The organism is Lentibacillus populi (genome assembly GCA_014642895.1).
Classification (GTDB): Bacteria; Bacillota; Bacilli; order Bacillales; family Amphibacillaceae; genus Lentibacillus_C; species Lentibacillus_C populi.
Genome location: BMJD01000003.1, coordinates 78,491 through 165,932, shown reverse-complemented (window position 1 = coordinate 165,932; position 87,442 = coordinate 78,491). Strand labels below are relative to the sequence as shown.

General features: G+C 41.1%; 69 protein-coding genes and 2 pseudogenes. 17 read left to right on the top strand and 54 right to left on the bottom strand.

What is annotated here, in order from left to right; genetic code table 11:
- Positions 1 to 196: 196 nt before the first annotated feature.
- The 8 genes from IEX12_RS03875 to IEX12_RS23745 form a co-directional block, all read right to left on the bottom strand.
- Positions 197 to 1,669, bottom strand: coding sequence for a serine hydrolase domain-containing protein (locus tag IEX12_RS03875; RefSeq protein ID WP_286170892.1), 1,473 nt, complete (start codon positions 1,667 to 1,669; stop codon positions 197 to 199).
- A gap of 108 nt (positions 1,670 to 1,777) precedes the next feature.
- The gene (locus tag IEX12_RS03870; RefSeq protein WP_188724698.1) at positions 1,778 to 4,018 is read right to left on the bottom strand and encodes a M6 family metalloprotease domain-containing protein; all 2,241 of its coding nucleotides are present in this window, start codon (positions 4,016 to 4,018) and stop codon (positions 1,778 to 1,780) included.
- A gap of 70 nt (positions 4,019 to 4,088) precedes the next feature.
- The gene (locus tag IEX12_RS03865; protein WP_102414619.1) at positions 4,089 to 4,676 is read right to left on the bottom strand and encodes a CalY family protein; all 588 of its coding nucleotides are present in this window, start codon (positions 4,674 to 4,676) and stop codon (positions 4,089 to 4,091) included.
- A gap of 20 nt (positions 4,677 to 4,696) precedes the next feature.
- Complete coding sequence (locus IEX12_RS03860) at positions 4,697 to 5,149, bottom strand: hypothetical protein (RefSeq protein ID WP_188724697.1); 453 nt, start codon at positions 5,147 to 5,149, stop codon at positions 4,697 to 4,699.
- A gap of 540 nt (positions 5,150 to 5,689) precedes the next feature.
- Entirely contained in the window at positions 5,690 to 7,687 is a 1,998-nt protein-coding gene (locus tag IEX12_RS03855) for an NPCBM/NEW2 domain-containing protein (protein WP_188724696.1), read from the bottom strand.
- A gap of 117 nt (positions 7,688 to 7,804) precedes the next feature.
- Complete coding sequence (locus tag IEX12_RS03850; protein ID WP_102414615.1) at positions 7,805 to 8,392, bottom strand: CalY family protein; 588 nt, start codon at positions 8,390 to 8,392, stop codon at positions 7,805 to 7,807.
- Positions 8,393 to 8,490: 98 nt separating this feature from the next.
- Positions 8,491 to 12,699, bottom strand: coding sequence for an endo-alpha-N-acetylgalactosaminidase family protein (locus IEX12_RS03845; RefSeq protein WP_188724695.1), 4,209 nt, complete (start codon positions 12,697 to 12,699; stop codon positions 8,491 to 8,493).
- Positions 12,700 to 13,465: 766 nt separating this feature from the next.
- The gene (locus IEX12_RS23745) at positions 13,466 to 13,573 is read right to left on the bottom strand and encodes a putative holin-like toxin (RefSeq protein ID WP_371871264.1); all 108 of its coding nucleotides are present in this window, start codon (positions 13,571 to 13,573) and stop codon (positions 13,466 to 13,468) included.
- A gap of 217 nt (positions 13,574 to 13,790) precedes the next feature.
- Between IEX12_RS23745 and IEX12_RS03840 the strand changes: the two genes are divergently transcribed.
- Both IEX12_RS03840 and IEX12_RS03835 read left to right on the top strand, forming a co-directional pair.
- Complete coding sequence (locus IEX12_RS03840) at positions 13,791 to 14,057, top strand: hypothetical protein (RefSeq protein WP_188724694.1); 267 nt, start codon at positions 13,791 to 13,793, stop codon at positions 14,055 to 14,057.
- Between the two features lie 19 nt (positions 14,058 to 14,076).
- Positions 14,077 to 14,439, top strand: coding sequence for a GyrI-like domain-containing protein (locus IEX12_RS03835; protein ID WP_088052372.1), 363 nt, complete (start codon positions 14,077 to 14,079; stop codon positions 14,437 to 14,439).
- A gap of 332 nt (positions 14,440 to 14,771) precedes the next feature.
- On the opposite strand, the gene IEX12_RS03830 is transcribed toward IEX12_RS03835, so the two are convergent.
- The 11 genes and pseudogenes from IEX12_RS03830 to IEX12_RS03780 all read right to left on the bottom strand — a co-directional run bounded on the left by IEX12_RS03830 (position 14,772) and on the right by IEX12_RS03780 (position 31,257).
- On the bottom strand, positions 14,772 to 15,740 hold the full coding sequence (locus tag IEX12_RS03830) for a sugar phosphate isomerase/epimerase family protein (RefSeq protein ID WP_188724693.1): 969 nt from the start codon (positions 15,738 to 15,740) through the stop codon (positions 14,772 to 14,774).
- Positions 15,741 to 15,842: 102 nt separating this feature from the next.
- Positions 15,843 to 16,883, bottom strand: coding sequence for a Gfo/Idh/MocA family protein (locus tag IEX12_RS03825; protein WP_188724692.1), 1,041 nt, complete (start codon positions 16,881 to 16,883; stop codon positions 15,843 to 15,845).
- A 76-nt stretch (positions 16,884 to 16,959) separates the two neighbouring features.
- The gene (locus IEX12_RS03820; protein WP_188724691.1) at positions 16,960 to 17,682 is read right to left on the bottom strand and encodes a ThuA domain-containing protein; all 723 of its coding nucleotides are present in this window, start codon (positions 17,680 to 17,682) and stop codon (positions 16,960 to 16,962) included.
- Positions 17,683 to 17,958: 276 nt separating this feature from the next.
- Positions 17,959 to 19,041, bottom strand: coding sequence for a Gfo/Idh/MocA family protein (locus tag IEX12_RS03815; protein ID WP_188724690.1), 1,083 nt, complete (start codon positions 19,039 to 19,041; stop codon positions 17,959 to 17,961).
- A gap of 90 nt (positions 19,042 to 19,131) precedes the next feature.
- Complete coding sequence (locus tag IEX12_RS03810) at positions 19,132 to 19,953, bottom strand: carbohydrate ABC transporter permease (protein ID WP_102414603.1); 822 nt, start codon at positions 19,951 to 19,953, stop codon at positions 19,132 to 19,134.
- Positions 19,954 to 19,965: 12 nt separating this feature from the next.
- On the bottom strand, positions 19,966 to 21,297 hold the full coding sequence (locus IEX12_RS03805; RefSeq protein WP_155554179.1) for an ABC transporter permease subunit: 1,332 nt from the start codon (positions 21,295 to 21,297) through the stop codon (positions 19,966 to 19,968).
- A gap of 91 nt (positions 21,298 to 21,388) precedes the next feature.
- The gene (locus IEX12_RS03800) at positions 21,389 to 22,711 is read right to left on the bottom strand and encodes an ABC transporter substrate-binding protein (RefSeq protein ID WP_155554178.1); all 1,323 of its coding nucleotides are present in this window, start codon (positions 22,709 to 22,711) and stop codon (positions 21,389 to 21,391) included.
- Positions 22,712 to 23,084: 373 nt separating this feature from the next.
- Positions 23,085 to 23,839: pseudogene (locus IEX12_RS03795) on the bottom strand (SDR family oxidoreductase).
- Positions 23,840 to 23,852: 13 nt separating this feature from the next.
- Positions 23,853 to 24,836: a LacI family DNA-binding transcriptional regulator gene (locus IEX12_RS03790; protein ID WP_188724689.1), complete on the bottom strand. Its 984-nt coding sequence runs from the start codon at positions 24,834 to 24,836 to the stop codon at positions 23,853 to 23,855.
- Between the two features lie 438 nt (positions 24,837 to 25,274).
- On the bottom strand, positions 25,275 to 25,865 hold the full coding sequence (locus IEX12_RS03785; RefSeq protein ID WP_155554175.1) for a TasA family protein: 591 nt from the start codon (positions 25,863 to 25,865) through the stop codon (positions 25,275 to 25,277).
- 115 nt (positions 25,866 to 25,980) lie between these two features.
- Positions 25,981 to 31,257: a S8 family serine peptidase gene (locus IEX12_RS03780; protein ID WP_188724688.1), complete on the bottom strand. Its 5,277-nt coding sequence runs from the start codon at positions 31,255 to 31,257 to the stop codon at positions 25,981 to 25,983.
- Between the two features lie 504 nt (positions 31,258 to 31,761).
- Here IEX12_RS03780 and IEX12_RS03775 point away from each other — a divergent pair.
- Positions 31,762 to 33,009, top strand: coding sequence for a helix-turn-helix domain-containing protein (locus IEX12_RS03775; protein WP_102414597.1), 1,248 nt, complete (start codon positions 31,762 to 31,764; stop codon positions 33,007 to 33,009).
- 257 nt (positions 33,010 to 33,266) lie between these two features.
- Here IEX12_RS03775 and IEX12_RS23285 read toward each other — a convergent pair whose 3' ends face one another.
- The 12 genes from IEX12_RS23285 to IEX12_RS03720 form a co-directional block, all read right to left on the bottom strand.
- The gene (locus IEX12_RS23285) at positions 33,267 to 33,392 is read right to left on the bottom strand and encodes a hypothetical protein (RefSeq protein WP_269058750.1); all 126 of its coding nucleotides are present in this window, start codon (positions 33,390 to 33,392) and stop codon (positions 33,267 to 33,269) included.
- Between the two features lie 214 nt (positions 33,393 to 33,606).
- Complete coding sequence (locus tag IEX12_RS03770) at positions 33,607 to 34,359, bottom strand: basic secretory protein-like protein (protein ID WP_188724687.1); 753 nt, start codon at positions 34,357 to 34,359, stop codon at positions 33,607 to 33,609.
- 158 nt (positions 34,360 to 34,517) lie between these two features.
- Entirely contained in the window at positions 34,518 to 37,661 is a 3,144-nt protein-coding gene (locus IEX12_RS03765; RefSeq protein ID WP_188724686.1) for an alpha-mannosidase, read from the bottom strand.
- Positions 37,662 to 37,728: 67 nt separating this feature from the next.
- The gene (locus tag IEX12_RS03760; protein WP_088052359.1) at positions 37,729 to 38,565 is read right to left on the bottom strand and encodes a carbohydrate ABC transporter permease; all 837 of its coding nucleotides are present in this window, start codon (positions 38,563 to 38,565) and stop codon (positions 37,729 to 37,731) included.
- 14 nt (positions 38,566 to 38,579) lie between these two features.
- The gene (locus IEX12_RS03755) at positions 38,580 to 39,506 is read right to left on the bottom strand and encodes a carbohydrate ABC transporter permease (protein WP_155554171.1); all 927 of its coding nucleotides are present in this window, start codon (positions 39,504 to 39,506) and stop codon (positions 38,580 to 38,582) included.
- 65 nt (positions 39,507 to 39,571) lie between these two features.
- Complete coding sequence (locus IEX12_RS03750) at positions 39,572 to 40,873, bottom strand: ABC transporter substrate-binding protein (protein ID WP_230855992.1); 1,302 nt, start codon at positions 40,871 to 40,873, stop codon at positions 39,572 to 39,574.
- A 517-nt stretch (positions 40,874 to 41,390) separates the two neighbouring features.
- Complete coding sequence (locus tag IEX12_RS03745) at positions 41,391 to 42,539, bottom strand: GntR family transcriptional regulator (RefSeq protein ID WP_188724685.1); 1,149 nt, start codon at positions 42,537 to 42,539, stop codon at positions 41,391 to 41,393.
- Between the two features lie 435 nt (positions 42,540 to 42,974).
- A complete protein-coding gene (locus IEX12_RS03740) occupies positions 42,975 to 43,991 on the bottom strand; it encodes a LacI family DNA-binding transcriptional regulator (protein WP_088052357.1) in 1,017 nt (338 codons plus the stop codon).
- Between the two features lie 24 nt (positions 43,992 to 44,015).
- On the bottom strand, positions 44,016 to 46,367 hold the full coding sequence (locus IEX12_RS03735) for a glycoside hydrolase family 31 protein (protein ID WP_088052356.1): 2,352 nt from the start codon (positions 46,365 to 46,367) through the stop codon (positions 44,016 to 44,018).
- A gap of 41 nt (positions 46,368 to 46,408) precedes the next feature.
- A complete protein-coding gene (locus IEX12_RS03730) occupies positions 46,409 to 47,248 on the bottom strand; it encodes a sugar ABC transporter permease (protein WP_088052355.1) in 840 nt (279 codons plus the stop codon).
- Positions 47,248 to 48,495: a carbohydrate ABC transporter permease gene (locus tag IEX12_RS03725; protein ID WP_088053512.1), complete on the bottom strand. Its 1,248-nt coding sequence runs from the start codon at positions 48,493 to 48,495 to the stop codon at positions 47,248 to 47,250. Before IEX12_RS03725 ends, IEX12_RS03730 begins: the two co-directional genes overlap by 1 nt.
- A 151-nt stretch (positions 48,496 to 48,646) precedes the next feature.
- Positions 48,647 to 49,927 (bottom strand): sugar ABC transporter substrate-binding protein, encoded by a 1,281-nt coding sequence (locus IEX12_RS03720; RefSeq protein WP_088052354.1) that lies wholly within the window; start codon positions 49,925 to 49,927, stop codon positions 48,647 to 48,649.
- 421 nt (positions 49,928 to 50,348) lie between these two features.
- On the opposite strand from IEX12_RS03720, the gene IEX12_RS03715 reads away from it, so the two are divergent.
- Positions 50,349 to 52,130, top strand: a complete 1,782-nt coding sequence (locus IEX12_RS03715) for an alpha-glycosidase (protein ID WP_088052353.1) — start codon at positions 50,349 to 50,351, stop codon at positions 52,128 to 52,130.
- A gap of 190 nt (positions 52,131 to 52,320) precedes the next feature.
- Here IEX12_RS03715 and IEX12_RS23280 read toward each other — a convergent pair.
- Positions 52,321 to 52,464, bottom strand: a pseudogene (locus tag IEX12_RS23280) (cytochrome P450); the annotation flags it as partial.
- A gap of 87 nt (positions 52,465 to 52,551) precedes the next feature.
- Between IEX12_RS23280 and IEX12_RS03710 the strand changes: the two are divergent.
- Positions 52,552 to 53,337 carry an HAD family hydrolase gene (locus IEX12_RS03710; protein ID WP_088052351.1) on the top strand — a complete coding sequence of 262 codons (786 nt, stop codon included), beginning with the start codon at positions 52,552 to 52,554 and terminating at the stop codon, positions 53,335 to 53,337.
- Positions 53,338 to 54,001: 664 nt separating this feature from the next.
- Here IEX12_RS03710 and IEX12_RS03705 read toward each other — a convergent pair.
- The 4 genes from IEX12_RS03705 to IEX12_RS23275 all read right to left on the bottom strand — a co-directional run bounded on the left by IEX12_RS03705 (position 54,002) and on the right by IEX12_RS23275 (position 58,554).
- Entirely contained in the window at positions 54,002 to 54,571 is a 570-nt protein-coding gene (locus tag IEX12_RS03705; protein ID WP_088052350.1) for a Uma2 family endonuclease, read from the bottom strand.
- Between the two features lie 211 nt (positions 54,572 to 54,782).
- Positions 54,783 to 55,769 carry a hypothetical protein gene (locus tag IEX12_RS03700; protein WP_102414593.1) on the bottom strand — a complete coding sequence of 329 codons (987 nt, stop codon included), beginning with the start codon at positions 55,767 to 55,769 and terminating at the stop codon, positions 54,783 to 54,785.
- A gap of 18 nt (positions 55,770 to 55,787) precedes the next feature.
- Positions 55,788 to 57,758, bottom strand: coding sequence for a DEAD/DEAH box helicase (locus IEX12_RS03695; RefSeq protein ID WP_286170885.1), 1,971 nt, complete (start codon positions 57,756 to 57,758; stop codon positions 55,788 to 55,790).
- 688 nt (positions 57,759 to 58,446) lie between these two features.
- Complete coding sequence (locus tag IEX12_RS23275) at positions 58,447 to 58,554, bottom strand: putative holin-like toxin (RefSeq protein ID WP_235000461.1); 108 nt, start codon at positions 58,552 to 58,554, stop codon at positions 58,447 to 58,449.
- Between the two features lie 449 nt (positions 58,555 to 59,003).
- Between IEX12_RS23275 and IEX12_RS03690 the strand changes: the two genes are divergently transcribed.
- Together IEX12_RS03690 and IEX12_RS03685 are read left to right on the top strand one after the other, a co-directional pair.
- Positions 59,004 to 59,603: a TetR/AcrR family transcriptional regulator gene (locus IEX12_RS03690; RefSeq protein WP_088052349.1), complete on the top strand. Its 600-nt coding sequence runs from the start codon at positions 59,004 to 59,006 to the stop codon at positions 59,601 to 59,603.
- A 212-nt stretch (positions 59,604 to 59,815) separates the two neighbouring features.
- The gene (locus IEX12_RS03685) at positions 59,816 to 60,976 is read left to right on the top strand and encodes an MFS transporter (protein ID WP_371871262.1); all 1,161 of its coding nucleotides are present in this window, start codon (positions 59,816 to 59,818) and stop codon (positions 60,974 to 60,976) included.
- Positions 60,977 to 61,471: 495 nt separating this feature from the next.
- On the opposite strand, the gene IEX12_RS03680 is transcribed toward IEX12_RS03685, so the two are convergent.
- Positions 61,472 to 61,642 carry a hypothetical protein gene (locus IEX12_RS03680; protein ID WP_188724683.1) on the bottom strand — a complete coding sequence of 57 codons (171 nt, stop codon included), beginning with the start codon at positions 61,640 to 61,642 and terminating at the stop codon, positions 61,472 to 61,474.
- A 181-nt stretch (positions 61,643 to 61,823) separates the two neighbouring features.
- On the opposite strand from IEX12_RS03680, the gene IEX12_RS03675 reads away from it, so the two are divergent.
- Entirely contained in the window at positions 61,824 to 62,792 is a 969-nt protein-coding gene (locus tag IEX12_RS03675) for an SDR family oxidoreductase (protein ID WP_088053511.1), read from the top strand.
- Positions 62,793 to 63,532: 740 nt separating this feature from the next.
- Here IEX12_RS03675 and IEX12_RS03670 read toward each other — a convergent pair.
- A complete protein-coding gene (locus tag IEX12_RS03670; RefSeq protein WP_088052346.1) occupies positions 63,533 to 63,811 on the bottom strand; it encodes a YwqI/YxiC family protein in 279 nt (92 codons plus the stop codon).
- The gene (locus IEX12_RS03665; RefSeq protein ID WP_088052345.1) at positions 63,811 to 64,230 is read right to left on the bottom strand and encodes a YwqH-like family protein; all 420 of its coding nucleotides are present in this window, start codon (positions 64,228 to 64,230) and stop codon (positions 63,811 to 63,813) included. Before IEX12_RS03665 ends, IEX12_RS03670 begins: the two co-directional genes overlap by 1 nt.
- 497 nt (positions 64,231 to 64,727) lie before the next feature.
- On the opposite strand from IEX12_RS03665, the gene IEX12_RS03660 reads away from it, so the two are divergent.
- The gene (locus IEX12_RS03660) at positions 64,728 to 65,627 is read left to right on the top strand and encodes an SDR family oxidoreductase (protein WP_102414591.1); all 900 of its coding nucleotides are present in this window, start codon (positions 64,728 to 64,730) and stop codon (positions 65,625 to 65,627) included.
- A gap of 148 nt (positions 65,628 to 65,775) precedes the next feature.
- Here IEX12_RS03660 and IEX12_RS03655 read toward each other — a convergent pair whose 3' ends face one another.
- Entirely contained in the window at positions 65,776 to 66,987 is a 1,212-nt protein-coding gene (locus IEX12_RS03655) for an AGE family epimerase/isomerase (RefSeq protein ID WP_188724682.1), read from the bottom strand.
- 283 nt (positions 66,988 to 67,270) lie between these two features.
- On the opposite strand from IEX12_RS03655, the gene IEX12_RS03650 reads away from it, so the two are divergent.
- On the top strand, positions 67,271 to 68,113 hold the full coding sequence (locus tag IEX12_RS03650; RefSeq protein ID WP_102414589.1) for an aldo/keto reductase: 843 nt from the start codon (positions 67,271 to 67,273) through the stop codon (positions 68,111 to 68,113).
- Between the two features lie 277 nt (positions 68,114 to 68,390).
- Here IEX12_RS03650 and IEX12_RS23270 read toward each other — a convergent pair whose 3' ends face one another.
- The 9 genes from IEX12_RS23270 to IEX12_RS03615 all read right to left on the bottom strand — a co-directional run bounded on the left by IEX12_RS23270 (position 68,391) and on the right by IEX12_RS03615 (position 75,929).
- Positions 68,391 to 68,498, bottom strand: a complete 108-nt coding sequence (locus tag IEX12_RS23270; protein ID WP_235000460.1) for a putative holin-like toxin — start codon at positions 68,496 to 68,498, stop codon at positions 68,391 to 68,393.
- A 263-nt stretch (positions 68,499 to 68,761) separates the two neighbouring features.
- A complete protein-coding gene (locus tag IEX12_RS23265) occupies positions 68,762 to 69,031 on the bottom strand; it encodes a mannitol dehydrogenase family protein (protein WP_123057226.1) in 270 nt (89 codons plus the stop codon).
- Positions 69,032 to 69,408: 377 nt separating this feature from the next.
- Positions 69,409 to 69,516 carry a putative holin-like toxin gene (locus IEX12_RS23260; protein WP_250889759.1) on the bottom strand — a complete coding sequence of 36 codons (108 nt, stop codon included), beginning with the start codon at positions 69,514 to 69,516 and terminating at the stop codon, positions 69,409 to 69,411.
- Positions 69,517 to 69,750: 234 nt separating this feature from the next.
- Positions 69,751 to 70,911 carry a mannitol-1-phosphate 5-dehydrogenase gene (locus IEX12_RS03640; RefSeq protein WP_102414588.1) on the bottom strand — a complete coding sequence of 387 codons (1,161 nt, stop codon included), beginning with the start codon at positions 70,909 to 70,911 and terminating at the stop codon, positions 69,751 to 69,753.
- Positions 70,912 to 71,349 carry a PTS mannitol transporter subunit IIA gene (locus IEX12_RS03635; protein WP_188724680.1) on the bottom strand — a complete coding sequence of 146 codons (438 nt, stop codon included), beginning with the start codon at positions 71,347 to 71,349 and terminating at the stop codon, positions 70,912 to 70,914.
- A gap of 15 nt (positions 71,350 to 71,364) precedes the next feature.
- Positions 71,365 to 73,476 carry a BglG family transcription antiterminator gene (locus IEX12_RS03630; protein WP_286170884.1) on the bottom strand — a complete coding sequence of 704 codons (2,112 nt, stop codon included), beginning with the start codon at positions 73,474 to 73,476 and terminating at the stop codon, positions 71,365 to 71,367.
- A 180-nt stretch (positions 73,477 to 73,656) separates the two neighbouring features.
- Positions 73,657 to 75,102 carry a PTS mannitol transporter subunit IIBC gene (locus tag IEX12_RS03625; RefSeq protein ID WP_088052339.1) on the bottom strand — a complete coding sequence of 482 codons (1,446 nt, stop codon included), beginning with the start codon at positions 75,100 to 75,102 and terminating at the stop codon, positions 73,657 to 73,659.
- A 296-nt stretch (positions 75,103 to 75,398) separates the two neighbouring features.
- Complete coding sequence (locus tag IEX12_RS03620; RefSeq protein ID WP_088052338.1) at positions 75,399 to 75,614, bottom strand: DUF2922 domain-containing protein; 216 nt, start codon at positions 75,612 to 75,614, stop codon at positions 75,399 to 75,401.
- A gap of 90 nt (positions 75,615 to 75,704) precedes the next feature.
- On the bottom strand, positions 75,705 to 75,929 hold the full coding sequence (locus tag IEX12_RS03615) for a DUF1659 domain-containing protein (RefSeq protein WP_088052337.1): 225 nt from the start codon (positions 75,927 to 75,929) through the stop codon (positions 75,705 to 75,707).
- 228 nt (positions 75,930 to 76,157) lie between these two features.
- Between IEX12_RS03615 and IEX12_RS03610 the strand changes: the two genes are divergently transcribed.
- Positions 76,158 to 76,343, top strand: a complete 186-nt coding sequence (locus IEX12_RS03610) for a hypothetical protein (protein WP_088052336.1) — start codon at positions 76,158 to 76,160, stop codon at positions 76,341 to 76,343.
- A complete protein-coding gene (locus IEX12_RS03605; protein ID WP_188724678.1) occupies positions 76,340 to 76,741 on the top strand; it encodes a hypothetical protein in 402 nt (133 codons plus the stop codon). The genes IEX12_RS03610 and IEX12_RS03605 overlap by 4 nt, the downstream gene beginning before the upstream one ends.
- A 93-nt stretch (positions 76,742 to 76,834) precedes the next feature.
- Here IEX12_RS03605 and IEX12_RS03600 read toward each other — a convergent pair whose 3' ends face one another.
- Positions 76,835 to 77,569, bottom strand: a complete 735-nt coding sequence (locus tag IEX12_RS03600; RefSeq protein ID WP_088052334.1) for a WecB/TagA/CpsF family glycosyltransferase — start codon at positions 77,567 to 77,569, stop codon at positions 76,835 to 76,837.
- 300 nt (positions 77,570 to 77,869) lie between these two features.
- Here IEX12_RS03600 and IEX12_RS03595 point away from each other — a divergent pair, with 300 nt between their 5' ends.
- Positions 77,870 to 78,937, top strand: a complete 1,068-nt coding sequence (locus IEX12_RS03595) for an LCP family protein (protein WP_088052333.1) — start codon at positions 77,870 to 77,872, stop codon at positions 78,935 to 78,937.
- A 260-nt stretch (positions 78,938 to 79,197) separates the two neighbouring features.
- Here the strand turns inward: IEX12_RS03595 and IEX12_RS03590 are convergent, their stop codons facing one another.
- From IEX12_RS03590 to IEX12_RS03580, 3 genes are all read right to left on the bottom strand, one after another.
- A complete protein-coding gene (locus IEX12_RS03590; protein WP_188724720.1) occupies positions 79,198 to 80,202 on the bottom strand; it encodes a glycosyltransferase family 4 protein in 1,005 nt (334 codons plus the stop codon).
- A gap of 153 nt (positions 80,203 to 80,355) precedes the next feature.
- Positions 80,356 to 80,586, bottom strand: a complete 231-nt coding sequence (locus tag IEX12_RS03585) for a hypothetical protein (protein ID WP_155555118.1) — start codon at positions 80,584 to 80,586, stop codon at positions 80,356 to 80,358.
- A gap of 100 nt (positions 80,587 to 80,686) precedes the next feature.
- A complete protein-coding gene (locus tag IEX12_RS03580; protein ID WP_088052332.1) occupies positions 80,687 to 81,820 on the bottom strand; it encodes a glycosyltransferase family 4 protein in 1,134 nt (377 codons plus the stop codon).
- Between the two features lie 244 nt (positions 81,821 to 82,064).
- Here IEX12_RS03580 and IEX12_RS03575 point away from each other — a divergent pair, with 244 nt between their 5' ends.
- From IEX12_RS03575 to IEX12_RS03560, 4 genes are all read left to right on the top strand, one after another.
- Entirely contained in the window at positions 82,065 to 83,339 is a 1,275-nt protein-coding gene (locus tag IEX12_RS03575) for an O-antigen ligase family protein (protein WP_188724677.1), read from the top strand.
- A complete protein-coding gene (locus IEX12_RS03570; protein ID WP_188724676.1) occupies positions 83,326 to 84,372 on the top strand; it encodes a glycosyltransferase in 1,047 nt (348 codons plus the stop codon). The genes IEX12_RS03575 and IEX12_RS03570 overlap by 14 nt, the downstream gene beginning before the upstream one ends.
- A gap of 547 nt (positions 84,373 to 84,919) precedes the next feature.
- Positions 84,920 to 86,008, top strand: coding sequence for a polysaccharide pyruvyl transferase family protein (locus tag IEX12_RS03565; RefSeq protein ID WP_188724675.1), 1,089 nt, complete (start codon positions 84,920 to 84,922; stop codon positions 86,006 to 86,008).
- Positions 86,009 to 86,023: 15 nt separating this feature from the next.
- Positions 86,024 to 87,193: a hypothetical protein gene (locus IEX12_RS03560; protein ID WP_188724674.1), complete on the top strand. Its 1,170-nt coding sequence runs from the start codon at positions 86,024 to 86,026 to the stop codon at positions 87,191 to 87,193.
- 26 nt (positions 87,194 to 87,219) lie between these two features.
- Here IEX12_RS03560 and IEX12_RS23255 read toward each other — a convergent pair.
- Positions 87,220 to 87,442, bottom strand: a 223-nt coding sequence (locus tag IEX12_RS23255; RefSeq protein ID WP_286170881.1) for a hypothetical protein, incomplete at its 5' end; no start/stop codon positions are given.

Here is an 87,442-nt window from a genome sequence, read left to right as displayed (position 1 = left end):
TTACTGTTGATGTTCCTGGCTTTACTGTTGATGTTCCTGGCTTTACTGTTGATGTTCCTGGCTTTACTGTTGATGTTCCTGGCTTTACTGTTGATGTTCCTGGCTTTACTGTTGATGTTCGCGTTTCCCGTAACCGGAAACGCGAACATCGATAGCGTAAAAAGCGCTAAATGTGTTATCACCCTTTTAAAAAGGTCTATTGCCACTTCCCAATCAAATACGCTGCATCCGTGTTAAGCGTCTGATAGGTATCTTCGTCGATCATTCCATTATCTTTTTGCTTGTTCAGCAACAGCGTGAAACCTTCCATATGTTTTAACACTTTCTGCTTTTTGTTTTTCTCCTCAAAGTGGTGTACTGCGGTTAAATGCATGTTCAAGCGATGCGCTGTCTCCTCAGTTATTTCACCCTTTCCCTTAAGGCTCGTTATAAGTGATTGTAGTGTTTCTGCATTCCACGCATACATCGCATCCGCTGTTTTCTGTGCTACTGCTTGGCGAATTGGATTCGTAGACGGCGTCACAGCTGTTGGATGAACACGGTTCGTGAGTAAAATGGTTATCGAATTTTGTGATGGGCTGACTACTATAGATGTCCCGGTAAACCCTGTGTGACCCATTGTCGTTGGTTCAGCTAAACCACTCATAAACCAGTCTTGATTAAGCTCCCAACCAAGGCCATGGTCATTACCAGGAAATTCCGGAATATGGTTTTTCGTAATTAAGTCTACTGTTTCCTTATTCAAAATACGAGTACCTTGATAGATTCCCTTATTTAACATCATTTGCCCGAAAACAGCCATATCATTTGGGTTGGAAAACACACCTGCATGTCCAGCAACACCGTCAAGGACAAGCGCATTGCCGTCATGAACAACACCACGGACCATTCCCCTGCCAGGAACGTACGCTGTCGCAGCTATACGGTCGATTAAAGATGGTGGCGGATTATACATCGTGTCCGTCATACCAAGCGGTTCCGTAATATTTTCCGCGACATATTCATCCAGACGTTGACCAGACCACTTTTCAACCAGGGCTCCCAATGTAATCAGGTTTAGATCACTGTACTCGTAATGGGTACCCGGTTCGTTCTTCAATGGATAGGTTAAAACAATATCAAGTGCTTCCTCCCGGTTATCGGTCATGTTATAAAGCGGAATCCATGCCGTGAATCCGGAAGTATGTGTCATAAGCTGACGGATTGTCACATCTTCCTTCCCGTTTTCCGCAAACGCCGGTATATGCTCCGCGACAGGATCATCAAGTTCAAATTTTCCTTCCTCGTACAACTGCATGGCAGCAGTCGTGGTAAACAGTTTACTAATAGAAGCTAAATCAAAAATGGTATCACTTTCCATCTTCACTGGGTTCTCAACTTCCGTAAAATCCAAGTCAGCATAGCGAAGTGCGTAGCCGTATGCTTTTTGCTTTACTATTTTCCCATCCCGGGCAACAAGTACAACTGCTCCCGGCATTTCCTTATTCGCCATTGCCTCTGCGATTTCATCATCAATATCGGCTAAGGGCTGCTCAAGCATTTGTACACTTGCGGGATCGCCAGGTGTCAGCTCCGCTGCTTTGGCATACGCTTTGCCGTTTTGATTGGTAAAAAGGGTAAAAACTATAATTAGCCCAAATATGATTGTTACTAGACTTTTACTTTTCAACGGTTTCCCCTCCCTATATTAGAACCCCTCTTTTATTGCTTACGAAAAGAGGGGTGTTTTATTAAATCTAGAGGTAAGTTCTCTCTTTTTTAATGCCTGTAAATTCTATTAATCAATCTCCCATTCTGTTATTACAAAGTCAGCATAATCATGAAGGGCATTGGCAGCATCCTCTGAAATCAATCCATTTTCCAACTGTTTGTTTAGTAAGGTCTTAAACCCATTCATGTGCTTCACAACCTTCTCATTTGTACCTTGTTTTTCAAACTGCCCCACTGCTGTTAAGTGAAGGTTTAAAGCATGTACAGAATCAGGATCCGTTATCTCCTCGGTATCTGCAAAATAAGAAACTAGCATTTTTAATCCAGATGTACTTATATCGTTCAATAAAACATCTGTATCCGTTGCAGTCTGATTGGAATCCGTTTCCGAAGCGGTTGTAAACACAAGCTTTGCAGGTTGATCACCTTTTTCTTTCGGAATCTCCACATATACAGGTACGGTTACAGTCTCTCCAGCTTTTACTTCAATAACGTTGTGCTGCAGCTGCGTTTCCCAACCAGCGTCCGTTTCCGCTTGAAGTCGGATAAGGTCCGTCGCCTCACCTGTGTTAGTTACGTTAAAATGATGAACAGCTACACGGCCTGGGGTCGCACGTTCATCCGTACTATTCTTAACGGTTACACCACGAGCATAGTCTCCCGCACCATCCATATGACGTACAGCAACTCGATACGATAGCGCACCTTCCTCGTCATATTTTTTATCCAAAATATAGAAATGCAACCGGTTATACTCATCTTTATACTCACTAACGGCATCCTCGCTGGTCCCGGCCTTAAATAACGCATCAGCTAACTGGCGGTAATCCCCTTTGGAGTACATTGCCTCTGTTCCATCTGGACGGGTAAAATCAACCTTATTAATATCATCCCGATGTGAATCTACTACCCATATATTTGGTGCACTCTCTTCATCTTTCGTTTTGGCCAGCAAAACACCGGAATCAGGGGTAAAGGAATCAAATCCAACACGATCGACAACTTCTACCGTGTAGTTGTCATACCATTTTTCACCGCGTTGCATATCCGCTCGCCAATCATCTTCAAGTGAATTTGCTGGTGTTAAATCTTCCATCGTAATATTAATACCAGACAGCCCGGTTCGCCCAAACTCACTTCCGGTTGGGATTTCCCGTGCCAGAATATCCGCGAACACTGGTCCAGTTTCATCAAGTTCATCACGATCAATCTTCAGGTACTGATCCTCTGATAAAAATCCCTGTTTTATCTTGTTACGTAACATATGATGGGAAGGAGCAGAACTGCCCAATGTTGGCATAACCATCCATCGGGTGTGCGGTCCCCCTGGCCCATTGAAACTGCCACGGCTCATTAATTCCCAGGGACCTGAATAAGAACGGGATACCGGCTCTCCATAAGGATTATTATAGTTATCTAGTAAACTCATAATATGGCCAAACTCGTGGGCGAACGTACCCATCCCATCATTTTCACCTTGAACGGAAATACCATTTCGTATGTCGGCACTGGACCAAATACTTTTCCCTGCTAACCAAGATGTCCAGTCAACATAACGGGTATTTGTCCAATTAGGCAAATCGCCAAGCTCGGCTTCGGGTCCATATTCATCGGTTACTGCCTCAGGATTCAGGAATTTCATTTCCCCAAATTCCTGCCAAACCCCTGATTCGTCGTAACCTGCATGTAAAACAAATGTGAAATCATATTCTTCACTAGCCGCCTCTATATCTGCCTCTGCCTTACTCATAGCCTCTGATCGTAAATCTTTGACCTCATACCCTGGAGGCATATTCTCATGTTGCCCATGTCCTCTGCTTAGTCCATACTGAAACTCTTTTCCATCCATTCGATAAGGGCCAAAAGCGTCTATTTCCACCGCCCATTCACCAAAAGAGTTTTCCCGCCAAAATTCGTTGATCGAGTGAAAATTGTTAAGGGCTTGAGGCTCCATTAAGAAATCCTCCCAAAACTCCGGAACATCTTCTCTAGGTATTGCTCCAATTCCGATCGGATTTCCTGCAACCTCCGTACCTTCTTCCTGACTTAAAATAAAATCACGATCCTGAAAATCCACAACCACTAACGCACCTTTAAGAACTCTTTCCGGCTCAATATCTGTTTCATTCCAGTCAATGCCAGGAACCGGCTGATAATCCTCCCATGTCATATCCTCTGGAAGTTCAAAGTTTTCGGGATCAATCGGCTTAGGAAAGGCGGGCAAACCAGACTGGGCCGCATAAACCGGTGTCGACAGCAACATTATTAGTAGAATCATTAAATAGATCGATCGCTTAAGTAGTTTCATTATGTTATGCTCCTTTCCGTTTCAGGCGTAATAGAATAAAAGAGAGAGGAATTTCCCCCTCTCATCACCATTACTTTTCCTCTCCGGTTGTTTGCATACCCTGAAACGTCCATTCCAGTTGCAATGAATCTCCTTGGAACTGGTTTTGATCCTCGCCGTTATCCACAAAATTAAACTTCACAACAAGATCATCCAAGGAGCCTGCCGGAAGACCCTTTTCTCCAAAATTCGGATAAAAAATATGTTCGTTGATCGCTTCTGGACTCATGTTTTTCAGCTGATCCAGTGTTGTTTTATAAATAACCTCATCAAGCTTGTCCGCATTATACAAAAATTCCACTTCAATATGTTTTCCAAAATCCTCTGTATTGTCCCCTTTAGCATCTGTAACATTGTAATTCGTATCCAATGTCACTTTTTCGATATCCAATGTTCCATTATTTTGCAACTCAAAGTCGCGAATAATCGAATCGCCCGGTTTTAAATTTTCCACTTCGATCAGCGCTGTTGGCTCCACTGCCAGGTCAAGCGTACCAGCTGCAAACGTGTTATTCGTTGTCTCACTTGAACTGAAATATGCATATGTCCCTCCCCCGATCAATGTTAAACCAAGTGCCGCTGACATCATTCCCATACCTAATTGTTTTTTCAAACCCATCTATAATTCCTCCCTAAATATTAGTTGTTCGTTTCTAGATCTTCTTCTACATTTGTTTTACTGGCTGATGAGTCAGGATTTTCATTTGTTTCCTCAGCCTTTTCTTGTTCTGGAGTATCCGTCCGTTCAGATAGATTACGAGACTCTTTTGTTGCATTATCCTTCTCAACTTGGCGTTCCTGATTTTTTGTCACCTGCTGGTTATCTTTTTTGTCCACTGTTTCCTTTTGACTTTCTTTTGGTTCATCAACTTTGTTATTAGTTGATTCCGTGGTTTGCTGCTCAGTCGGGTCTCCGCCGTTAAATTCGTCTTTCATCTGCAATTTTTCATCATATGACGCTGTATCCGTGAAGTAAGCATTGGTTGGAGAGGTTAGTACATGGACAATCAGGAACATCAAATACACAATGGTGAGGCTTCGTAACCAAATCCTGCTTTTTCTCTTGGTGATGCTTTTTCGCTGGTCAGGCATTTTCATCTTCCTTTGACATGCATTAAAATTAGCTACAAAACGTGAAGCATTTACAATATCATACGTTCTTTACCATTTCGTCATCTTTCTCGACCTCCAATCACAAAATGTGTTAAAAAATACACTCCTTTCCAAAAAATTTTTACTCCTTCTTTGGATGTGTAAAAACCTTTTATGTACATCATTTCTACTTGAAGTATAATAGAATTCATTTGCAAATGGTGTCGAATAACGTCGTATAAATCTGATTATTTAAAAAATGAATAGTTAGCACTAGCATAAACGTGAGGCTATGGGTGAAAAGGTTGTGTAATACTGTTAACTACAAGCTTTTTTAGTGTTTCTGGACTAGTCTATAAGTGGGTAGCATATTTCTGAGCAACGGTGATTTACGTTCCTTACTCCATTAATAGAGAAGACAAAAAAATGAAGTTACGAAAGACGGTTTGGCTATCTCATATAATATTGCACGAATTGCCAACACTACATGTTAAGACCCCCGTGGCAGGTTGATTACCACAGGGGTCGTTTTACACTAAGCTATTGCCATTTCTTAATCAACATTTCTGTGCTTAACTTAAGTACGTCATAAGCCTTTTCGGAAATCCATTGTTTTTCTCTATACTGATCAAGCAATTTTTCAAACCCTTTTAAGTGCTTAAGTATTTTCTCCACTTTCTCTTGGTCTTCGTAACGCTTCACTGCTTTCATATGAAGTTTTAACATGTGCGCTGTATTATCACCGGAGAACTCTCCACCTTCTTCATACTGTTCCACAAGCTTTTTTAAATCGGTTGCATTTTCTACCGGTGCTGTCGCATCCTCTATGGGAACTTCATGATGGTATTCGTCAATCCATTCTTTTTTAGCAAAATCACGACCCTTTATTACAACTTTATCATCATAAACCTGCACATATAAGCCCTGGCTTCCATCATGATCGATGATGATTTCATTCCCATGTCCGTCTAGCCCATAGGTATTGTACACACTTCCCGACGTTGCCATATAAAATCCATCTTTCACAAACAAGCCAGGTATATGCAAATCATGATGTGTATGGCCGGAGAAAAAAATCACTTGCGGATATTGGGAAAGAATCTCCCTTAGTTGCTTATCCTGTAAGATACTACGTTGATAATACTCAATATCCGTTCCTGTAAACGAATATGGCAATGGATTGTGCAGATAGACAAAAATTGGTTTGTTCGAATCATCGTGTTTCTCAAGCGCTTTTTCCAACCATTGCAGCTGCTTCTCACTAAGATCGGCTGAATCTTTAGTTGGAGAACCGACCGGCCCCCAGCTTTCTGAGCCAAGTACAATAAACGGGTAGCCTTTTACCATTCGTTCATAATAAACGTTATCCACCCCGGCAAAATCCAAAAATCGCGCGATGGAAGGTGCATTTCCATCATTCTTGAAGAATTCGTGATTACCGATAGTATAGAAAAGATTATCAGGATGCGGACTGGAGTTCATATACTCATTTACCTTGTCATAACTCTCAGTTCGGCCATCGTTAACCATATCCCCATTAACGACCATTGCGTCACTATTTGGATTTATGCTATAAAGATCTTGAAGTGCATTTGTTATTTTCGGACCCGAGCTTCCAGAATTACCTACTGTCAACTGAAAATCACTGATAACCGAAAACGCTAAGTTCAAACCTTCGTTGGCTGTATTATCTACAACCAAAACCTTTCGCTTTACAGTAGCGGTGAATCCTGAACTATTCGTCACACTGTACGTAACCTCGTATGGTCTTGGTATCGATGTATTGATGTCATGCTCAACAACAACCTGATCTGTCAAGTCACCATCTTGCTCATCATACGCCTTTACTCCCGGATCAACGTAATCTTCGCCTATATTTATCGTTAACGGATCATCACCTTTCAGCTTAAGCTCGGGGATAGTACCCGGATCATCGCCTACCGTAATTCTAGCGTGTGCCCAATCAGCATGATCTCCTGCAGTCCGATCACCTGCGTCTGTTACAACAAGCTCTAATAGATCGACTCCTTTGATATCGAGATCAATATGTTTCGTATTCGATGTTGGGTTCATAACACCACTTTCGTAAACTTTTTCTCCGTCTGCCAGAACTTGAAATTCGACTGTTCCATAGGTCTGGGAACCGTTTGCACTTATTTCATCGTCAACTCCTATATCGGAGATGAATCTGGTGGCATTACCACCGAGGTAATAGGAAACCTTTGATGGCGCATGTACACCTAAACCTTTATCATACGTAACACCATTTAATGTTAAGATATTACCATCGCCTTCGCCAGATTCGCCATTACTGCTATCAAGTTCCACAGGGCCCCAACCATTTTCGGCTTTAATTGGTTCCAAATCACTTAGCCACGAAGACGTTGTTGGGGGATCGCTTAACTTGTCAGTGCGAGAACTATCTTTCGTATCCTTAGCTGCATGGGAAATCGCTGCATTCAAGGTGATCCCACATAGCAGCATGAATGTTAACGCAAATGATAGAATGATAATTTTATTTATATTCTTTGCTCCCATTACTGATCCCTCCATTAAATCTTGTATACCCTCTTATACACCTTAACTTATAATCATTGGGATATTCTAGCAACTCTTATATCTTGTAACAAATTTAACCAAGTACGAATTAATCTATTATTTTTCCCCGCCAGTTGCCTGCTCCGCATTAAACGTCCACTCAAGCTCCAGCGCGTCTCCCTGAAATTGGTTTTGGTCCTCCCCATTATCGACAAAATTAAATTTGACAACCAAATCATCGAGATCACCGGATTGCAGTCCTTTTTCGCCAAGGGTTGGATAGAAAATATGCTTATTGACAGCTTCTGGAGTCATCTCCTTCAATTCAGCAAGGGTTGTCTTGTAGATGACCTCGTCAAGCTTGTCCGCATTATATAAAAATTCAACCTCGATATGTTTCCCGAAATCATCTGTATTGTCGCCCTTCGCATCCACAATCTTATAATCCGTTTCCAAAAAAACTTTTTCAATGTCCAGTGAACCATTATTTTGCAGTTCAAAATCTCGAATGACATAATCACCAGGTTTCAGATCCCCAACATCGATAATGGTAGTGGGCTCAACGGACAAATCCAGTGTACCGGCAGCAAATGTATTGTTTGTCTGCTCACTGTCACTAAAATACGCATATGTTCCACCACCAATTAACGCTATACCTACTGCCGCCGACATGAATCCTATACCCAATTGCTTTTTAATTCCCATCCAAATTCCTCCTTCGTATTTTATGCTATATTAGTAGATTTGCTAATCCCTGTTGCCGATCATGATTGCCAGGCTAAAGGCAACGCATGATGCGTTACCTATTGCCATTTTGCAATCAAGCTGTTGGTACCAGACACAAGACCCTCATAAGCTTCATCCGTTATCAGTCCTTTTTCTTGTTGATGGTCAAGCAGCAGTTTAAACCCTTTCAAGTGTTTCACGATCTTTTCTGCTTGCTCTTTTTGTTCAAATCGTTCAACTGCGGTTAGATGCATTTTTAAAGCATGTACGGTGCTATCGTTTGCAAACGCGCCAGATTCATCATATTGATCAACTAATGTACGCAAGTCAGCCACACTTGATACCGGAGCTACCTGTTCGATCCGGAGATTATCCAACATGAACGTGCCTTCCCCAGTATCCATATTGACCGACGTTCCATCACTAAAGAGGCCAATATACGTTTGTCCATTTTCCGAGCCGGTAATCGTAAACTCCGCTGTTTTCGTATCGGTAGATGAAGGAAGTAGTTCATTTGCTGTTAATCCTTTTGCATCACCGATATTTCGAACATCAATCGCTTGATTACCAGCGATAAACCGGTAGGAATTGGCAGTTGTTTGATAGTCAAAGCTCACCTTGTACGTTACCCCCGGTTCAAAGTGAAAATGCTGCGGAATTGTCCGATATACCAATCCACTGTTTCCAGTATTCACCTTCAGGGACCAGTTTCCATCAAGTACATCATCCACTGCCTTTTTACCCGCCCATCCTTTTTGCGTATACGGAGCATGAAGCTCGGCCAGATGGATTCGATTATCCTCGACACCCTCTGTGTTACCGATAACAAATGGGTAAATTCCTTGGGCGACTGTTTCAAAATCCTGTTCGAACACACTTGGTGAGATATAATTATTTAGTGACTTTTGCACGATTCGGATGTCATCAAATTTTGTATTTCCTTCTCCCGCTTCACGGCTAAGCGTTAATTTTGCTGTGTCACTTTCAGCGGTAAAGCTTACTTGCATTCGTTGCATTTTGCTGTTATATCCATCATTTGTTGCATGCGAATCAGCTTTGACATAGTTCTTTTGCAGGCTGCGTAATGTATAATTGCTTACATCCTTGACACCGCCTGTAACAGCAATTGAAGCTTTTTCATCACTGTTGTTTTCCACATATACCTCCGCTACATAATCCTTGCCTGGTTCCAGGTCGGTAAGTGTCCTCGTTACGCTCGTCTGCTTTGCTGGACTGGCAACATTTAAATAATAGTCACCACTGCTTAAATTCCGGGCATCACCTGTTTGATCGGTTCGGACAACACTTACTGCCTGCTTATCGCCCTTAACCTTCGTGAAGTCATCATCAACGGTTCCTGTATTAAACCCGGAATCATAGACATGGGCACCTGTACTCCAATCATCGACCTTTTCACCATCATCTTCCCCGGTAACGACAATATAAGGAGTTGCTGCTTCGGCGTTCAGTGTAATTTGATTATCTACTACGTCAACCTCTTGCATATCGATCCTGCCTTGATCCGTTAGCTTGTAGACCTTCAGACTAGTAATACCTTCGTATTCATCTGGAAGTGTCCACGTTGATTTTCCACCATCCAAATTCCAGTGATATAGTTTACTAGAATCAGGTGTAGGCGTTGCAAAGTCCTGTTCTACCCACGGAATCAGATACTTGTGTTCATCAAGTACGACATTATCGTTAAGCGTAATGATCCGTTCTTTTGAATCATCTTTTCTTGTCACGACAACCTGATCGCCGTTGCTTGGATCTTTTAACTTAATTTCCTTTTCCAGATTGGTTTTCGTTGGATCTCCATCTGTTGTTTTCCAATTGGTCACATAATATTTTTGCAAAAATTTCGTTGGCAGATTGGTATCAAATGTCATGCGGATAAAATGATCAAAATTCTTATCTGACTGCCATCCTTCAAAACCGGCTAATTCAAATCCGCCAAGTAATGGATGATCCGCAGTTCCCCCCGCTTCCGGCCAATTCAATACCCAGGAGTCTTTTTGCTGGTTGCTGATAAACCGCAGTACTTCGGAATTGATCCCCTTACTGGATGCTCCACCATAGTTTTTGTCAGTAGCCCAATGCTGCCACGTGGAGTAGTTTGGAATAGACGTACCAAATTCAGTCGTCACTCTCCATCCTCTATCGATAAATTGATCAGCAATTCGATCGGACTCCCATTGATCCTGATACCAAACGTCCAAGTAAACGAAGTCAAGTCCTGGCACGGCAGCTTTCAGTTTGTCCAGTCGTTCTGCTCGGGTCCCTGAATACAAATCTTTTAATTTATCAATCGTATATGACTGATCCAGCCAGCCCCATCCTTTATCATTTGGACCATCGATAAAATCCTCATTAAAGGCATCAGCTTCAGGATACGTTTCTTGCGCATTAATGTGGACACCAAATTCCGAATTGTATTTATGTCCTTCTTCAATTAAGGTATTTAAGTCTACAGCACCACCCATGCGCTCACCGACATCACCATAATCCGGATGTGCACTGTCATGTCCTTCATTAGCATACCCTTTCAATAAAACGGCTTGTCCTAACCCATCCGTTGCGAGCGCGACCTTTTTAACATTGTCCAATGTTTTCAGGAATGGCTGCTGGGCCTGTGAGCCAAAATTCATCGCAATCCGCATACCAACATTATTGTTCACATTTTCGGATCCCTTAATATCCTGCATGATATCCCGATAAGCAATCGCACCATCCTGCCAGTCCACTTTCTTGTCATCGTTCCTATCTTCCGTGATGGCGATTTTTATCGTTGGTTTGTTGGACGATGGCTCCGGCATAAACTCCCGCTGGTAATAGAGAGAGCTAGACGCTATACCCATTGCCTTGTCACCATTAGCATTTTCGTAACGGTTAGCAATCAAGTTATGGTATCCATCTACTTCCGAACTGGACCATACCCCTGCACTCAAATCGTCTGTCGACAAGAAGGCGGTATAGTACCCCTTTGATGTTCCGATTTCCTTCATTGATGAATCAACCTTCACGTTTACGTCACCGGGTTTAGTAACGTCACCGCTGAGATTGGTTAATTTAGCTTTTGCACCTGTTTGCGAGGCATCTACCGAAATAAAATTCATATCGGCAAATTCAACCGTCTCAATTGCTGCATCCCCTTTGTTATTCATTTCCTCAAAGCTGTAAATGGCCTTATTATCATCCACTTTTAGCGAAACGGTAAAGGTAGCATCAAGATCCTCAAATTCATCTTTAACTTTTAACGTATAAACCGCTTCCCTATCACTAACCTTTTCAAAGCTTACTTCTGGATAGTAAAGCATATTATTTACTTTTAATCCATAAACAGGCGATTCCTGTCCATTCATGACGTGATCGCCAACATTATATTCGATAATGCGCGGGAATACCTCATCAATCGTGACATCCATATACTCCGAGCTTAACGTCTGTTCTACCGGCTCTTTATTTGGCGGCTCTGGTGGATTGTATTCCTTGATGCTTACATTAGAGATCGTAATGTTAGCAGGACCACGGCTCTTCTCTAGTCCTAGTAAACCTGCTTTATCTACACCGCCTGCTTGAGTCCAGGAACCCATTTTCTCGTCATTAATGTACAAAGTTGCGGAATCATCAATAAACCTGACACGCAGATGATAGGTTTGATCCGCTTTTAATGGGGCTCCTTTCGTCATCGAAGTCCATTTGTTTGCCGGGCCGAAGATTTCGTGGAAATACTGACTGTTCTGATCCCCTGTTCCCACGTACGAATACGCTGAAGGATCTTGAACACGATAAATAACCCCAAAACGATTCAAGTCCGTATCCGATGTAATGTCCGCTTCAAAAATACCATTCTTGATTTTTTCCATATTTTTGTAGACTATTTTATTTTTCCCATTTGATGTAACACCAAATGTTGCGGATCCATCATCGTTATAGGTTAGTGTTCCGTCACCTTGAATAATTTCAAAGTCACCTTCTTCCAGGTTCTCGTCTGTGATTTCTCCTTGACTATTAGAGGATTCAGCAGTTTCTTGTGATTCCTCCTTTTTTTGTGTCGCTTTCGTTTTTGTCCTTGCATGCTGGTTACTAGCTTGTTTCTCAGTTTCTGACTTGTCATTGCGGTTTTTCTGTTGTTGTACGATTTCAGTTGTTTTGTCTCCGGCAGGTACGTTTTGCTTCGATCCTTCTGCATGAACTGACGGTGAAAGATTCGTGAATGCAAAAGGAACCAATAGCAGAAATGCCAGTAACACTGTTAATGCTTTTCTAGAAAATTTTTTTGCCACTTGTCATGTTAACCTCCTTTTTTGATAGATGAAAAACGGATGGGCGAGTCGAGCATATCAACCTTTAAAAAATGGAGATATTTTTATACCCAGAATCTCCCTTTGTAAGGTGCGATAATACAAGTTAAGATTAACCCTGTTAAAACGCTTTCACAACAGAAATATTGTCATATTTTTTATGAATATTGCTTGTTGTTGGATTTTTTAATAAATTAGTGATATAGTACTAAGTAAAAAACCCCCAAAAAATGAGGGTTTGGGACATATTTACTATTTATTTGGATTACATAATTTAACAAGTTTTTCGATCCGGGTTCAAAATCGATTTTGTGTGTTCTCGATTGGTTTTGGGGTGCCCTCGATCGATTTCGCGGGGCCCTCGATTGATTTTGTGTAGTGCTGTTGCTCAAAACCGAATAAATTCTCGAAAAAGTGTTTTTCTCGTTTTCGAAATGGCTGATCGAACTATTAGGAGATGAAGAAGAAAGGAAAAGTGGAAATGATAAAGAGAAAAACTTGAATAAGCAGTCTTGATCAAATAAAAGGAATACAGATGTAGAGGCAATTATATTGTTTCCCCTTTTTAAACTTTTGTAAAATAAAATTGACAGTATAAAAAATAAATTTTATACTATACTTAGAATAAGGTACCGAGTAGCGCTAACTATTCAGTACCGACAACTACACACTGCATGAAAAGCAGTTGGCCAACATAATTATGTTTTTATCTAGGTGGAGTAATCGCTGACCTTGGGATAGGGGGCGATTACTTTTTTTTGATGAGATAAACGACAATAGTTACAATTAGAGTAAAAGTAGCTACAAGCGTTAAACTAAATTGCGCTACTAAACTTAATGCTTCGTATGTCGTCATCCTACCACCTTCCCTTCTTAAGTAGTTTCACGTGACTTAAGGAACAAGGAAAGATGGCCAACCGCCCACACACCTATGTAATTGCTTCATTCATTTTATCATAATTGCAAGAAAGCTACTAACACTTTTTTCATGAAAGGTTTATTTCAATATTATGGGCATTGATTATCCATAAATTTCCTTAAAAACGCAAGAGGAGGTTTTTAGTGTAATTGAGATGCTGAAAGAAATTTGTATATCTTTAGCAGAAATTAAAGACTTTTTGCATTTCAAAAACCCTAAAGAAGCCATCGAATTATTAACGGAAAAAGAAGAGAAAGTGAAAAAGAAAATCGTGAAAATGCAGCGTACACAGCAAATTATTCAAAACAAGAAAAAGCAAATTGAGGAAGCATTACGATTGAATTTTGATTGGTTTACAATCGAAAAGATGGAAACAGAATGCTATGTATTAAGTGAAAATACTTTAAAACTGTTCCGATAAAGAATTTACAAGGTCAATTATGTCATTTATTAAATATACAAAGCAAGAAGAACTTGAAACTGGTTATCCTATTGGAGGTTTGATCCGTCAAGAGCAAGTAGATGCAGGAGATTATTGGAATTATTCGCATTTTTATATGCGTGTGGATCAACCTGATTTAGCAGAACCTTTTATCAAAAAAGCCGGAAAATATGTGATTGCCTATCATAAAGGAAGTTATATGACGATTCAAGAAACCTATGAAAAAATGAAAACTTATTTGAGTAAGGAAGGGTATCGTATTTGTGGTGACAGCTTTGAAGAGTATGTAATTGATGAGGTAAGTGTATGCGGGGAAGATAATTATGTAACAAAAATAATGATACAATTAGAAGAAAAGTAAGCAAGTTGCTACTTTTCTTCTACCATTTTAGTATAACCCTCATTTTTACATGAGTCTCTTATTTTTTCTTTTGTAACATCCTTTTCTAAGCATGCAATTGACAGTTTCACTTTTGTGTAGAATTCCACACTTTTATCGTTTTATAGTTTTAAAAATAATGACCTAGCTATTTAGGTTTCTATACTATAATCCGAATCCCCAACATTTGCAATACTATTGGGGTGGATATCATTTTTTGTACAAGTATTTGACTTCTTCTTAACTCCAGGTTTCGCGTCAAAGAACCATAAAACTTCTACACTTCTCACGTGCCCGCGGCTATCTCGGCCCTACTAAGCCCACCACATATCCGCAGGCTTCTCCTCCATATTAACTGCTTTTAAATTTCTAACTGCCTGCCTGAACCCTTCATCAATCGACATAATCGGATCCTCATGTTCAATACTGATCACATAATCATATCCATATGTCCTCAATGCACTGACAATATCGGACCATTCTTTTGTGCTGTGACCATAGCCAACCGACCGGAAAGTCCAGCCTCGGGTTTGCACATTGGAATAAGGCTGCATATCGGTCAGTCCATACATATTGACATTATCCTGATCAATGTAGGTGTCTTTTGCATGAAAATGGTGGATTGCATTTGCCTTTCCAAGAATTTTGATCGCTGCCACCGGATCAATTCCCTGCCACCATAAATGACTTGGATCAAGATTAGCGCCAATTGCATCGCACGTTGCCTCCCGAAGCTTCAGCATCGTATATGGGGTATGTACGGAAAATCCGGCATGGAGTTCCAGCCCAACCTTAACACCATGATCTTTGGCGAACTGACCTTGCTCTTTCCAATACGGAATCAATTTTTTCTCCCATTGCCATTCCAGTATTTCGGAATACGCTGTTGGCCAAGGAGTAACCGGCCAGTTCGGATACTTGGACCCTTCATGAGATCCAGGTGTTCCGGAAAATGTGTTGACAACCGGAACATTCATTAGTTCTGCCAATTTAACGGTTTTCACAAAGGTATCATGCGCCTTTTTTGCCTCTGCCTCATTTGGAGAAACCGGATTATCATGACAGCTGAACGCACTGATTGTCAGGCCACGTGAGTGCACCTTATCCAAATATTCTTTTCGCTTTTCTTCACTTACCAGCAACGCATCAACATCACAAAAATCGGTACCGGGATTGCCTCCTGTTCCGATTTCCACTGCCTGCAGACCGGAATCACGAACATAATCAAGCATGTCATCCAATGTTTTTCCTGCAAATAGAACGGTAAATACACCTAGTTTCATCGTTTACTTCCCTCCATTTTTATGTAATACGATAAGGATCGGTTCCTTGCCTCTCCTCACATTCTTTTTGCGGAATGCGTAACCACACTCTCCGCGCGCCCTCTAAACGAGTCTTATACCTTTACCTGTCTCACTACTTCGATAAATCGCTTCAATCAGCTGACTTACTTGCATTGCCTGTTCCGGCCTGACCAGCTGTTCTCCCTTACCCAAACAACTTTCCACAAAATTCTTTGCCTGCCTGAGTCCTGCTTCCTGCTCATTATGTTCTGCCTTCGCTTCACTAGTCAGAAATGTTCCATGCTTAGGACGATAAAGCTCGAACGGATAAACATTTAGACCGCCTTCTGAACCAGATATGCTAAGATGCATGGTGTCTTCCTTAATATTTGCTGCCCATGAACACTCCAGCAATAACGATACACCATTCTGAAAGGTAATATATCCCGATACATGATCATCCACGTCAAATGTTTCGTGATCAAAGATTCCCCAGTCATTAGGCTGATTTGGAGTTTTACTTAAACGGTTATACGCGGAGCCAAGCACCTCCACAGGCACTGGATTTCCTAAAAGCCATAACGCCATATCCAATAGATGGCATCCATAATCGATTAAGCTGCCACCGCCTTGTAATTCCTTATTTGTAAACACACCCCAGCCTGGAACCTTCCGCCGTCTCATGGCACGAACCCTGACAACAAGCGGGTCACCAACATCTCCATCCATGACCGCGCGCTTGGCAACCTGGGCTGCGTCTGTTTGCCTGTAATGATAGGCAATCGACAGGAGTTTGCCCGCCTTTTCCGATGCTCCGATCATTTGTTTGCATTCCTCTGTCGTCATCGCCATCGGCTTTTCACACAATACATGCACACCTGCTTCCAAGGCAGCAACGGTAATTTCAGCGTGGAATTTATTCGGTGTACAAATGGTAACTGCATCCACTTCCCTAAACAATTCATGATAATCTTCCAATACCAGGGGAATCTGAAATTTTCCCGCAGCCTCTTTCGCACGCGCACTGTTCACATCTTGAACGGCAATAACCTCAACCATATCCCCCAGACCCCGATATGCGGGAAGATGCCGATCCTGTGCTATCCCGCCTGCACCAATAATTCCCATTTTCAATTTCGTCATGTTTTCATCTCCAAACTGCTGAACATTCTATATCAAGGAGGAAATTTCCCTTCCTTGTATGTTTGATAAGGAAAATCTATCCTTTTTCAGCTATCTGCTCCAGCGGCTTTGCATTCCCATACACCGGCCTTGCTCTATTCGAACCCGCAACCCAATTCACTGCATTTTTGATTACTTGCTGAATTTCCCGATTGTGGTACGTCGAGTACGTCTCATGCCCTGGACGGAAGTAAAATATTTTTCCGTTACCGCGTTTAAATGTTGTGCCACTCCGGAAAACCTCGCCACCTTCAAACCAGCTGATAAACACCACTTCATCTGGCGCAGGAATATCAAAATGCTCCCCATACATTTCTTCCTTTTCTAGTTCGATATACTCGCCAAGTCCGGCTGTAATCGGGTGGCTCGGATCGGCTACCCAAAGACGTTCTTTGTCATCCGCTTCCCGCCATTTTAAATCGCACGTTGTACCCATTAATTTTTTGAAAACCTTGGAGAAATGGCCAGAATGCAAAACAATTAATCCCATTCCAGCTAACACGCGTTGTTTTACCCTTTCCGCGATCTCCTCCTTCACTTCATCATGCGCCTTATGTCCCCACCAGATTAGGACGTCTGTTTCTGCTAAAACTTCCTCTGTCAATCCGTGCTCCACTTCATCCAAAATTGCCGTTTTGACTTGGTGCCCCTCTTCCTGTAAAAATTCGGCGATGGTCTGATGGATTCCATCTGGGTAAATGTTCTGAACGGTTGCATTTTCTTTTTCATGCCGGTATTCATTCCATACGGTCACATTCAATTTTAATTACTCCTTTCCTGGTGGTACACGGGGACAGGTTCCTCGTCCCACTTTTCCACTCATCCTTGTGAATTACATTACATCGACAGTGATTTGCGCAATATCAACAGTAAATCACGTAACATCGATAGTGATCCGCCTTACTTCAACAGTAATTCGCATTATTTCAACAGCGGATTGCGCAATATCAACAGTAAATCGCGTAACATCAACAGTGCCCCGCCATACATCGACAGTAAACCACATTACTTCATCACAGTGGAATACGCTATAATGCTATTCGAAATAAACAGCCTTTCCCGTTTTAGCAGACTCATAAATCGCCTCCAAAATCTGCGTCACGACCAGTGCCTCATTCGGTTTAACAACCGGTTCCGTATCGTTCACAATGCTCTCAATCCACAGGCGCGCCTCCAGATCAGCATCATTCTCGGTATCGCCTTCATAAAAAGCTACACCACTATTGGAAAGCTCTACATTAGTCGTATACAGCTTGCCAAATTCCTCGCCATTAATCCTTAATCCATCCTTCATATCTGCTCCACCCTCTGTTCCGGAGAGCGAGCATTTAGCCTCGTCAACATCAAGGGAATTAAGCGCCCAACTGGATTCCAGTACAATTGTCGCACCATTTTTCATTGTAATAAAACCAAATGCTGAATCCTCCACGGTGAACTTTTCCGGATCCCACGAGCCCCACGCGTTTGCGGCATTGGCTTTTTTCCCTAATTTGTGAAACGTTGTACCCATAACCGATTTCGGCTCATAATTATTCATCATCCATAGGGCTAAATCCAGGGCATGTGTGCCAATATCAATTAACGGGCCACCACCTTGCTTTTCCTCATCCAAAAATACCCCCCATGTTGGAACAGCACGCCGGCGAATGGCATGTGCTTTGGCATAATATACCTCACCTAAATCACCGCGTTTGCACACATGATGCAAATATTGACTGTCTTGCCGGAAACGGTTTTGATAACCAATCGTTAACTTTTTCCCCGTTCTTTCAGCAGCGTCAAGCATTGCCTTCGCTTCCTGTGATGTTTTGGCCATTGGTTTTTCACACATCACATGCTTTCCCGCTTCCAGTGCAGCGATGGAAATTTCAGCATGGGCATTGTTCGGTGTACAAACATGAACAACATCAATTGATGAATTCTGCAAAAGCTCCTTATAATCCGTATAGACAGCCGCATCCGCTTCCCCATACTCAGCTGCTGCCAATTTTGCCTTTTCGATATCGCGATCACAAAATGCGATAAGATTAACTTGTTGTAATTTCTTCAAACTCGGTAGATGCTTCCCGTTGGCGATCCCGCCGCAGCCAATGATTGCAACGTTTACGTTCGTTGACATATCCTCTTCTCCCTTTTTTTATGTTTTAGAAATTATATGAACAAAGCTAATGCTTTATCCAGCTCCTTACTAAACTGTTTCACCAGTCTCTTATTCCTTAACAGAACCTGACGTCAAACCAGACACAATTCTGCGTTGGAAAAATAGTACAAGAATAACAATGGGAATCGTGACAATTACGGTTGCTGCAGAAATATCACCCCATGGTATCGAATACTGACTCTGATACATGGATATTCCGACCGGCACTGTCCGCCACGTGTCATCACTATTAATGGTTAATGCAAATAAATACTCGTTCCACGCAGCAATAAAAACGAGGATCCCCGTAGTAAATACGCCAGGTGCTGCCAATGGAAAAACCACTTTGCGAAACGTTTGAAAGGGACTTGCCCCATCCAATTTTGCTGATTCCTCCAGTTCAAAGGGGATTTTTTGGAAGAATGTAGATAAAATCCAAATTGCTAACGGCAAACTAATTGTAATGTATGGAATTACAAGTCCAAGATAACTATTACGTAATCCCAAGTCGGTAACCAAATTAAACATTGGTGAAATAATCGCAATTTGCGGAAACATCGATGCCGCCAGCACGATTCCCAGTATCAATCCTTTTCCCTTAATCGGCAGCCTTGTCACCGCATACGCCGTGAATGAGGCAAACAAAAGTGCCAAAATGGTTGTTAACGAGGACACAACAAAGCTATTTAACATATAGCGAAGTAACGGCCTGTTGGATAATGCAGCATCATACGATTCAAGTGACGGGTTACTGGTAAACCATTTAAAGGATGAGAAAATTTCACCAGGTGGTTTAATCGATGTTAAAAACACCCAAATAAACGGAAACATAACAAGAAATACAAAAACCGCCAAGAATACATAAAATCCAATCCCTGCTCGTTTATTCATTGAGTACCCTCCTCATTTTGTACGACCTGCAAAGAGATCAGAACCGATTAGTTTGACGTAAATAAAGCTGATCAAAGCTACACATAAGAACACGATAACCGAAAGTACGGAGCCTTCCCCAAAATTTTGCTGAGCGAACAATGTTTTATATGCATAAATCGAGATGGATTCGGTGGCGTTTGCAGGACCTCCACCAGTTAACACATAAATCAGGTCGAAAACACGAAAAGCATCTAGTGTTCTAAACAATAATGCTACTAGAATGGAGGATTTCAATAAAGGCAGGGTAATCCCCCAAAACTGTTGCCATTTATTTGCTCCGTCCACATTTGATGCCTCGTATAAAGAATGAGGTATTGTTTGTAATCCTGCTAAAAGCAACAGTGCCATATATGGAGTTGTTTTCCAAACATCCGCTAGAATAATAGAAAACATTCCACCACCCGAGGTTGATAGCAGCCAGGAAGAACCTGGTATAATGTTTAAAACTTCCAAGTAATGCGCTATAATACCGGATTGGCCATCATACAAGAAGCCCCACATCATCGCAGCCACCGCCGTTGGTATGGCCCACGGTATAAGGACGGAAGCTCTTATTAGACCTCTTCCTTTGAACGCACGGTTAATCAGCAGCGCCACGCCTAATCCAAGTGCTAATTCAAGTGCTACCGAAACCACGGTAAAAACCGTTGTATTCCATAAAGAATTCCACATACGTGCATCCTTGAAATACTTTCCATAATTAGTAAAGCCGATGAAGTTAGATTCCAAGATATTTCCACTAGTTGCTTCTAGCAAATCAGCAGTTTGCTGGAATTTCTGGTTTTTCGTTTGATCACCTGCTGATTCAGCTATCGCTGTAAGTTCCTCCGAAGAAGAATGCAGCTTTTCCCGGTAATCGGATGCTAAATCATTATCAATCTTGGCATATTTCAAATCTTCATCCGTAACCGGGGTAAAACTCGCAAGCATCTCGTCAATTTTCTCAACCTTTGTATTAATTTCTTCATCACTTATTAACTGTGCATGGTATTGGTCGATACTTTCTTTAATAGACGTGATCGTATTTATTATTTCCTCGTTCTCTTCGCCACTTGTAAGATCCTCCAGTTGGCTGTCAATATAATAGTGATTATCGACATAACGCTCTAAATCTATTGTTGCACCGAGCATAAGCTGGGAACGTGCAGGATCATTTAATCTATAATCAAACAAACTGTTATAGAAAGACTGGGCAACTGGCCACAGAACTACAACAAAAACCAAGATAAGTGATGGGATAACCATGGCATATCCAAGTTGCTTTTCATTTAGTTGAAATTTGCGCCTTTTCCTCTTATTCATTGTCAATCTCCTCGCAATGTAAGGATTGAAACTAGGATAAATGGGAAGGCAAGATGAGAGTTCCCGCCCATCTTGCTTCTCTTCTGACCAATTATTCCCGCATTGCAGCTTCCATTTTTTCCTGCATATTTGCCGCTGCCTCTTCCGCAGTTTGGTCACCAGCTAGAGCCTTTGAAAGCTCTATTTGCATAATATCCGAAATTTCCGGATATATTGGTGACACTGGTCTAGGTACTGCCGTTTGCAAAACTTCTGTAAACTCTGGATTAGCGAATAATGAACTTACTGCCTGCACTTCCGGATCGTCATATAATTTTTTTAACGTCGGCGCCCGCCCACCTTCTATTGCGCTAATTTTCTGTCCTTCTGGTCCGGAAATGAACTTAACAAATTCCCACGCTTCTTGAGGATGCTCGGAATAACGATTGATCATTGTCATCCAGCCACCTAGCGCAGCCGCACTTCCTTTGTCACCAGCTGGAAGTCTGGCCATTTCCACATTTCCAACCACTTCGGAACGCTCTTCATCATTCGAAGAAGATATCATATATGGCCAGTTTCGAGCAAATACTGAATTTCCTTCAGTCCATGCATTTTCTGTTTCTATTTCCTGGAAGTTGGAAATATTATCTGGAACAAAATCTGAATTTACGACTTCCTTCATTTTCTTAATTGCTTTAACTGTTTCAGGGCTATCTACGACAACATTATTTTCTTCGTCTACAACCTGTCCACCGTAGGATGCAATAAACTCAATAGCATTTGTAATAAGCCCTTCATATTGGGCTGCTTGCATAATGTAGCCAAACTTGGTTCCTTCTTCACCTTTCAATTCCCCTGCCATTTCAATTAGCTCATCCCACGTTTTGGGAGGTTCATCAACAATATCCGTTCTATAATAGAATACACCGGCATCTGTATACTGTGGCATTGCCCACTGTTTCCCGTTAAAGTTACCAGCTGCTACAGTCCCCGGAAAATATGCATCCATGTCAATGCCATCCTTTTCGATGAAACGATCAAGCTCAAGCGCATAATTAGCCTGCGCAAACTCTGCCGGCCAAATAACATCAGCATTGAAAACATCAATTTCCGAGCTTTGCGAACTAAAAGCTGTTACATATTGATCATGTGATTGTCCCGTATCGGCTGGCATCTCTCGCTGTTCCACATTGATATTAGGATGGGACTCTTCAAATGCCTTTATTACCGCTTCAGTTCCCGGAGTCGTATCAACACCGCGAGCGTATACAATCGTCACCGCTTCGTCAGATTCTTCTGTTTTTGTATCGTTTTTCGTTCCTTTATCCGCGTCTTTTTCAGTTGCTGCCTTATCATCATTTCCACAAGCGGCAATTAACACAATAAGCACAAGAATTGATAGGCTTCCCAAAATACCCTTCCAAGCTTTCACGATAATTCCTCCTTGTATTGGTTATTTTCCATGTGTGAACTTGTCATTCCAGTTTTTGTACACTGTTAATGATAGCGATTACATATTTACTGTGAATTTTTCCGGAGTTTTTCATACGTCTCCGGAACATTGCTAAACAGTTGATAACATCAACACCAATACCTCTCTAAATGCCGTAATATATCCCCCTTTCCGCCCTCTTGGCAGAAACTGATATTTTGTATCATTTTTGATGAAACTAAACATGAATATTACAAAAAAATGAAATCGATTACATCTTAGGTTATATTATACAAGATGTTTGCTTGATGTCAACGATTATTTTTGGGAACTTTTCAAAAAAACTGTCATGCCGTGGAATGGCAATGATTAGCTATTTCCGCAAAAATCCGCCCTCTGAATTTATAATTTGTCCGGTAATCCATTCGGCCTCATTACTAGCAAGAAACGCAACAAGTTTAGCTGCATCCTCTGGCATTCCAGCTCGCCCCATTAAAAATTTCGGCAATAATTCCTGTTTTAGCTCCTCTGACATCCACCCGGTATCTGTTGGGCAGGATTAACTGCATTCACCGTAATCCCCAATGGTGCAACCTCTGCAGATAACGACAGTGTGAATGCTGAAATCGCACCTTTTGTTGCACCATAAGCTAGTTCCTCCACCATCGGTCCCTGACCTTGCCCGGATATAATGTTAATAATCCTTCCTTTTTTTAATTCGGATTGTTCAAAGCGGCGTGCAAACTCAACACTAAGCAAAAGTGTTCCTCTCATGTTTACAGCATAATGGTCATCAAGCAGTTGTGCATCAAGCTTTTTATAACCGTCTCTTTTCGAATGTGCAGCATTATTGATTAAAATCGAGGGAAAACCAAGCACTTCTGTAACATGATCAAATAATCGAATTGAAGCGGTATCCTTGGATAAATCGATTTCACTACAGGCACACTGTACACCTTTCATTTTTATTTCCTGTTGAAAATCTTTAAGCCATTCGGACTCCGCCTGCCAATATGTAAAAAAGATATCTGCTCCACTTTCAGCAAGTTTCCTACAAATAGCAGCGCCAATCCCTTGTGCATGGCTCACTCCTGTTACAACGGCAATTTGGTTATTTAAATGATACAATTTACCACTTCCTTTAGGTTGACTCACGAATGATCAATTCATGGTCCAAAATTAAACTGTCCACTTCTTCACCTTTTATTTTATTGATAATCATATTTGCTGAAATGCAGCCCATCCGGTACATCGGTTGTGCAACAGTCGTTAATGTTGGATACGTCATATTGGAAAAGCTGATTTTATCAAAGCCAATCACTGCAATATCATCTGGCACCCGTAACCCATTCGAATTTATCTCTTTCAATGCACCAATCGCAAATAAGTCAGAAACAGCGAAAACAGCTGCAGGGCGATCTTCTTGGTTCAGCAGGAATCGCATTGCCTGTTGTCCACTCTCAAAACTAAGATTATCCGTATTATAAATCCATTTTTCCTCGATCGGGATAGCAAATTCCTTTAATGCCTTCTCATAACCGCTTCTTCGTTCCCGTGCATAAAGAAACTTTTCATCTGAGTTGATCAACGCGATTTTTTGCTTCCCCAGCTTAATCAAATGTTTTACAGCCTGATATGCGGCCAATTGATTATTAATCGTTACATACGAAATATTTCCATCTTCATCAAACTCACTACACTGAACCACTGGATATTTACTTGCCAGTTCATGCAAGTTTTCCTGATTTACTGTGGGATCCATTAAAATAATGCCATCAGCTAATCGGTTTCGCATCATATTAAAATAGATTGCCTCCCGCTCTGGGTTCGAATCGGTCTCACAAAGAAGAATGTTATATCCCTGTCCGATAGCGGTATCCTCAATTCCATTTATAATTTCGGAATAAAACGGATTTGAAATACTTGGCAATAAAACGAGTAATAGCCTGCTTTCAGAGTTCCTTAAGTTTCGTCCAAGTACACTCGGCTCATAATTCAATTCTTTAATTGCTTGTTCCACCCGAATCCTGGCTTTCATGGAAACTTTGCTCCGCTTATTGATAACCCGTGAAACGGTCGCAACAGAAACGCCCGCTCTTTTGGCTACTTCCTGTATAGTCGCCATGAAATCACCTTCTTTCTCTACAAAAATATGTAATCGATTACAAATATCTTACTGGTATGTGCCTTTATTGTCAACTCATATTCCGCCTCCATTATACTACATCTTTTTTTTCAATAGTTTCATCCCTAAAATGTTAAAAGGTATGGTACAGAATCTAAGACAGCTTAGAGACTCAGCCCAAGAATCTCGTGAATGGGGAAATTCTCTGAAAGGCTACTGACGAAATACCATTAGTCCGCCCCTACACAAAAACCCTTGGTAATGCCTACTAGCATCACCAAGGGTACAAGAGCCTAACAGCAAGATATAACTATCTTAGTCGGATATAACTGGAACCGCCGTATACGGAACCGTTTGTGCGTTGGTGTCAGGGTGGAGTCAGTTACCTCACCCATATCTCGATTACTGATATAAACATTTGAGAACTGGGTTATTATATCATTTTTCATCACCTGTGGTTTGTTCAGCGGTAAAGGTCCAGTCAAGCGTTAAGGAGTCACCCTGGAATTTGTTCTGATCCTCGCCGTTGTCTACAAATTCAATTTGAACATAAAAATTCTCATAATGTTCACCGCCTGCAGCAAGTCCTTCTCCGCCCAATACATCCAGGGCATCACCATTCGCTAGCTGATCCAACGTCGTATTTTCAATCAACCTTTTTCCTTTTGTTGTATTCAGAAAGAACTTGACATTAATATACTTTCCGAAATCTTCCCCATCATTGTCACCCTTAGCATCTTCGACCGAATAATCCGTATCCAATAGCACTTTCGAAAAGTCAAGCGTTCCATTATTCTCAAGACTGAACGATTGTTGCTGCGTGTCCCCCGGTTTGATGTTATCAAGATCAAATATGACGTTCTTACCGTTTCCGGTCGGCTGGTTGAACGTTAAATCCATCGTCCCGGCTGCGAAGGTACTTGTGGCTTCAACCGAATCACTAAAGTATGCGTACGTTCCTCCTCCGATAAGTGCGATCCCGAGTGCCGCAGACATGACACCCATTCCCAGTTTTTGCTTTAACCCCATAATTGTCTTCCTCCTTTGATTGAATAGGTAAAAGGGGCTGTTCAGAAAGTGACTTAAAGACAGCCCCTAAAACAACTTTTGTCAAACCCCGTTGACAGTGTTGATTCTTTTTAACCTAATCAGACTTCGGTACATTAATAAACAATTCTCCATCGGCCTCTTTTCTGGACACATTCCCGTAATCATCCTTTACGATCACTTCGATTCCAGCACCTTTTACATTCTTCATTGAGGTAGCCGTCCATACCCCGATATAATGACCTGGCGTTGTTTCCATCATCGGTAATTCCTTGATGCTACTTGTCTTGGCCGAAGATGGATTGGCTAGCGGCAGGTGAATCATAAATGTTGGATGCAACCCGGGCTCTGTGTCCATTGAAATGATCACTGATTGACCCGTATTAAGATATTGATCTTCTGCCGGTTTGAGATTGCTAATCTCTGGTGCGTCTGACTTAGCGAAGACAGTAACGGTTTTCGTTGTCTTATTGCCTGCCTTGTCCTGGGCAACGACCTTGATGTTATTTTCACCGTTATCGAGCAGAACCCGCTGTGAATAGGATCCGTCTTCATCGATGTTAGCTTTCTTGCCATTCACTTTCACCCAATCCAAATGTTTATCGGAAACCGTTCCGTTCACGTTAGCAACCATTTTGTTCGTCTTCGAACGGTCTTTCGGACTGTCAATCGTTATCCTCGGTTTGTCTTGATCAAGCGTCACTGTGACGGTATCCGACGGTTCGGTTGTTCCGGCATCGGTAGAAGCGGTGGCTGTTAATACGTTTTCACCGTCTTTAAGGGTGATGTCGGCTGAGAACTTCCCGTCATCCGTTGTATCCGTGGTGACAACCTTGTCTCCGTTATTCATGATGTCGACTGTAGCTCCCTTTTTGGCTTCCCCTTTCACCGTGATGGTTGAATCATTGGTGAATGAGTTGCCTTTCGGAGATGTGATCACCGGCGGTGTTAGCTCATAGCTGACCAGCGCACGGATCATATAGTTCCCTTGATCCGCGGGTGAAGGAGACCATGACCCACCCCCCATTTGCCAGCTGCGTCCCGCGTTAGGACTGTTTTCATCTGTTGCAAGACCCGGGGATTGGTCACCATCCTTTGTCTGGATGTAAACCATGTAGAAATCGCCGTCCACGATAACACCAAGCTCACTTAAATCGACCTTCGTCCATTGGGTTTCATCCCGGATGGCGGTGGCGTCCACGGGGCCGGCCAGTTTTTTGCCGGGCGCGCCGTCTTTACCGCCTGCATCCCAGATTTCAACCTTGAACTTGTCTCCTCCCGGTGACGGGAATAGATCATTCCAGAAGAGGAATTTCCCGCCGGTAACCATGGCGCTATCCTGCCCTTCTGGAAGGGACATCTTCACAGCCCAGCCGTTGCCCGCCTCATTGAAGGCGCGTGCGTTTTCCGGTGTTCCATCATCGTAGCCGATTTCACCGGGGGTGCCGATAAACGGTTTCAATTGAACGTCCTTCTCAGTGCTCTCATCCCCTTTAATCATCACATCAACATCTTTACTGTGATACTTCAGAGCCGACACATGGAGCGTGTAGTTCCCTTCATAGGCGGTAAACGAGTAATTCCCGTTTTCATCCGTCTTGACAGGCGCAATCGCCGGATCTTCCATGAGCATGACGGTGGCATTCGCTACAGGCTCACCGGTCGATTTGTTCGTCACCTTACCCGTGATCGTTCCTTTTGGGATAGGCTGCAGGGTAAATTTCGCATCTGCTTTGCCGTCTTTCGGAATTTCCACGGATTGCGTTTGTGAACGGAATCCATAGGCGTCCGCTTCCAGCGTGTAGGTACCCTCCGGATGGATCATCGAATAACTGCCGTCTCTCGGATCCGTTTTGGTGAAGATCCCGGTTTCCTGAACACTAACCGTCGCGTTCAGCGGCAGTGAGGAAACGTGCTCTCTAGTTTTGTTATTCTTACTTGCTTTGTGTGAAGCAAAAGGTGTCTTAACGTTTTCCCGCTTAGCCGGCTTCATATTGTCCAGATCCACCGACTTTTTGTTCAGTTTCTTCGACTTTTTCAAGGTCTTCTTACTGCTTTTGGCTTTTTCCAATGTTTTTTCCGCTTTGATTTTCTTCAATGCCTGGCTGTTTTGGTGATGAGGCATCACACCTAGATGGGCCTGATTTGATCTAAAAATCGATGTGTCGCTTAATGTAACGTCATCCAAATACCAGCCGGGTTCATGGCCGCCAGTTTCATCGCTTTCAATATGGAAGGCGACGTAAACGGTTTTTCCTGCGTAATCAGACAGATCAGCTTCAACGTACTGCCAGATAGAACCATATGTGTTAAAGCGGGCAAGGGGTTCCCAATTTTCCTGATCGGTGGAGACGAGAACTTCACCAAAATCACGCGTATAGTCATAGTCTGTAAATTTATACCAGTGTTTGAACTGCAAGTAAGCATTTCCGTCCGGCAATTCCAAGGGCGGCATCTCCAGGTAAGCATCGCTGCCATCAGGGTAATCCCCATCAAGGTTGGTTGCATAGACGTTATCTCCGGAAATTGCATGCTCCGGCCCGGAGGTTGGTGTTCCGCGCTCCCAGGAATTGTTGTTTCCGTAGGATATCCATCCGGGATCGGATTCAAAATCCGTGCTGTATCCGATTGTCACCGGAGTTCCCACTGGTACCTCATAAGTGTCACTGGTTACTTCATTTCCACCGTAATCAACGAGATGCCACCTATAGGTAATGGACGGTTCGTTAACATCCTCACCCGGGATCGTTACGGAATAGGTGCCATCGGATTTATCTCCTTCCACAAGTTCCGCTTGTACGCTTTGCCAGTCACTGCTGTCGGCGCCACGATATTGAAGTTCAACTTGCTCGACGGAGTAATTGTCCTGAACGTCGATCGTTAAGGGCAGTTTCATTCCGGCATAGGCTTTTGAAGGGGTTTGCTGGTCATAGGTTGGTGGTTCTTCGTCCTGGTGCAGCGGTGTATCGCTCAGTTTGACATCATCCAAATACCAGCCAGGTTTATCCATATTGCCGAGGCTTGCATATTGGAAGGCAATATACACGCGCTGACCGGCATATTTGGATAAACTAAATTCGCCGTCCACCCAACCATCGCTTTCCCCGTCTCCACCGAACTCCCCTAATCTTGTCCAATTTTCCTGGTCTGTGGAAATTAATATATATCCACGAGAAACTGCAACATCACCGGCCATATAAAAACTATACCATTGTTTGAACCGGAGATAGGATTCGCCGCCCGGCAGGTCAATCGGCGGCATCTCCAGGGTCGCTGTGCTCATGTTACTGGTGCCACCGTCCAAGTTTGTAGCATACACATTATCTCCGGAAAAAGCTTTGCCGGGACCAGATGTCGGCTTGCCCCACTCCCAATAATTGCTAATTCCATAGGAGGTCCAACCGACGGGCGGGGTTTCAAAATCCGTGCTGTAACCGGTCGTAATCCCGGGTTTGACATCCACTTTATAAATATCGGTGGTGACATCGTTCCCGCCGTAGTCGGCGATTGTCCACCTGTATTCAACGGACGGTTCTCCCACCGAATCTCCTGGGATGATGGCATCATAAACGCCGTCTTTATAGTTACCGTCCACGAGCTCGGCCTTAGTCGTTTGCCATTCATCATTTTTGGAACTGCGATACTGCAGCTTGACACCTTTGACAACGACATTATCCTGTGCGCTCATTTCAAGCGGGATGTCAATGCCCGCATAGGATTGATCCGGCGCCTCATGTTGGTAGGTAGGAGGTTCATTGTCCTCACCCTCTTGACTGACAGTACCTTCAACCGTCCCAAGTCCAGAAACTACTGACGAAACGGCATGAAAGGCCTGAATCAAACCATGACCATAACCGTTGTTTGGTGAATTAGGGAAATCGTTATCGGTTAACGGTTTTGCCGTATTTAATAAAATGTCTTCGACTTCGTCCACCTTCAGGGAAGCATTGGCCTGCAACAGAAGCGCAACCGTTCCAGAAACCGCGGGTGCTGCCATCGAGGTACCGTTTTTGCCACCATAGTCGGCTCCCGGTATAGATGAACGTATGCCTACGCCCGGTGCAACGACCTCCGGTTTGATTTCGTCATACGGTGAAGGGCCTTGCAGGGAGAAGCTGGCCAATTCATCGTTATTGTTGGTTGCTCCAACTGCAAATGATTCTGGAAAATTACCAGGGGAAGCAACAGATCCGGGGCCACCCGGGTTGTCTAGGTCAACGTTCCCTGCAGCGAAAACGGGAAAGATGCCTGCCGCACGCCAGCTTTTCACCATAGGACGGTAGAGCTCATCCAAACCGGCACCACCGCCCCAAGAGTTATTGACAATGTCAGGCGCTTTTTCCGGGTGCGGGTTGCCGTTTGCATCTTTCGGAGCTAGCATCCATTCCCCGGCTGCCAGGATATCGGTATCCAAACCGGTACCTTTAGCACCAAAAGCTTTGGCTGCGATCCATTTGGCTCCGGGGGCTACCCCGATCTGATTGGATCCATCCGCTTCAGATCCAACTATGGTTCCCGTCGAATGTGTCCCGTGGCTGTTATCATCGTACGGTGCGTCCTGATCTCCCCCTGTAGCATCAAACCAGTTGAATTCATTGTTTGGCTGATCCGAGTTGTCCGGATCATAACCACGGTATTTCTCTTTTAATGCTGGATGATCCCATTGTACGCCTGTGTCAATGCTGGCGACAACGGTTCCCGTTCCGTCGATGCCCATTTTCCATACTTGCGGAGCACCGATATGTTCAATATTTGGTTCAACTGTATTGTCATCCGAGGTTTCTACCTTGGACTGAGCAAGCGCTTTCTCTTTAGTTTTTGTGTGGTTTCCTTCGATAAGATGTCTCGTCCGGTTCGGGAGAATTTTTTCGATCTCCCCGAATTTTGCGAGTTCCTCTGCAACTTCCTTCGTCCCGGTCACCGCCATCGTGTTGACGATGTAGAACGAATCGAAGCTTTTTATATTACCTGCTTTTTTCTGTTTCTGTAAAAATTGTTTAACAGTCGCTTGTGTGTCCAGTGACTTGGCACGCAATGCAGAAACGACGGCAGTACGCTTTTTCAATTCTGTTTTTGCCATACTAAGACTATTTTTTTTAGCCTTATTAACTGCCTCATCGGCGACTTTTTTTGTGTCCACTTGTTCTTTGAACTTGACTAGAAATGTGAGTTGGTCTTTCTTTTTGAATTTTCCTTTGAGGTCTTTGCTGATTTTGGTTTTCGATTGCGGCTGTGATTTATGCAGAGATGTGGAAGCGTCCGAATCTGATTGCGCCTTGACCTGTCCAAGGCCCGGCCAACCGCACGAAAACAGCAATATGATTGCTGTGATAACACTGAGCAATCTAGTAAACTTACTTTTTCTGATTTTCAAATTTCCTGTCTCCTTTCGATTTTTGTTACGTTGATAATGTTTACTTCGGTTTTGTGACTGACGTGCTGTGTAATTACTCACCCCCCTTAATTTAAAAAACATGAAACGACAGAATACCAACATAAATTTGTTGTTTACAAGATTGATAGTTTTCTGTTATTCACAAAAAGACTTATGCTGAAGATAAGTCATACACTCATCTGGCTTTTTATAAAATTTTTGTAAAAATGAGGAACATTTTGTCTTTACTATTTTATCTATAAGTTTATAATTAATTCAAGGCTTCTAATTTGGGCAAATTTTTCGGTTCTAAAGAAACATAAAGATGTGATATTGGACTACTGATCTCCTTTCGGATTGCATTCTCATGTAAACCGTCTGATTTTGTCCAAAATTCACACGTGATATGACCAAGTTAACTTGCGTTTTTAGGTTTGGGCAATATTAGCAGGTCAAAAGACACAGTATACTGTCTGGACATTTTCTTATTGGGGGTAAGGAACGTTGAAAATAGGAACCATCATCAAATATTATCGCAAACGGAAAGGTTGGACTCAGGAGGAACTTGGAAAAGGGATTTGTTCTGTTGCTCATTTAAGTAAAATTGAAAAGGATACCACAAAGTTTTCTGAGGTCACTACTAATTTATTATGTGAGCGCCTCGGGATCCGAGCGGAAGAAGAAATCGAGCGATTCAAAAATGTGAACAATGAACTGCATCAGTTGCATGAGATGATCGTGAAGCATCAGATGGAAACCTTCAAAACCAAACTAGATAAATTGACTAATAGTCCTTTTATTCATATGGACGTTTTTCGACCATTTTTTCTCCTTCTTTGGTGTCGATATTATCTGAGAGTCGGGAATATGGATAATTTCAACAATGTCATGGCGGAATTAGATGAAAAATATCCGACTTTACAAAAATTTGAATGCAATATGAAGGAACACGTCAAGGGGATAGAAGAAGGCTTGAAAGGACATTATCCTAAAGCTTTAGAACATTTAATGAATATCGATGCCAATGAATATTCCAATCATGAATTTTACTATCACGTTGCCTGTAATTCTTATTTCATTAATAATCAGGGCAAGACCCTTTTCTACGCTAATAAGGCTCTTGATTATTTCAAACAAACAAATAATTATAAGCGGATTATGGATACGGAAAGCCTACTACTTCTCCATATGGAAACGAATGGAATCTATAATTTTGATGAAGCAGTTGAAGGATACCGGAAGTTGATCCAAACATGTGACATTTATGGAGATTATTTCGAACAATGTATTATTTCCAATAACCTTGCTTTTACGTATTTCAAGAAAAAAGATTTTGAAATGGCCCAAACCATCTATGAAGAAGCGAAGGAGCTATCTGTAAAAATAGAGAATACAGGTCTCTACGTTCGTTCGTTAATCGGTCAAGTCCATAGCCGGTTGTTGCAAAACGACCCTATTACCGCTAAGGAAACAGTGAAATGGTCCCATCTAATTAAAGAAGGTATGTCTCTTTCCGAAGACAACGAAACCAATAAGCTTTATTTTCAACTGCTCACCTTTCTGTTGGAAGACCAAAAGCCTCTCTATTACGATTATTTACATCACGAATTGATTCCGCATCTCAAAGAAAATGGCGATCTTTTTACGGCACGATTTTATTCAAAAGAAACATATCAATATTATTTATCCATTAAAGAGTTGGACACAGCAGCCAAACTAGCAATGTCGATGGTAGATGAAGAGTCAAAATAATTAGTATGGATCACAAGCAAGCGCCAAATTTCCAGGCGAGGGAGTTAGGAGCCATTTTCATAATAGATGGCGGCTTCGCGGGTTGATCCGTGACGGTTCCTGTCCTTTAAAAAGAACTGCCCCCAAGGCCAGTTTTTATAACCTTGGTGGACAGTCTCTTTCAACGTTCACTCACGGAGTCCCCGATAAATAATCAAACGCTGGATAGGAATCCGCTTTGCCGGCCCATTTTTATTCAACGCCTTTGCCGACTGTACTCAAAGCTCGTAAATTTGCACATCTACCGTTGTCAAAGGTGGTCTTGTTATTTTTGACAGATAAACATTGATAAAACTAACGAGTAAAATATCCTCCGGAAATTGATACCCGGAATCTTCATGCATTCTTAAATCCCAAGATGGACCAAATCATTATTAAAGACGATCCCGGTTAGCGCAAACAGATCTTCAACCGGCCCCTCCGCCACCTAATCCAAGAAATTCCGCATGAATTTTTCTATTCCTCATAATTATTAATCTCTGCATCTACTAAAGCTAATTCGTAACCTGCCTGCAATCCATCAAAGCGGACGCTTGCTCACCCGATGAAAAGTCCCCTCTAATAATCTGTTCTCACATCCGGGTTTTCGCGATACTCTTCCCAAAGATCCTCCACAGATTTACCAGTTATGGTCTTAAAAAGTCTCAGATCAAATATATCGTATTGAAGTGCCCGGTTGATGATATCTACAGCAAAATGATTCTTGTTTTGGGTAATCCAAAGCAAAAATCTGGCAGTTACACGATAGCCGCTGTCATAGTTATCTGTATCCTTGACTTCTTCAGGTAACCGCCAATTTCCATTATGTGGCCCATAGACGTATCTGGCATAATCGGCAATACCTTCTGTAATCCACACTGTCTGATCATTATAAGTTGGATAAGCTTGGGCAAGATGGGTCAATTCATGAGTGAAAAGCGCCACATCATCGGGATTTTCAAGTATCCAATTTGTACTAACTACAATTTTCCCATTGTCTGCGTAGGCCACCCCATCATACTCCGGATCAAATTCAAGTGTTACTTTTCTACTGTGTTCCCAGGGATTAATGGCATACTTTTTAACCAGCTTCGGATAAACCTTGAAGTAAAGATCTACAAATTCATCAATGATTGGATCAATGGCCGGATCATCTACTCCTTTAATAACAACCAGTGTATACCCTCTTTTATCATACAGGGTTGAACTTGACGAGTTGTTGGTCTCTTTCTCCATAGAGGATGCCTCTTCTGCATGCACGCCAGAATAGCCTCCAAAAACGCCACTTACCAAAACACCTGCACAAACCAGACCTACGACAAATTTTTTCACGCAGCTTCCTCCTCGTATAATATATAGACTCTTGACATTCACCTGAGTCATTTGGAACAGGAATCTCCCGCCGCTACTCTCCCCTCCTTTCGTGGCACCTATTTTCCCGTTAACCGCAATGAAGCATAAAAACAAGTCATGCAGTCAAACAGCTATCATCATACTTGGCCATTCCTTAAATCAACAAGAAACGTTTTGATTTCGTATGGTTTTATATCAAATCTCATAGCTTTTTCATGAAATACTTCACCCTGGGGCTCCTCCATTAAATTGCATTCCTGCCAGCTCTTGATAACTAGGTCGGATGATATGGTTACAGGTCCTCTTCTTCCGGTAAATTCATGAAGCCGAATGACCACTTTGCTGCTGTCCTCTGCTTTTTTTACCGCGTCCACCATGACATAGTCTGCTGAAACCGTGAAAAGACTTAAACTATCATAATCTAAATCACCCGGAATCGATGATAATGGCTGATTTAAATCGTAGGCTTCCTTCACAGTAGCCCCCTCTATCCAAGTGCCATTATGCGGCAGTAAAGAATACGTGAATTCATGCTCTCCTTGATCCTGGGTATAATCCGGATATGTCGCGCCCTTCATTAGTGTAAGCCGTATGGTAGAGTCCTTAATGTCGTAGCCGTATTTGCAATCATTTAGCAAACTTACGCCATAGCCTTGCTCCGATAAATCAGCCCACTGGTGACCAACTGTTTCAAACTTTGCAAGATCCCAGCTCGTATTCCAGTGTGTAGGACGTTTTACATTCCCAAATTGAATATCGAACGTAGCTTCCGTTGAGCGAATTTCCACAGGGAAAGCTACTTTAAGCAAATGATGTACCTCATGCCATTGAATATTGGTAGCAAAATCGATTCGGCGCTTATTCGCATAAACGATCATTTTTTGTTTAAAGAAAGAATTATTATATTCCCAGGTAAACTGGACAACAGCACGAATAGAATTCGATTCCAGCACCTTTATCGATTTTACATTTTTTATTTCCTTCATCTTCTCTTGATAAAAAAGATCAATTTCCCAGGCATCCCATCTTAATGGTTTATCTTCAAAAATCTGTAAAACATTGCCTGATTGGTTTTCCTTCAATACTTCCCGGTCATTTGCAATATCAAAAATCTTCGTCAGATGTCCTGCTTCATTCCATTCTATTTCATAAAAAGGCGTTTTAATGGCGTTTTTGCCAATGACGAATGGGGACTCTTTATCTTTTCCGCCTTCCTTCAGAGCCGAATCAAACGTAATTCTTGTAATGCCCAAGGAGGGAACCTTTACTTGAACCAGCCATTCATCGCCAGTTTTTTCTGCATGCAGTGGCGTCATCTGATGATCAAACCACAATCCGTTTTCCAGTCCTGGCCTCACCGGGATGGACACCAAAGAATTTCGTTTCCATGAAGATTGATTGATGACGTTAAAAGAAATCGCCTCCTCACTAGTATAGTCCCTGCTATCACTATTGGCTTTTACAGATAAAGCAATTTTTTCTGCTTCCTTATATTCCAGTTGGCTATCTTCATAAACTTCTTTAATGGCGGAACCAGGCAGAATATCATGAAACTGATTCCGCAGAATTATTTTCCAGCCCTGATTTAATTGTTCCTGAGGATACTTCGTCCAGTCATTTTTGACGGCACTCGCCAAGACACTTAACAACTCTACCTCTTTATACAAAAGCTCCAGCTTGCGATTATATTTCTTATTATTCGCTTGTGATGTATAGGTTCCGCGGTGAAATTCCAGATAAAGCTCACCATCCCATAAATGAACATAACCATCCGTTTCTTCCACATTTGTATGAAGGTTTTTTAAATAGTCAACTGCTTTAGCTGGTACGACATTCGGAATACCAGGCATGTCATTCAGTCTGCGCCTCATTTCCAGCATATCTCTGGTGACTCCTCCACCACCGTCACCATGACCATATGTCACCATGATCTCTTTGGTAACTCCTTTATCTCTGAATGCTTCCCACGCTCCAACCATCGTTTCTGCTGTTATCTCTGCATTATAATCTGCTCCCCAGCCTTTTCGCCCAGGGTAAGGAGTAGTGATAAAGTAAGTCAGAATCTCTGATCCATCTATTCCACGCCATGTAAAGACATCATGCGGCATTCGGTTATATTGATTCCAGCTGATTTTAGTTGTCACAAACGATTTGATACCTGATTTTTTTAAAATCTGCGGCAGCGCCCAGCTATAACCGAATACGTCTGGCAGCCAAAGATACGTGCATTCAACACCAAATTCCTTCCGAAAAAACCGGGTACCGTGCAACAGCTGCCGGATAAATGATTCCCCTGACGGCAGATTACAGTCCGGTTCCAGCCACATTCCGCCATCAGGCTCCCAACGACCTTCCTTCACGCGTTGTTGGATCTCGCAGTAGAGCTCCGGATAATCCTGTTTAATAAAGTCATAGAGTTGTGGCTGTGCCTGTTGAAAAAGGTATTCCGGGTATTTTTCCATTAGGCGAAGTACCGTTGAAAACGAACGGGCCGCCTTCTCACGTGTATGCTGCAGACGCCACAGCCAGGCAACGTCGATATGTGTATGGCCAACCGCATGAACAGTAACCGGATGATGTTTTTCCAGCTTCTGTATGCTTTTATGCAAATATTTCTGTGCAGCTGCAATTGATTGGTAAAACGCCTCCGATCCGGGTGATACCCAGTCCACTTGATTAAAGGCTCGGTTTAAGGCGATCAGTATATCTTCGCGAGCTGGATTCATCGTATCCAGCATTTCAATTGTCTGGAGGGCGGCTTTACCTGTGTAATACAAATCATCCGTACTTTTATCAAGCCAGGATATAAAAGCCTGCTTAAATGTATGCACCTGCTTCTGAGGCTGTCCCCCTCCTTCCAACCCCGACCATAAACGAAACATAAGTTGAACCGAGGTTCCAGCAAGTTCATTGGCAAGAAATACTTCTTTATGATTGCCGTCAACCCCCTGATAAGGTGACTGATTGACATATAATAAGGACTCAAAGCCAGAATTCGTTCCACCGTCAGTACTTCCGAAATCAAAAACCCCGACAATCTCTTTTGATTTCCACTCCTCCGGGAGGTTAACTTTTGCCTTAAGCCATGCATATAAATCTCTTCCTGTCCATTGCTCTCCTTTTTTTAATGTGGACCATTCTCCTGTTGTTGCAGGTGAAGCTCCAGCATCCCCCTGTTCATCAAGTTGAAATTGGAAAGATGGTATTGCTATTTTGCCCCTATATCGATAGGCTTGTAACTCGGTTATTCTTGCTGCAAGTTTTTTTTCAGTTTGAAACACTATACCCCTCTTTTCTTATCCTCTCATTTTAATTATACTATTTTTTCTAGTTTAAAAGTTTATTTATCTACCCTTTAATCCCACTAAATGTGATTCCCTTAATAAATGTTTTTTGCAGGAAGAAGAACAGAATGATAATTGGTAAAGTCATTAGTGTAGACACAGCCATCATTAGACTCCACTCGGATCCCTGCTTATTCTGGAACTGCTGCAAGGCTAAAGATAGTGTATAGGAATCTTCATTTGTCAGATACAGCAAAGGACCGAGGAAATCAGTCCAGCTCGCCATTAACTGGAACAATCCAACTGCCAGAATTGCTGGTTTCGCCAATGGAAGCATAATCTGCCAGTAAACCCGAAGTTCACTTGCTCCGTCCATCTTCGCAGCTTCTCTGAGAGAGTCCGGCAGACCCATAAAAAACTGACGCAGCAAAAATATGTAAAATGGTACCCCGAAAAATTGCGGCACAATTAGCGGTAATGGAGTACCCACCCACCCTAATTTATTAAATAACAAAAATAGGGGAATCATGGTAACTTGGGCGGGAATCATCATAACAGCCAACGTGATTGCAAAAACAATATTTCTGCCCTTCCACCGCAATTTGGCAAAACTGTAAGCCACAAGTGGACAGGTTAGAACCACACCAATCGTGCTTAAGATGGTAATGACGGACGTATTAATCAAATACTTCCAAAAAGGAATGTATTCAATCGCCTCGCTATAATTCTTCCAATGAAATGGTCTGGGAATCCACTCAGGCGGAAATGTAAAAACCTGTTCAATAGGCTTCAGCGATGTTGAAACCATCCAGATAAACGGGATTAAGAAAAACAGAGAAGCTATCATTAAGCAAACATGTGCCGCTGTAAATTTTATTTTCTTTGCATGCTCCGGATTCATTGAATTCCCTCCTTTTATTTACCTTGATAATGTACCCAGCGCTTGGAAGACCAGAATATAAGTATCGTTAAGATCATAATAACCACAAACAGGATCCAGGCCATCGCGGAGGCATAACCCATCTTGAAGTATTTAAATCCATTATCATATAAGTACATCACATAAAACGTTAACGAGTTTGCGGGCTTACCCTGTCCTTGTGTAAGTGTGTAAGGAAGGGTAAACTGTTGAAATGCTCCGATGACACCCATGACAAGGTTGAAAAAGATGACCGGAGTCAAGAGCGGCAGGGTAATATGAAACGTTTTTTGGAACCAATTTGCCCCATCCACTTCAGCTGCTTCATAATATTCATCAGAAATATCGCCCAAACCTGCTAGATAAATTACGATAGCTTGCCCAATTCCCCATAGAGACATAAAAATAAGGGAAGGTTTCGACCACTCCTCACTCCCAAGCCAAGCTGGTCCTTTTATACCGATCATGTCAAGGAACCCATTTACAAGACCAAAGCCCGGGTTTAACATCCACATCCAAAGTACGGCGATCGCCACGTGCGGAACCAAAGTCGGCAGAAAGAAAATAGTTCGGTATATCGTCATACCTTTGATTTTGATATTCAATAACATTGCTAGGGCGACACCAAAAATAATACTTAGAGGGACGAAGATAACAGCAAAGTAAACGGTATTATAAATCGATTTAAAAAATAATTCGTCATTTATTAATTCCTTGTAGTTCTGAAACCCAATAAATTCACCAGGCTGCAGAATAGAATAAGATGTAAAACTGAAAAATATCGACACGACCAATGGCAGGATATAGAACAAAAACAGGCCAATAATCCATGGTGCTGCAAACAACCACCCTGTTGCCCCATTATTTATGTTATTGGTTTTTGCAGTACGAGCCGCCTTTCTTTTATTTGCTATCGATTTCAATTTACCCTCCCCTTTTTATCAAGAAGGGAGAAGCGACTACTTCCCTCTCCCTATATCTACTTTAGTTATTCGAGCTCCGCGTTTACCAGATCACTTGTTGATTTCAGCAATTCTTTTGGTTCTCCGTTTCCGTGTATAGCATTGTCCACCGCATTGGCCAATTCATTCCATAATAATTCACCCTCAGGCAGCACTGGACGGTTATGTGATTTAGGAAGAATTTTGACAAATTCACTAAAAATAGGATCGTCTTTATATCCAAGTTTTTCATTAACTGAATCCATTACAGATAACGTTTTATAAATATCATTATATATTTCCTGACCTTCTTCAGAGCCAAAGAACTTAACGAACTCCCACGCTTCATCGGGATGCTTAGCACCTTTCGGAATAACAACTGCCATACCACCAGACCAGGAAGTGAAATTATCCCCTGTTGGAGTTGGTATCGGAGCAACCCCATAATTTAAATCCGGTTTATACTTCAAGTAACCCGAAATACTCCAGTTTCCTCCAATATGCATCGCGAGCTGGCCGGTAAGGAATGGATCCATTGCTCCAGAACCGCTTGAATCAGTAAAACCGGTGATATCTTCTACATCATATTTCTTTGCAAATTCGGTCATCCATTCAAGAGATTCAACTATTTTCGGATCATCAAGCGTTACGTTGCCTTCTTCTTCATTATAAAAATCTCCCCCGAATGCCCAGCCCCAGGAATAAAGCCAACCTTGGTTGTACCATGGAATAAAACCAATTCGTTTAAACCTGCTTCCTTCCTTAATGGTTAGTTTTTCAGCTGCTTCTTCGAGTTCTGCTATGGTTTTCGGAGGCTTGTCAGGATCTAAACCCGCATCTTTGAATGCATCTTTATTGTAAAACAACATGCGTGCATCTGTATCAACCGGCATCGCATAAAGCTTTCCCTGATAATTTGCCTCGTTCCAAGCAAATGGATAATAGTTATCCTTGGTAACGCCATCTTGCTTTGCGTACTCCGTAAGATCTGTCAAGGCACCCTGCTCAGCCCATGAGCCGACTTTAAAACGGTCAAACCATGACACATCGGGTGGGTTGCCTCCCGCGACCGCTGCCAGCAGCTTTTCATTTTGTGATTCGTCTGCAGCAGTGTAGACCGGTTTCACCTTTATGTCTTCGTGTTTTTTATTAAAGGCATCTACTACAGCCTTAATCGCTTCTTCTCCAACACCTGTATTTTCATGCCAAAACGTAACAGTAGTTACTCCATCTTTTTCCGATTTTGCTTCCCCGGACTGTCCATTATTGGAACACGCCCCTAATGCAAGTGCTAACATAAGAACAATAACCAATACGTTTTTTCTTAACCTTCCACTCTTTAGGAACAATGTTTCTCCCCCTTGTATTAGGATATTTTCAAACCTTCTATCCCCCTTTCTTTTTATTGATACACAACTATTTCGTTGTAAATAGTAGCAATTTTGGAATTTTTAATGAGAGATTAATGCTGTAAAATAGCCTGTTTTGATATATCATTATATTAACAATCCAAATTATTAATACCAATATATTTTTATTTGCCGCCATTTTCGGATAAATAAGCAAATAAAAAAGGAGATGACCCTGTACAGGTAACTCCAGTTTAATGGTTCCATATTCTTATCTTTTAGTGCGTGTTCAAAAGGTTGCCGAATCTGAGTCTTGAAGGCTTTAGGCAGCATAGATCTCCAGCATCGGACTTGGTACAGAAGGTGTTAACTTCTCGTTGCCTGCAGGACGTAGGCGGTTTTAGTAGAAAACCGCCTTATCACTTAAGTACATCGGGGGTGGAAAATCAATGAAGCTCGCCAATTCATCTGCTTATCAATTGGTGACTTTTTGAACATCCTCTTTTTAAAAACATGATTACTCCTGTTTTTCCAATTCAATTGTTTTCATTGACTGCCCCTTCTCTAAACGAAAGTTAACTTTACAATCGAAAGGCTCGTTCTCTCCTGCTAATTGCTTCATTAATAATTCCACTGCATTTCGTCCCATAGCATCCTGATCCTGACTAATGTGTGTAAAAAAAGGATGGTCCAAATATGTATTAGGTGAGTCAAAACAAACAATCGATATATCCTTTGGAACTTTTTTGCCCAGCGTTCCAAGAACTTTATACAACATAACAGCTATTTCGTATTCACTGCAAATATAAGCTGTGATCGTTGGATTGTGTTCAATAAACCGGATTAACTTATCACAATCCTCCGTTTCATAGCCCTTTTGCTTGTCACCATGCACATTTACAGGCATTGTACTTTTCATTTCCGTTAAAATATAATCTGGGTTTAACGGCTCTCCTTTTTCCGAAAAAGCTGCCTGAAATCCTATAAAACGTTCCTCTACAGAAGATGTACCTTCAATGGATGGAGAAATAAAGGCTATATTCCGATGACCACTTTCCAATACTAAACCAGTTAACTCCCGCATTGCCTTCTTATTATCAATAGAAACAGAACTTGCAGGTATTCCTTTTAAATAACGGTCGATAAGAACTAACGGATATTCCTCCACTACAAGCCGAAGCAGTTCATTATTATAGTGCGTACCCTGTACCGGCAGTACAATAATTCCTTTAACTCCCATATTTAGACAGGAATTGATTGCCTTCTTCTCTTCTTCTTCCAATCCCAACGTCCGCTTTAGTACAAGATTGTATTGGTGGTCTGAGCAGCTCCTCTCAATTGCCTTTACTAACTCTAAACCATAAGTATCCATAAAATCGGGTATGATCAATCCAATTAAATTATCCCTTTCCGTATCCAAATATTCCCGCTTCGCAGAAATAGTGCTAAAATCAGGCAGCGTACTGGAAACAAACGACCCTCTTCCCTGGAAGCGTTCAATTATATTATTCTGCGAAAGCATATCCAGTGCTTTTTTAGAAGTGATTCTACTTACGCGAAATAGCTTCGCCAATTCATACTCTGTAGGGATTTTATCTCCCCGCTTCATCTCACCTGCTTTGATTTTGTCAAGTATATAATTGTAAATTTGTTCATACAGACTCATTCGATCATTCCTCAGCTAATTGTTATATTAATAATAACAAATTGCGGTCACTAAATTCAATTTCATGTTATCTGTGCAGGATTGAACTGTAGGAGGTAAAGAGGGACCGAAACAGCATTCTGTGAGGGTTCCCATAAAACAAAAAATCGCAATCATAAAGCTGTTCCGCTATGTTGGAATGGCTATTTTGTTGTGGATTTGTCAAAAAGGCGAAAGTTCGACATGAATTAGCCAAAGTTCGACATCAAAAAGCAAAAGTTCGGCAAGAAATCGCGAAAGTTTACGACAAAATAGCAAAAGTTCACCATTTGACATAAATGTTGAATATAAGTATCTTGTTTTTCAGGGATTTGTTAATAAAAATTGAATATAGAAGTACGAACGAAAAAACTGTCCTCCAAGGGCAGTTTTCATGACCTTGATGGACAGTTTCTTTCAACGTTCACTCACCGAATCCCGATAAACAATCCGATGCGGGATAATAATCCGCTTTGCAGGCTCATTCTTATTCAATGTCTTTTCAATCAGCGCCTTTGCCGACTGTGCTCCAAGCTTGTAAATTTGCACATCTACTGTTGTCAAAGGTGGTCTTGTTATTTCGGACAAATAAACATTGTTAAAACTAACGAGTGAAATATCCTCTGGAATGTGATACCCAGAGTCTTCAAGCATGCTTAACACCCCAAGACTGATCAAATCATCACTGACGACGATCCCAGTTGGCGGGCTATTTAGTGCAAACAAGCTTTCAACTGCTCCCCGGCCACCTGATTCCAGAAACTCCGTATGAATTTTGTATTCCTCGCAATTCCCGATACCTGCCTCTGTTAAAGCTGATTCGTATCCTGCTTGCCGATCCATCGTTACAAACAGGTCGCTTGCTCCCCCGATAAAAGCAATTTTTTGATGCCCTTTTGCAACCAAATATTCGGTAATTTCCTTTCCAGCCCGAAAATTATCATTGTCCACATGGGTGATTTCGTTCACATATTCATGCGGTTTCCCTACAATGACAAACGGAAAATCCTGTTCATATAAGAAATTCGTGACACTGTCATCGACCCGGGAATAGAGCAAAATGACACCATCAACATAACTGCCATACACCATTCGCTTTACCTCTTCAAAGATCTCATCTTCCGTCTCCCCGGTTGATAGTGACATCGAATATTGCATTTTATGAATAACCGAACCAATCCCGCGAAGAATCTCAGGGAAAAATGGATTTTGCAACGCTTTATTTGTTGAAGAAGGCATAATAACCCCGATTGCCTTTGTAGATTTAACGACAAGATTCCTTGCATTTATATTCGTGTGATAGCCAAGTTTCTTCATGACCTTACGTACCTTTTTCTTTGTATCCGCACTTATTCTCGGATTGTCGGCAATAACTCTTGAGACCGTAGAGGGGGATACTCCACTTGCTTTTGCTACATCTTTAATTGTTACCACTTTGCTATCAGCCCTCTACATCGTCTATTTTAATGGAATAACGTGTTTTTCTCCGCTGGTTTCACCGTTAATTATAACACGTTGTCCTTCCATCAGTCCTGCTATATTTACATTTATTTCTTTATATACCGGTAAAAATACACCATTTTGCTGCAATACATTTATCACAACAGAATCTGCACTTGACTTTAATTCAATGTCAAGCTCCAGAAACCCATCCTCTTGGTATTCGAATGTCTCCCCATCATCATCATAGAATGTAAAACGATAGCTTTCATCGGAATCACTCGCATACACATGCATTGTCATCGTTTTTGGTGTTTTATTTGTATTTGACGTCCAATCTGTCTGCATCAGAGCTGATCCTCTCTTTACAAAGATCGGCATATGATCCAGCTCGGCATGAATTAAATGTGTTAGCTTTCCTTCATACGTAACATCAGTAAATAATTCAACCCACTCTCCCTCGGGTAAATAAACAGCCCGGTCTGTAATGGAAGGTGCCAAAATTGGTGCAACAATGACATTATCGCCAATCATAAATTGATCGTTCAAATTATAAGTTTTTTCATCATCCGGAAACTCAAGCATCAATGGACGCATGACTGGAATGCCTGTCTTGCTAGCTTGATAAAACAAGGAATACAGCTGGGGCATCCACTCATAACGCATCCGAATATATTTTTTCATCATCGTTTCATATATTTCACCAAATTGCCATGGTTCCTGATATTTAAACCCGAGCGCCGAATGATTCCGGAAAAACGGTGTAAATGCGCCTACCTGTGTCCAACGTGTAAGCAGTTCTGCATTGGTATCATGGGCAAATCCGCCAACATCAGGGCCGGCCAAAGGAACCCCGGACAGTCCAAGGTTCATGACCATGGGAAGTGACATTTGCAAATGCTCCCAAAAGCTCCGGTTATCCCCTGTCCAGACAGCTGCATAGCGCTGGACACCTGCATATCCTGCACGGGTCAATAGAAATGGACGTTTGCCTTCAAGCTGATCCTTCATCCCCTCATAAGTCGCTTCCTCCATTAAGAATCCATAAATATTATGAAGTTCACGGTGTGTGGCTGGATTCCCGTCATTGCGGTGCATTACTGCCACGTTCATTGTTTTTGTTTCATTGAATACAGCAGGTTCGTTCATGTCATTCCAGATTCCCTCTATACCCAAATCTGTATAAAATTGATGTTTATCGCCCCACCATTTGCGTACTTTGTCATCCGTAAAGTCAGGAAATGCACTTGTGCCAGGCCACACATCTCCAAAATAAATAGCACCTTCAATATATTTACAGAAAAGATCCTCGTTAACACCTTCTTGATAAATGTGATATTCAGGATCCTTCTTTACACCTGAATCCACAATCGGAATAATCCGAATTCCCATCTCACGCAGATCCGCAATTAATTTTTCCGGGGTTGGGAAGCGTTCCGAGTCAAAGGTGAACACCCGATATCCGTTCATGTAATGGATGTCCAGGTGGATAGCATCCAGCGGGATACCATGCTCGATGAATGTTTTCGCAAGCTCTCGTACTTCTGCTTCTGATTCATAGCTATAACGCGACTGGTGGTATCCTAATGCCCATTTCGGCGGCAGTGGCATTCTACCTGTCAGGTGTGTGTATTGCTCTAATACAGTCTTCGGTTCAGGTCCAGCAAAAACATAGTAATCAAGTTGCCCACCTTCTGCCCAAAAAGAATAATTATTTTCCTCCGATTTCATATCGAAAACGGTTCGAAATGTATTATCGAAAAACACACCATGGGCACGTCCTTCACGCAATGTCATGAAATAGGGAATCGACTCATATAAGGGATCTGTTTCCGGATTATGAGGTGCATAGACATCCGTATTCCACATTTCATACTTTTCCCCACGCTTATCCAAATGGCCAGATTTCTCACCAAAACCATAAAAATGATCGTTATCATGCATGACTTTATATGCTATGACTTCCCCACCCTTTTTGAAGCCCATTCCTCGATCCGTTTCTGCCACTAATTCACGGCCATCATGGTCATTAATCGTTATTCGAAACGGCGATTTTTTTATGACAACCTCCAACTTGTCTGTTTTTAATGTCAAATGCGCTTCATTTTGCTGCTCTTCAACAGCAACATTTTCAGGCAAAGCAATGACAGCCCTTGATCCTTCCATTTTTGGTTCATCAGTTGGATTCATGACTACTTGTACAATAATATCCGTATAAAATCGGATAGCTACTTTGCCGTTTTCACAATTAAAGAAATAGGTGTTGTCTATCTTTTTGTGATCTAATAGTTTCCCAATATCGTAATAAGGTCCATTTTCGGCATCTTTTTCTTTTCCCGGGTGAATTGCAAAGCTAGTGTCTTCAAGCATTGATGTACCTCCATCAAAAAATAATTATCAAATGATATGTTTTATCCTTTTGATCCCCCAGCAGTCAAGCCGGAGATTAAATATCTCTGTAAATATAAATAAACAGCTGCAATAGGAACTGCTATTAATATTGACCCCGCAGCAAATCTAGTGAAATTATTTGCAAATTGATCATTAATGAAATTATAAAGTCCTACTGCCAAGGTATAATTTTCTGGGCTTGAAAGGACAATTGATGGTAGAAGAAAGTCAAATAATGGCATCATAAAGTTAAATAAAGCAACTACTGCCAAAATCGGCTTGGCAAGTGGAAGCATTATACTCCAGAAAACCCTTAAATGTCCTGCACCATCTATTCTTGCTGCCTGGTCCAACTCACGTGGAATTGTGTCAAAGTATCCTTTCACCAACCACGCATTAAACGGTATCTGTCCACCTAAATATATAAATATTAATCCTGTCAGTGTATCTAGTAAGCCAAGCATATTCAAAAAAATATACAATGCGACCATTGCCATCATGACCGGAAACATTTGTAAGAGTAAAAAGACATATAGTCCATTCTTTCTCCCTACAAATTTATATCTGGAAAATGCATAGGCGACAAGCGAAGTTATAATAACACTACCGATCGCTACAGCTACAGACACAATAAGCGAATTTTTATACCATAATAAATAATCACTGGCTTCACTAAACAACCATTTATAGTGATCTAATGAAAAGGCTTTTGGTATTAGCGAGGAAGAGTATAGGCTTGTTCCCTGGTTGAAGGACATACCAATAGTCCATACCAAAGGATAGAATATAATTACAGCAACAATAGCCAATATGACATAAAGTACCGTCACTTCAAGTTTGGACTTCATTTTTTGATTCATTAGATTTCACCCTCTTCCTTGAACGATCTCGTTTTCTTAAACTGATAAAAAGCAAATCCGGAAACAATTAACCCCATAATCAACGATATAACCGCTGCCATGGCATAATTATTTGTGTCAAAAGTCAGTTTATAAACCCACGAAATAAGAATATCCGTTCCACCCGCATTTTGTCCTCTTACTGGTGGTCCCCCTTCATTGAATAAGTAAATGATATTAAAGTTATTAAAGTTTTGTGCGTATTGCATAATTAATAATGGGGCCGTTGCAAACATTACATGTGGAAACGTAATATGACGAAACTTTTGAAACCGTGAACCGCCATCTACGTCTGCAGCTTCGTACCAGTCTTTTGAAATACTTTGTAAAACACCGGTAAATAATGCAAATATAAAAGGAAATCCCAACCATGTTTGAATCATAATAATAGCTATTCGCGCATATGCAGGGTCACTTAACCAAGGGAAACCTTCTCCACCAAAAAGCGGGATAATAATATCTCGATTGATCGCACCAAAGTCATCATTAAACATAGCCGAGAATATCAAAATTGTAACAAATGCCGGAACCGCCCATGGTAATATCAAGATTGTACGAATTAATTTTTTAAATTTGATTCTGGGATCGTTTACAATTAAAGCAAGGAACAACCCCAAGGCAATTTGCAATGTTGTCGCCACAACGGTCCAAACAACCGTCCAAGCAAAAACGCTAATAAACGTATCTTGCCAAATTGGAACAGTAACCAAGTCAACAAAATTATCAAATCCAACCCAATCAACCAGATTACGAGGTGGAGAGTGATATAAATTATAGTTGGTAAATGCTAGTAAAACAGAAAATAACAAGGGAAATATAACTACAAAAATCATTAAAAATAAACCAGGAAACGTCATTAAATAAGGAAAAGCATTATCATAAGCTTCTTTTACAGTTTCTTTAAATTTCAAGGGTTTCCATCCGTTTTGAATTTTACGTGCCTGATTCCTCGCATCAATTACATTAAATACATATAAACTGATTGCAAAGAAAACAGCAATTAAAGCAAGAACCCCAAATACTAGTAAACGAATGGAATGGTCAGTTCCTGGAATCGTACCAAGTGTACGCAAACCCCATAATCCAAAATTTATTGAGTCTAGCAAAGTTACAAGAAATGAAACCTCAATTAAAAGAAATATAGCCCCCTTTAAAAATCTACGGTTGTACAATTGACCTAAACCAGCAAATAAAATCGATAGGAACATAGCTAATTTAGGACTATGTTTTCTGACATCCTTTATATTTAACCTTTTTCTATTTGAATCTTCTTCGGTTGGTACAGTCAACGCCAACACCCCCTTAGTTTAGTAGATAGAAGAAAATAATGGGAAGAAGATACTCCTCCCCATCTACCCCCTATTGACCTGAACCGCTAGCCGCAATATTATCCTCCATTTGTTGAACAGCCTCATCCAACACTGATTGAACTTCCTCTCCCTCGGCCAGGAACTGTAACGCATTATTCATTGGCTCCCAGACTTGAGACATTTGCGGTGTACTTGGCATTGGTACCCCATGTTTTATTTGTTCAGCAAAAGCAGAATATATTGGGTCATCAATAGATTCCAAAGCATTTGTATTCGGAGGAAGTTCCCCAGCTACTTCAAAATAATAGGAAAGATTTTCTTCATTTGTCATAAACAACGCTAATTCTTTTGCCCAATCTTTATCTTCAGAGTAATAGGAAACAAACCATGATTTTACCCCTACCAATGTCTGACCAGGTTCGCCGTTAATTGTTGGAAATGGCGCAAATCCAACACTGTCGCCAAGAGCTTCTTTATATGATGCGATACTCCACGGCCCATTAATGACTGCTCCTACCTTTCCTTCTGTAAATAACCCATCGACTACGTCTACAGTTGTTGATGCAGGTATTTTATCCCCACCAAAAAATGATTGGAATAACTTACCACCTTCAACAGAGCCCTCATTATTCAAACCAATATCATCCGTATTATATTCTCCGGTGTCTCCCCCAAAAATATAGCTACCATAATTCTTAAAAAAAGGAAAAGCAAAATAAAGATCATTAGGTTTCATTAAAAAGCCATATTGTTCGTTTGAAGCGTCCGTATTTTCCTCAAGAATCGCCAATAAATCATCAATTGTTTTCGGGGCTTTGGAAACAATATCTTTATTGTAAAAAATTCCATACGTTTCAATAACTGCAGGAATTCCATATATATCGGTCTTTCCATCAAAATTATAAGTAACAGCCTCAATAGCAGCCTTGCTATATCCATTTGTTTCCTCATCCGATAAATCAAGAGGTTCTGCAAGCCCTTGTGCTACAATATTCCCTGTTTGGTCATGTGGTTGAAAAAATAAATCAGGGCCTTTGCCCTCCGGACCCGCAAGAGACAACTCTTGCAATTGGTCCAGCATTGCCTTCGCTACAACATTAACTTTAATTCCCTCTTTTTCCTCATAATCAGCCGCAATTTTTTTGATTGCTTCCAGTTGCTTCTCCTCATCATTTGCCCAGATAGTCAGTTCTTCTGGTTTTTCGGTCTTCTCTGTTTTACCCTCATCAGTATTCGCGTTGGTCCTGTCTTCACGATTCGGTGCACACGCCGCAAGTAAGGTTAGTAATAATACTAACGCTAATAAAAGCATGCCCTTCTTCTTCTTCATTAAATTTCTCCCCTTTTTGATGATATAACCTAACCTCAAACAAAATAGGAACTGATTATGACAAAATTGTATGTGCAAACGTTTGCATTAGGTTTATTATTATTCTACAGTTATTTCATATTTACTGCAAGCGTTTTCTTTATTTTTTTTGAAAACATTATTTCAAGTCTAGAATCCTATTGACAATTGCATATTATGTTATATATTAATAGTTATAACAACAAGATTTATCATTATTCACAATTAGAGGGCAATGATTTGTATTCAAACAACCCCGGCTTTTTATGATAAAAGCTGGGGTTGTTTTTTGAAGAGAGGATTGAAGCTAAATTTAATAAACAGGAGGAATGATGACATGTTTTTTAAACAACCTTTTCATGAAATCGTTTGCGCTATTTTATTACGAAAGGAGTTCTTATAAATGATAAAAGAAGCAATTTTCCACCGTCCAAAAAATAATTTTGCATACGCTTACGATGATAATACCCTTCATATTGTTTTGAAAGCGAAGAAAGATGACATGAAATCTGTTGAACTTGTTTTTGGTGACCCTTATGAATGGAAAAATGAGCAATGGCAAACGAATACAAGAAACATGAAAAAATCGGGTTCAACCAGTTTACATGATTATTGGTCGACTGAGGTTAAACCACAATTTCATAGAACGCGTTATGCTTTCCGTTGTACAGATAATGTCGAAACGTGTTTTTATACTGAGCGTGGAATTTTCTCTGACCCACCTAGTGAGATTTCAAACTATTTCTGCTTCCCATACCTAAACAAAGCAGACGTATTCAACGCTCCATCCTGGGTTAAAGACACGATCTGGTATCAAATTTTCCCGGAACGCTTTGCAAATGGAGATCCTTCCAACGACCCAAAAGGCACATTACCATGGGGCGAGGTCAAACCAACACCGACCAACTTTTTCGGTGGTGATTTCCAAGGTGTAATGGACCATCTTGATCATTTGGTCAACTTAGGGATAAACGGGATTTACTTTACCCCTATTTTCAAGGCACACTCAAACCATAAGTATGACACAATCGATTATATGGAAATTGATCCGCAGTTTGGGGACAAGGAAACATTCCGACGATTAGTCAAGGCATGTCACAAACGGGGAATTCGAGTCATGCTTGATGCTGTATTCAATCATAGCGGCTATTATTTTCCACCATTTCAGGATGTGCTTGAAAATCAGGAGAAGTCCCGTTATAAAAAATGGTTCCACCTATGGGATTTTCCTGTCAAAACCAATCCCGCGCCTAACTATGATACATTCGGTTTTGTTAGTTCAATGCCAAAGCTGAACACGGAAAATCCTGAAGTAAAGCAATACTTGTTGGATGTTGGCCGTTATTGGATAGAAGAATTCGATATTGATGGGTGGCGTTTGGACGTAGCCAATGAAGTCGATCATGCATTTTGGCGCGAATTTCGCAAGGTTGTTAAATCGGTTAAACCGGATGCCTATATTTTGGGTGAAATTTGGCATGACGCAATGCCCTGGCTTTTAGGTGATCAGTTTGACGCTGTTATGAACTATCCGTTTACAAATGGAGCGATTGACTTTTTTGCGAAACAGGAAATGAAGGCTAGTACATTTGCCAACTCCATAACGGAAGTATTACACATGTACCCTGCCAATGTGAATGAGGTGGCGTTTAACCTGCTTGATAGTCATGACACGCCACGCATTTTAACGTTGGCTGACGGAAACGTAGACCGTGTAAGATTACTATACCTCTTCCAATTAACTTTTATTGGTACGCCTTGTATCTATTATGGAGATGAAATCGGTATGGCGGGAGGACAAGATCCAGGGTGCCGCGCATGCATGATTTGGGAAGAGGATGGGCAAAATCATGATCTTTTCCAGTTTGTAAAAGCACTAATTGCCTTGCGGAAGTCGCATCCCGTTTACGCTAATGGGGGAAGTTTTCGCTTTCTGGATGTAGACGATGCAAAAAATACGATTGTTTTTGAAAAATATAATAAGAGCAACCATGTCATAGTTGCGGTTAATAATAGCCCTAAGCAAGTGACAGGATCATTTGGGCTTTCAGGTAAGTTTGATGAACGTATTTTTTCAGGAAACGTGTTTAAGAAAAGTCCAATTGAAATCGGAGAATCGCCTATCAAGCTTGGACCCTATAAGTTCAGGATTTTTGAAAAAGTTGGTAAAAAAATGAATGGATAGGAGGAGTAAAAGACTATATCGATGGTAAATGTTTGACCACGTTGAGATGACAAATATGTTAAAAAGCTGGATGTACTAACGCTATAAAGTTAGCAATTCCCCCATAGAAATTCCCCTTCAAGTAAACAGTAATAGGCTTTCTCTTTCCTGTCTACTTAAAGGGGATAATATCATTCTCCCTCACACGATGAAGGATATCAACAGTAGAATTTTCTTCTATATCATCGACAAGTTCAGTTGCTATCCGCCCAATACGGGGTTCCCAATTTTTTAAACTGCGCGGTGTAAAAGCTGCTGATAATAAGGAACGTCTTTTTCGTTGTACTGGAGGATCCCTGTCAGACCTCCAACCACCAAATTCCATCCAAAATATGATACAATCATTTTTAATATCAATAATTACCTACAGAAGGAGACAACCATGCCATACAACGTACTATTCCTCGACATCGACGGAACCATACTAAAACCAGATCATACCTACAGCCCATCAACGAAGGATGCGATTGCCCAGTTAAAGGAAAAGGGTATTGAAGTTTTCCTTGCAACGGGTCGGCCGATTCATGAGATTGCTGAACTGGCTGAAGAGCTTGGTGTTAATTCATTCATTGGATATAATGGCGCACATGCAATATATCAAAATGAATCCATTATTAATGAACCTTTGGACACTAATACAGTGACAGAGTTCCTGAAAGTTGCAGAAAGTAACAGAAATGAACTCGTGCTATATACAAATGAAAAAAATTATTTCACAACCTTTGAAACACCGGAAGTGCAGCAGTTTATTGAGAAATTCCAAATGAAGGAAAATGAAGCCTTTTCCCTCGATATAGTTGACCATGTCCTAGGTGGCACGGTTATCAATATGCAACCGGCTGAAGTACCACTTTACGAAATTGAAGCAGATATCCATCTTTCACAGGTTAACATTGAGGGCGTTAAACATTGCTATGACATCATTCGTAAAGCCGTAAACAAAGGGGAAGCGATCAAGCAGGTACTCAAACGCCTGAACATCCCGGCTGAAAATGCGATTGCCTTCGGGGATGGAATGAACGATAAGGAAATGCTGCAAGTTGCAGGCGTTGGGTTTGCCATGGGAAACGCATCTCCTGAGCTGTTTAAATATGCAAACCGGAGGACAACTTCGGTTGAGGAATCGGGGATATTTAATGGGTTGAAGGAATTGGGGTTGGTGAAGTAGGTCAATAGCAGCCATTTTTCTCAATTTCCCCATCCAGATGTTTTAAAATTGGATGGGGATCTTTTATACATACCCTTCTACAGGAGTCCGCAACATTTTGACTACATAATCATAGTAAAATATAGATATAATAATCATATGGAGGTTTGTTGTGCATGATAAATATCAAACCATCTGCTTCGTAATAACTATAATGAGATATCTTCGCTTTGCAAGGAATCAGGTGAGCCAGTTTATCTGACTAAAAATGGTGAAGAAGGACATGATCCAATTCTATATTACAGGACTGAGGACATCCAAAAAAGTTTTTTATAGTTACAAGTTGAATTTATGGAGGAACGATTTAATTGACTATCGGAACAAATACTTTTTAAGGTAACTATAAAAAACTTCTCTGGCATGGGTTAAAAAAAATCCTTATTATTATGCGATTTTTGGTTTTAATTTTCAGCTGATAATCCACTTTGTCCAGAGTTCTGTATTACATTGGATCATGCTTTCTATGCAAAAAACCTCATCAAGTTTTGTTCTCTATTTCAGCCTTTAGTTGGTTACTCCAGCCTGTTGTGCTCTTTTTCTCTAATATCTGTTTACCCTTCCGTACATATAAGTGACCTTGTTTGGCTACTGATTAATGTTTATCCAACCGAAATCACTTCTCGGGCTAAAAATCTTCCCTAAAAACATGTTTTAAATTGATGGAGAGATTTTCAAAGCTCGTAACGTTGATCACTTCATCATTTGTAAACGTGCCAACATGTTTGTAGTACTCATTCTCCAATACATAAACGTCAACAGTCTCATGTGCAGGATCAACAATCCAGTATTCATTCACACCTGCTTTTTGATAGCAGTTAAACTTAATCATTTTATCCATTTTTGCAGTTGACTTCGATAGAATTTCCACGATCAATTCTGGTGCTCCCGCAATATGATTCTTCATGATTTTTTCTTTGTCACATACAATCACAATATCCGGTTTAACCCATTCGTTTACTTCAGAAGGATCCTTTTTTCCCCAAAGACAAACATCAATCTCACTAATTACCCTGCATGATTGATTCCTAAAAAACATGTTAAATTCAGTGGCAAGCTCCATTGCAATGGATTGATGTTTCACGTTTGGTGATGGCGCCATGTCATATATATGGCCATCAATTACTTCATATTGTATATCGTTATCCAATTTCAGGTATTCAGCATAAGTCAATTTGTTTTCTTGTGGTAAAACCATGCTTTTCCCTCCACTGACCTTTGAATAATGGCTTAAATTGTAAGCATTTTGTTAACACAATTTTTCATCCTATACCCATTATATAATATTTCTTTGCAGGTATACAGTTTTTATTAACGATTGACCATAGTGTTCAGTCATTATGATCTTGCCATGAGGTTGATGTGTAAGTGTGCGGGCTGTCTGTACACTCACGCCACACTTCACCAGTCTACAGGGAAGGCACAGCTGTTTCACTCGTTTCGTCCTGTCTACTGAAAAACTGCTTGGTTACCGGATTATAATAGAGTATTCGTTCAGACGCATCACCCCTGTGCTCAAGCAATAAACGGTATTCCAGTATCGGTACAAAATAGAGTATCCCATTATCGATGTTGATTTCTATTTGCCCATTGTACTTATTGCGAATCTCCTGTAATTGCTTGTCTCTTTCAAGTTTAATGGCCTCCGTTTTTTCAAGATACTCTCTTCTTTTTTCTTCACTTATTCCTTTCCTGTCAGCTCGTCTTTCATTTTCTGCAACAAGTTCTCGATAATAAGTGGTTATTCGATTAATATCCTTATCCATAGCAGCCATTCTCGTTGGATCACTTTTCTGTTGTTCGCTCAACTTTTTTACATGTGCAGTCGCCATTGAAAATGCTTGGGGAACATCAATGGATACAGGAAGTGGGTAGGTATAAACAGGTTCATGCTGATACATAATCCGGCTTTGTTCCCGTTTCATTGTATGGCTTATACGATTCGTTAACAAATTTACCCAAACCTGTCTGGAGGATTCCGTTTTTTCATCGGCTACGTAGGCAACATTGTATTGAAAAACTGCCCACACACCCATAACAGGTCTTTCCTCCATAATCGTAAGTTTGCCTGGGTCTTCCTTTAGAAAATCCCTTATTTTTTTCAATGCATTTCCCAATTCCAGACGGTCCACTTCAGCAAATCGCATTGTACTGACGGTTTGCTGATGGATCAATTCGAGTAGCTGCTCCAGGATGTAGCTCCCAAACGTCACAAATTCTGAATCCGGATTCTCTTGGGCAACCTCATAATCAAAGGAAAGCTGCAATTCTGTTTTATGTTGAAAGTACGGCGCGTACGCTTCAGGGATGAGTACCTGGCACAATCCATACTCCACAGGAATAACGATCCCGCCCAATTGCTCGACTACTTCTGTAACAAACTGCTGCAACTGCATCACTACACCTCCATCAGGTTAAAATAATCGATCATCCAGATGTTTTTGCTTCGCCAGTTTTTGTTTGTTTTTTAACATGACTTCTCCAAGTTGATCCAATTCTGCTTCCACATCTGCTTTTGTTTGCGAATCAACCCAGGCCTTCATCACAAGCTCGGAAAAGTCCTCCTTTTCCTCCAGATCTCCCAGAATGGCATCAACCTCACCGACAACCAGTTCAAACATGTTAATTTTGCGATCCAGTAAATCCAGAATATAATATTCAATCGTATCTTTGGCAGCAAGGTTATAAACAACAACATCGTTTTCCTGGCCAATCCGGTGTATTCTCCCGATTCGTTGTTCAATGGCCATCGGATTCCAGGGAAGATCATAGTTAATCATTCCATGACAAAATTGCAGATTTCTCCCTTCGCCGCCAACTTCGGTACTCACCAATACATCCGCTTCCTCCTTAAACCAGGTTACTTGTTCTTCCTTTTCTTTTCTACGCATCGCCCCGTGAAATTCAGCAACTTGAAAGCCGCGGTCCTTGAGTACGTTGCTAATATACTTTTGTGTAGCAGCAAATTTGGTAAAAACAATCATTTTATCATTAAATTCGGTTAAAATGGAGACAAGTTCATCCACCTTTGTACGGGAACCTGAAGTATTTTCCGCAATCGTTTTTGCCTCATCCAGAAACCGTTTCATGGCTTTCCGCTCAAATTCGGTTAGCTTCTCATTCACACTCAGGCGTTCTAACGAAGGGACAACAGACGTAATGGAGCTGCCGATCTGTTCCTGCAGACGTTTTAGCTGAAACCTGTTCAAGACCGGATGTTTTACATGATAACGTTCCCGAACAAATAGACTAAGGTTGTTATACAAGGCCTTTTCATCGTTTGTCATGTCAATGGTTCGTGTGTAAGCTGTCCGTTTGGTAAAAGTAACATCCACATTACTGCGCTTATTGCGAATCATGACGTCCGCCAGCAGACCTTTCAATTTATCAACATTCTTTGCTTCAATTCCGTCTTTGCTTTCGACAAAATTTTTCTTGAAATAGCTGTACGTTCGTAATTGCCCAGGTTTTAACAGGGTGATCAGATTATACAATTCCTCCAAATGATTTTGCACTGGCGTAGCTGTTAAAAGGAAAATATATTTTTTGTTGATTCCGTTGACGAACTGCCATTTTTGGGTTGTCCGGTTTTTTAAGTGATGGGCCTCGTCCACAATAATTAAATCGTACTGTTCCTTGAAAATGGATTCGCGATTGTTTTTACGTTTTGCTGTATCAATCGAAGCAATGACTTTCGAGTAATGTGCCCACGCGTTTTGACCGTGCTTTTTAAAATCAGGGTGATCTGCCCGGACAAAATCCTGATTGAATTTCCTTTTCATCTCATTCTCCCATTGGCCGACAAGGGATGGTGGGACAAGAATCAGTATTCGCCGCGCCAGACCACGCATAACATATTCCAGCATTGCCATACCTGCTTCAACGGTTTTGCCCAGACCAACCTCATCACTTAACATCACGCGCCCTTTAAACCGGCTCAGCACTGATTTAACCGTTTTCACCTGATAATCAAATGTTTCCAATTCTCGGACATATGGCAAACAAAGCAATTCGTTTTCACTTGGCTGCACCCGATACTGTTCAGCGATTTGGTATAATTGAAACCATTTTTCCGCGTTATTGCTAAAACTTGATAGTGATTCCATCACCTGTTGTGCCCGCTCCTTATGATGCAGGGTGTTCTCTGCATCTACTGGCAATGAATCGTCTTGCCGGCAAACAACGATGCGGTTATCTTCTGTATGGACAACGAGTAAAAATTCTTCGGTGTAAGATGCAAAAAATCCCTTGATTCCTCTCCCCTGCAGCAGCTTTTCATCCCAGTCAATAGTAAACTTTCTCCTTAGTCCCTGATCATTTTCCATCGTAAATGCTTCGTCTGCAATCTGGGTTTCACGAAAAAAGTGAATTAGCGTATCATCCATTTCCATTGCCTGGAGATCGAAAAGTTCTTTATTTACATGAAACAGGATACGTTTCCAATTTGCTTTTCACCCCTATTTATGACATGTACTATCCTATTATTTTAACATACTGAAAAGAAAGTGAGGATATAATGCCAAATTTAATAGATTGGTTTCCCAAATGTAAATCCGGGAAGCCTGCTAATGAAGGTTTCCTTGAGGTTGTCCCCTCTCTGCTACAACTACCGGGATTTCCGTTAATGAAAATGCTGATTCGGATGTAAAAACGGATATATTCATACAGCTGGATGTAACTTTTCCATAACACCGCCCAGAAACTAAACACATCGGGGGGGGAATACGGCGGCCCACCTGAAACAAGTACAGTTGGTCACAGCCAAGCATTAAATATTTCTGATGGAATACATGTATTGGGGACATGGTAAGGCGTTTATTTTGCAAATTTGTTGGACTGCGGAACCGGTGATATCATCTGAAACTGATGCGGTCGTATTAAGGGGGCTCAATATTTTAAACGAGGAACAAAAATTGACAGTATAATAAATAAATTTTATACTATACTTAGAATACGGAACCAAGGTAGCGTTAACTACCCGGTTCTGGCAACTACAAACTGCATTAAGTGCAGTTGGCCGCTGAAACATGTTGCCTATCTACTGAAGTAATCGCGACCTGGGGTGGTGGGCGATTACTTCTTTTTGATTAGATAAACGACAATAGTAACAATAAAAGTTAGTGTTGCAATTTGGAGTAAACTAAACTGCAACGCCAAACTTAATGCTTCATATGTCGTCATCCTGCCACCTCCCTTCCTTAAGCTTTCACGTGGCTTAAGGGACAAGGAACGATGGCCAACCGCCCACAATACCTATGTAGTTGCTATATTAATTTTATCATAACCATTGATAAGTTTATAGTCTAATTAGTGCAAACGTTTGAAAAACTTGATGTGCTCTAGAAACCAAAGATAATAAGGCGAGAAAATGATTACATTGTAAAACATTGAGTCAGACAAGAGTGTGACTCACGAATCAGTTAAACCACCGACTTTACCTCAAAGGTTACCTCCTAGCCCCTATGTACCCCTATCTGGGCCCTGTTTTAGGGCTCCCATCGCTTATTGAAAATATCCCTGTCCTAAAACGAGCTGCATTTTGGGCAAAAACAGCTTTACATCCAGCTCCTTTTTTGCTATTCTTCTATTAACGATTGATTAATCATTCATCAATATAAGGAGACATAACGATGCCATTATCTGAAGAACAGCGATTAAATATGATAAAAAAACGGCAGAAAATCCTTGATAGTGCAATTACCCTTTTTGCATCGGAAGGGTATGAAGGAACGACGATTAAAAAAATTGCAGAATCTGCTGAGGTGAGCTTTGGAAATGTGTTCACATACTTTAAGGATAAGGAACAGCTCTTTTTAGCTTCCGTTGTCGAGCCACTGGGGACCTTTTCGGAACAAGTATTGGATTTCAATACTGATGCGGAAGATCCACTAGTTGAATTACAAGAGATGGTAACGAAACATATTCAATTGTTCGCTGGAGTAAAAAGTTATTTAACACTCGTTGCGCAAGTCGTCGGTCAACCTCATCGTTATCCTGCAGCGTTTGAACAGCTCGATCAGTTCCACGATCAATTAAGGGAGAAAATCAGTTGTCTAATCAAAAACGGACAACATAAAGGGGTTTTGATGAAACAGGATACCATGCCTGTCGCTACTCTCTATACGAGCCTGCTGATCGGCATTCGTTTGAATAATACAGATACCCGTTACAGTAAAATATGGGATCAATATATATCACCTGCTCTTCAGCTTTTTGGACCTATCAACTAGTAGGTCTAATCTTTTACTTTACAAGCGATTGATTGATCAATCATATTTTAGGAGGATAATATGAACATATTCCGTTTTCTTCCAGTCATTCGAATCCGGTTGTTATTGCAATTTCTAACCACGATGGCCACCATGTCCGTCATCCCTTTTATAATTATCTTTTTTCCGATCAGTTAGGAACATTCATTACAGGTTTTCTGTTTCTCGTTGTAATGGCCGCTAATGTGTGCGGTTCCATACTAGGAGGTTATATTTCTGATCAAATCGGTCGTAAACGTGTGATTTTGTTAGCGGAATTCATTATCTTTATTGGATTTATTGGTGCTGCTTCTGTTAATTCACCTTGGCATACATCTCCATATATCACCTTTAGCCTGTTTATTTTTATCCAATTTAGTACAGGAGCTGCTACCCCTGTATATCAAGCATTAATTGTTGATGTGAGCCAGCCAGATAATAGAAAAATGATCTATACGTATGCTTACTGGCTAAGAAATATGGCTGCAGCTATTGGAAGTATGATTGGTGCATTCCTATTTCATAACTATCATTTTTACCTTTTTATAGGTGTGGCGCTTTGTACGCTGATTTCTCTTCTGATTACCTTTTTCTATATACAGGAAACATACATCCCTATAACAGAAAAAGCTGTAATGAAAAATGGTTTACAAGGAAAAAAACAGCCCCTGCAAATACTGCAAACATATAAAAACGTACTCGCTCACAAATTCTTTTTCACATTTACGATTGCGGCTTTACTCATCGTATCTGTTGAGGAACAACTAACCAACTACATTGGTGTACGACTAGTCAACAAAATTAATGAACCGGTGCAGCTTCTGCCACTGTTTTCTCTGCAAGTCGATGGCATGAATCTAGTCGGTATGCTGAAAACGACAAATACATTAATCGTAGTTTTTTGTACCATGCTAATTGCGAGGATAATAAAGCGTTGGAATGAGCAATTTGTTTTGTTAACCGGACTGTGTCTCTTTTTTATCGGCTACACCATCATCAGTTATAGTACTTTCCCATTCCTGTTAATGATTGCAATGGTTATCGCATCTATCGGGGAAATGATGTATGCACCTATCCAACAAACGATGCTTGCGAATACTGTTCCTAATCATAAACGCAGTTCCTATATGGCAATATATACGATTGCTGTCTTCCTTGGGGTCAGTACAGCCGGAGTTTTTCTCATTATTAGCAGCTGGCTTCCACCAATTGTGCTGACCATCATGATGGCTGTGATGGGCCTGATTAGTACTGGTCTGTTATTTCGGTTGACCGAAAGAGAGAAATCGCCCATTGAAACCGGGAAGTCGCTGATCGAAGCGAGAAGTCGCCGATCAAAAGCGAAAAGCCGCTGATCAAACGCGAAAAACCGCTGATCGAAAACGAAAAGCCGCCGATCAAAAGCGAAAAGCCGCTGATCGAATCCAAAAAGTCGCTGATCGAAAACGAAAAGCCGCCGATCGAATCCAAAAATCCGCCGATCGAAAGGGAAAAGCCGCTGATCGAAAACGAAAAGCCGCTGATCGAAAACGAAAAGCCGCCGATCGAAAACGAAAAGCCGCCGATCGAATCCAACAATAAATCAAAAATTGTTTAAACGTTTGCGCAGCATAGTAGGTTCCCGCTTTATCCTTTCCAGCAAGTACAATTTTGCTTATGTCTATTTTGGCTGGAGGCAAGTACATACCCTTCTTTCTTTAATTCCCCTGGCCCACCTACTTGAAGCTGCTCTAGTATCTTTTCAGGGTCCGGATAAACAGAGCCGAAATCGGATTTCGATTTCGGCCCTTTTTTGTAACTACGCTGTACAGCTTGTGTCCCTCTCAATCTATTTTATAGTTTGAACAGCCTCATCTCTTAACAAGCGGATAATAGGGCTCGTAACGCGGATTCGTATAGTATGGCGGTCTCTTTACAATAACAGGCATCAACCAGCTATGTTGGAGATAATTCATTTTTACTTTTTCATCTGATTGGTCAACTAACAGCCACTTTACCTTAGGGTTAAATTCAATACGCAATTGTGACACCTCCCTATTTAGCATTCTACGTAAGGCTAGAGGCTTTGGAGCAAGTCCATCGTTGCAATATATCCAGACACGCACATAGACGATCGCCTAATCATACATTACATAGGATAAACATCAGAGGGAGGTTATACGTTTGTATCAACAAGACGACCCTAGTAACAATAATGAGCAAATGCCAACAGAGAGTGAATTACGAGAAATACGAGCATACCAAAAATGGTTTGAGGAAAATAAACAAACAAAACCATATCCGCTCTATCCGAATTACGGAAAGATAACGCGCTATCAAGAGGTTCCATTAGCTAACCCTGAACAACGCCAGCTAAAACAGCCAGGCCACGAAGACCTGATGGTTCCAAAACCAATTATTGAAAATCCTAACTACAAAGGCAGCGGGAAGCTGAAAAATAAGGTAGCTTTGATAACTGGTGGAGACAGTGGAATGGGAGCAGCAGCGGCAATTGCGTTTGCAAAAGAAGGAGCAAATGTAGCTATTGCTTATTTGGATGAACACGATGATGCAGAACGAACCAAGAATAGGATAGAAGAACTTGGTCAACGCTGTCTCCTATTACCAGGAGATTTAAGAGAAAAGCAACAATGTAAAACCATTGTCAAACAAACAGTTCAGACATTTGGCGGGCTGGATATTCTTTGTAATCATGTAGGCATTCAATTTCAGCAAAATAGTCTGCTGGACATTACAGATGAGCAATTTGATGACACATTCAAAGTAAATATTTACGCTCACTTTTATACTACCAAAGCTGCTTTACCACATTTAAAACCAGGAAGCTCAATCATTGGCACAACATCCGTGGTTACTTATGCAGGGGAACCCTTATTAATTGATTATTCGGCAACAAAAGGGGCGATTGTCGGGTGGACACGATCACTTGCCAAAAGTCTCGCGGGTCAAGGGATTCGGGTAAATGCCATTGCACCGGGAAGAATATGGACACCACTTATCCCTGCGAGCTTCTCATCTGATGAAAATGCCCTGCATGGGAACAACCTATTCAACCGTATCGGCCAACCATTTGAATTAGCCCCGACATTTGTCTATCTCGCTTCAGATGACTCACAACTGGTAACGGGGCAAGTATTGCATGTGGATGGTGGAGAATCAACCAGTTCTTAAGTTGATTCCCCAAAACACTTGATTAAGTTGCCTAAGTGTTTGAGCTAAACAACATCCGCTCATTGAATATTAGAAAAATGTCACTTGTCGCTAAAGATTTGGTGACAAGTCACGTTTTTCTTATACTTTAATCCTTTAACAAAGCAGAAATTTCTTAAAGTGCAAAAAGATAAAACGCCTAATCTGCCATGTTTAGATTAGGCGTTTTAAGTTACGTTGTACATTCAAATACGTCAAACGAGCTGCGGTATCCATTCTTCATTCCATGAACGATAAGTTAAAAATCCGTTAAATTTGGCAAACCCTCGCATTCCACTTGATTAATGTTTTCTATTGCTTACATCCATTTTAAAAGGTAACCCTGACACATGAAAATATATGTCGATATTTCCCGGGAAATAGATATTATTATCATTTGCTCATTATTCATTTTCGAGTATAATCGGGGTTATTTTCGACAGGACGAGCCAATTGCACACAATTGTCACTCATTGGAATAACAATTCCTTTTCAGCTATGTAGATTAAGGTGAAAGCTATTTTTCATTGATATATTTATCTTCATTATAAATGAGCAAATTGCATTTCCAGTTTTCCTTTTAGATTCGTTCAGATTAATAATATTTCGTTTACTGACTCCTGAACATCATGGATCTGATCCCATAATAACGTAGCATCAATTCCCTCATTAAGCTTCCACTTATCTAAACGCTTCATGGTTTACTCTCACCGCTTTCTGCCTCATTCTAGCAGTTGGATTGCACTTGCCGCCTTTTCTTCCGTATCCTTTAATGCTTTCACTGAATTTATTGTCGCTTCCTCATTGTTTAACAATAAGGTTTTATAGGACGTTATTACTTGATCAAGCGTTTGATTAATCATGTTCAACTTATCTGCTGTAGCAAGCTGATTATCGGTAATCGCAACCACAGATGTTGGCTTTAACGATTGAACAGAAGCTCTCAATTCAGCTAGTGTATTTTCTACATCCTCAAAAATAAGTTTGATCTCTTCACTCATTATTTCGCCATCTCCTCTCGCCGCTGCGCTTTCAAATCACTTAAGTTTGCATTTTTAGCTGCATAGTCACTTTGCAAATCACCGATCGTTGCTTTTATTTCTGCAATTTTATCAGCTATTTGCATAATCATCCCGTCTAATTGGTATTCCGATATGGATTGATAGCTTGTTTGGATTTCCTCGATGCGAAATAAATGGAATTGCGTTGCCAATTGTCCATTCCAAGTATGTACGGAGAGTTCCGGGTCACAACAGTACTTTTGATTTACCTTGAATTCTTCCTGATAGTCCTCAAGCTGTCCAAATAAAGTTTTCAACCGTTCTAAGTCATCCCGTTTTTGAATAAGCTGTTGATTCGTGGAGTAAATGGAGCTTTGAAGGGTAGAGATTTGATCATCGATAACATATAACATTTCCATTTGCGTCACCTCTAGGTCATCACGTCCGGCAAGAATATTTTACCAGCCATCTACTCATTATATGGTATTTTTGCCCTGTTCGAAAGGGGTATAAATGACTATTTTTAACTCAATTTGGATAGGCATTAAGTTTCGAATAGACTCAAGTCGGGGACTTTAATCCGGAAAAAATTATTGATAGGATCCCGAATAGTGCTAATTATTCGCCACCAATAGCTGCAAACTGAATAAGTCAGTTGGCCACTAAAACAAGTGACCAGCTGAATCGTGACTAGAGTCGGAGTGATGACTTCTTCTAATTAGGTTGACGACAAGCCTTATAAAAGTGAAAGTATCAAAAGTGATGATTCTGCTCCGGCTCAGTAAATTTGGGCCTATTTATCAGTTGCTCCAGGAAAATCAGGCAGCATGGTCCAATCCGTTTAGGCATTCACCTGTTTAGTTAGGCAGCATATACATAATACATATCTAATAAAGTGACTGAGAGGGGATCCAGCATGTATCCGAAATATCCTTATTATGGGTATGAACAAAAGTGTGAAAAGGTTCCTGTAACCTTTCCACCACAACAACAATACCGGCAGCCGGGATTTGAATATTTGATGGAGCCTCGCCCGATTTATGATAATCCAAACTATATTGGAACAGGCAAGTTAAAAGATAAAGTGGCGATCATCAGCGGCGGGGACAGTGGTATCGGAAGAGCAGTGGCAGTAGCGTTCGCCAAGGAAGGAGCCAATATTGTCATTTCCTACCTTGATGAGCACCAGGATGCTGTAGAAACGAAGCAGGCGATTGAGCAACTCGGAAGACGCTGTGTGTTAATACCAGGTGATTTAAGGAAGGAAGAGGTCTGCCAGCATGTGGTCAATGTTACTGCTGATTTATTTGGAAAAATAGATGTTCTTGTTAACAATCATGCCGTTCAGTTTATCAGAGACAGCTTGCTGGATATCAGTGCAGAACAGCTGCAAGCTTCGTTTCAAACGAATATCTTATCATTTTTCCATTTGACAAAAGCTGCCCTCCCCCATATGCCTGCGGGAAGCAGTATTGTTAATACCACATCGGTAAATGCATATATCGGACGTGAAAATTTAATCGATTATTCTTCTACAAAAGGAGCGATCGTCAGTTATACAAGGGCACTGGCCAAAAATGTTGTTGAACAAGGTATCCGAGTCAATGCCGTTGCCCCCGGCCCGATTTGGACGCCGCTTATTCCAGCTACATTTACACCAGAAATGGTCAAATCGTTTGGAGCCGACGTACCAATGAAAAGAGCGGGGCAGCCGTTTGAGCTTGCTCCGGTCTATGTCCTGCTCGCATCAGATGATGGTTCCTATATAACCGGACAGACAATTCATGTCAACGGAGGGCAATTTGTTTCTTCCTGAAGTAGCATTCATTCAGTGGAGACTCATTCTCCGCCACCAAATTAGTCCAAATAAGGACGAAATTCTCCTGGCACCAATCAGGGACACTACTTCGGATATCCACGTTTCCTGTGATGTCCACACACTCCTGAAAAAATAAATTTTCTTTTCAAGCCTGTTTATTAACACCATCACTATCATAAAAAGCCCGTAAAGCGGTAACGCAATTCGTGACAGGATGATAATCGGTTTTTGGAGGAGGGCTTTTGATATTGCTGTATTTTTGATTGTTCCTGTTCAGCATTTGATACCAGCCCCCTCTTTTTTGATCAATCAGAAATTCCCAGCTGTATGCAAAAATTTGGTCGTAAAACTCCCAATAGGTTGGATCATCTGTTTTTGCAGCAAACAGGGCAGAAGCTCCAATTGCCTCTGCTATCACCCAATAGACTTTATCCGAATCAATGATCTCGCCTGCTGGTGCCATGCTGTAGAAAATTCCTCCATTCTTGTAATCAATTCCTTTATGGACAGCCTGATCAAATAACAATTTTGCATGGGGAAACATCCATGGCTCATATAAATGCTTCTCCAGGCGTTGAAGCAGTTTACTCCATTCGATCGAATGCCCGAAAATATATCCATACGGACGGAATTCATCTTTTGTATTTCCTTTATTATAGTTCCAGTCAATTTTCCAGTCCTCATCGTAATGTTCCCAAATCAAATAACCTGATTGCGGGAGCAGTTTGAATATAACGGAATAGGCAATACGATAGGCTCGCTGCAAATAACGCGCTTCACCTGTAGCCTCATATGCCGTCAACATCGCTTCACACAAATGCATATTCGCATTTTGTCCACGATACGAAGATACGGTTTGCCAGTCTTTCGAGATTTCATCTACATACAGCCCATCCTGTTCTCTCCAAAAATGGCGTTCCAGTATGTCATAAACCTCCGCAATTATTCCTCCTGCATAACTAATGCCTGCTTTATAAGCGGTGGCTACAGCTATTAGGACAAAGGCATGACCATAGGCCTGTTTGCTGGAATCCTCAACCTTGAGCATCTTAAGTACCCAATAATATCCACCGTTTTTCGGATCCCACTGTTGATGCTGTAAAAATTTTAACCCCCATTCTGCCATCTGTTTATAGCAGGATGAATCGCTGATCATAGCTGCAATGGAGAAAATATAAATAAACCTGGATTGCCCAACAAGATGCTTCGTTTTTTTATCACAAATTGTCCCATTATCCAGAAAGCAGTTTATATAACCTCCTGTCTCAGCATCAATACAACGCGGGGCATAAAAGTTAACGGTATCGACAATATGCTGCTTAAGAAACGCTTGATCTTTGAAATTGGGGAAGTCCATATCCTTGTGATACCACCTTATCATTAAAGGAATTTGGTTTACCCTATGTTTCATTTACCAGCAATATTCTTATTGAACTGATTTCTTTTATCACGAGGAGCGTCATGCAAGCTAGTATTATTGTGCTACTACTGCAAATGATACTGCTTCTCATTTCCCCAATCCAATAGAATTACTTATCCAAATAATAATCATTGTCTCCCCGGAAACAGTAGATCAAATATTTGGATCTCTATTCCTGTAAGTGGTAATGTAAAAGTATTATGGAAAGGAGTGGATCGTTATGAGTATATCAATTCCAGAGATCACACTTAATGATGGCGTTACTTTGCCCGTTATAGGTTTTGGTACATACAAACTTAATGGAAATGAAGGGGCCAATGCCATAACTAGTGCAATTGATGCAGGTTATCGCCTGATTGATACTGCTTATAATTATGAAAACGAAGGAACGGTAGGCGAAGCCGTTCGCCGCAGTTCTGTTCCAAGGGAAGAATTAAGGATTACATCCAAATTACCAGGTCGTTATCATGCGTATGATAAAGCTGTCACTACCATTCAAGAATCCCTATATCGCGCGAATCTGGATTATTATGATTTGTATCTTATTCATTGGCCCAATCCAGAACAAAATCACTACGTAGAAGCTTGGCAAGCATTAATTGATGCAAAAAAGTGGGGATTGATTCGTTCAATCGGTGTTTGTAATTTCCTTCCTGAACATATCGAGCGGTTAGAAAAGGAAACTGGTACGAAGCCGAGCATCAACCAAATAGAATTACACCCATTTTTCAACCAGGAACAACAAAGAATATGGCACGAGGAGAACAACATTATAACAGAATCCTGGAGTCCATTAGCTCGGGCAAATGCGGTTTTACAAAATGAAACAATTGGAAGAATTGCCAGCTATCATAACAAGACGATTTCACAAATTATTTTACGTTGGCATTACCAACTAGGGGCAATCCCAATTCCTAAATCTTCATCTCCTGAACGGCAACTTGAAAATATATCAATTTTTGATTTCTCTCTAAATGAAACAGAAATCAATGCAATCGCGGCATTAACTCGCCCAGATGGCAGAATTAACAATCAAGATCCTGCAACTTATGAGGAATTTTAACAATGAGTGCGTGTTTATTTTTACGAATTTGATGGGCAACGAAATCAGAAGTATCATGTTAAACTGATGGGGTATACCAAAGGGAACGTGATATTTTAACGAATGCACAAAAAATTGACAGTATAATAAATAAATTTTATAATATACTTAGAATAAGGGAACCAAGGTAGCGCGAACTACCCGGTTCCGACAACTACAAACTGCATTAAGTGCAGTTGGCCAGAGTTTCAATATGTTTTTTCTGAAGAAGTAATTGCCGGCCTTGGGTTGGGGGCGATTACTTCTTTTTTGTCAGATAAACGACAATCGTAACAATAAAAGTTAGTGTTGTAATTTGGAGCAATCCAAACTGCAACGCCAAACTTAATGCTTGATATGCCGTCATCCTACCACCTCCTTTCCCTAAGCTTACACATGGCTTAAGGGACAAGGAACGATGGCCAACCGCCCACAATACCTATGTAGTTGCTACTTATAATTTATCATAACTTTTGCAGGATTGGTAGGCTAGTTCGAAGCTCTTTTAAACGATTCATTAACTAAAGGATCACACAAATGTGTGGACATAAATTTTCAATTGAATGGAGCCTCACTACACTATTCCTTTCTAATCATTCATCTCTTCCAATTCCTTCAAAACAACCGAAATTAACGGATGATTAGCATCAAACCCGGAAACAGTTTGTAATGTTTGCTATATCCTTTTTCTACAATCATTTGCAGCAGCTTAACCGCTTCTTCATCCTGTTCATTATGGTATTCCAGGGCGGTCGCTATTGTTTTCGCAAGATGGAATGGAGCCATTTTGGTGACCTTCATATACATACTGGCTGGGCGAATCAGTCGATCTTTTGGTCCTAGTTTACATACTGGTGCTCGCCCTACTCTGGTAACCTGATAGGAAATATACGGGTTCATAAACTGCTGAATAATCTATTCACATAAGTTTAGTGTACTTCCCTTGCGAATTGATAAGTTTGGATAATCGCCCAGATGGCAGAATTAACAATCAAGATCCTGCTACTTATAAAGAGTTTTAACAATACGTACGTGTTTATGGCAATGAAATCGGAAGTATCTGTAAACTGATGGGGTAATAATAAGGGGAACGAGATACTTGAACCAACGCACAAAAAATTGACAGTATAATTAAATAGAATTACAATAAAAATAGAATAAGGAACCGAATAGCGCTAACTATCCGGTTCCGGCAACTACAAACTGCATTAAGTGCAGTTGGCCAGCTGTTAAAATGTATTATCTAAAGAAGTAATCGCTAACCTTGGTCGGGGCGATTACTTTTTTTTAATTAAATAAACGACAATCGTAACAATAAAAGTGAGTGCTGTAATTTGGAGCAATCCAAACTGCAACGCCAAACTTAATGCTTGATATGCCGTCATCCTACCACCTCCTTTCCCTAAGCTTACACATGACTTAAGGGACAAGGAACGATGGCCAACCGCCCACAATACCTATGTAGTTGCTAATTATAGTTTACCATAGCTGGTTGCCGGATTGGCAGAAGAACAGAATAATTGTTCAAAAACTTTAGAACTGATGAAACACAAGCAATGACCCACACAAATGTGAGGGCCAGCGATTTTCTATTGAATTGCTAATCATTACGCGAACTATTACCCTGTCAAAGCCTTCATTTCCTCCAATTGCTTCATAACTACTGGAATTAATCGATGATCTACATCCAATTCAGACACCAATTGTACTGTTTTTTCATATCCCTTATTCGTAATCATTTGCTGTAATTTAACCGCTTCTTCATCGGTTTCATTATGATACTCCAGAACGGCCGCAATCGTTTTTGCCAGATAGCGTGGGGCTTTTCCGGTGACATCCATATACATCGTCGCCGGACGAATCAAGCGATCCTGTGGTCCCAATTTGCGAATCGGCCCCCGTCCTACTCTAGTAACCTCATCAGAAATATATGGGTTCATAAATCGCTCGATAATTTTATCAACATATGCCTGGTGTTTTTCTCTGTCAAATTGGTACGCTTGGATAAGCGCTTCCCCAGATTCTGTTAATGCCCCTCGAATGATTTCCTGAACAGTTTTGTCATTCATCGCATCATTGATGGTTGTATACCCCAAATAACGACCTACGTATGCCGGTACCGTATGACCAGTATTAACGGTAAACAATTTTCGCTCAATGTATGGTGTTAAGTCGGAAACATACGTAATCCCTTCAATTGACGGCTTTTCTCCTTTGATTGCTGTTTCTTCCACGACCCACTCATAATACGGCTCTACAGAAACCTCCAATAGGTCGTGATGACTCTGGTTCGGTACAATTCTGTCAACAGCAGCATTCGGAAACCCAAACATTGTATCAAACGTAATAAACTCTTCTTTCGTTACATGTTCCATTACTTTTTCCTTTAGTAGCGAACTTCCGCCAATCATGTTTTCACAAGCAATAATGTTTAATGGCTTTTTACTAGATTTCAGCCGTTCACGCAATCCTTCCGCAACAAGCTCTGAAATAACTGGTAAAATGTTTGGTCCTACAGCGGTTGTTACAATATCAGCTTCCACGATAGCCTGGATAACTTTATTTGGGTTACTAATACTATTAATTCCCGATACATTTTTCACGGTTAATGTTTTGCTAGTTTCAGCAGCCAATCGGACATTGTACTGCTGCTTTTCGTTCAGCTTTTGAATCACTTCATCGTTTACATCAACAAAAATTGTATGATAATTTGCCTGGTAAAGGAGGGACCCAATAAAACCCCGGCCAATATTTCCTGCGCCAAAGTGTACAGCTAACATTTAATTCACCCCATTGAATAGATTCAGAATGTCTTCCTTCGATTGGGCATCGACTATTTGCTGAATATTCTCCTCTTCTGAGCAGACAATGGCAATGCTGGAGAGGACGTCTAAATGCTCATCCCCTTTTCCGGCAATACCGATAAGAACCTTTACCATATTTCCTCCACCAAAATCGACTCCGTCAGGAACCGTTACCACGCTAAGGCCTGTTGCCAAAACAGCTTCCTTGGCATCTTCTGTACCGTGCGGGATGGCGACATGGTTACCCATAAAAGTAGATGTCATTTCTTCTCTTTCTAGCATTTTTTCCACATAGGATGCTTCCACATATCCATTTCTCACCAGGATATCTCCGGTATAACGGATTGCTTCTTCCTTATCGCGCAATGTTACGTTTAGCTGAATATTATCTTTGCTTAAAATTTCTTTTGTCATGTCTAGCTGCACTCCCTACCATAGATTTTTTTCTTGTAAAAAAGTTTGAAATTGCTGGGACAAAAATTGTTTGATTTGCATCTCGTTCCCTGACTCAAACATCTTCACACTTTCCTCTCCCTGTATGAGTAAACTGCTTAAATAGCTAAGCACCTCTAATACTTCCTGCATGGCAGCTTCTGGAGCAAGCATCAGTACTAATGTGCCCATCTCCATTCTGTCTCCGTCCATCCCTCTTACGGTTAGCGCATGCTGCAGCCGGTAAATAGTAAAGCTTGGCCGCTCAATCGCCTTTGACCGCGTATGATAAAGGGCAAGCGATGTACCGGGAATCCCTAATCCACTTGCCTTATCCCTTTCTAACAATCTTTCGGCGACATTTTCTTCATTTTTTAGCAGCCGCCTGTCAGCTAGTTCCTTACAAATCAAATGTAAAATAGAAGATAATGATCTTCGTCCGGAAATTTTCTTTACAATAAATACCTCGAGCAAATCCAAAATAATTTTTGAATAATGCTGCATACCTTCCAACTTGGGAATAAAAGCCGAAATTTGTTTTTCCTCCCGCTTTGATTTTGACTGATTCCCCTTCGTTTTGTACGAAATCTTTTTTTGCTGAATGACCTTTTTGATACGATGAACTTCTGCTTGCGATAAAATTGGTGATGCAAGGATATAATCACCAGCAAATCCTTTTAACGGGATCGTTGACACAACAATATCGTACTTATCAGGATCAAGATGATTCAGGTCGAACAGCGATTTATTTTCCACCTGTTTAATTTCCGGAAACCGCTGTGTTAATTTTGTAGCGAGAATTTTTGCTGTGCCGATCCCGCTGGAACAGATAATTAAGGCGCGTAATGCTACTTCCTCTTTCCCATCTAGTAGTGCGGCTGCAAAATGAAGCACGAGATACCCAATTTCATCGTCTGGAAATTGCAGATCCGGAAACGTTCGCTTGATACCATCCTGAATAACTTGAAAAAGTTCCCTATATTCGCTTTTAATTTCATCCATTATTGGGTTATTGATATTCATTCCTTGTTTTAGCCGATAAATGGTCGGTTTTAAGTGAGCAACTAGCCCATTAAGCAAAGAATTATCCGCTGCCAAATCAGCATTTATCTGAGAATTAACATACTGAATTAATTCTTTAGATTGCAAGGCAATATCCAAGCTCGAATCTTCAATTATATAATTGTGATCAACACGCAGTTTGGCTCCCATCAGGTGCATCGTAATATAGCCGATTTCATCCTCCGGAATATCCATGGATAGCGCTATTTCCAGATCCTGAACAACCTCTTTGGCAATTTCATATTCTTTTGTTTCCTGGATTTGTCTCATAAACGTCGTATCAAACTTTATTTTGTCTCCCTTTTTCAGTCGTTCAATCGCTAATGCTAGATGAACAACCAGACCAATATAGGCGTTATCAGCCAATTCATGTGGTAGTTCGTCCCTAACTTGTTCTACTCTATCCTCAATTGTGTGTAACGTCTCCAGATTAACTAATCCTAACAGTCGCCTTGAAATCGTATTTAATTGCTGCTTCGATTTCTTTTGGATAGTCTCTTTTAAAAGAGACACATATTCAAAAGGATCCATATACTTAGTAATCAGCTTGCTTATAGCAGCACGTTTATTCGTCTCATCACCTTCCACCTTCACGCCATACCCTCTTCTTCTGATGACGGATAGGTCGAAGCCGGCTAACTCATTTTCCAATTGATCCAAGTCATTGCTTATTGTTGCAATTGTTACCTTTAATTCATTAGCAAGGGTGAACAGTTTGATTGGTTCGGTTGCTTCAAGAAGTGTTGATAAAATGATTGCCTGCCGTTCATCTGGTGTAAAATCGGCTGTTGCTGCATTGGAAAGGGTTAATTCCAATTGCTGTTTATCGTTCTCATCCCCAATGACACGGAGGCCAACCCCTGCCTTCTTTTGTAATTCTAAATTGTGTTCAAAAATTATTCTTTCAATATTTTTCAAATCACGATGGATGGTTCGCTCACTGACGTTCAGATCATCAGCAATTTCTTTCACTGTAACAGCTGCTTGTGCATGTAATATATATTCGATTATCTTGCGTTCCCGCCCCGTAATATACAAACTGTTCACCTCCTGCAGCCATATTATTAGCGTATGCTCAAAAGTGGCCGAACCTGATTTTTGAAAGTTGATGCGGAATAGCACCCGTCTACTAGGCTTGCACAGAACGTGCTTACTTCTGTGTTAGCAATTGTCACAGGCGGTTTAACAGAAGAATCATTTATTGCTAACTCCAAAGTTCACCACCTATCATTTGGTGACTTTTGGGCCATCTTCCGTTACGTTATCTTTAAGTCGATCCACCAACTCATCATATTTAGGGCTATTCAGGAAGTTTTCTACCGACACATGCTCGGCACTTGATAATTTAGCCTTGGCTCGATCCGTTAAGTCTTGATGCGTTATGACGATGTCTGCATCATCTGGCAGTTGGTTAATCGATGTATTCGTAACTGCCACATCAATATTAGCCTCTTTAAATTTTTTCTTCAATAATGAGGCACCCATTGCACTTGAACCCATTCCTGCATCACAGGCGAAAATAATTTTATGAACTTCATCTGAACGCTTTTTTACAGCCTCTTCGTCTTGGGTAAGAGCATCGGCAACAGAACTTTTCTTGCCTTTCATTTCTTCCATTTTACCCGTAGCAGCTGATAAATCTTCCTCGCCACTTGACTTGCTTGTTTTCAAAATAAACGATGCAATTAAGAAGGAAACGACTGTTGCTACAAGCACACCAAGGATCACACCGATATAATTTCCTTGTGGTGTCATTGCCATTACAGCAAGAATACTTCCTGGTGATGCTGGTGCTACTAATCCCGCGTTAAAGACGTTTAGGGTGAATACACCACTTATACCACCGCCAATAGCTGCTAGTAGTAAGGTGGGTTTTATTAGGACATATGGGAAATAAATCTCATGTATCCCACCCAAAAAATGAATGACCGCTGCACCAGGTGCGGAGCTTTTTGACATCCCTTTGCCAAAAATTGCGAATGCCAGCAGGATGCCCAACCCTGGGCCGGGGTTTGCTTCCAACAGGAATAGTATAGATTTCCCTGCATCGCCCACTTGCTCGACTCCAATTGGACTTAAGATTCCATGATTAATGGCATTATTTAAAAATAAAATCTTGGCTGGTTCAATAATGATATTTGCCAGCGGCAGTAAGCCTGCATTAATGATTGCTTCTACCCCTGAAGCCAATATATTATTCAAACCTGCAACGACTGGCCCAATCAATTTGACAGAAATACCTGCCAAAATCGCCCCTAAAATACCGGCAGAAAAATTGTTATAAAGCATTTCGAAACCCGACTTGATTTTATCCTGTAATACGTCATCGATCTTTTTCATGCAATATCCAGCTAGCGGTCCCATGATCATGGCTCCCAGAAACATGGGGATGTCTGCTCCTACGATAACCCCCATCGTAGCAATAGCACCTACCACCCCGCCACGTACATCATGCACCAATCGTCCACCGGTAAACCCAATCAAGAGTGGCAACAAGTAAAATTTCATTGGGTCTACTAATGCTGCCAAATCCTCGTTTGGCCAATAACCATCTGGAATGAATAATGCCGTGATAATACCCCAGGCGATAAAAGCGCCTATATTCGGCATTATCATCCCACTCAAATAACTGCCAAAGTGCTGTAGCTTCGCACGAATGCCTTTATTTGCCATAATAAAAATCCCCCTTTTCAATTATGATTTTCCAATAATGATTCCTGATTTAATTTTACAGCGCTTACAAGGCCATCATCAAGCTAATCTTAAAGGCGATTTGGCAAATGTGTTGTTGACATTATTTAATAATGGCATAGGCAGTACTTATTCTGTACGAGCAGATATAGAAGACCCTTGCAATACGACTTTACGCTTTAACCTGAAAAAGACCAGCACGCATCCCATTTGCGCGCGCTGATCTTGTTTTATTAGAAGAGAACATACCCAGATTTCCCAGGATCCGTTCCCCATCCTTATCCCAACTCAATCTCCGTCACTTCACGATCAACAATTCGTGCACCTTTGATGGAAACAATGTCACCACCGGAAGTTGTGAAAATGTTTTCCGTCAGGATCTCGTCCATCGCACTTTTGACAGCTGCTGGATCAACCGGTTCAGCTGGTTTTTCTAATGAGTAGGTAACGGTTTTCCCGTCCTCATTTAAAAATTTCAGTTCAAGCTTTTTCAAAAGTCTTCCCTCCCTTCTATTCCAATTTTTTTGATGCTTGACTGCGTATGACGCGGTCAGGAAGCAATGGTGCTTGCACCGGGTATAGCATTATGCCTGCCTGATCTCAGAGCTGTCTTTTCGCTCAATATCGTAAAGCGGGCGCTCCTGCAGTCCGGCAAAGGCTTGTGCGATCGTATAAAGCTGATCAGCCGTTGCCTCGGTCTTGACATTATTGAAGCTTTTCGTTTTATAAATCGGCTTCCCTGTCAACTCATCCACACCATCGTCCAAAACGAGCTGCAAAGTGGATTTGTACATTTCTGCTACTGCCATGTTCATCCCCTCCTTTCACCATTACAATCGTCTGGAAAGGGGAAAGGGGGGCATGGGAATTTAAAAATTAATTTTGCAATGATGACACTTGTGGTGGAGCATAGACGATAATAGATACAACAGGTTCTTTATAGGAAGTGCTAAATCCAGAATTTCGCCGAATACTATCATTCAGCCGAGTACCAGTAAAAATTAAAATAAGATAAAAAAGCAGGAGGCATGATATAAATGAAGTGGTCTTCTGTTCGTGAAATGTATCCCAATCAATTTGTAAAACTTAAGACCTTGTCTTCAAAGCTTATGAATGATAATGAACAAGAAATTGTTGAAGAAGTCGATTTAATTGGTGCAGTCGAGGATAAAAATGCAACAAACGAACTTTTACATTCCAAGGGTGGTGATGAATTCCCATGAAGTCACCGATCAAAAGTGGGAAGTCGCTGATCAAAAGCAGAAAACCGCTGATCGAAAGCGAAAAAACGCTGATCAAAAGCGAAAAGCCGCCGATCGAATCCGGAATGTCGCCGATCAAAAGCGAAAAAACGCTGATCAAAAGCGAAATCCCGCCGATCGAAAGCGAAATCCCGCCGATCGAAAGCGAAAAATCGCTGATCGAAAGCGAAAAGCCGCCGATCGAATCCGGAATGTCGCCGATCAAAAGCGAAAAAACGCTGATCAAAAGCGAAATCCCGCCGATCGAAACCGGAATGTCGCCGATCGAAAGCGAAAAGTCGCCGATCGTATATCATACTGCTCACAAAAATATCATTCCAAAAATTCAGGAAAATAAGGGATTAAGGGGATTCCCATGAACATTCATTAGAGTATGCCAGAATAAATCCTTGTTCAATCCAAAGGTCAGCCTCCCGCCGCTTTATTACTTTCGCTTAACGGGAGACCCTTTATTAATCCCGTCTTAAAATAACCCGCCCCATAAATTCAAACACTTTCAAAATACGCTTAAAACGTGTGGGTTGTTTAATAAGGCGGTACAGCCACTCTAAATTTAAGTTAATCCATAACTGTGGAGCACGTTTTGTCTCTCCTGCTATGATATCGAAGCTGCCGCCTATACCAATAAATAGACCCTTTGCGAATTGATCCTTATGCTTCGCAATCCACATTTCCTGCCGGGGAACTCCCAGCGCAACGAAAATCAGATCGGGATTTGCGGTCTTCACTGTTGCAGCCATTTCCGGGTCATCGATAGCGAAAAAGCCGTGGTGATGACCGGCGATTTTCAGTCCAGGGTATTGCCTATTTACTTCTTTTACAACTTTTTCGTTAACCGATTCCTTTGCCCCGAGGAAATAGCAGCTATAACCCTTTTCTTCAGCATGTTTAAGCAAATCCAGCATAAGGTCGTAGCCAGGTATTCGTTCCTGAAGTGGCTCGTTTTTATATTTTGCCGCCATCAGTATTCCAGATCCGTCAGGGATAACATAATTTGCGGATTGAATAATTTCTTTATATGTTGTGTCTTCTTTTGCACGCATGACAATTTCCGGATTTGCTGTTACAACAAAACTTTTTTTTTGATCAGCTAGCCTTGGAAAAAGGTATTGGTGCAGAAAGTCATCTTTTGTCGTATTTAAAAAAGGAATGTCCATAATTGTTACAGAATCATTAGCTTTCGTCATTATTTGCAACCTTTCTAAAAGAACTCAGATGAAATAAATCTTATATCAGCTGAAACGGCTATACATATACCAATTTTCCAACTGTCTAAACAATTCTTACAAAATTGTAATCAAATTTTAATTTACTACTGGGCATTTTTCTAGTAAAATTAATGTTAGTTTTTCAGTTATTATGTAAATGTTACTCGAAATTATGATATCATTTATAGTCAGGTTTTTCCAACTGATTTTTTTGCAATATAGATAATCAAATTAGCATAATACTAATTGTAAGGTATTTTGCATAAAAGGGGAATTTTAATGTATAACAATACACGTCGTGTCCGGAGAACGAAGAAACGCAAGCTGAAAAAGCGCGTTGTTTTCATATTGGTGCCGGTTTTAGTCGCCTTTTTTGCTGTTGCAACCTATGCTACTTACTTATATATTAAAGCTGATTCGGTATTCTCTGATTCCTATAAGAATGATGGACGGGAAAAATCAGATTTGCGTGAGACAATAGTGGATCCAGATGTCGATAATGTATCCGTTCTGATTATGGGTGTTGATGCCAGTGATGTCAGGAACAATAAAGATAACGATGATTCACGGACAGACTCCTTGATGCTTGCCACACTGAACAAGGATGATAAGAGTGTCAAGCTGCTGAGTATTCCACGTGATTCTTATGTTTACGTTCCGGAGGTCGGGTATGAAACAAAAATCAACCATGCCCATGCGTACGGTGGGCCGAGAGCAACGATTGATACAGTTGAAAATTTATTGGACATTCCGGTCGATTATTATGTCAAAGTGAACTTTGAAGCATTTATCGATGTAGTTAATGCAGTTGATGGCGTAACCGTTGATGTTCCTTATGAAATGAGTGAACAAGATTCCAAGGACAAGGCTGGTGCCATTCAATTATCACCTGGTGAGCAGGTATTAAATGGCGAAGAGGCACTAGCTTTTGCCAGAACACGAAAACAAGATAATGATATTGAGCGAGGGAAACGGCAACAGGAAGTAATTAAAGCAGTTATGAAGAAGGCTGTATCGATGGATTCCATTTTAAAATTTGATAACATCATTGAAGCAGTCGGAAAAAACATGACAACCAACATGACATTTGATGAAATGAAAAGTTTTATTTCCTATGGCACAAGCGGAAAAAATTTAAACATTGAGTCACTAACATTAGAAGGTCATGATTACCAGCCAGGTAGCACGTATTATTATCAATTGGATGAAGTAGCGCTTGAAGAGACGAAGCAAATTCTGAAAAATCAATTGGATTTGGCAGATAATACAAGCACAACAGCTAGTGAAGCTGACAATAGTACGGCGGAAACCGGTACTACCGAGAGCCCGACAACAACTTCATATTAGATTGGAGAAGCTGCTGGCCGTATGGCTGGCGGCTTTTTTTGTGGGAGGGTAGCGGTTGTTGTTTTCTGGTACGCGCTGTTATGTGCTTGAGCGCCTGTCTTTGTAACATGAGCGCACAATTCCTTAGCTCGATCCGCTCGACTTTTGAACACGGGTAGACAATTCCTGAAGCATGGGCATCTATTCCCTTGACAAAAATCGAAAAGGAAGATCGCCAATTACAACAACCAGCGACATAAATAGCAGCGGAACCTCCGCTGCTATTTATGTCGCAAGCCTTTTACAAAATTGGTTAATGGCTTATATTCCGCATTGATTAATTCCAGATTTTCAATTAAAAATTGTACTGCCAGTAATGATATCGTGAAGATCAGCAGTGATCCCCAAACCGTTGTCATGGAAAATAATATAGCGGCTACACTGAACATCGCACTTAGCGCGTATATGATCAGGACAGTCTGCTTGTGGGTGAAGCCTGACTTGACTAGGCGATGATGCAAATGCGAGCTGTCCGGACTCGACAGTGGCTGATTATTAATATACCTTCTAACCATCGCAATGAGTGTATCGGAAATTGGCACTCCCAAGATAAAGATTGGAATGATAAACGAAATAATGGTTACATTTTTAAAGCCGAGAAGCGCCAACACCGAAATCATATACCCTAAAAAAAGCGCCCCCGTATCCCCCATGAATATTTTTGCGGGATAAAAATTATAGCGTAAAAATCCAACCGTGCTAAAAAACAGGATCAAAGCCATGGTTGCAACATAAACGTCTCCCATAATAACAGCCATACCAGCGATCGTAAATAATGCAATCGATGATACTCCTGCAGCCAGCCCGTCCAACCCGTCAATCAGGTTAATCGCATTGGTAATTCCGACTATCCAAAAAATCGTCACAACGGAGCTTAAAAAGCCAAATTCGATTTGTCCGCCAAACGGTAAATTAATAAATTCAACCTGCAATCCACCACAGAAAACGACCAGAACCGCAACGATAATTTGGGTAATAAATTTTACCTTGGGCGATAAGTCAAATAGATCGTCTAAACAACCGAGTACGATAATAATAAATCCACCACAGATGATTGCAAGATGATAGTCGTTTTCCGGTTGTAAAATGACTAAGCCAATGAGAAAACTAAAATAAATTGCCAGCCCGCCCAAAGTTGGAATTGGGGTTGCATGAACTTTTCGATGGTTCGGTTTATCTGTTGCATTAAATTTTAACGAAATTTTTATCAGAAACGGCGTTATCATTAACGAAATTAACAATGTTAAAAAGGCTAATACTACAATTTTTATCACTTAGCCCACCTCAATTGTCTATTTTAACATAGACTCTTTTTACTTATAGAGAATGTTCAAAAGTCACCAAAGATAAGCGGCGACTTTTTCAACACACACTTATAATTATGATGTTGGAATTTTGTAATTATCGATAAAAGCATTGTTCGTGTTGCACATACTAAATGTTAAACGAGTTTCCTGGTACTCGATCGATTTTATCCCGCTATCGATCGACTTTGTTCCAAGCTCGATCGTTTTTGCGATGCACTCGCTCGAAAATCCATCCGGTTCAAGCGATTTCACACTGCTCTCGATCGACTTTGCCCCCTGTTCAATCGTTTTTGCGACGCTCAATCGTCTTTGCTTCTCGCTCGATTAAAAATGAGCCCTGCTGGATCGATTTTATATAGTACCCGATCGATATTGTATCGCGCACTCCACTCGGGCGCATCAATCAATTCCATTCGCTTTTTACATTTAAATTTACTTTATCCATACTTAAGTATACATTATAAACGTTTTCAGCAAAAATCTCCAACGAAAATTTGCTTGAAGCGTGGGACTCGAGTTTTTCTCCCATCCTTTTTAACATACCCTTGTTGCGAAAAATTATCGCCTCTTCCATTGCACTTGTCAGTTCTCGAACATTACCCGGGCTTGTTTTCCAGCCTAATGATTTGTCGCATAGCAATTCGGAAACCCCGCCGACATCTGTTGCGATGACCGGTGTTTTGGCCCTGGCAGACTCCAATAATACTAATGGAAAACTTTCACTGAATGAGGTGAGCATGGTGATATCTGCCATTCCGTAAAATTTATCAATATCGTGGCGGTGGCCGAGGAAATGGACATTTTTTTCGACACCCAAATCCCGTGCCGCCCGTTTTAATGTGTCCGTAAGCGTCCCGTCCCCGGCAAGCAGCAGGTGACAGCCGTTATGTCCTTTGATAATTTCGGAAAAAGCCTCCAAAGCTATTTGATGACCCTTTACCGGTTCAAGCCTTGCTGCCATTAAAAACAAAAAATCATGTTCACCAAAGCCAAAATCATTTCTTACATGTGGCTTGTCCGCTTTTTTCCGGAAATCAATCCCATTTAATGCGGTGACAATTTTATTATTTTCTACCCCGACGCCATGAAGATTCGTGCGAAAAGGCTCGGAAATAGCGATGATTCGGTCTGCATTCCTGATAGCATTTAAATGAAGCCGGCACAAAAAATCCCCATACATCCCCTTGCCCATGAAGTCGTGGGTCGGGTCACTATGTACGGTTACAATCCAATGAAAGGGTGCCATTTTTTTTAGAACTTTCGCGTACACATTCGCGCGTGGTCCGTGTGTATGAACAAGGCCAATCCGTTCCCGTTTAATATAGCTGGCTATTTTATGTATGAGCGGGATACTAAGTTTTACACGATTGGAAAAGTATACCGTCTGAATCCCTAGTCTCTCCGCCTGTTTCAGCATTTCTCCCTTTTCCAGAACGCCTAAAATAAATTCGTCCCGGTTAAATTCTTTCAATAACCCAAGAATATGGTGCATACCGCCACCAGTTTCGTTTCCTGCGTTTAAATGTAATATTTTCATTCCTTCCTATTCACTCCCTTTTTCCGACGCCTGACAGTAAACTATCTCCAAGCGGATTTATTAGAAAAATTTGGATGTGCTAATCAGCCATGTCCAGATGTAGCAGTCAGTGTGCTTTTGTACTTACTTGATGTAGTAAATCAATATACCCAGACTAAGCGGAAATTATAATAGCAGTGAATATTTGATCGGCAAATGACTATAATTGTGGTGTATGATGGTAAAAATGAAAGGACATAACACAATGGAGATTACCAAAACCAAGCGGGATAAATTTATTTTTTTCCTTATCGTGCTGCAACCAATAATTGACATCATTACTTCCATATCAAGCTACTATGGCATGGCAATAACCATCGGATCATTATCCCGAGCGCTGATTATGGCAGGATTAGTTGTCTATATTTTTCGTTATTTATTCCGTTACAAACGGGCGATGATTTTACCATTTGCTGTTTCGTATGCGCCAATTTTACTGATGCTGATCGTTAATGGTTTACAAAAAACACCTGTAGCCTATTTTCAGGAAATTAATTTTGCAATCAAAACAAGTTATTATCTTGTCATGATTCATGCATCAATCATTCTTTTACAGCAAAGAATAATAAACAAAGCACTCCTTTACCAGTCCGCTGCAGTCGTTAGCCTTATCGTTGGGATTAGCTATTGGCTGGCCATTATGACAGGGACAAGCATCGACAGCTATCGGCATGGAAGCGTCGGGTTTTCCGGCTGGTTTTTCTCAGCAAATGAATTAAGTGTGATTGTTATTGTATTGCTTGGCTTAAGTCTTGTTTACCTTTGGTATGAGCAGAGATTCCGTACATGGCTCGCCTTCATTTTGATGGTGAGTATGGTACCGATGATCGGGACAAAAACTGCTTTTTTTGGGGGCTTGTTCATCGTTTTGGCAGGTGTTTTGTATGTGTTGTTTACCTTTCGATTCCGTATAGTAAGGGAGAAAAGTGCCTTACTCTTTCTCAGCATTGTTGTCTTGTTCGTATGTTGCATTCCATTATCGCCGATTTTTTCCAATACCAAGCAAATGGATTACGTCACGGATGTCGAGCATACAGAAAAAGTTGCAGATCCAAATAGGACAAGTGGATTGGCCGGGAAGATTTTAAGCTCTCGGGATATCTATTTACAGCAAACAAAAACAGATTATACGGAAGCGACCAACACCCGAAAATTATTCGGGCTGGGATATGCCGGTGACTACACCGAGGCTCCCAAGTTGATTGAAATGGACTTTTTTGACCTTTTTTTCGGGTATGGGGTAATTGGCAGCATTTTATTGGTTATGCCGCTTATTTATCTGATAACCCAGCTGCTAAAAGGAATTTTCCCGTTGAATATACGTAAATTCCTCTTGCTATTAACACTTGGGTTATGTCTAGGGATTGCCTTTTTGGCTGGTCATGTGCTATTCGCGCCGTCCGTGATATCATATGTAACTATTTGTATTTTAGGATTAGGAATGGAAAATGTTGAGGTGAACAAAGATGGCGTTACCTAATTTAGTAAGTATTATCGTACCCGTATATAACGCAGAGAAATACCTCAGCAGATGCATCAGCAGTATTTTAAATCAAACGCACCAGCTGATTGAGGTGATTCTGGTCAATGATGGCTCGACCGATGACAGCGGGGTCATTTGTGATCGTTACGCAAAATGGGATCGCCGTGTTCAGGTGATCCATCAGCAAAACGCTGGTCCATCCGTTGCCCGTAATACTGGCATTGCAGCTGCAAGTGGCGACTATATCCAGTTTGTTGATGGCGATGATTGCATTGATTCGACAATGACCGCCCGCCTTGTAGAAGCTATGAAAAATGAGGTTCAGCTTGTTATTTGTGGGTATAAAATGATGCATAGAAGAATGACATCGGCGATAATCCCATCGATTCCCGGCGTTTATGCAAATGCTGCCTTTTTAAAGCATGTCGGTGAGCTTTATAAAAACATCCTGCTCCCCTCACCTTGTAATAAACTGTATGATGCAGCCGTTATCAACGATTACAATATTCGCTTTGACAAGCATTTTACCATGGGTGAGGATCTTTTGTTTAATCTCGCTTACCTTAATGTTTGTGACCAGATTCACATCATTCGTGACACATTGTACAACTATTGCATGAACCATAACTCGCTGACAAAGGTTTTTAAAGAGGATTTAATGGAAAATCAACAAGTATTAATTGGACGTGTACAGGATTTTTTGCAGAGAAAGAATTGCTACACGGGTGATAATCATTATTTTCTGGCGATCATTCAAGCCAATGGAATTGTGAATGGTCTTAACAATTTGTTTCACCAGCATAGCAGCCTGACACCAAGGCAGAAAAAAGCTGCGATCGCGACCATCATTTCTGCTGATAATGTGAAGCATGCCCATTTTTCGGATACGCTGCAATCCCGGCTGGTCGGAAGTATGATTGAGCGCAAATCAGTAAACGGAATATATCTGTTTTTTGCGGTAAAAAATATGCTCCATCAGCGACTGCACCCACTATTTTATTTGCTGAAGCGGATGAATTTGTCTTCTTGAACAAATGAAGTTCTTTTTTTAAAAAACACTGGGATATTCGCCAAGTGCCATTATTTTAAATCCCTGTTCTGCGTTTTATTTGTGATATGTCGTATTCCACATTCCGCATTCGTTTCGCAAGTGCTTCTGTTCTGTCTAGTGGTTCGCTAGCACTTACGGTGACAAGTAAAGCATATTTTTATCTTGTCCCTCCTCACGTGATGTAAGCCTGATGACCTAAGATTCAAACCTCTTTCTTACTTCTGTCTGAAATTTTTTCTGAGTTTCAAATTTCTTTTTTTCTTCCTTCTGAAACTCCTCCAAGAATGTGAACTTCTCTCTCACTTCTTCTTGGAACTATTCCTGTGTAAGTTTTTCTCCTGACTTCCAGCTTCTCCAGTTAACATTTCCTGGTATCCGTCACCCCTTCCATTTTCTCATCCAAAACTATTCTGACATCTATTATAGGTATCGATCATTCGTTTTCAACACCTTTCATGTCTAAACATGTTCATTTTGTGCAATCATGTTAGATAGGGGCGAGCCCCAAGAATGAGGAATGATTAACATGAAAAAGGTAATGATTTACGCCTACACACAATTTAATTTAGGTGATGATTTATTTATAAAAATTTTATGCGAACGTTATCCGGACACAACATTCATGCTTTACGCACCGAGCGGCTATAAACAAACTTTTAAAGAACTGGCAAATATTCGGATTATTCCCAGTGACAAATTAATATTAAAAGGACTAAATCTTCTTTTCCGCCGCTTTCATATTTACAGTTTTACACGCCGGCTAATCGCTAAATCATGTACTATGGCCATCCAAATCGGGGGTTCCCTGTTCATCCAAGGAGAAAATTGGCGAGAGGAACTAAACCATAACAAAACAATGCAGCTGAAGGACAAGCCTTTTTTTCTATTAGGAGCAAACTTTGGGCCTTTTTCTGACAAAGCGTTCTTTAAGGAATATAAAGAACTTTTTCGTACTTATACCGACATCTGTTTTCGTGAAAACTACTCCTATGACCTTTTCAGCGATTTACCGCAAGTACGGATGGCAGATGATATTATTTTTCAACTAAAAGAACCTGCTACAGCCAAGCAGGAAAAGGGAGTTGTCCTATCGGTCATCAAGCCATCCATCCGGAAACATTTAGCTGGTTGCGACGCCATTTATTATCAGAAGATGACAGAAATCGCGATCTTTTTCATAGAGAAGGGATATCAGGTCACCCTGATGGCTTTTTGTGAAATGGAAAAGGATGACGAGGCTGTGGAGATGATTATGGGACAAATCCCGCCAGGCTATAAAAACAGGATTACGAAGCATTTTTATCGATCTAATATCGATGAAACACTAAACCTGCTAGCAACATCCAGTTTCATAGTTGCCTCAAGGTTTCATGCTATGATTCTCGGCTGGGTCATGAAAAAGAGAGTATTCCCAATTGTTTACAGCAATAAAATGACCAATGTAATGCAGGATGCGGGATTTACTGGGGCTTATACAGATTTCAGCACAATCCAAATGCTTAAAGCTGAAGCTGTTTTTGCGAGTATGCAAACAAACATGATGGATGTTACGAACCAAGTAAAATGTGCGGAAAAACACTTCGAGGTGCTCGATCATTATTTAAAGAAGGATTAGAAAGAGGAGACGCGCTTGCTTATCATTCACAAACCTGAAGTTCTCACAGATAAGGATATGGGGATCATTCGTGCTTTACTCGAAATAGGTGATAAAAAGGATTTTGTCTGGTTCTCCGTGCCAAAGCAATACAAGGATTACCTGACGTACGAAAGAGGGGACGCTTTTTTGGTAGGACTGCTGCTGCTCGCCATGAAACAGGGACATGATATTAAACTCCATTTTCCTATTTCAGAGCGTCTCTATTACACGCTGACGAACTATTTAATAAAGGCACTAACCATTGCCATGCCTCAATTAACCCAAATATCGATTATCCATAATGGGTTGGAAAGTGCTCCAATCAAAACGATCGGTGCGGTCGGGACCGGCTTTTCTGCAGGTGTTGATTCGTTTTGCACCGCCTATGAGCACCTCATGGATGAATGCCCGGAATCGTTAAAATTGACACATTTTACGTTCCATAACGCCGGCTCAAATGGTGACTTTGGCGGTGAGGATGCCAGAACCCTTTTTCAGGAAAGACTAAAATTGGTAACACCGTTCTGTAACGAGAAAGAAATGGACATGATCCCCATCGATTCCAACATAAGTGAAGTGCTCAACATGGATTACGTGCCGTCCCATACAATCCGAAATGCCGCTTGCATACTCGCCTTGCAGAAGTTATTCCGTTATTACTATTATTCATCAGGCAGACAGTTCCAGCACTTCGAATTAAGCCCGACAATTGGGGCATCCTATGATATTTTGACGCTGAATATGCTATCGACGGAATCGTTAACATTTTTTTCAACCGGTTCAAGCTATTCCCGGGTCGAGAAGACAAAGATAGTTGCCAATTATGAACCGACCTACCGCTATTTGAATGTATGCACGAACGGGGATGCAGCAAATTGCTCGACGTGTGAAAAATGTCTGCGTACCATGCTGACCTTTGATGTAATGGGAAAACTGCAGCTGTATGAAAAGGTGTTTGATTTTAAAAAATACCAGGACAGAAAAACTGGCTATATTGCACAAGTTTTAGCAACACTCAAAAGTGAGCAATATTCCAGGGAGATTCACCAGGAAATGAAGCGCTATAACTATAAAATTCCCGCTGCATCCGTCATGCTGACACCGTACTACCTGTTTAAATTCTCGGTTAAGAAGGTACTGACGAAACTCAGGATAATAGGATAGGGTAACAATATAGAACGGACTCAAGGTTATTGCCCAGGCCTGATCACGCGGGATTTGAGATGATCACGCGAGTTCCAATTTGTCGCACTGGATTTCTGACCGGAGAGCGGGAACATCAGCAGGTGAGCTGGCAACTTCGACCGAAGAGCAGGAACTTCAGCCGGTGAGCAGGAAATTTCAGCCGGAGAGCGGGATCTTCGGCCGGTGAGCAGGAACTTCAGCCCGTGAGCAGAAACTTCGGCCGGTGAG

Coding starts and splice junctions, on each gene's coding strand:
- IEX12_RS03870 (WP_188724698.1), bottom strand. CDS start 4,018: ATGAAACTACTTAAGCGATCGATCTATTTAATGATTCTACTAATAATG.
- IEX12_RS03865 (WP_102414619.1), bottom strand. CDS start 4,676: ATGGGTTTGAAAAAACAATTAGGTATGGGAATGATGTCAGCGGCACTT.
- IEX12_RS03860 (WP_188724697.1), bottom strand. CDS start 5,149: ATGCCTGACCAGCGAAAAAGCATCACCAAGAGAAAAAGCAGGATTTGG.
- IEX12_RS03855 (WP_188724696.1), bottom strand. CDS start 7,687: ATGGGAGCAAAGAATATAAATAAAATTATCATTCTATCATTTGCGTTA.
- IEX12_RS03850 (WP_102414615.1), bottom strand. CDS start 8,392: ATGGGAATTAAAAAGCAATTGGGTATAGGATTCATGTCGGCGGCAGTA.
- IEX12_RS23745 (WP_371871264.1), bottom strand. CDS start 13,573: ATGACGACATACGAAGCATTAAGTTTAGTAGCGCAATTTAGTTTAACG.
- IEX12_RS03840 (WP_188724694.1), top strand. CDS start 13,791: ATGCTGAAAGAAATTTGTATATCTTTAGCAGAAATTAAAGACTTTTTG.
- IEX12_RS03835 (WP_088052372.1), top strand. CDS start 14,077: ATGTCATTTATTAAATATACAAAGCAAGAAGAACTTGAAACTGGTTAT.
- IEX12_RS03830 (WP_188724693.1), bottom strand. CDS start 15,740: ATGAAACTAGGTGTATTTACCGTTCTATTTGCAGGAAAAACATTGGAT.
- IEX12_RS03825 (WP_188724692.1), bottom strand. CDS start 16,883: ATGACGAAATTGAAAATGGGAATTATTGGTGCAGGCGGGATAGCACAG.
- IEX12_RS03815 (WP_188724690.1), bottom strand. CDS start 19,041: ATGTCAACGAACGTAAACGTTGCAATCATTGGCTGCGGCGGGATCGCC.
- IEX12_RS03810 (WP_102414603.1), bottom strand. CDS start 19,953: ATGAATAAACGAGCAGGGATTGGATTTTATGTATTCTTGGCGGTTTTT.
- IEX12_RS03805 (WP_155554179.1), bottom strand. CDS start 21,297: ATGAATAAGAGGAAAAGGCGCAAATTTCAACTAAATGAAAAGCAACTT.
- IEX12_RS03790 (WP_188724689.1), bottom strand. CDS start 24,836: ATGGCGACTATACAGGAAGTAGCCAAAAGAGCGGGCGTTTCTGTTGCG.
- IEX12_RS03785 (WP_155554175.1), bottom strand. CDS start 25,865: ATGGGGTTAAAGCAAAAACTGGGAATGGGTGTCATGTCTGCGGCACTC.
- IEX12_RS23285 (WP_269058750.1), bottom strand. CDS start 33,392: ATGCATGAAGATTCCGGGTATCAATTTCCGGAGGATATTTTACTCGTT.
- IEX12_RS03760 (WP_088052359.1), bottom strand. CDS start 38,565: ATGAATCCGGAGCATGCAAAGAAAATAAAATTTACAGCGGCACATGTT.
- IEX12_RS03745 (WP_188724685.1), bottom strand. CDS start 42,539: ATGAGTCTGTATGAACAAATTTACAATTATATACTTGACAAAATCAAA.
- IEX12_RS03735 (WP_088052356.1), bottom strand. CDS start 46,367: ATGCTTGAAGACACTAGCTTTGCAATTCACCCGGGAAAAGAAAAAGAT.
- IEX12_RS03730 (WP_088052355.1), bottom strand. CDS start 47,248: ATGAATCAAAAAATGAAGTCCAAACTTGAAGTGACGGTACTTTATGTC.
- IEX12_RS03725 (WP_088053512.1), bottom strand. CDS start 48,495: ATGTTCCTATCGATTTTATTTGCTGGTTTAGGTCAATTGTACAACCGT.
- IEX12_RS03720 (WP_088052354.1), bottom strand. CDS start 49,927: ATGAAGAAGAAGAAGGGCATGCTTTTATTAGCGTTAGTATTATTACTA.
- IEX12_RS03715 (WP_088052353.1), top strand. CDS start 50,349: ATGATAAAAGAAGCAATTTTCCACCGTCCAAAAAATAATTTTGCATAC.
- IEX12_RS03710 (WP_088052351.1), top strand. CDS start 52,552: ATGCCATACAACGTACTATTCCTCGACATCGACGGAACCATACTAAAA.
- IEX12_RS03705 (WP_088052350.1), bottom strand. CDS start 54,571: ATGGTTTTACCACAAGAAAACAAATTGACTTATGCTGAATACCTGAAA.
- IEX12_RS03700 (WP_102414593.1), bottom strand. CDS start 55,769: ATGCAGTTGCAGCAGTTTGTTACAGAAGTAGTCGAGCAATTGGGCGGG.
- IEX12_RS03695 (WP_286170885.1), bottom strand. CDS start 57,758: ATGGATGATACGCTAATTCACTTTTTTCGTGAAACCCAGATTGCAGAC.
- IEX12_RS23275 (WP_235000461.1), bottom strand. CDS start 58,554: ATGACGACATATGAAGCATTAAGTTTGGCGTTGCAGTTTAGTTTACTC.
- IEX12_RS03690 (WP_088052349.1), top strand. CDS start 59,004: ATGCCATTATCTGAAGAACAGCGATTAAATATGATAAAAAAACGGCAG.
- IEX12_RS03685 (WP_371871262.1), top strand. CDS start 59,816: ATGGCCGCTAATGTGTGCGGTTCCATACTAGGAGGTTATATTTCTGAT.
- IEX12_RS03675 (WP_088053511.1), top strand. CDS start 61,824: ATGCCAACAGAGAGTGAATTACGAGAAATACGAGCATACCAAAAATGG.
- IEX12_RS03670 (WP_088052346.1), bottom strand. CDS start 63,811: ATGAGTGAAGAGATCAAACTTATTTTTGAGGATGTAGAAAATACACTA.
- IEX12_RS03665 (WP_088052345.1), bottom strand. CDS start 64,230: ATGGAAATGTTATATGTTATCGATGATCAAATCTCTACCCTTCAAAGC.
- IEX12_RS03660 (WP_102414591.1), top strand. CDS start 64,728: ATGTATCCGAAATATCCTTATTATGGGTATGAACAAAAGTGTGAAAAG.
- IEX12_RS03655 (WP_188724682.1), bottom strand. CDS start 66,987: ATGGACTTCCCCAATTTCAAAGATCAAGCGTTTCTTAAGCAGCATATT.
- IEX12_RS03650 (WP_102414589.1), top strand. CDS start 67,271: ATGAGTATATCAATTCCAGAGATCACACTTAATGATGGCGTTACTTTG.
- IEX12_RS23270 (WP_235000460.1), bottom strand. CDS start 68,498: ATGACGGCATATCAAGCATTAAGTTTGGCGTTGCAGTTTGGATTGCTC.
- IEX12_RS23265 (WP_123057226.1), bottom strand. CDS start 69,031: ATGAACCCGTATATTTCCTATCAGGTTACCAGAGTAGGGCGAGCACCA.
- IEX12_RS23260 (WP_250889759.1), bottom strand. CDS start 69,516: ATGACGGCATATCAAGCATTAAGTTTGGCGTTGCAGTTTGGATTGCTC.
- IEX12_RS03640 (WP_102414588.1), bottom strand. CDS start 70,911: ATGTTAGCTGTACACTTTGGCGCAGGAAATATTGGCCGGGGTTTTATT.
- IEX12_RS03635 (WP_188724680.1), bottom strand. CDS start 71,349: ATGACAAAAGAAATTTTAAGCAAAGATAATATTCAGCTAAACGTAACA.
- IEX12_RS03625 (WP_088052339.1), bottom strand. CDS start 75,102: ATGGCAAATAAAGGCATTCGTGCGAAGCTACAGCACTTTGGCAGTTAT.
- IEX12_RS03615 (WP_088052337.1), bottom strand. CDS start 75,929: ATGGCAGTAGCAGAAATGTACAAATCCACTTTGCAGCTCGTTTTGGAC.
- IEX12_RS03610 (WP_088052336.1), top strand. CDS start 76,158: ATGAAGTGGTCTTCTGTTCGTGAAATGTATCCCAATCAATTTGTAAAA.
- IEX12_RS03605 (WP_188724678.1), top strand. CDS start 76,340: ATGAAGTCACCGATCAAAAGTGGGAAGTCGCTGATCAAAAGCAGAAAA.
- IEX12_RS03600 (WP_088052334.1), bottom strand. CDS start 77,569: ATGACGAAAGCTAATGATTCTGTAACAATTATGGACATTCCTTTTTTA.
- IEX12_RS03595 (WP_088052333.1), top strand. CDS start 77,870: ATGTATAACAATACACGTCGTGTCCGGAGAACGAAGAAACGCAAGCTG.
- IEX12_RS03590 (WP_188724720.1), bottom strand. CDS start 80,202: ATGATAACGCCGTTTCTGATAAAAATTTCGTTAAAATTTAATGCAACA.
- IEX12_RS03580 (WP_088052332.1), bottom strand. CDS start 81,820: ATGAAAATATTACATTTAAACGCAGGAAACGAAACTGGTGGCGGTATG.
- IEX12_RS03575 (WP_188724677.1), top strand. CDS start 82,065: ATGGAGATTACCAAAACCAAGCGGGATAAATTTATTTTTTTCCTTATC.
- IEX12_RS03570 (WP_188724676.1), top strand. CDS start 83,326: ATGGCGTTACCTAATTTAGTAAGTATTATCGTACCCGTATATAACGCA.
- IEX12_RS03565 (WP_188724675.1), top strand. CDS start 84,920: ATGAAAAAGGTAATGATTTACGCCTACACACAATTTAATTTAGGTGAT.